At 47.9% G+C, this 115,343-nt stretch carries 72 protein-coding genes, 1 tRNA gene and 1 pseudogene (1 of these 74 running past the window's edge); 33 read left to right on the top strand and 41 right to left on the bottom strand.

The window, feature by feature from the left end:
* The 6 genes from AAE250_RS15095 to AAE250_RS15070 form a co-directional block, all read left to right on the top strand.
* Positions 1–337 carry the 3' end of a family 43 glycosylhydrolase gene (locus tag AAE250_RS15095; protein ID WP_446715762.1) on the top strand. 1,604 nt of this gene lie to the left of the window's left edge, so only the last 337 of its 1,941 coding nucleotides appear in the window; the start codon falls outside the window, past its left edge; the stop codon is at positions 335–337.
* A 33-nt stretch (positions 338–370) separates the two neighbouring features.
* Positions 371–2,317: a glycoside hydrolase family 97 protein gene (locus AAE250_RS15090; RefSeq protein ID WP_294598345.1), complete on the top strand. Its 1,947-nt coding sequence runs from the start codon at positions 371–373 to the stop codon at positions 2,315–2,317.
* Between the two features lie 51 nt (positions 2,318–2,368).
* Complete coding sequence (locus AAE250_RS15085) at positions 2,369–4,852, top strand: alpha-L-arabinofuranosidase C-terminal domain-containing protein (protein ID WP_446715764.1); 2,484 nt, start codon at positions 2,369–2,371, stop codon at positions 4,850–4,852.
* Between the two features lie 13 nt (positions 4,853–4,865).
* Positions 4,866–6,881, top strand: a complete 2,016-nt coding sequence (locus AAE250_RS15080; protein ID WP_294598339.1) for a glycoside hydrolase family 127 protein — start codon at positions 4,866–4,868, stop codon at positions 6,879–6,881.
* A gap of 20 nt (positions 6,882–6,901) precedes the next feature.
* Positions 6,902–8,836: an alpha-L-arabinofuranosidase C-terminal domain-containing protein gene (locus AAE250_RS15075; protein ID WP_294598336.1), complete on the top strand. Its 1,935-nt coding sequence runs from the start codon at positions 6,902–6,904 to the stop codon at positions 8,834–8,836.
* Between the two features lie 106 nt (positions 8,837–8,942).
* Positions 8,943–12,038 carry a glycoside hydrolase family 2 TIM barrel-domain containing protein gene (locus tag AAE250_RS15070; protein ID WP_294598333.1) on the top strand — a complete coding sequence of 1,032 codons (3,096 nt, stop codon included), beginning with the start codon at positions 8,943–8,945 and terminating at the stop codon, positions 12,036–12,038.
* Between the two features lie 64 nt (positions 12,039–12,102).
* Here the strand turns inward: AAE250_RS15070 and AAE250_RS15065 are convergent, their stop codons facing one another.
* Positions 12,103–16,116 carry a hybrid sensor histidine kinase/response regulator transcription factor gene (locus AAE250_RS15065; protein ID WP_294598492.1) on the bottom strand — a complete coding sequence of 1,338 codons (4,014 nt, stop codon included), beginning with the start codon at positions 16,114–16,116 and terminating at the stop codon, positions 12,103–12,105.
* Positions 16,117–16,543: 427 nt separating this feature from the next.
* On the opposite strand from AAE250_RS15065, the gene AAE250_RS15060 reads away from it, so the two are divergent.
* The 9 genes and pseudogenes from AAE250_RS15060 (at position 16,544) to AAE250_RS15020 (ending at position 37,435) form a co-directional block, all read left to right on the top strand.
* Positions 16,544–19,888: a SusC/RagA family TonB-linked outer membrane protein gene (locus tag AAE250_RS15060; RefSeq protein ID WP_294598330.1), complete on the top strand. Its 3,345-nt coding sequence runs from the start codon at positions 16,544–16,546 to the stop codon at positions 19,886–19,888.
* Positions 19,889–19,900: 12 nt separating this feature from the next.
* On the top strand, positions 19,901–21,946 hold the full coding sequence (locus AAE250_RS15055) for a RagB/SusD family nutrient uptake outer membrane protein (protein ID WP_294598489.1): 2,046 nt from the start codon (positions 19,901–19,903) through the stop codon (positions 21,944–21,946).
* Between the two features lie 211 nt (positions 21,947–22,157).
* Positions 22,158–23,309, top strand: a pseudogene (locus AAE250_RS15050) (ATP-binding protein); the annotation flags it as partial.
* A 579-nt stretch (positions 23,310–23,888) separates the two neighbouring features.
* Entirely contained in the window at positions 23,889–24,899 is a 1,011-nt protein-coding gene (locus tag AAE250_RS15045; RefSeq protein ID WP_294598327.1) for a glycoside hydrolase family 43 protein, read from the top strand.
* Positions 24,900–24,975: 76 nt separating this feature from the next.
* On the top strand, positions 24,976–29,103 hold the full coding sequence (locus AAE250_RS15040) for a hybrid sensor histidine kinase/response regulator transcription factor (RefSeq protein ID WP_342289150.1): 4,128 nt from the start codon (positions 24,976–24,978) through the stop codon (positions 29,101–29,103).
* Positions 29,104–29,304: 201 nt separating this feature from the next.
* Positions 29,305–32,577: a SusC/RagA family TonB-linked outer membrane protein gene (locus AAE250_RS15035; protein ID WP_294598321.1), complete on the top strand. Its 3,273-nt coding sequence runs from the start codon at positions 29,305–29,307 to the stop codon at positions 32,575–32,577.
* 22 nt (positions 32,578–32,599) lie between these two features.
* Complete coding sequence (locus AAE250_RS15030) at positions 32,600–34,657, top strand: RagB/SusD family nutrient uptake outer membrane protein (RefSeq protein WP_294598319.1); 2,058 nt, start codon at positions 32,600–32,602, stop codon at positions 34,655–34,657.
* A gap of 99 nt (positions 34,658–34,756) precedes the next feature.
* Positions 34,757–36,058 (top strand): M57 family metalloprotease, encoded by a 1,302-nt coding sequence (locus AAE250_RS15025; RefSeq protein WP_294598316.1) that lies wholly within the window; start codon positions 34,757–34,759, stop codon positions 36,056–36,058.
* 294 nt (positions 36,059–36,352) lie between these two features.
* The gene (locus tag AAE250_RS15020) at positions 36,353–37,435 is read left to right on the top strand and encodes a glycoside hydrolase family 43 protein (protein WP_294598486.1); all 1,083 of its coding nucleotides are present in this window, start codon (positions 36,353–36,355) and stop codon (positions 37,433–37,435) included.
* Between the two features lie 74 nt (positions 37,436–37,509).
* On the opposite strand, the gene AAE250_RS15015 is transcribed toward AAE250_RS15020, so the two are convergent.
* Both AAE250_RS15015 and AAE250_RS15010 read right to left on the bottom strand, forming a co-directional pair.
* Positions 37,510–39,936, bottom strand: coding sequence for a beta-galactosidase (locus AAE250_RS15015; RefSeq protein WP_294598314.1), 2,427 nt, complete (start codon positions 39,934–39,936; stop codon positions 37,510–37,512).
* Positions 39,937–40,113: 177 nt separating this feature from the next.
* Positions 40,114–41,883, bottom strand: a complete 1,770-nt coding sequence (locus tag AAE250_RS15010) for a gamma-glutamyl-gamma-aminobutyrate hydrolase family protein (RefSeq protein WP_294598312.1) — start codon at positions 41,881–41,883, stop codon at positions 40,114–40,116.
* 245 nt (positions 41,884–42,128) lie between these two features.
* On the opposite strand from AAE250_RS15010, the gene AAE250_RS15005 reads away from it, so the two are divergent.
* The 3 genes from AAE250_RS15005 (at position 42,129) to rprY (ending at position 46,804) form a co-directional block, all read left to right on the top strand.
* A complete protein-coding gene (locus AAE250_RS15005) occupies positions 42,129–44,285 on the top strand; it encodes an elongation factor G (protein WP_294598310.1) in 2,157 nt (718 codons plus the stop codon).
* A gap of 273 nt (positions 44,286–44,558) precedes the next feature.
* Positions 44,559–46,097, top strand: coding sequence for a sensor histidine kinase (locus AAE250_RS15000; protein WP_294598308.1), 1,539 nt, complete (start codon positions 44,559–44,561; stop codon positions 46,095–46,097).
* A 5-nt stretch (positions 46,098–46,102) separates the two neighbouring features.
* Positions 46,103–46,804, top strand: a complete 702-nt coding sequence (gene rprY / locus AAE250_RS14995) for a response regulator transcription factor RprY (protein ID WP_294598305.1) — start codon at positions 46,103–46,105, stop codon at positions 46,802–46,804.
* 81 nt (positions 46,805–46,885) lie between these two features.
* Here the strand turns inward: rprY and AAE250_RS14990 are convergent, their stop codons facing one another.
* Complete coding sequence (locus AAE250_RS14990) at positions 46,886–47,062, bottom strand: hypothetical protein (protein WP_294598302.1); 177 nt, start codon at positions 47,060–47,062, stop codon at positions 46,886–46,888.
* 148 nt (positions 47,063–47,210) lie between these two features.
* Entirely contained in the window at positions 47,211–47,657 is a 447-nt protein-coding gene (locus AAE250_RS14985; RefSeq protein ID WP_294598300.1) for a MarR family winged helix-turn-helix transcriptional regulator, read from the bottom strand.
* Between the two features lie 236 nt (positions 47,658–47,893).
* On the opposite strand from AAE250_RS14985, the gene rpsF reads away from it, so the two are divergent.
* The 3 genes from rpsF to rplI are packed head-to-tail and all read left to right on the top strand — an operon-like array spanning position 47,894 to position 48,978.
* A complete protein-coding gene (gene rpsF / locus AAE250_RS14980; protein ID WP_294598297.1) occupies positions 47,894–48,238 on the top strand; it encodes a 30S ribosomal protein S6 in 345 nt (114 codons plus the stop codon).
* 2 nt (positions 48,239–48,240) lie between these two features.
* Positions 48,241–48,513, top strand: coding sequence for a 30S ribosomal protein S18 (gene rpsR, locus AAE250_RS14975; RefSeq protein ID WP_004288442.1), 273 nt, complete (start codon positions 48,241–48,243; stop codon positions 48,511–48,513).
* A gap of 15 nt (positions 48,514–48,528) precedes the next feature.
* Positions 48,529–48,978, top strand: coding sequence for a 50S ribosomal protein L9 (rplI, locus tag AAE250_RS14970; RefSeq protein ID WP_294598295.1), 450 nt, complete (start codon positions 48,529–48,531; stop codon positions 48,976–48,978).
* Between the two features lie 68 nt (positions 48,979–49,046).
* Here rplI and AAE250_RS14965 read toward each other — a convergent pair whose 3' ends face one another.
* The 5 genes from AAE250_RS14965 to AAE250_RS14945 form a co-directional block, all read right to left on the bottom strand.
* A complete protein-coding gene (locus AAE250_RS14965; protein ID WP_294598293.1) occupies positions 49,047–49,757 on the bottom strand; it encodes a hypothetical protein in 711 nt (236 codons plus the stop codon).
* A gap of 50 nt (positions 49,758–49,807) precedes the next feature.
* Positions 49,808–50,539 carry a hypothetical protein gene (locus tag AAE250_RS14960; protein WP_294598290.1) on the bottom strand — a complete coding sequence of 244 codons (732 nt, stop codon included), beginning with the start codon at positions 50,537–50,539 and terminating at the stop codon, positions 49,808–49,810.
* Between the two features lie 114 nt (positions 50,540–50,653).
* Positions 50,654–50,899, bottom strand: a complete 246-nt coding sequence (locus AAE250_RS14955) for an RNA recognition motif domain-containing protein (protein WP_294598287.1) — start codon at positions 50,897–50,899, stop codon at positions 50,654–50,656.
* 321 nt (positions 50,900–51,220) lie between these two features.
* Positions 51,221–51,436: a hypothetical protein gene (locus AAE250_RS14950; protein WP_294598283.1), complete on the bottom strand. Its 216-nt coding sequence runs from the start codon at positions 51,434–51,436 to the stop codon at positions 51,221–51,223.
* A gap of 160 nt (positions 51,437–51,596) precedes the next feature.
* Positions 51,597–53,270: a long-chain fatty acid--CoA ligase gene (locus tag AAE250_RS14945; RefSeq protein WP_294598280.1), complete on the bottom strand. Its 1,674-nt coding sequence runs from the start codon at positions 53,268–53,270 to the stop codon at positions 51,597–51,599.
* An 85-nt stretch (positions 53,271–53,355) separates the two neighbouring features.
* Between AAE250_RS14945 and mtaB the strand changes: the two genes are divergently transcribed.
* From mtaB to AAE250_RS14920, 5 genes are read left to right on the top strand one after another with little or no spacing between them, the layout of a single operon-like run.
* Positions 53,356–54,678 (top strand): tRNA (N(6)-L-threonylcarbamoyladenosine(37)-C(2))-methylthiotransferase MtaB, encoded by a 1,323-nt coding sequence (gene mtaB / locus AAE250_RS14940; RefSeq protein WP_342289147.1) that lies wholly within the window; start codon positions 53,356–53,358, stop codon positions 54,676–54,678.
* A gap of 5 nt (positions 54,679–54,683) precedes the next feature.
* Positions 54,684–55,583, top strand: a complete 900-nt coding sequence (locus tag AAE250_RS14935; protein ID WP_294598273.1) for a lysophospholipid acyltransferase family protein — start codon at positions 54,684–54,686, stop codon at positions 55,581–55,583.
* Complete coding sequence (locus tag AAE250_RS14930) at positions 55,576–56,592, top strand: glycosyltransferase family 2 protein (protein WP_294598270.1); 1,017 nt, start codon at positions 55,576–55,578, stop codon at positions 56,590–56,592. The genes AAE250_RS14935 and AAE250_RS14930 overlap by 8 nt, the downstream gene beginning before the upstream one ends.
* Positions 56,593–56,615: 23 nt before the next feature.
* Positions 56,616–57,134, top strand: a complete 519-nt coding sequence (locus tag AAE250_RS14925) for a methylglyoxal synthase (RefSeq protein ID WP_294598268.1) — start codon at positions 56,616–56,618, stop codon at positions 57,132–57,134.
* Between the two features lie 21 nt (positions 57,135–57,155).
* Complete coding sequence (locus AAE250_RS14920) at positions 57,156–57,935, top strand: 3-keto-disaccharide hydrolase (protein ID WP_294598265.1); 780 nt, start codon at positions 57,156–57,158, stop codon at positions 57,933–57,935.
* A 39-nt stretch (positions 57,936–57,974) separates the two neighbouring features.
* On the opposite strand, the gene AAE250_RS14915 is transcribed toward AAE250_RS14920, so the two are convergent.
* From AAE250_RS14915 to AAE250_RS14900, 4 genes are all read right to left on the bottom strand, one after another.
* Positions 57,975–58,301, bottom strand: coding sequence for a PD-(D/E)XK nuclease family transposase (locus AAE250_RS14915; protein WP_446715763.1), 327 nt, complete (start codon positions 58,299–58,301; stop codon positions 57,975–57,977).
* Between the two features lie 556 nt (positions 58,302–58,857).
* The gene (gene folB / locus AAE250_RS14910) at positions 58,858–59,220 is read right to left on the bottom strand and encodes a dihydroneopterin aldolase (protein ID WP_294598262.1); all 363 of its coding nucleotides are present in this window, start codon (positions 59,218–59,220) and stop codon (positions 58,858–58,860) included.
* A gap of 161 nt (positions 59,221–59,381) precedes the next feature.
* Positions 59,382–62,075: a 4-alpha-glucanotransferase gene (locus AAE250_RS14905; RefSeq protein ID WP_294598259.1), complete on the bottom strand. Its 2,694-nt coding sequence runs from the start codon at positions 62,073–62,075 to the stop codon at positions 59,382–59,384.
* A gap of 130 nt (positions 62,076–62,205) precedes the next feature.
* On the bottom strand, positions 62,206–64,743 hold the full coding sequence (locus tag AAE250_RS14900) for an adenosylcobalamin-dependent ribonucleoside-diphosphate reductase (RefSeq protein ID WP_294598255.1): 2,538 nt from the start codon (positions 64,741–64,743) through the stop codon (positions 62,206–62,208).
* Positions 64,744–65,083: 340 nt separating this feature from the next.
* Here AAE250_RS14900 and AAE250_RS14895 point away from each other — a divergent pair, with 340 nt between their 5' ends.
* Positions 65,084–65,818, top strand: coding sequence for an NADPH-dependent oxidoreductase (locus AAE250_RS14895; protein WP_294598252.1), 735 nt, complete (start codon positions 65,084–65,086; stop codon positions 65,816–65,818).
* Positions 65,819–65,948: 130 nt separating this feature from the next.
* On the opposite strand, the gene dnaA is transcribed toward AAE250_RS14895, so the two are convergent.
* The 3 genes from dnaA to AAE250_RS14880 form a co-directional block, all read right to left on the bottom strand.
* Entirely contained in the window at positions 65,949–67,334 is a 1,386-nt protein-coding gene (dnaA, locus tag AAE250_RS14890; RefSeq protein WP_294598249.1) for a chromosomal replication initiator protein DnaA, read from the bottom strand.
* Between the two features lie 350 nt (positions 67,335–67,684).
* Entirely contained in the window at positions 67,685–68,578 is an 894-nt protein-coding gene (locus AAE250_RS14885) for an MlaD family protein (protein ID WP_294598246.1), read from the bottom strand.
* A 13-nt stretch (positions 68,579–68,591) separates the two neighbouring features.
* Positions 68,592–69,830 carry an N-acetylmuramoyl-L-alanine amidase family protein gene (locus tag AAE250_RS14880; protein ID WP_294598243.1) on the bottom strand — a complete coding sequence of 413 codons (1,239 nt, stop codon included), beginning with the start codon at positions 69,828–69,830 and terminating at the stop codon, positions 68,592–68,594.
* 164 nt (positions 69,831–69,994) lie between these two features.
* On the opposite strand from AAE250_RS14880, the gene AAE250_RS14875 reads away from it, so the two are divergent.
* Positions 69,995–70,948: a transporter gene (locus AAE250_RS14875; protein ID WP_294598240.1), complete on the top strand. Its 954-nt coding sequence runs from the start codon at positions 69,995–69,997 to the stop codon at positions 70,946–70,948.
* A gap of 64 nt (positions 70,949–71,012) precedes the next feature.
* Here the strand turns inward: AAE250_RS14875 and AAE250_RS14870 are convergent, their stop codons facing one another.
* The gene (locus tag AAE250_RS14870) at positions 71,013–71,966 is read right to left on the bottom strand and encodes a glycosyltransferase family 2 protein (RefSeq protein WP_294598237.1); all 954 of its coding nucleotides are present in this window, start codon (positions 71,964–71,966) and stop codon (positions 71,013–71,015) included.
* A gap of 50 nt (positions 71,967–72,016) precedes the next feature.
* Positions 72,017–72,397 (bottom strand): GtrA family protein, encoded by a 381-nt coding sequence (locus AAE250_RS14865; RefSeq protein ID WP_294598233.1) that lies wholly within the window; start codon positions 72,395–72,397, stop codon positions 72,017–72,019.
* An 86-nt stretch (positions 72,398–72,483) separates the two neighbouring features.
* On the opposite strand from AAE250_RS14865, the gene AAE250_RS14860 reads away from it, so the two are divergent.
* From AAE250_RS14860 to AAE250_RS14850, 3 genes are all read left to right on the top strand, one after another.
* Positions 72,484–74,202 (top strand): ArnT family glycosyltransferase, encoded by a 1,719-nt coding sequence (locus AAE250_RS14860; protein WP_294598230.1) that lies wholly within the window; start codon positions 72,484–72,486, stop codon positions 74,200–74,202.
* On the top strand, positions 74,203–74,739 hold the full coding sequence (locus tag AAE250_RS14855) for an HD domain-containing protein (RefSeq protein WP_294598227.1): 537 nt from the start codon (positions 74,203–74,205) through the stop codon (positions 74,737–74,739).
* Positions 74,740–74,818: 79 nt separating this feature from the next.
* Complete coding sequence (locus tag AAE250_RS14850; protein ID WP_294598224.1) at positions 74,819–77,560, top strand: putative LPS assembly protein LptD; 2,742 nt, start codon at positions 74,819–74,821, stop codon at positions 77,558–77,560.
* A 49-nt stretch (positions 77,561–77,609) separates the two neighbouring features.
* On the opposite strand, the gene ung is transcribed toward AAE250_RS14850, so the two are convergent.
* Together ung and asnA are read right to left on the bottom strand one after the other, a co-directional pair.
* Positions 77,610–78,272, bottom strand: coding sequence for a uracil-DNA glycosylase (ung, locus tag AAE250_RS14845; RefSeq protein WP_294598221.1), 663 nt, complete (start codon positions 78,270–78,272; stop codon positions 77,610–77,612).
* A 104-nt stretch (positions 78,273–78,376) separates the two neighbouring features.
* Positions 78,377–79,420: an aspartate--ammonia ligase gene (asnA, locus tag AAE250_RS14840; RefSeq protein ID WP_294598218.1), complete on the bottom strand. Its 1,044-nt coding sequence runs from the start codon at positions 79,418–79,420 to the stop codon at positions 78,377–78,379.
* Positions 79,421–79,636: 216 nt separating this feature from the next.
* Here asnA and AAE250_RS14835 point away from each other — a divergent pair.
* Positions 79,637–79,709 (top strand) — tRNA-Arg (locus AAE250_RS14835).
* 166 nt (positions 79,710–79,875) lie between these two features.
* Here AAE250_RS14835 and AAE250_RS14830 read toward each other — a convergent pair.
* The 15 genes from AAE250_RS14830 to AAE250_RS14760 form a co-directional block, all read right to left on the bottom strand.
* Positions 79,876–80,625 (bottom strand): HAD family hydrolase, encoded by a 750-nt coding sequence (locus tag AAE250_RS14830; RefSeq protein WP_294598216.1) that lies wholly within the window; start codon positions 80,623–80,625, stop codon positions 79,876–79,878.
* A 1-nt stretch (position 80,626) separates the two neighbouring features.
* The gene (locus AAE250_RS14825) at positions 80,627–81,469 is read right to left on the bottom strand and encodes a BRO-N domain-containing protein (protein ID WP_294598213.1); all 843 of its coding nucleotides are present in this window, start codon (positions 81,467–81,469) and stop codon (positions 80,627–80,629) included.
* A gap of 82 nt (positions 81,470–81,551) precedes the next feature.
* Positions 81,552–82,889 (bottom strand): glucose-6-phosphate isomerase, encoded by a 1,338-nt coding sequence (locus AAE250_RS14820; RefSeq protein ID WP_294598210.1) that lies wholly within the window; start codon positions 82,887–82,889, stop codon positions 81,552–81,554.
* A 48-nt stretch (positions 82,890–82,937) separates the two neighbouring features.
* Positions 82,938–83,933, bottom strand: a complete 996-nt coding sequence (locus AAE250_RS14815; RefSeq protein WP_294598207.1) for an NAD(P)H-dependent glycerol-3-phosphate dehydrogenase — start codon at positions 83,931–83,933, stop codon at positions 82,938–82,940.
* 73 nt (positions 83,934–84,006) lie between these two features.
* Positions 84,007–85,737, bottom strand: coding sequence for a lysine--tRNA ligase (gene lysS / locus AAE250_RS14810; protein WP_294598204.1), 1,731 nt, complete (start codon positions 85,735–85,737; stop codon positions 84,007–84,009).
* Between the two features lie 369 nt (positions 85,738–86,106).
* A complete protein-coding gene (locus AAE250_RS14805) occupies positions 86,107–87,258 on the bottom strand; it encodes a glycoside hydrolase family 88/105 protein (protein ID WP_294598201.1) in 1,152 nt (383 codons plus the stop codon).
* Between the two features lie 43 nt (positions 87,259–87,301).
* Positions 87,302–89,371 (bottom strand): beta-galactosidase, encoded by a 2,070-nt coding sequence (locus AAE250_RS14800; protein ID WP_294598199.1) that lies wholly within the window; start codon positions 89,369–89,371, stop codon positions 87,302–87,304.
* 14 nt (positions 89,372–89,385) lie between these two features.
* Positions 89,386–90,681: a DUF4861 domain-containing protein gene (locus tag AAE250_RS14795; RefSeq protein ID WP_294598196.1), complete on the bottom strand. Its 1,296-nt coding sequence runs from the start codon at positions 90,679–90,681 to the stop codon at positions 89,386–89,388.
* Between the two features lie 9 nt (positions 90,682–90,690).
* Positions 90,691–93,243: a hypothetical protein gene (locus AAE250_RS14790; protein ID WP_294598194.1), complete on the bottom strand. Its 2,553-nt coding sequence runs from the start codon at positions 93,241–93,243 to the stop codon at positions 90,691–90,693.
* A gap of 35 nt (positions 93,244–93,278) precedes the next feature.
* Entirely contained in the window at positions 93,279–94,478 is a 1,200-nt protein-coding gene (locus AAE250_RS14785) for a glycoside hydrolase family 88/105 protein (RefSeq protein ID WP_294598193.1), read from the bottom strand.
* Between the two features lie 22 nt (positions 94,479–94,500).
* Positions 94,501–98,526: a hypothetical protein gene (locus tag AAE250_RS14780; RefSeq protein WP_294598191.1), complete on the bottom strand. Its 4,026-nt coding sequence runs from the start codon at positions 98,524–98,526 to the stop codon at positions 94,501–94,503.
* Positions 98,527–98,626: 100 nt separating this feature from the next.
* Positions 98,627–102,679, bottom strand: a complete 4,053-nt coding sequence (locus tag AAE250_RS14775; protein WP_294598190.1) for a hybrid sensor histidine kinase/response regulator transcription factor — start codon at positions 102,677–102,679, stop codon at positions 98,627–98,629.
* 164 nt (positions 102,680–102,843) lie between these two features.
* Positions 102,844–104,367, bottom strand: a complete 1,524-nt coding sequence (locus AAE250_RS14770) for a RagB/SusD family nutrient uptake outer membrane protein (protein WP_294598170.1) — start codon at positions 104,365–104,367, stop codon at positions 102,844–102,846.
* A gap of 12 nt (positions 104,368–104,379) precedes the next feature.
* The gene (locus tag AAE250_RS14765) at positions 104,380–107,586 is read right to left on the bottom strand and encodes a SusC/RagA family TonB-linked outer membrane protein (RefSeq protein WP_294598167.1); all 3,207 of its coding nucleotides are present in this window, start codon (positions 107,584–107,586) and stop codon (positions 104,380–104,382) included.
* 159 nt (positions 107,587–107,745) lie between these two features.
* Positions 107,746–109,650, bottom strand: coding sequence for a hypothetical protein (locus AAE250_RS14760; RefSeq protein ID WP_294598165.1), 1,905 nt, complete (start codon positions 109,648–109,650; stop codon positions 107,746–107,748).
* 378 nt (positions 109,651–110,028) lie between these two features.
* On the opposite strand from AAE250_RS14760, the gene AAE250_RS14755 reads away from it, so the two are divergent.
* Positions 110,029–111,381 (top strand): MATE family efflux transporter, encoded by a 1,353-nt coding sequence (locus AAE250_RS14755; protein WP_294598483.1) that lies wholly within the window; start codon positions 110,029–110,031, stop codon positions 111,379–111,381.
* A 39-nt stretch (positions 111,382–111,420) separates the two neighbouring features.
* On the opposite strand, the gene AAE250_RS14750 is transcribed toward AAE250_RS14755, so the two are convergent.
* From AAE250_RS14750 to AAE250_RS14730, 5 genes are all read right to left on the bottom strand, one after another.
* Positions 111,421–111,702 carry a hypothetical protein gene (locus AAE250_RS14750; protein WP_294598163.1) on the bottom strand — a complete coding sequence of 94 codons (282 nt, stop codon included), beginning with the start codon at positions 111,700–111,702 and terminating at the stop codon, positions 111,421–111,423.
* Positions 111,703–111,809: 107 nt separating this feature from the next.
* A complete protein-coding gene (locus AAE250_RS14745; protein WP_294598161.1) occupies positions 111,810–113,378 on the bottom strand; it encodes an ATP-binding protein in 1,569 nt (522 codons plus the stop codon).
* 19 nt (positions 113,379–113,397) lie between these two features.
* Complete coding sequence (locus AAE250_RS14740; protein WP_294598159.1) at positions 113,398–113,727, bottom strand: type II toxin-antitoxin system RelE/ParE family toxin; 330 nt, start codon at positions 113,725–113,727, stop codon at positions 113,398–113,400.
* The gene (locus AAE250_RS14735) at positions 113,715–113,987 is read right to left on the bottom strand and encodes a hypothetical protein (protein ID WP_294598157.1); all 273 of its coding nucleotides are present in this window, start codon (positions 113,985–113,987) and stop codon (positions 113,715–113,717) included. The genes AAE250_RS14740 and AAE250_RS14735 overlap by 13 nt, the downstream gene beginning before the upstream one ends.
* A gap of 205 nt (positions 113,988–114,192) precedes the next feature.
* Complete coding sequence (locus AAE250_RS14730; protein WP_342289146.1) at positions 114,193–114,957, bottom strand: DUF6261 family protein; 765 nt, start codon at positions 114,955–114,957, stop codon at positions 114,193–114,195.
* Positions 114,958–115,343 lie beyond the last annotated feature (386 nt).

The raw sequence follows: 115,343 nt of genomic DNA, 5'->3' as shown, positions 1-115,343 counted from the left end.
ATTCTATCGCAAGGGGCTTTATTACTTTCTGTGGTCGGTGGACGATACCGGTTCACCTAACTACCATGTGGCGTACGGCACTTCCAAATCACCGCTTGGCCCTATCGAGGTGGCAAAGGAACCGATAGTCCTGATTCAAAGCCCGGAGAAAGAGATATATGGTCCTGCTCATAACTCGGTACTCCAGATTCCCGGTACGGATGAGTGGTACATCGTCTATCATCGAATTAATAAGAACTACCTGAAACACGAGCCGGGTACGCATCGGGAAGTGTGCATAGACCGGATGGAGTTCAATCCGGACGGAACCATCAAACCGGTAGTGCCTACCCGCTGATTATCATAAAAACTTTAATACCTGAAACACATTATGAAGAACAGACTGAAATCATTTGCCTTTTTAGTAGCGGCAGCAGCTTTGCCGCTGGCTGCACAAGATATCACCGTCAGCGGACCCGACGGCAAGTTGCAATTAACCGTATCGTGTCCGGAAGGGGGAGAAGCTTCTTATGCGGTATCTTACAATGGGAAGCAGATGCTTAAGCCTTCTCCACTGGGCTTGCAGACAAATGTAGGAGACTTTGCCGGAGCCCTGAAATGGATGGGACATAAAGAAACGAAAATAGATACTACCTACGAGCAGACGCGTATCAAGACTTCGCGCGTGCACTATCGCGCCAATGAGCTGCTGTGCTCCTTTGCCAATGCGCAGGGGCAGAAGGTAGATGTAATGTTCCGCGTCAGTGACAATGACGTGGCTTTCCGCTATCTGTTGCCCCGACAAGGAGAGCGGGGAAGCGTTGCCGTCAATCAAGAGAAGACCGGTTTCCGCTTTCCGTCTCAGACTACTACTTTCCTTTGTCCGCAGAGCGATGCCATGATAGGCTGGAAGCGGACGAAGCCCAGTTATGAGGAAGAATATAAGGCGGATGCCCCTTTGAATGCACGTTCGCAGTATGGGCACGGATATACTTTCCCCTGTTTGTTCAAGGTAGGAGGGGATGGTTGGCTACTCGTCAGCGAGACGGGCGTAGACAGCCATTATTGTGCTTCCCATTTGAGTGATGCGACAGACGGGCTGTTTACAATTGCTTTTCCCATGCCGGAGGAGAATAACGGCAATGGAACGGTGGCTCCGGCTTTCGCCTTGCCGGGGGCTACTCCGTGGCGCACCATTACGGTGGGCGAAACGCTGAAGCCTATCGTGGAGACGACTGTACCCTGGGATGTAGTGAAGCCGCTGTACGAGACGGAGCACGATTATAAGCCGGGGCGCGGCACGTGGAGCTGGATTCTTTGGCAGGACGGCAGCATCAATTACGATGACCAGGTGCACTATGTGGATCTGGCGGCAGCGATGGGATATGAGTATGTATTGATAGACAACTGGTGGGACACCAACATCGGCTACGACCGGATGGAGCAACTGATAAAATACGCCCATAGCAAAGGCGTGGATGTTTTCCTTTGGTACAGTTCCAGTGGCTATTGGAATGATATCGAGCAGGGACCGACTAACCGGATGGACACTCCGATCATTCGCAAGCGGGAGATGAAGTGGCTTCAAAGCCAGGGTGTGAAAGGTATCAAAGTCGACTTCTTCGGTGGAGACAAGCAGGAGACGATGCGGCTGTACGAAGATATTCTGAGCGATGCGGACGACCACGGACTGATGGTCATCTTCCACGGATGCACGATACCCCGCGGATGGGAACGGATGTATCCTAACTATGTAGGCAGTGAAGCTGTTCTGGCTTCCGAGAATCTGATCTTCAACCAGCACTTCTGTGATGAAGAGGCGTTCAATGCCACGCTGCATCCGTTTATCCGCAATACGGTGGGATGTATGGAATTTGGTGGCTGTTTCCTGAACAAGCGGCTGAATCGTGGCAATGATGGCGGAAGTATTCGCCGTACCACCGATGTGTTCCAGCTGGCAACGACGGTGCTGTTTCAAAACCCGATACAGAACTTCGCATTGGCTCCCGGCAACCTGACGGATGCACCGCAGCTCTGCCTCGACTTCATGAAACAGATACCTACGACCTGGGATGAGACTCGTTTCATTGATGGCTACCCAGGGAAGTATGTGGTACTTGCCCGTCGCCACGCCGATACGTGGTATGTGGCTGCCATCAATGCCGGTAAAGAAACTTTGAAACTGAAGCTTACGCTGCCTATGCTGGCAGGCGAAACGGTTTCTTTCTACAGTGACGATAAACAGCAACAACCGCAAGAGAAGGCTGTGAAGATAAAAGCCGACGGCAGCATCCAGCTGGTGCTTCAATCGCAGGGAGGCGCTGTATTGGTTAAGTAGCATTCAATCTTAGACATTATGAATAGACTGATTAGTTTCCTGGGTTTGTGCATGCTTTGGGCTCTGTCTGTACCCATGCAGGCAAGCGTGAACGAAGTGGCGAATGAGCCCGATTCCGTGTTTCTCTTTTCGTATGCGGATAGAGAAGGAAATAGCGGATTGAAGTTTGCCTGGAGTCCCGACGGGAAGAGCTGGTTTTCCGTAGCCGACGGCTATGAGTATGTGAAGAGCGACTTCGGTCCATGGGGCAGGGCAAAGAAAATGTTCCGCCCGCAACTGATGCAAAGCCGTACCGATGGCGGATGGTGCTGCATCTGGACGCTGAGTGAAAAAGGAGAAGCGCTTGGATGTGCTTCTTCTGCAGATTTGTTGAAGTGGGGACGGCAGAGCTACTTCCCGGTTTCGGAACGCGGCAAGCACCTGCCCGCCGACATCGTTCCTGCCACCGAGGGCAAGGCTGTGATAGGCGGACGTGAAGAATACGGCTGGATGCAACGGGCGCCTTATGCTACCATTGAACAACTGATACGCTACGCCGAGCATAAGAAATTCCGCCAGATACAGAATGACGAGCGCATGGAACAGGATGTTGTCCGTTTTGCCGGGTTGAAGCCGGTAGAGGCAACCATCCGTGTGCAGACGTCGCAGGCTAAACCTATCAGCGAGCACTTGATCGGCATTTTCTTCGAAGATATTAATTACTCTGCCGACGGTGGTTTGTATGCAGAACTCGTACAGAACCGCGATTTCGAGTATTCTTCCCGAGACGGGTCACACCAGGGCTGGGATAATGGATATGCCTGGTCTGTACAAGGCGATAATGCTACGTTGAGTATTGCCACCGACCGGCCGATCCATGCGAATAATCCGCATTATGCCGTGTTCGACCTGAAGCAACCGGGGGCTGCGTTGCAGAACGATGGCTTCGACGGTATCAGCCTGAAAAAGGGAGAGAAATATGACTTTTCATTTTTTGCCCGTGTGGCCGATGGAAGCAAAGGTGGTAAAATGTCGGTTCGCTTGCTCGATCAGGAAGGCAGAGAAGTAGCGCAGGCTATGGTGAACGTTTCTTCCAAGGAGTGGAAGAAGCAGAAAGCCGTGCTGACTGCAAATGCCGACGTACGCGCCGCTGTGCTGGCACTTCAACCACAAGTTGCCGGTACGTACCATCTCGACATGGTTTCCCTTTTCCCCCGAAATACCTTCAGGGGACACGAGAACGGCTTGCGTGCCGACCTGGCACAAACGCTTGCCGACCTGAAACCCCGCTTTGTGCGTTTCCCCGGCGGATGCGTAGCGCATGGCGACGGTGTGGATAATATCTACGATTGGAAAGGTTCTATCGGTCCGTTGGAGGCCCGCAAGCCGTTGCGCAATCTTTGGGGCTATCATCAGACGCGCGGACTGGGCTATTTTGAATACTTCCGCTTCTGCGAAGATATCGGTGCCGAGCCGGTGCCCGTACTGGCCGCCGGTGTCCCTTGCCAGAACTCCGGAACTTGCAGCCACCATGCCACGGGCGAGCTTGGCTGCAACGGACAGCAGGGAGGCATCCCGATGGAAGAGATGGGAGCTTACGTGCAGGACATCCTAGACCTGATAGAATACGCCAACGGCGACGCCCGCAAAACCGTCTGGGGAAAGAAGCGTGCCGAAGCAGGCCATCCGAAACCCTTCAATCTGAAGTATATCGGCATCGGCAATGAAGACTTGATTACCGACGTGTTTGAAGAGCGCTTCACGATGATATACCGTGCCGTCAAAGAGAAATATCCCGAGATAACGGTGATAGGTACCGTAGGCCCTTTCTACGAGGGCACGGACTATGACGAAGGCTGGGAGCTTGCCACCCGTCTGGGCGTGCCGATGGTGGACGAGCATTATTATGTGGCCCCGGGTTGGATGATTCACAATCAGGATTACTACGATGGCTATGACCGCACGAAGCCGAAGGTTTATTTGGGCGAATATGCTGCCCATCTGCCGGGCCGTCCCAGCAACATCGAGACGGCGCTTGCCGAGGCGCTGTATCTGACGACGGTAGAACGCAACGGCGATGTTGTCTCCATGACTTCTTATGCTCCGTTGCTGGCCAAGGAGAACCATACGCAGTGGACGCCCGACCTGATTTACTTCAATAATACGGAAGTAAAGCCTACGGTAGATTACTATACGCAGCAGATGTTCGGACAGAATGCCGGTAGCGAGTATGTGGCGTCTACCGTCAGTCTGAGCAACACGCAGGATGCTGTAAGGAAACGCATCGGCGTGTCGGTAGTAAAAGATGAAATAACAGGCGATTATATTGTAAAATTAGTAAATTTGTTGCCGGTGGAGGTTGCTGCCAAGGTGAAACTGGATGATGTGGCTTTGGTTAACCCTTCTGCCGTGAAGACCGTTTTGGCAGGTAATCCTAAGGATAAAGAAGCGAAATCTGTTTCTTCTGTCTTTGAAGTAGCAGGAAATGAATTTCCTTATGCAATGCCGGCCTATTCGTTTACGGTAATACGTATCCATCAGAATGAACCCCAATAATACTATAGGAACCATGAAAAGACTATTAACCTTGGCACTTACCGCTGCTCTTGCCGGTAGTACAGTTGCACAGAAGCAGCAATCGTTGCATTCGGGCTACCCCATCACCCCGGTGCCTTTTACTTCCGTCAAAGTGACGGACGGCTTCTGGGGACAACGCCTCCGGGCAAGCCGTGAAGTAACCATCCCGCTGGCATTCAGCAAATGTGAGGAGACGGGACGCTATGAAAACTTTGTGAAAGCAGCTCATCCCAGTGAAGAGTATAAAGTAGAAGGGTTCTCCTTCGATGATACCGACGTATACAAGACCATTGAGGGGGCCAGCTACTCGTTGCAGACTTATCCCGATAAGAAGTTGGAGCGGTATATAGACAGCGTGCTGACGATTGTTGCCGCTGCGCAGGAACCGGATGGATACTTGTATACCGCCCGTACCATGAACCCGAAGCATCCCCATAATTGGGCAGGACCGGAGCGCTGGGTGGCTGTAGAGCACCTGAGCCATGAATTCTATAACCTGGGACACATGGTAGAGGGTGCTGTAGCCCATTACCAGGCTACCGGAAAAAGGAACTTCCTGGATATAGCCATCCGCTACGCCGACTGCGTCTGCAAGGCGATAGGCGACGGGCCGGACCAGAAGCGCCTGGTGCCGGGACATCAGATTGCCGAAATGGCACTGGCGAAACTTTATCTGGTGACGGGTGACAAGAAGTATCTGGACCAGGCCAAATTCTTCCTCGACGCACGTGGCACTACCAGCCGTAAGGATGCTTACAGTCAGGCACATCTGCCGGTGGTGGAACAGGATGAGGCCGTCGGCCATGCGGTACGTGCCACTTACATGTATTCCGGTATGGCGGATGTGGCGGCCATTACGGGCGACAGTAGTTATATCAAGGCAATCGACCGGATTTGGGATAATATCGTTTCCAAGAAGATTTATATTACCGGTGGCATCGGTGCACGCCACGATGGCGAGGCATTCGGTGATAATTACGAGTTGCCCAATCTTTCGGCTTATAATGAGACTTGCGCCGCCATCGGCAATGTGTATATGAATTATCGCCTGTTCTTGCTTCACGGCGATGCTAAGTACTTTGACGTATTGGAGCGGACGCTTTACAACGGGTTGATTTCGGGTGTATCGCTGGATGGAGGTTCGTTCTTCTATCCCAATCCATTGGCGTCGGATGGAGGTTACAGCCGTCAGCCGTGGTTTGGTTGCGCTTGCTGTCCCAGCAATATCAGCCGGTTCATTCCTTCGTTGCCGGGATATGCGTATGCGGTGAAGGACGAGCAGGTTTATGTCAATTTATTCCTTTCCAACCGGGCTGAGTTGAATGTCAATAAGAAGAAAGTGGTGTTGGAGCAGGAGACGTCTTATCCTTGGAACGGCGATATCCGCTTGACGGTGGCGCAGGGCAACCAGCCGTTTACCATGAATATCCGCATTCCGGGCTGGGTGCGTGGCAGCGTGTTGCCGGGAGACCTGTATGCGTATGCCGACAATCAGAAGCCGACTTACCGCGTGTTGGTGAATGGTCAGGAGGTGCGGGGAGAACTGACGAACGGCTACCTCGGCATCGACCGCCGGTGGAAGAAGGGCGATGTGGTGGAGATTCATTTCGACATGCTGCCCCGTGTGGTGAAGGCTAATCCGAAGGTCGAGGCCGACCGTGGCCGGGTAGCCATTGAGCGTGGTCCGCTGGTGTATTGCGCCGAGTGGCCTGATAATGACTTCAATGTGCACACGGTGCTTCTGAACCGCAATCCGCAGTTCCGGGTGGTGGAGAAGCCTGAATTGCTGTACGGAGTCAGTGAGATTACGACCGATGCGCAGGCAATCAGTTACGATGCGACCGGCCGACTGGCGGTAAAGGATGTCACGCTTACTTTAATTCCTTATTATGCCTGGGCACATCGTGGCGAAGGCAATATGGATGTATGGCTTCCGGTGGATATAAGTGCTGCTTCAGCTTTACCTCAGAAGGGGGAGAAGCAGGCGGATAACGGATTCTTTAAATAATGATCTAATAAATAATATATATGAGAAAGTTAACAATCCTCTTTACTTTGCTTTTTGCACTAAGTGTGCAAGCACAACACACAATGACCGTCGACGTCTCCCGTCCGACGGCCCGAATCAATCCTGCTATGTACGGCATCTTCTTCGAAGATATCAACTTCGGTGCCGATGGCGGCTTGTACGCCGAACTGGTGAAGAACCGCTCTTTCGAGTTCCCCCAACCCTTTGTCGGCTGGGTGCCTTTCGGCAACGTGACGATACAGAACGAAGCACCCTGCTTCGACCGCAATCCGCACTACGTGCGCATCACGAACGACGGACGACTGCTGCGTGCGGGGCTGGATAACGAAGGTTATCGCGGCATCGGCCTCAAAAAAGGAGAATCCTATCGCTTCTCCGCCTATGCCCGTACCTCGGATGCCAAACCTATGAAACTCTCCATCGAACTGGTGAATGCCAACGGTGAGAACTTGTTGAAGAAGGAACTCGAAGTGAAAGGCAACGAGTGGCAGAAGTTGACGGCTGTGTTGACGTCTCCTTTCACCGATGCCCACTCCCGCCTGCGCGTAGTGCTGCAAACCGCAGGAACGGTAGACGTGGACCACATCTCCCTCTTCCCCGTGAATACCTGGAAGAACCGCGAGAATGGCCTGCGTGCCGACCTTGCCCAAGCACTCTACGACCTCAATCCCGGTGTCTTCCGCTTCCCCGGCGGCTGCATCATCGAGGGCAACAGCCTCGCCACCCGCTATCAGTGGAAAAACTCCGTAGGTCCTGTTGAGAACCGCCCGCTGAACGAGAACCGCTGGAACTATACCTTCAAGCACAAAGCCTTCCCCGACTATTTTCAAAGCCTCGGCCTCGGCTTCTACGAATACTTTCTGCTGAGCGAAGACCTCGGCGCGGAGCCCCTTCCGGTGTTGAGCTGCGGACTCTCCTGCCAGTACGAAAGCAACGAAGTGGTGCCTTTGGCCGAGCTCGACCCTTACGTGCAGGATGCTCTCGACCTGATAGAGTTTGCCAACGGCCCTGCCACCTCCAAGTGGGGCAAAGTGCGTGCCGATATGGGACATCCCGAACCTTTCCATCTCAAAATGATTGCTGTAGGTAACGAGCAGTGGGGCGAGGTCTATACCGAGCGCCTCGAAGTATTTACCAAAGCCATTCGTGCCCAATATCCCGATATCAAGATTGTCGGCTCCTCCGGCCCCAGTGCCAGCGGCGAACATTTCGATTACCTCTGGCCTGAAATGAAACGCATCGGCGTAGACTTGGTGGACGAACATTACTACATGGCGCCCGACTGGTTCTTCTCCAACGCCTCTCGCTACGACAACTACGATCGCCGCGGTCCGAAGGTCTTTGCCGGTGAATACGCTTCGCACGACCATCCTACGGGCAAAGCCAATAACTTCCTCGCTGCCCTTTCCGAAGCTGCTTTCATGACGGGACTGGAACGCAATGCCGATGTGGTGCGGCTGGCTACCTACGCGCCGCTCTTTGCCCACGTCGATGCCTGGCAGTGGAATCCCGACCTCATCTGGTTCGATAACTTCCGCATGATGCGTACGCCGAATTACTACGTCCAGCAGATGTACGGCATGAATGCCGGTACCGATGTGCTTTCCATGCAGATGGATGGCAAACCGGTGGCGGGACAGGACAGCCTCTACGCTACCGCTGCGCTGAATGCTCCTACGGGGGAAGTGATTCTGAAACTGGTCAATGCCGGCAGCAAAGCGGCGAAGGTACAGATTGATTTCAACGGACTGAAGAAACAGCAAATAGTGGCAGGTTCCTGTACCTACCTGCAGAATTGCGACTGGCGGGCGGTGAATACGCTGGAGCAGGAAGCCATCGTTCCGCGCGTTCGTCCGGTGCAGGTGCAGGGGCGTTCTTTGGATTTGGAACTGCAACCCCGTTCATTTGGAGTGTATCGCCTGCAGATGAACTAATAGTGGCCTTTTTTGAATTATTATTCACCCTATTATCTCAGGGTGCTCTCTATCTTTGCAGCGAAGGGGAAACTTCCTCTTCGTTACAAACATAAACTTATCTATCATGAAGAAACATCTCATTACCGGACTGTTTGCCGCCTTTGCCTTGACCGCCGGCGCACAGTCTTTCCAGGAATGGCTCGACCCCGAAGTCAACGCCGTGAACCGTGCTCCGATGCACACTAACTACTTCGCCTACGAGTCGGCCGATGCCGCCGCCCGTGGCGTGAAAGAAAGCTCTTCCAACTTTATGACCCTGAACGGCGTCTGGCGCTTCTTTGGCGTGAAAGATGCCGATCTCCGCCCCACCGACTTCTGGAAGCCTGGCTTCGACGACCGCACGTGGGGCAGCATGCCCGTCCCCGGTGTTTGGGAACTGAACGGCTTTGGCGACCCCATCTACGTGAACACCAGCTATGCCTGGCGCAACCAGTTCACCAGCAATCCCCCGCAGGTGCCTACAGAGAATAACCACGTAGGCTCTTACCGCCGCGAAATCATCGTTCCTGCCACGTGGAAAGGCAAGGAAATCATCGCCCACTTCGGTTCCGTCACCTCTAATATCTATCTGTGGGTCAACGGCCGCTACGTAGGCTATAGCGAAGACAGCAAGCTGGAAGCCGAATTCAACCTGACGCCCTATCTGAAGCCCGGTCAGAAGAACCTGATTGCCTTCCAAGTCTTCCGCTGGTGCGACGGTACCTACCTCGAAGACCAGGACTTCTTCCGCTACAGTGGTGTAGGCCGCGACTGCTATCTGTATGCCCGCAACAAACAGCGTATCGAAGACATCCGTGTCACTCCCGACCTGGACGCCTCTTATAAGAATGGTTCGCTGCGCGTTGCCCTCAACGTGAAGGGCGGCGGCAACGTCAACCTCGAACTGCTGGATGCCTCCGGCAAGCAAATCGCTTCCGAAACTGCCCACGGCAGCGGCACCACTCTGCTGACAGTGGAGAATCCGCATAAATGGACGGCCGAAACTCCGTATCTTTATACCTTGCGCGCCACGCTTCAGGGCAGCGGTGAAGTGATCCCCGTCAAAGTAGGTTTCCGCAAGATTGAGCTGAAGGGCGCGCAGATATTGGTCAACGGACAGCCCGTCCTCTTCAAGGGTGCCGACCGCCATGAGATGGACCCCGACTACGGCTACGTTATCTCGCGTGAACGCATGCTGCAGGACATCCAGGTGATGAAGAAGTTCAATATCAATGCCGTGCGTACCTGCCACTATCCCAACAACAATCTGTGGTACGACCTCTGCGATGAATACGGCATCTACGTCGTGGCCGAAGCCAACATCGAATCCCACGGAATGGGCTACGGCGACAAGACCCTGGCCAAGCGCGCAGACTACAAGAAAGCACACCTGGAACGCAACCAGCGCAACGTACAACGCAGCTTCAACCATCCCAGCATCATCTTCTGGTCACTGGGCAACGAAGCCGGATATGGTCCCAACTTCGAAGCTGCCTACGACTGGATAAAAGCCGAAGACCCTAGTCGTGCCGTGCAATACGAGCAGGCAGGCAAGAAGGGAAAGACGGACATCTACTGCCCTATGTACTACGGTTATAACCATTGCCAGCAATACTGCGAAGACGCCACGATGGATAAACCCCTCATCCAGTGCGAATACGCCCATGCCATGGGTAACTCCGAAGGCGGTTTCAAGGAATACTGGGACCTGGTGCGTAAGTACCCAAAGTTCCAGGGTGGCTTTATCTGGGACTTTGTAGACCAGTCCGTACGCTGGCCGGGCAAGAACGGCAAGATGATTTATGCCTACGGTGGCGACTTCAACCGCTACGACGGCAGCGACGGTAACTTCTGTGACAACGGACTGATCAGCCCCGACCGCGTGCCCAATCCTCACATGTACGAAGTAGGCCGCATCTATCAGGACATCTGGACCACACCTGCCGACCTGAAGAACGGAGAAATCAACGTATACAATGAGTACTTCTTCCGCGACCTCTCCGCCTACTATCTGGAGTGGGAAGTGCTGAAAGGCGGGCGAGTAATGCGTACCGGCCGTGTGGAGAACCTGAATGTAGCTCCGCAGCAAACGGCCAAGGTCAAACTGGACCTGGGCGCGACCTGCCAGTGTACGGAATGGCTGCTCAACGTTTCCTATAAGCTGAAGAACCGTGAAGGTCTGCTTCCTGCCGGTTATGCCGTGGCCAAGGACCAGCTGACGCTGAACCCGTATCAAGCTCCTTCCATGGACCTGAAGAACTGCGAACTGAGCAATGTTCCCGCTACCGCTCCTGCCGTGAAAGAGAACGATTGGAATTACCTGATTGTCACCGGCGATGCCTTCCGCCTGGAATTCAACAAGCATAGCGGTTACCTGACCCAATATCAGGTGAACGGCCGCGAACTGATAAAAGAAGGTGAAGCTTTGACCCCGAACTTCTGGCGTGCTCCTACGGACAACGACTTTGGTGCCAACCTGCAACGTAAATATGCTGCCTGGAAGAACCCCGAAATCAAGCTGACTTCTTTCAATCAACGCACCGAGAACAGCCAGGTTATCGTAGAAGCTGCCTACGACATGCCTTCGGTATCTGCCAAACTGAATCTGACGTATGTCATCAACAACAGCGGTGCCGTGAAAGTCACTCAAAAGCTGACTGCCGACAAGAATGCGAAAGTCTCCCCGATGTTCCGCTTCGGCATGCAGATGCCTATGCCGCGCAGTTTCGAAACCATCGAATACTACGGTCGCGGTCCTGTGGAGAACTACAACGACCGTAACCATTCGGCCGATCTGGGCATCTATCGCCAGAGCGTTGCCGAGCAGTTCTATCCCTACATCCGTCCGCAAGAGAACGGAACGAAGACCGACATCCGTTGGTGGAAGATGCTGAATCCTGTCGGTAGTGGTGTCAAGATAGTGGCCGACGCTCCTTTCTCCGCATCTGCCCTGTACTATACCATCGAGTCTTTGGACGAAGGCTGGCATAAGCAGAACGGCCACTCACCCGAAGTAGAGGAAGCCGACCTTACCAACCTTTGCATTGACAAGGTGCAAACCGGTCTGGGTTGCGAAGACAGTTGGGGACGCATTGCCCGTCCTGAGTATCAGGTTCCTTACGCCGATTATGAGTTCACGTTTATACTCACTCCGGTGAAGAACAGTGTAGACTTAGACTAGAATAAAGTAAATGATATAATGATAAACGGTCGCTTCCTTAGAATGGGAGCGACCGTTTATTTTATTATTGTTTCTGCTTCAGATACTCACTTGGTGTCATTCCGAACTCGCTCTTGAAGCATTGACGGAAGTAAGCTACGCTGCTGAATCCGGTCATATAAGAGATCTCAGAGATGGAGTATCTGCCGGAAAGCAGGAACTGCACGCCGTTTCTCATCTTCACTTTGCGGATAAATTCGTTGGCCGACATATCTGCCACTCCTTTTATCTTCCGGTAAAGCGTGGAGTGGCTCATGCACATTTTGTCGGCAATGAAGGCGATGTCCATCTTCTCCATTTCCAGATTCTCTTCGATGATTTGCGTGATTCGCTGCAGGAACTCGTTGTCCAGTGCGTTCAGCGAGCTGGCGGCTTCGGCGGCCTGCTCCGGTTGGGGGATGACGGCGGTCAGGCGGGTTGCCAACTTCCTGCGGGCTTCCAGCAGGTTGTTGATGCGGCTGTGCAGCAACTTGGCGCTGAAAGGTTTGGTCAGATAAGAGTCGGCACCGGCGGTATAGCCTTCCTCTTTGTCGTGCAGGGAGTCTTTGGCCGTCAGCAGGATGACGGGGATGTGGCTGGTGCGTATGTCGTCCTTCACCGACCGGCAGAGTGCGATACCGTCCATGACGGGCATCATAATGTCGCTGACGATGACGTTTGGAATGCGGTCCTGGGCCAGCACCCAGCCTTTCTTGCCGTCTTCGGCAGTCAGTATCTCGAAGTTGTCGCTGAGTGACTGGCGGATGTATTCGCGGATGTCGAGGTTGTCTTCTACTACCAAAAGCAGCGGGTGGGCCTCTTCGGCTTGTCCCTCTTCCGGGAGCAGGGCTTCTTCGGTTGTTCCGGGTTCTTCGTCTGTCCGGTGCGTGTCGGTGTGCAATGCGTTGGGGTAGGTGTTGTCCGTCAACAGGCGGAGCCGGAAGGTGGTGCCGACTTCCAGTTGGCTGCTGACGTCGAGGGTTGCCTCGTGCAAGTCGGCCAGTCCTTTCACCAAAGCCAGTCCGATGCCCGAACCGGATGCCTGATATTTGCTGTGGGCCTGGTAGTAACGTTCGAAGATGTGTGGCAAAGCATCCGGGGCAATGCCGTGGCCGGTATCGCTGACGCTGATTTCAGTATACCTTACGCCGTCCTCTTCTTGGGCATTCAGGGCGAGGGTGATGTCACCTTTCGAGGTGTATTTGGCTGCGTTGGACAACAGGTTGTCCAGGATGGTCGTCAGCATGTCGGCATCGTAGAAGAGTTGTGTCTCTTCCGTTTCGATACGTACATGGAAGTTAACCTTGGGATTCCGGTTCAGTTCTTTGTAGCGCAATCCTATTTCTTGTATCAGTTCCGACAAGTCGCCTCGCGCCACGGAGAGCTTGCGGTTCTGGGTTTCCGTCTTGCGGAACTCCAGGATGCCGTTGATGAGGTTCAGCAGACGGGTGGCGCTGTCGCGTATGATGCTGATTTTGTTGGCATGTTTGGGCGAGAGGGTGTTGTCGCTCAGCAGGTCTTCCAGCGGACCCAGTATCAGGGTGAGCGGGGTGCGCAGTTCGTGGGTGATGTTGGTGTAGAAGCGCAGGCGCTCGTCATTCAGTTCCTGCTTGTTCTGGCTGTTCTTGCGTTCTACTTGCAGGCTGCTTTCCAAGTCCAGTTTTCGTTTGTAGAAGCTAAGCAGGATATAGATAAGCGTGGCTGCTACCAGGATATAGAGCAACTTGGCATACCATGCCAGCCAGAAGGGTGGGTGAATGGTAATGGGAAGTGCGGCAATCTCTTCTTCCCATTCCTGGTTGCGCAGGCGGGTGCGGACTTTGAACTTATATTTGCCGGGCGGGATGTTGCGGAAGGTTACCTGGTTTTCGCCTTGTGTGCTGTACCACACATCCTCCAGTCCCTCCATCATGTAAGCGAACTCTACTTGAGTGTTCTGTGTATAGTCCAGTACGTTGAATGAAATCTTAAAGGTATTTTGGTTGTGTGGCAGTACGATTCTTCCTGGGGCCAGTGGCAATGCTACTTCCACATCCTGGCTTTCCGTCTGCTTGCTGTAGACGAAGAAGCGTGTGATGGTGACGGGAGATACGATCTGTGCAGCCGCGAGCGACGAGGGGTCGAAGCTGCATGTGCCGTTTTGCGAACCGAAATAAAGCGTTCCGTCGGTAGCCAGTACGGCGGCACCGTCCATAAAGTCACCCATGGGGATGCCATCTCTGTGGTCATAGCCGTAGAACATCTTTTGGCTTTCGTTCAAGCGTGATATTTCGGCGTTGGTGCTTAGCCAGATGTTGCCGTCGCGGTCTTCACGGATGGCACGTACTTGTGTGTTCCGCAATCCCTCTGCTTCACCGAAAGTCTGGTAGCTTTCCGGTTTGGTGAAGTCAGGGAAGAGGATAGCCCCTTCTCGCGTGGCAATCCAGATGCGCTCCTGTGAGTCGACTGTCAGGGAATTCACGGCATTGGAGGGGAAACCGTTCTCTTTCTGGTGGTTCAGCAGTAACTTGCCTTGTGTGCTGAAGATGAAAATACCTTTTCCGAATGTTCCTATCCACAACTTACCTTGCGAATCACGGTATATGCCGTGCACAATACGGTCGTCCAATTGGCTGGTCAGTTCTTCTTCGAAAGTCAGTTTGTCGTTCAGATAGCTGTATATTCCGTTGCGGCAGCCTATCCACAGCTTTCCGTCCGTGTCTTCGTAGAAACATCGGATGTCCGAGGGCTGCGTTTCGTTTCCACTGATGCGGGTGAAACTTTTCTTCTCCGGTTCGTAGTAGAAGAGTCCGGCTTCGTAGGTGCCAATCCATATTCTCTTCCGGCTGTCCTCGTGCAGAGCTCTGACAAAGGCATGAGGGTGGGAGGCTGAGGTTGGCAATGGAATTACTTGTACTTTTTCTCCTTTCTTATAGAGTGCCAGTTCACTTTCTCCGCCCATCCATAGGTGCCCGTTGTGGTCTATACAGAGCCCCCATACCTGTTTGTAGCGAATCTGGCCTTGCTTTTCTACAGTGTAGCGTAGGGTATTGAATTTGCTTGGTTCATAGCTGATAAAGTCCAGTCCGTCGCGGTAATTCCCTATCCAGATGTTTCCGTAGGAGTCTTGCAGCAGCCGGCGTACGTAGGGGCCGGTTAATCCGTATTCATCGTTGGTCACCGTAATGTTTCGGAAACGGATATTCCGGGCATCGGTGAAGGTATTGCTTTGCATATTCAGTATACTGATACCGCCCATGCTGGTAGCAAACCAAATCTCTCCGTTCTTCATTTGTTTGATATCCATTACAGTTCCCGGTAGCAACGAATCATCATCATCTTTCTTGTGCCGGAATACGGTGAATTGCTGCGTATCAGGATTGAAGAGGGCGATTCCCTTATTCGTTCCTATCCATACATTCTTGTTATGGTCAATGCAGATGGAGTAAACTTCATCACCGGGAATACTGTTCGGATTGTCCGGATCGTGGTGGAAGTTACGCAGGGTCATCTTTTTCATATCGATGATGCTGAGGCCGTCCAATACATGTCCTACATACAGATTACCTTGTCCGTCGTCTCTGGCTGTCCAGTATCTTCGGGGCAATCCTTTGACATTGTTCCAGTTATAATTGGTAAATGTTTGTTTTCGGGGATCATAGTGCTGTATGCCCATGTGGTAATGGGTAATCCATATTCCGCCGTCAGAAGCCGGGGCCAGATAAGGTATGTCATTGCTGACCAGTTTGTTTCCATCTTCTGCCTTTAGTTCGGTGATGCTTTCGGTGCTATAGTCAAAGCAACAAAGTCCGTCGCGTTGAGTACCGATCCACACCTTGTCTTCTGCAGGATCAGCCAGTACGGCGTTCAACTCGTTGCTGCTCAATCCCGAGTTACTTTTATTATAAACGATGAATTGTTGTCCGTCAAAGCGGTTCAACCCTGATTCCGTTGCTATCCATATATAGCCTTTCCGGTCTTGCGTCAGGCTGACAACGTAATTGTTGGAAAGTCCGTTTTCTACGCCGAAATGTGAAATGCGGTGCGGTTGGGCAGATGTGGTAGTGATGAGAGTTCCCATTACGTTCAGGAAGCAGATGATGTAAATGATGCCGATGTGTTTCATGGTACGGTTGTCTTTTTAGGGTCTGTGCAAAAGTAGCACATTTCCTTGAATAATGTTCTTGCTGTACGGGGTAGAAATTCTGCATTCTACCACTAAAAATTCGTCATGAAAGGATAGATAAATGGTCAAAATTACACTTATTGCTTTGTGTGAACGATTTTCTATTCTTCTTGCTTAGTTTTTAATCTCTCTTGTGTTATAATATTTTTTAAGTTTGCGGTGGAAAGATAAAACAACTATTAAATCTTTAATACTTATGAAGACATAAAATGAACCTTATTTTGAAAGTAGGAAGATGCAAAGCTACTCTTTCTTCTTCTTTATAAATAGTATACAAGAGAGAATTTATTCAATTACCTTATTTATCTAATAACAAAAAACGATGAATCTAAATTCGTTCAAAAGAAATCGCAAGGCACTTACAGCCTTATTGCTCTGCACGGGTTTTATTGCTACTCATCCTTTGGCAGCATTTGCCGAAGAAGGTGTGCCTGCTGTGCAGATGGTCCAACAACAGAAACAATCTGTTTCGGGTATCGTGAAGGATGCTACTGGTGAACCGGTTATCGGTGCCAATATCCGTGAAAAAGGAAATCCAAGTAATGGTACGATTACCGATATTGACGGTAACTTCAGTATTAAGGTTGCTCCGGGTGCTACGCTCGAGGTTTCTTTCATTGGCTATAAGACAGTGGAAGTAAAAGCTACATCCGGCAAACCTCTGAATGTAACTCTGACGGATGATACTGAGATGCTGGAAGAAGTGGTGGTAATAGGTTATGGTACGATGCGCAAGAAAGACCTTACGGGATCTGTTGTTCAGATACGTCCGGACAGACTTGCCAATGAAGCTCCGAAGACAGTGCAGGATGTATTGCGCGGTACCCCAGGCCTGAATGTGGGATATGATGCTTCGGCCAAAGGTGGTGGTTCTATGCAGATTCGTGGACAACGTTCAGTATATGATAAGGGGGGACACAACGATCCGCTTATTATCCTTGACGGCATGCAGTTCTATGGTGAGCTTTCTGAAATCAATCCCGAGGACATCGCTCAGATTGACGTATTGAAGGATGCTTCAGCCTCGGCTGTTTATGGTGCCAAAGGTGCGAATGGTGTAATTGTAGTGACTACCAAGAAGGGTAAGACGGGCAAACCGACCATTAATGTAGGTGTTACGCTGGGTATCAATACTCGTAGTGCCTATCGTGAAGTGTTTGATTCCAACGGTTATGTGCAATATTTGAGCGACTGGTATAAAACAAATTCATACGGACAGAATCCTATAACGGGCAAGTATGAAGCTTATGGAGCGGCAACATGGAAAAAAGATAATGATTTTCCTGAAGGACATTGGGTATTCAATACTCCGGCCGGTTTCTACGATAATCCGAATAATCTTTCTCAGTGGGGCATTGACCAGGATCAGTGGAAGGCATATAGCAACAATACCGAAGGTGAGGGACTGATAAGTATTTGGGGACGTCGCCTGGGTATGGAAGACGCTGTATTGCAAAACTTTATCAATGGAAAAACGTTCGATTGGTATGACAAGACTTTCCGCACCGGCATCAACCAGGATTACAACGCCAGCGTGTCGGGAGCTACCGAACGCATGAACTATTACATGTCATTCGGTTATTTGAAGAATGAAGGAGCTATCCGTGGGAATGATTATCAAGCCATGCGTGCCAATCTGAAAGTCACAGGAAAAGTAACGGATTGGTTAGAAATAGGAGCGAATGTTAATTTCCAGGACCGTACGGACGGTGATATTTCTGTAAGTACAGGAACCAATTACTGGGACAACAATATGTTGCGTAATAGCCCATATTCTAATTATCTCAATGAGGATGGGTCGTTGGCACAATATCCTATGGGAAATACGGTAAAGCGCGGTTATAACTACGACTTTGAACGCCAATATCTGGATTTGGACAAAGGCTATACTGTTTTGAATACGATATTCAATGCCAAATTGACGCTGCCGTTTGGAATCAAGTATGAATTCAATATTGCTCCGCGCTATCAGTTCTTCTATGACCGTTATTTCACTTCCGCTTCAAGACCTGATACGAATGCCGATAATCAAGGTGTGAACCGGGAACAAAGCAAACGTTTCGATTATTCATTGAATAACACTATTACTTGGGACTACACGTTTGCCAAGAAGCATCATGTCATTCTTACCTTGGTGCAGGAGGCTGAAGAACGTCGTTTCTGGAAAGACCGTATCGAAGCGAAAGGTATTTATCCGTCGGACGCTTTGGGTTTTCATAACACTGCCAACGGAACAAAGACATTAAGCAATTTCTCTTCTGAAGATACGCATGAAACGGCCGCTGCATATATGGGACGTCTGTTCTATTCGTATGATGACCGCTATATGATAACCGGTACGGTACGCCGGGATGGTTATTGTGCATTCGGTACTAACAATCCGTGGGCTACATTCCCCTCTATATCTGCGGCTTGGACTTTCACCAACGAAGAGTTTTTTAATTGGGAGCCAATGAGTACCGGTAAGTTACGCCTGTCTTGGGGTAAAAATGGTAACCGTTCGCTTGAAAATCCTTTTGTAGCTTTGTCTAATCTGGGTGCCGGTACGGGAGCTACGATGGGATATATCACAAACAACGGGGCTATTTATGATATGAAATATTTGAGTGCTGACCGTATGGCTAACCCGAACCTTCAATGGGAAAAGACAGAATCTTATAACGTTGGTTTAGATTTCGGGTTCTTTAACGACCGTATTAGCGGTAGTATCGAAGGATATATCATGAAAACGCATGACATGATCATGGGAAAGAGTTTACCCGACTTTTCCGGATTCGGAAGTATTACAACCAATCTTGGTGAAGTACAGAATAAAGGTATTGAATTCAGCTTAAGTACGGTGAATATGCAGAAAGCTGACTTTGAATGGCGTTCCACCTTTGGATTGTCCTATAATAAGAATGAAATAAAACACCTCTATTATGAAATGCAAGATGTTTTAGATGCCGATGGCAATGTGGTTGGCCAAAAGGAAATGGATGATACCGGTAATAAATGGTTTATCGGCAAACCTATCGGAGTAATCTGGGACTATAAGGTGACCGGCATTTGGCAGGCGGATGAAATGGAGGAAGCAGCTAAATATGGCCAGAAACCGGGCGATCCGAAAGTGGAAAACTATTATACAGCTGATGATAAGGTAAATGCCGACGGTAGTGTTACACCGGTGTATAATGATAAAGATAAGCAATTCCTGGGACAAACAACTCCCAAAGTACGTCTGTCTTTCCGTAATGAATTTACGTTGTGGAAGAATCTGGATTTTTCGTTTAGCCTTTATTCCTACTTAGGGCATAAGAGCCTTTCGGGAAACTATCTGAATAACGATAATGGTGGTAACTTGGTTACCTATACATTCAATACTTTCAAGAAGGAGTATTGGACACCGGAGAATCCGACGAACGAATATGGACGTCTCAACGCCCAAGGACCTAATGGTGCACAGGGGGCGCAGAAATTGTATAACCGCTCGTTTGTTCGTTTAGACAACATTTCGTTGGCTTATACATTGCCGCAGAAGTTAACAAAGAGATGGCTGATTGACCGTGTGAAACTGTATGGTACTATACGCAATGTAGGTTGCTGGGGACCGTGGGAATATGGTGATGCAGAAACAGGTGGATTGGCTACCCGCACTTATACGTTTGGATTAAACTTAACCTTCTAAAAACTTGGAATGATGAAAAACTATATGAATAATATATTATCAAAAGGATTGTTGATTCTTACCGGGACGGTGTTGACGACCGGTTGTACTGATAGTTTCCTTAAGCCGGACCCGCTGTCATTCTATGAACCGGATGTCACATTCTCCACTGAATCTGGTTTAAAAGCCGGATTGGCTATGGCTGACAGACATTTGCGCTTGTATTGGACCGATTTTGAGTCTAATAATATTAATGTACCCATTAGTACGGAATATCTTTTCTCTGACCTTTCATTATTTGGAAAGACTGACCAAGGTAACGGCACTTATTCAAACTTCGCTGCTCAGTTGACTCCGACCGGTGGTATTTCCAACGGTGATGATAACCAGATTTCTTATTTCTGGGGACAAACATACAGTGGAATTAAGTATGCTAATACGGTATTGAATTATGTAGATGGGGTTACCTCTCTAAGCGAGGCTACCAAGAATGCCTATAAAGGACGTGCGTACTTTCATCGTGCTTACCGTTATCTGAACCTGGTTTTCCAATTTGGTGATGTTCCTTTGGTGACAAAACTACTGGAAGTACCCAAAGAAAACTATCGCTCCACTAAAAAGGAAGCTATTCTGGATATGATTACCAAGGATATGGAGTTTGCTGTTGAATGGGTACCTGAACAAAAAGATATGGAGTATTATGGTATGGTAAATAAGGGTGCCTGCCGCCAATTGCTTATTAAGTGTTATTTGGCAACCGGACAGTTTGAAAAGGCCGAACAGCAAGCTGACATTCTGATTGGACAATACCAGTTGATGACAGAGCCTTTTGGAACATTTACCAACAGTGGAGAACCTGAAACCTGGAATATAACACGCAATGTTATTTGGGATTTACATCGTCCGGTGAATAAGGCTATTGGTAGTAATAAGGAGGCTATTATGGTGCTTCCCAACAGTTCAGACCAAACCCATACTGATTTTCTGACTATGCGTATTTTCGGTCCTTTCTGGAACGATGGTAAACTGCAGACTACTGATGGAGCGCAAGCTGCAATAAACTTTGCACGAAATGCGCCTCTTTATGATAAGGCTTTGGATAATGTCCGAGCTTTTGGGCGTGGAATCGGTACTATACGGGCTACTCATTTTGCACAACATGGATTGTGGACTGTGAATGGTATAGAGGATAAGGCGGATCTTCGTCATAATTCTACTGTCGGAAACTGGGTGAATATGGAAGATATCAGGTACTGTGCTTATATCAATCAGGGTGCAAAGCAAAAATCGGAGTATTACGGAAAGAATTTCATGCTCTATGCGGATAAGGATGTTTGGGGAACAGATAAAGATGGCAATCCCATTATCACTAAACATAAGGGAGATATACTTTGCTCAGATACCTTACGCGACTGGTTCGATTTTCCTTTGTATAAGATTTATCTGAAGGATGAAAATGCCGAAGCCAATGTGGGTGCTAACCAGTTTAATGGAGCAAGCAAAGGCAGCGATGCTACGTGGTATCTGTATCGTTTGGCCGAAACCTATTTGTTGCGTGCCGAAGCTAAATACTATCAAGGTAAAGATGCTACATCTGATGTAAACGAAGTACGTAAACGCGCTCAATGCTCGCAGCTTTATACTACAGTTAATATTGGTGATATAATGAATGAACGTGCTCGCGAGCTTTATCTGGAAGAGTGGCGTCATGCTGAGCTGGTACGTGTATCTTACTGTTTGGCCTTGAGTGGCAAACCCGATGAATGGGGAAATACCTATAGTCTTGACAATTGGGATAAGCAGGAAGGCACGGATGAGAATGGCGGAAGCTACTGGTATCAGCGCTTGATGCACTATTCCATTTACAATAAGCACCCTGAAGGAATACAGAGCGGTGGTAAAACATTCATTTTCTCAATGGATAAGCACAATATGTACTGGCCTATTCCTAATGGTTCTATTATTGGTAATAAAAAAGGAAAACTCCATCAGAATTACGGCTATGACGGTTATGATGCCAATGTCCCGATGTGGGAGACTTGGGAAGAGGCTGTTGCTGATGAAGATAAGACAGAATGATTGTTTGTCCCCGTTCCTTGAAAACAACGATGCCATAGAGGTAACAGGTTTTATTTAATAATTGAAGCGAGGTGGTCTTATTATTTAATAAGATGCTGCCTCGCTTTCTTTTTAAAGCACGGTGACAAGGAGAAAGAACCGAAAATAGCTTGCATTTATGCCTGCTTTCACGTATCTTCGCCTTATAATCTATTATAAGACGTACGAGAAGATGAAATACCCCATTGGAATACAGAGTTTCGACCGCATTCGCGAAGACGGATTTGTCTATGTGGATAAGACTGACTTGGTTTATGATCTTGTGCAGAAAGGTTCAATTTATTTTCTGAGCCGTCCCCGTCGTTTCGGAAAGAGCCTACTGGTGAGTACGCTTGCCTGCTATTTCCAGGGACGAAAAGAATTATTCGACGGACTGGCCATCGCCTCTCTTGAAAAAGAATGGTTGCAATACCCCATTTTCCGTATTGATTTCAACGGAGGGAACTATACCCGTGAAGGAGAACTGGAAGCAACCATCGAAACCTACATAGTTCAATGGGAAGAGATGTATGGAAAAGACCCTGCAGAAACCACCATCGGTACCCGCTTCAGAGGCGTGCTGCAACGCGCTAGTCAGCAGACCGGACTGCGTGCCGTGGTTCTGGTTGATGAATACGATAAACCCATTCTCGACGTACTGGACACGGGTGCCTATACTCGTACCGACGAGGGCGAGAAACTTCTGCTCGAAGATCATCACCGGGAGATACTGAAAGGTTTCTACTCCACCTTCAAAGGTGCCGATGAATACTTGAAATTCGTACTGCTGACCGGTGTTACAAAGTTCTCACAAGTAAGTGTATTCAGCGGGTTCAATCAGCCTAAGGATATCAGTATGGATGGACGCTATGAGTCATTGTGTGGCATCACTCAGGAAGAACTGGAGGCTCACTTCGAAGAACCTATGTCCCAGCTGGCAGCCAAATATCAATGTACTGTGGAGGAGATGAGAGAATGGCTGAAGCGTCAGTACGACGGTTATCACTTCAGTACGAACATGGCGGATATTTATAATCCGTTCAGTATACTCAGTGCTTTTGACATGAACGAAATTCGTGATTACTGGTTTTCTACCGGCACGCCCACCTATTTGATACGCCTGCTGAGACACAGCCGTGAGCAGATGAACGAACTGACCGGGAAATATTATAAGCCCTCCTTGTTTGTGGACTATAAGGCAAATGTAGAGCAACCTTTGCCCATGATTTACCAAAGTGGCTACCTTACTATCAAGGAGTACAACAGAAGAATGGGTACTTATTTGCTTGATTTTCCTAATAATGAAGTACGTAAAGGATTCTTGTCTGTATTGGCAGCCGACTTTCCCTCTGTTACGCGTACGGTAGAGGATTGGGAAGAATTAATTTGTAATTGATAATTTGGGGGCAGCAAGTTCAACTCTCAAATAAAAGTTGCGAGGCATTTTACCCTCATACCCTCATAAAAACTCTGTATCCCTTTATTCATCGGCGTTTGAACTATGAGAGCGACCCTGGTAGCAACTATGAGGGTAGGCCGTTGCTCTCATAGTGCATCGTCCGTGGGGAATAGGGCTAAGGAGGCAACTTTTTAATGCGTGAAAGGTGTTGTAAATAAGGTGATTACGGTTTCTTATAGGTAGGAAACTGGCGTTTCTGTATGTGGAAACTGTCGTTCCCAACAGTAGGGAACGACAGTTTCTCCTAATGGGAACGAGCGTTTCCTCTAATGGGAACTGCAGTTTCCTCTTATGGGAACGCGCGTTCCCTTGTATGGAAACGGAAGTGTCCCCATAGAAGCAATAATGAATTAATATGCTGACGAAGGCATAATAGAAGTATTACCCACCCTTTTTGACTGATAATTAGCCCTTGAGTATTAGTTTGCTGCTTATCTTTGTAGCATGTCAATAAATAAATCTACCATGAAGAAAAGAAATCTATTATTGTTTGCTATGTTGCTGATTGCCGTCTTGCTGCCGGCACAACAGAAGGTACCCGGCCGTTTCCGGACTAATATTCCTCTCGATTCGATTCATCTGAGCGATCCCTGTATCCTGGCTGATAGGAAAACGAACATGTATTATATGACTGGCTCCGGAGGACTTCTTTGGAAGAGTAAGAACCTTGCCTTGTGGGAAGGCCCGTATCGGGTTACGGAAACCGATCCGGACTCTTGGATGGGGCCCAATCCGGAGATCTGGGCAGCGGAACTGCATCAGTATAAAGGTAAATACTACTATTTCGCCACATTTACAAACAATGCCATCCGGATAGATTCGGTGAAAGGAACCGTAATCCCCCGTCGTGCCAGCCATGTACTGGTCAGCAACAAACCCGACGGACCTTACCGGCCTATGAAAGATCCTGTCTATCTGCCTGCCGACATGCCGACGCTCGACGGCACTTTCTGGGTGGACAGCGATGGTAAACCCTATATGATTTATTGCCACGAATGGTTGCAGAACTGGAACGGCACGGTGGAAAAGATAGAGCTGAAGCCCGACTTGAGCGGTTCCATCGGCAAGGGAAAGATTCTTTTCCGTTCCAGCGATTCACCGTGGAGCCGCGAAAGAATGGGCGACAAAGTAGCACCAAACCGGGTGACTGACGGCCCGTGGGTGTTCCGGACAACTACCGGACGCTTGGGGATGATATGGACAAGCTGGGTGTTCCAGGACTATACGCAAGGCGTTGCCTACTCGGCAAGCGGAACCTTGGACGGGCCGTGGATACAAGAAAAAGAGCCCATCACTCCGCCCAATTTCGGTCATGGCATGCTGTTCCGGACATTGGAAGGGAAGTGGCTGATGTCTGTTCACAGTCATAAGGAGGTGAATGGAAGGTATGTCCGCATTCCCCATTTGTTTGAGGTCGATTTGTCGGGAGACAAGCTGGTGCTGGGAAAAGATTTGTCCTCCTCCATCCGTTTGTAGACTAAAAGTACGCATAATTCTCCCTGATATAAGCGGAAACTTGCTATATTTGCCATGATTCTTAATCTCTAATGGTATGAAAAATATAGTGAGTTTCTGCTCCTTTTATAAATATTGTGTCTTGTTGGTTTGTTGGACCCTGTTCCCGGCTGCATTGGAAGCAGCAGATACCGATATAATTTCGCAGTTGAACTTCAAACAAATATCTACACTCAACGGTCTACCTACTGACGAAGTTCAGAAGATATTTCAGGATAGAGAAGGTTTTATATGGTTTGCCACCCGGTACGGACTGTGCAAATATGACGGTTATCAGGTTACCGTCTATAAATCGAATTTATATGCACCCGGACTGCTTACGAGCAATAATATTTATTGTCTTGCCGATGACTATGACGGTAATCTCTGGATAGGTACGCAGGAAGGCTTGAACGTACTTAACAAAAAGACGGGAGAAATCCGGCAATATACTTATCCTGCTATTCCTAATAATGCGGTTTCTTGCTTGTCGGTTACTAAAGACAATAAAGTGTGGGTTGGCACGGATTCCGGGCTATGCCGATATGTTCCGCAGAAGGATTCTTTTGTTGTATATGGCGATAACATGGATGATGGTGCCTTTACTATATCCGCCATTAAGTCATTGCTCGAAGATGCGGATGGGGATTTGTGGGTTGGAACATGGTCTGGCGGGCTTTTTAGGCATTCACTGAAGGAGGACAAGTTCTATGCATATCCCCGGATCAACGAGCGAAACTCCGCACATGTCATTTATCAGGATGCCGACCATAAGATATGGGTCGGCGGATGGGATTGCGGCTTGTTTCTATTGAACCATTCCAAAGATATGGAAAAAGTATCTTATACGAGATACGTCCATAAAGTAGGGGATGAGACCAGCCTTTCGGATAATATTGTCTATGATATTGTTGAAGACGTGCATACACATACGCTGTGGATCGGTACTCGGGCAGGCTTGAGCATTATGAAACGGGAGACCCCCGGGCAATTTATCAACTATAAATCCAGGCATTCGTCTTATTATATCTCTTGCGATGAAATAAATTCATTATTGCGCGATCGTGCCAATAATATATGGTTAGGCTCTATCGGTGGTGGTGCATTGATGGTAAGTACCGAATTGCCGCCATTTACCAGCCACTCTCTGAATCTGGTGGAAGATGATGTGCCGACGACTTCGGTTCGTGCAGTGTATGCCGATTCTGAGAAGAATCTTTGGTTGGGTGCCGGGAGCTACGGATTGGCGCGTAAGGATTATGAGACCGGTAAATTAGCTTTTAACTCCCGGATTCCTGAGTTCTCGGATATATCGGGGGTACCTACTGTCAATTCTATCATCCAGCGCAGAAATGGGGAACTTTGGTTCGGAACTTATGACGGTGGAATCTTAATCTATAAGAAAGGAGAGAAGGTAAGGGTCTTGACAGAGCTCAACACACCTTATCTCTATTCCAGTTGTGTTTCGGCGCTATGCGAAGATAGCCGGGGAAATTGTTGGGTAGGTTGCCGCGGTGGTATGGGGGTGAGTCTTGCCGGCGGTGGACATTACCGGTTCAGTGCACTTCCTTTTGATGGAGGCGACTTTGTGGATTGGTATCACATAAAAGATATAGTCGAAGATATGGACGGCAGTATTTGGGTTGCAACGGCCAACTGCGGTATTATACATATCACGGGAAATGTGCAGCATCCCGAAACGTTGAAATATAGTAATTACAGTTATAGGAACGGTCAGTTGGCTATAAACTCTGTGTTATGTTTGCATATTGACAGGTCCGGCCGATTGTGGGCCGGTACGGAAGGCGGTGGATTGTATCTGTATGATCGGGAAAAAGGTACTTTCTGCGAAAAGAACCGTGAGTACAACATTCCCAGTGATATGATTGGTTCCATAGAAGAAGACGGGCAAGGTTGTTTGTGGATGGGAACCAATATCGGACTGGTGCGGCTGAATGTTCCGGCAGACGAAGCCTACTCTAATGTCCGTGTTTATACAACGGCAGACGGGCTGCAAGATAATTTCTTCATTGCTCACGCCTCTTGCAGCAGGGGTGGTGAACTGTTTTTTGGAGGCAACAAAGGTTACAACAGTTTCTTTCCGGAAACTTTGAAAGATGGAAATGAGGAAGTGCCTTATTTGATTACGGATATTAAAATCTTCAACCGTTCGTTTGCTTCGATAAAACCCGAAACCAGGGAGCGGATCTCTTCTGTTATGCCGTCGTTTACGCACAAAATAGAGTTGCCCTATGAATATAATAATTTCAGCATCGAGTTTGCTTCCCTTACTTTTAAGAATCCCGATTTGAATCGTTATGCCTATCAGCTTGTAGGGTTCGACAAGGATTGGCAGTATACGGATGCGAGCCGGCGCTTTGCCTATTATAACAATTTGGAGAGCGGCACTTATAAATTCCGTTTGAAAGCTACTAATGAGAATGGCATCTGGAGTGGGGAAATCCGGGAACTTGAAGTCGTCGTGTTGCCGCCGTTCTGGGCTACATGGTGGGCTTATGTCATTTATATACTGATAGCGGCAGCACTTATCTTTTCTATTCTTCGAACGGCAAAGAACAGGATGCAGCTGCGTAATGAGTTGCATCTTCGGGAAATGGAGAAGGCAAAGTTGGAGGAGCTGAATCATGTTAAACTGCAGTTCTTCACCAATATAACGCATGAATTGCTGACTCCGCTGACTATTATTTCGGCTACGGTGGATGAACTGAAGATGCAGGTTCCCGGTCATGATGATATTTATACGGTGTTGGGAAGCAATATCAGTCGCCTCATTCGTTTGTTGCAGCAGATACTTGAGTTCCGCAAGGCCGAAACCGGTAATTTGAAGTTACGTGTTTCTCCCGGAGATATTGCTGCTTTTGTGAAGAACGAGGCAGAATCCTTCTTGCCGCTTGTAAAGAAACGCAAGATACATTTCTCCGTACTCTGTAATCCGGAATCTATTATTGGCTATTTTGATACGGACAAGCTGGATAAGATTCTTTATAACCTGCTTTCGAATGCTGCTAAATACAATAAGGATGGCGGTTACATACAAATAACACTTTCGTATGCCAAGGACAGGGATTTTATTCAGTTGCATGTGAAGGATAATGGCAGTGGCATTCCCAAAGAAAAGCAGAAGATGCTCTTCAAACGCTTCTATGAGGGAAATTATAGAAAGTTCAATACCATAGGCACCGGAATCGGACTCTCTTTAACCAAAGATCTGGTGGAATTGCACGGAGGGGAAATCCGGGTTGAAAGTGAAGAAAACCAGGGCACCGAGTTTATTGTGACACTACCCATTGACCGCTCTTATTTTAAAGAAGAGCAGATTGAGGAGGAAGCTGTACTCCCGATACAGAAAACGGTTACTTATTCGGAAGAGGAAACGGAAACTGTTTCTGCCGGAAAGCCAAAGACACATACTGTCCTGGTGGTAGAAGATAATGAGGAACTGCTGCAACTGATGGTTAAGTTGTTGCAGCGGGAGTATAATGTCCATACGGCAGAAAACGGACAGGAAGCCGTGACTGTGCTTGATAATGAAGATATTGACCTGGTTGTTTCTGATGTCATGATGCCGGTGATGGATGGTATTGAATTCTGCAGGTATGTGAAAAACAAATTGGAACTCAGCCACATCCCTATCATTCTGCTTACTGCCAAGAATAAGGAAGAAGACCGTGCCGAAGCCTATGAAGTAGGAGCGGATGCTTTTATCAGTAAACCTTTCAATCTGGCGGTATTGCATGCCCGCATCCGTAATCTGTTGAAATATCGGGAACGCAAGGCGCATGATTTTAAGAATCAGCTGGTTTTTGAGGTCAAGGAGTTGAACTATACCAGTATTGATGAAGACTTTATGCAACGCGCCATCGCATGTGTGAATCGCCATTTGGAAGATTGTGAGTTCGACCAGCCTCAGTTTGTAGATGAAATGGGTACCAGCAAATCGACTCTTTACAAAAAGCTCAAATCTCTGACCGGATTGAATACATCTGCCTTTATCCGCAATATCCGTCTGAAAGCAGCTTGCCGCATAATGGAAGAGAAGGGGAGTGCTGTCCGTATCTCCGACTTGGCTTATGCCGTAGGTTTTAATGACCCTAAATATTTCAGTGCTTGTTTTAAGAAAGAGTTCGGCATGCTGCCTACTGAATATTTGGAACGGTTTACGTGATAATGTTTGCATAGGATGTTATTCCCATATTTCTAAAGTAGAATTATGATTTAATAAGGTAGAGAAACTAAAATTCTACCTCAGATAACTATATTTAGAGCCGTTATTCTCCGTCTGAGCCTACATTTGTAACAGTTTTCACGACTACTATGAGGATCGTGATATGCAAACAAATAAATGTTTAATCTTAAAGTTTATGCAATGAAAAAACAGAGATTCTTTGAAGGACTCAGACTAAAAGTGTGCATCACTTTGGCTGTTTGTATGACCCTTCTGTTGAATGTTCAGTTCTTGAACGCACAAAGTTCAACAATCAATGTAAAAGGTGTAGTGGAAGATGCGATGGGGCCGGTAATTGGCGCCAGCATTGTGGAAAAAGGCAATGCTACGAATGGAACGATTACCGACATGAATGGGGGCTTTTCCCTGAAAGTACCTTCCAATGCTACGTTGGTCGTTAGTTTTATTGGTTACAAAACACAGGAAATTCCGGTTGCCGGGAAAACTTCTTTTAATGTGAAGATGACAGAAGATTCCGAAATGCTGGATGAAGTGGTGGTAGTAGGTTTTGGTACACAGAAAAAGGTGAATTTGACCGGTTCTGTTGGTTTGGCTACTGCCAAGGAGATTGAAGCACGTCCGGTAGCGAATGCTACTCAGGCATTGCAAGGTTTGGTTCCGGGTTTGCAGATTACTACCAATACGGGTGAGTTGGATAAGAATATGTCCATCAATATCCGTGGTAATGGTACTATCGGCGACGGTTCGAGCGGTAGCCCGCTGATTCTGATTGATGGGATGGAAGGTGATATCAATACGGTAAACCCGCAGGATATCGAAAACATCTCTGTATTGAAAGATGCCGCTGCTTCTTCTATTTATGGTTCGCGCGCACCGTTCGGCGTTATTCTGGTAACGACCAAGAAGGGTAAATCGGGCAAGGCTACGATTAACTATAATAATAGTTTCCGTTTTAGTAGTGCAATACGTCTTCCGGAAATGATGGACTCTTATACGTTTGCCAATTATTATAATCAGGCCTCCTATAATGCAAATCAAGGAACACAATTTTCTGAGAAGGTCATGCAACAAATGCTTGACTTCCAGGCGGAAGGTGGTACAAATACAGGTGGACTGCCTTCTAATGGCGTTGAATGGGGAAAACCTGCTGGTGATCCTTTTACCGAGGCTTATGCCAATACAGACTGGTATTCTGAAATTTACAAGGATGATGCCTTCTCACAGGAGCACAATCTTAGTATCAGCGGTGGAGGAGAAAAGTTCAATTACTACGCTTCTTTAGGCTATCTGGATCAAAGTGGATTGCTCCGTCCAGCTTCGGATAATCTGAAACGATTTAATGCAAGCGCTAAGTTTGGTGCGGAGTTGACCAGTTGGTTGAAGTTTAATTATAGCCTGCGCTATGTCCGTCAGGATATGTTGCGTCCAACAAAGTTTGGAGGAAGTTTGTATGAGAAGGTTGGCCGTCAGACATGGCCTAACTTGCCGGTATACGATGAAAATGGCTATTATTTTAACGGTAATGCCGAAACGCCCGCTATGCAATTAGCTTTGGGAGGAGACCGTAATGTACAGACTGACAAGAGCTATCATCAAGCCAGTTTGGTATTTGAGCCTATCAAGAACTGGATTACCAATGTTGAGTTCAATTACAGTCTTAATAATGTGGATACTCGCGAAGTGTCACTTCCCTGTTACAATCATGATGTTGCCGGTGGGATTGTAGATACTAAGGGAACAAACAGTCTCTATCAAGATTATAAAAAGGAGACTTATATGAACTGGAATATTTATTCTACTTATTCATTCTCCCTGGATGATGTCCATAATTTCAAAGTGATGGGTGGTTTCCAGTCGGAAGAGATGCGCCAGAAGTTTTTCAGTGCTAAAGGTTATGGCTTGCAAGTAGAAGATCTGCCGGAATTGGATTTGATCTCAAATATTGATGGAGCCGGAAAGGAAAAAGTACCTGAAGTAGGAGGTTATCGTAATGAGTGGGCTACAGCAGGTTTCTTTGGTCGTGTCAATTATGATTATGCAGGACGATATTTAGTGGAAGGGAACCTTCGTTACGATGGGACATCCCGTTTCCGTCGCGGCAACCGTTGGCAATTATCACCTTCATTCTCTTTAGGTTGGAACATTGCTCAGGAAAATTTTTGGGAAGATTTTGCTGATGTATGTAACCAGTTGAAACTCCGTTTTTCCTATGGTGAGTTAGGCAATATGAATACTAATGGGTGGTATCCCACCTATCGCTCCATGACATTGAAACAGGCTAATGGTGGCTGGCTGCAAGGCGGTATCAAACCAAATACTGCTTACGTGGGTAATCTTATCAGTACTACTTTGACATGGGAGAAAGTGCGTACTTGGAATATTGGTCTTGATTTCGGCTTTTTAAATAACCGCTTGACCGGTTCATTTGATGCCTATGTCCGCTATACCGATAATATGGTGGGTCCTTCTGAGGAATTGCCGGCTGTATTAGGTATTGGCACTCCGAAGACTAATAACTGTGACTTGAAGACGAAAGGATGGGAACTTACCATCGGCTGGCAGGACCGCACGCGGTTTGGACTGGGTTATGGTATCAAATTCAATGTGGCTGACGCACGTACTTATGTTGACCGTTATCCAGGTAATCCTACCAATGCTATTTCTACTTACATCGCTGGTCGGGAAATCGGTGAAATCTGGGGATTTGAGACTGTAGGCATTGCCAAAACTGATGCTGAAATGCAAGCGCACCTAAACAATGTGGGGTCACAGGATGCTATTGGTTCCAAGTGGGCTGCTGGAGATATTATGTATGCTGACTTGGATGGTAACCCCGGTATAACTAAAGGTGGACAGACGCTGGATGACCATGGTGACTTGAAAGTGATTGGAAACAATACGCCGCGCTATCACTTTGGTCTTGACTTGAACGCTAACTACAAAGGATTTGATGTACGCCTTTTCTTTCAGGGTGTAATGAAACGTGATTTCTGGCAAGACTCTAATATGTTTTGGGGAGTCAGAGGCAATATGTGGTGGTCAACTGGTCTGAAAGAGCATGGGGATTATTTCCGCAGCGAAGCCATCGGTTTGAGTGGACATGAAATTGCCGCCAATACAAATTCTTACTATCCACGTCCGATATTTGACGATAGAAAGAATCAGGAGAAGCAAACCCGCTATTTGCAGAATGCAGCTTATATCCGTTTGAAGAATTTCCAATTGGGGTATACCATTCCTTCTTCTGTTAGCCGTAAGATTGGTATCGGTAACTGTCGCGTGTTTGTATCGGGTGAGAATTTGTGGACCGGCACAAAATTGTCCAAACTCTTTGACCCGGAAACAATTAATGGAGGTAATACCGATAGCGGTGCAAACGAGGCTATAAAGAGTGGTGGTAATGCTTATCCACTCTCAAAGACATGGTCTTTCGGAATTAGTGTTTCACTTTAAACCATTATCAAAAGAAAATAATATGAAACTGAATTGTAAATATATAGCTAATGCCATGATAGCAGTGGCTTTAGCAGCCGGAACAGCTTCTTGTGAGGACTTTTTGGATAGAGAGCCAATGTCCTCCGTTTCTCCCGAAACTTACTATTCTTCGGAAGCACAACTGGAAGCCAATTTGAATGATGAATATCCCAATGTCCTTCCGTCTTACCAGCAGTATAGCTATGGCGTTTTTGCGGAAGACAAGGGTACTGATAACCAGATTGAAGTAAATGCCAATGATCGTTATACTTTAGACCGTTGGAAAGTAGCTCATTCGGAAAGTGATAATTGGAAATTTGAGCGTATTTACCGTATTAATTTCTTCTTGTCCGAAGTTCTTCCGAAGTTTGGCGGGGATATGAGCGGAGCACAGAATACGATATCCGGTACGGTAGGCAAGATCAAGCATTACATAGGTGAGGCTTATTTCCTTCGTGCTTACGAATATTTTAAGAAACTTCAGCTTTTTGGTGATTTCCCGATTATAAAGGAGCCGCTTGCCAACGATAGAGAAACACTGAATGCTGCCAGCACACGTTTCCCACGCAATGAAGTAGCACGCTTTATTCTTGACGACCTTGACAAGGCTTATGACTACATGAGCGATGTCGATATGGCTACTACCCGTATCAATAAGGATGTAGCTAAACTTCTGAAATCGCGGGTGGCGTTGTTTGAAGCTACTTGGTTGCAGAACTTCAAAGGAACGGCCTTTGTCCCCGGTGGAGAGGGGTGGCCGGGTGCCTCTCTACATAATAGTTATGAATATCCTAGTGGTAGCATTGATAATGAGATAAAATATTTTTTGGAGAATGCTGTTGAAGCATCCAAAACAGTTGCTGATAAATATAAAGGAAGCTTGACAGTTAATACCGGTATATTGCAACAGTCGGCAGATGAGGCTTCCAATCCTTATTATGACATGTTTGCCCAGGAGGATCTTTCCGGTGTTTCCGAAGTTCTTTTGTGGCGTCAGCGTGCGCGTGGTCTCTCTACGCATAATATCAATGCTGCTGCCGGACGCGGTAACTACCGCATTGGGTTGACACGTGGGTATGTACAGAACTTTTTGATGGCGGATGGCACTCCCGTTTATACTCATGGTACGTATACCGATGGCGACGGCTATTATATGGGTGATAAAAATATTGCCAATGTCCGCGTGAACCGTGATTCGCGTCTGAGTATATTCCTGAAAGAACCAGGACAGACGAATATCTTTTTGGAAGTGGATAACAGTGAAGGTACAGATGCCGTCATGACAGAACCTTATCCTTCCATTACCAATGGTGATAATGAACGTGGGTATGCCACGGGATATGCACTGCACAAGGGAGGCTCCTTTAACCGCAAGCATTATGCTAATGGTGGTGGTTACACGGGAGAGGTTTACTTCCGCTCCGTTGAGGCATTACTGAACTATATGGAAGCCAGTTATTTGCTTAACGGGACGTTGGATAATACGGCTCGTGAGTATTGGACATTGATTCGCCGCCGTGCACATGTCGATGAAGATTTTGATAAAACTATCAGCATGACGGACATGAGCAAGGAAGCTGAAAATGACTGGGGTGCCTATACCGGCGGAAACATCCTCACGGACAAGACTCTGTATAATATTCGTCGTGAGCGCCGCTGTGAGTTCTTGGCAGAAGGACTTCGCTATATGGATTTGCGCCGTTGGCGTTCTATGGATCAACTCATCAATACTCCCTATCATATGGAAGGTATGCACTTATGGAACACTCCGATGGAAAAATGGTATTTGAATGATAAGGGAGAGTCTACTTTGGTAGCCGATGGGACATCTCAAGCGAATGCCTCTTCAAAAAGTAGAAGCGAATATCTCCGCCCGTTTGAAAAGACATCTACACAACCGGGTTACGATGGCTGTACTTGGAAGATGGCCCACTATCTGAATCCTATTATGGTAAAGCAGTTCCAACTGACTGCTACTTCGGGAGCCGATGTATCGACTTCAATCCTGTATCAGAACCCGTATTGGCCGACAGTAGCCGACCAACCGGCAGAGAAATAAATGCAAAAGATTATAGGGTTAAAGAGGTATTCTTTTTAGGGGAACTATCGCTTTAACCCTAAAGAACGGATTTTATATAGTCAGTAATGTAATTTATATATGAAAAAAAATATTAGTTATATTTTAATTGTAATGTTCTTTGTCACTATTAGCTCATGTGAAAGAGAAAGTGCAACACTAGAAAATGTTGGCAGTCAAATTCAAAGTGAATACCTTGAAATAATAAAGGGAGTGGGATTTGATGAAACAAGTGCCATTGATATGAGTGAATATTTTTTGGTTGAAGGGGACATCATATTCACTAAAAAGGATTTGCATCAATATGCGATAACCCGACAAGCTCGGACTGATTTTATAGTCAGTGAAGATAAACGTTCAAATATCCTTATCAAAATAGATGCTTCAATGCCTGTTTCAGGAGATGATAATTGGAGAAATGCAATAGGAAGTGCAATAGAGGAATGGAATAAATTAAAGTCAGGTTTATACATGTCATTGACAACAAGCTCGGAATATGATATTTTAATAAAATCTGATAATGGTAGCTTACCTTATAATGAAGTAGCTGTAGCAGGAAGGCCTTCTCTTGATGGGGATCCTTATCATTCAATCTTAGTAAATTTGGACTTTGATAATAACAGAGTTATGACTGAAAGTCAAAAGAAATATAATATTGTACATGAGTTAGGTCATTGTGTGGGTCTAAGGCATACTAATTGGCGAGGTCGTAACGAACCAACAGGAATTACAATTTCCGGTACGCCAAATGATTCTAATAATCCAGATCCTTCTTCTGTTATGAATGGAGGAACTGCCCTCTCTTCTTGGGCGGGGTTTAGCCTAAATGATTATAAGGCTATAATCACTTTATATCCGGGGGCTGTATTATCCGGACCTGAATCTTTTTGTTCTGACGGAACCTACTCAGTAAGCGGAGTGCCTAAGGGGTATTCTCTTTCTTGGTCATGGTCAGCAGGGATTGAACCGGTAGGTGGTATATCTGGAACGAAAATTGTCGTACAGAAAAAATATAATTGTGCTGCATGGGTAAAGGCAACGTTAATAGGTCCTATCGGAAATATTATAGAATTAGAAAAGTCTATTGTTTACGCAGGAGCTCCTGACTTCTCAGATGATGAAACATTTATAACGCCATTTTATGTTAATCGTAAGGATGTAAATATTGAACATGATATCTTAGGAACGATGTGGACTATTTATAAAAATGGTAGTCAAAGAACTTATAGCAGTGATACAAATAGGCTGAATGCAAGTATTGTGTTTAATGATGGTTTTATAACACAAAGCGGGTATTATGAAGTAGGTGTAAGAGGACTTAATAATTGTGGCTGGGGCTATGAAACTAGAAAGAACTTATATATAGATATTCATAATTATTAGTCAATAGTAGTTGAATATTTAGCAAAAAAATAACGCGGTAGATTGTTTTTAGGAGGGATAGGAGCTTTCTTTTGGAAGATAGTGTCCTATCCCTTTTTTAAAATCTTCATATTGACCGATTTCTTTTCTGTTTTGAGGAATTTTTGCTCCCTCCCTGAAAGATACTCGTCGTATCTTTGTTTTGTGAGAAAATAAAATTTATTCCTATTAAAAAATAATACATTAATGACAAAGTTTAGTTTGAATCGGGTAGTGGCAATTTTCTGCTTCGCGCTGTTGCTATTGCCTTCCGGAATGAATGCGCAGTCGGCAAATTCACCGGGTAAGGGTAAAGATATTGTTCCCGGTGGCGTGTGGAATGATGTGGATGGTAAATATATCAATGCCCATGGAGGCGGAGTTTTACACTACAACGGGAAGTATTACTGGTTTGGTGAGCATCGTCCCGACAAGGGATTTTCTACACAGGCGGGTGTAACGTGCTACTCTTCTACAGACCTATGTAACTGGAAGTATGAAGGGATATCTTTGGCTGTGTCCGAGGAGGCGGGAAATGATATTGAGAAAGGTTGTATCATAGAACGTCCTAAGGTGATTTATAACGAGAAGACGAAGACTTTTGTCATGTGGTTTCATTTGGAACTGAAAGGCAAAGGCTATGAGGCTGCCCGTGCAGGTGTGGCAATCAGTGATACTCCGGCAGGTCCTTATCGTTTCCTTTATTCCGGGCGTGTGGCACCGGGGCGTTATCCGCAAAATATGACGACGGAGGAGAAAGCGATAGTCTGGAATATGGACGACTATAAGGAATGGTGGACGCCGAAGTGGCGGGAAGCCGTGAACAAGGGCTTGTTTGTAAAGCGCGATTTGAAGGATGGACAGATGTCTCGTGATATGACGTTGTTTGTCGATGATGATGGGAAGGCTTACCATGTTTACTCCTCAGAAGAAAACCTTACTTTGCAGATTGCAGAACTGACAGACGACTACAGGAAACATTCAGGAAAATATATCCGTATTGCTCCGGGAGGTCACAACGAGGCACCTGCGCTCTTAAAACGCAATGGCATGTATTGGATGATTACTTCCGGCTGTACCGGTTGGGCGCCTAACGAGGCACGTATGTTCTCGGCTCCTTCCATTTGGGGACCGTGGACACAACATCCACATCCGTTTGTGGGCAAAGGTGCTGAAAAAACGTATGGCGGGCAAAGTACATTTATTCTTTCTCTGCCGGGAGACAAGTTCGTCTTTATGGCGGATATATGGAAGCCGGACAGTTTGATGTATTCGCGGTATATCTGGTTGCCTATAGATTTTGATGAGGCAGGAAAACCGGTGATTGTATGGCAGGATAGCTGGAAACCGGGTCTTTAATAGGTTGGTTGATTACAAAAGGAGCCCGTTCCATCATCGGAACGGGCTCCTTTTACTTTATATATAATATTAGGTTAGAATTTGAACTCCTGTGATTTCACATATACCTTGAAGTCCTTGATGCCACCCGGCACTTCACTTTCCATTCTGGGCAGATACTGAAGGCCGGTCAGGGTGTGGGTACCGCCTAAATCAATCACAATGGCATGTGGATATTGGGCTTCTTGCGTTGTGCTCCAATACGTCGATTCCTGCAGGTCGAATATCTTGTCGGCCGAGCAATTGACGTGGGACACATCTTCACTGTCGGCATAGTTGACAATCCACGGCTCACGAGACAGACGCTCGCCATCTTCATTCAGTAGATACATTTCGGCGATGCATGCCAGGTTTTTTCCATCCTGTGCACTTAATGCTTCAAAACAGATGTAGCGTCCGGTGACAGGCTGGTCGAACTTTACTTCCTGCCATCCGTTACCGGGTTTGAAACTGCCGGATAATACTTCTTTCTCGCCGGATAAATCGAGTTGTTCGCCTTCATTGCGGTGAATGAGCGGCTTTTTGACGAGTAGTTGATCGAGAAGTGGTTCTTTAAGTCCTTCTGATTTGGCTTCGCGTGGGCCGACTATGTCGAAGACAAGCACTTCGTTTTCACCTTCCTTCAGCCAGCAACCCGGTATGTAAAGGGTTTGTTGCGGTCCTATCTCCCATATTCTGCCTAATGCATAGCCGTTGACATACACCAGTCCTTTGCCCCAGGTTTCGAAGTTCAGGAAAGTATCGCTTGGTTTCTTTACGTTGAAGGTGGCGCGGTAGCAGCCTGGAATACGCTGACCGAGGTCGTCTTTCAGAGAACTGATGGGGCGGAACTTCATTCCTTTGTAGAAGTCGTACGTATCTTCCAGGTTGTAGACTTCCCAGTCTTTCAGGTCGCAAGTGAAGGGGCGGCCGTCTACATCCATGGTCAGTTCTACGTTTCGTGTGATGCCCTTGAAGTCTTTGATGGCACGACCGAAGTTGATACGCCCCATGGCTTCCACCAATATATCGAGTTGTGCACCCTTGCGGCATGCAGGAAATTCCAGTTGCTTCTCACCGTTCCTGCGGTCCAGCTTGCCGATGTATTTCCCATCCAGGAATACCTGGGTGTAGTCGTGCGCATCGTTGACAGTGAGCAGGGAGGGCGATTTCATCTCGGGCAGGGTGGTGCGGTAGAGGATGCTGCCGAAGCCTTGGTCGTATTCCTCCATGGTACGGATGTTGCGGTCTTTCTTGGCGGCAGGAAGATTCTCGAACAACGGTGCCATCTCGGTGAACTGAAAGGCAGGAATACTGATGGGCTTGATCAATGCGGGTACTTTGGCCTGCTTCTTGCCGTTCATGTATTTTCCCAGGGCTTTTCTCAGTTCCCAATATTTAGGAGTAGTCTGGCCGGATTCGCTGATAGGAGCATCGTAGTCGTAGGACGTTACGTCGGGGGCAAATCCGGGTGAGTTGGCTCCTGCCCAATGTCCCCAGTTGGTTCCTCCATGGGTCATGTACAGGCTGAATGAGATATTCTTGGATAACATCTCGTCCAAGCCTTGAATCATATCGGCAGCTGGGCGCGTTTCGTGGTTGGCTCCCCATTTGTCGAACCAGCCGCTCCAAAACTCGGAACACATCAGTGGACTGTCGGGGCGGAGCTCTTTCAGCTTGGCAAACTGCTGGTCTACATTGGCTCCCGTACCGAAGTTCATGGTCCAAACCAGGTCGTCCAGTCCATTCAGGGTAAAGTTGGAAGCCCAGTCGCACTGGAACAGGGTTACGCCCGGGTAATTGGCACGTACCATGTCTCGCACTTGTGATACGTATTCTTTATCTTCTCCATAAGAACCGTATTCATTTTCTACTTGCACCATGATGATGGGACCGCCGTTCTGGATGGTCAGGTTGGCTACTTGTCCCGCCACGGCCTTCTCGAAGATGCCTACGCGTTCCATGAAGTAAGGGTCCCGTTCGCGCAGGCGGATGTCTTTCTTTTTGAGCAGCCACCAGGGCAGACCGCCCATTTCCCATTCGGCGCAGACATAAGGCCCCGGACGCAGAATGACGTACATATCGTTCTGCTGGCACAGGCGGCAGAACTCTGCCAGGTCATTCTGACCGGTGAAATCGAATTCTCCCGGACGTTGTTCGTGGGAGTTCCAGAAAACATAAAGGCAAATCGTATTCATGCCCAATGCTTTACAAAGTTTGATTCGTTGGTCCCAGTACGGCTTGGGGATACGCGGATAGTGCAACTCGGCAGCTTTGATAACGAAGGGCTCGCCATTCAGCAAGAAAGTGCTCTTGCCGACTGTAAAGTCTCCTTTTCTTTCCCATGCGATGTGTGGAGTGTTGATGATATCTTTCTGTGTTTCTACCGGCATACTCACGTTATGCGTTGTTCGTGCCTGTGCAGAAAGTAAACAGAAGAGACAAGCCATTGATGACAAACTCCGGATAAACTTTCTTCTCATTAAAACAAGGTATTAGAAATTAGTAATTCAATTGATTTTTGTCGGGCAAAGGAAGTATAGCTTGCCTTTGCTTTGACAAAGGTAGGCGAAAGCTGAGAAACGGAAGGTATGCAAATAAGTCAAAAAGGAGAGATTATAGCTTCAATCTCTCCTTTTTGTGATGTTTTTCTGTCTTTTCTATCTGTTTTGCACTTGTCTCATGACCCGCAGGAAGTTTCCACCCCATATCTTGGCGATGTCTGTTTCGGTAAATCCATGTTCCAGCAGGCGGACGGTGATATTGATAAAGTCATTGTCTCCATTGCATCCTTTTACGCCACCGCCGCCGTCGAAATCGGAACCGATGCCTACATGGTCTATACCTGCCACCTCAATCATGTGAAGCAGATGGTTCATGAAGTCGGTGAGATTGGCTTTCTTGGCGTCAGGATTCAGGAACTCGTCTACCAGGCAGGCTTGGGCTACTCCGTCGTGGGCAGCGAGGGCACGCAACTGCTCGTCGGTCAGGTTGCGGTCGTGCTTGTAGATAGCGCTTGCGGAGGAATGGGAGGCAATAATGGGCTTCTTCGAGTATTTCAGTACATCCCAGAAGGTGCTTTCGGCGGCATGGGAGAGGTCGACCATGATACCCAGGCGGTTCATCTCTTTTACCACCTTTCGGCCGTAGGGGCTGAGTCCGTTCCAGCGGGCGGTGCTGTCTGAGGAACTGTCGCAAATGTCGTTGTTGCGGGTGTGACAAAGGGTGATGTAAGTGACGCCCAAATTATGGAAGCGGGCTATATTCTTTAAATCTTTGCCGATACCGTAACCATTCTCTATTCCGATGTAGAAAGCTTTTCTCCCTTCGGCTTTGAGCCGGGGCAAGTCGTCGGGAGTACGGGCAATGGCGCATCGGTCCCGATTCATTTCCACCTGGTGATAGATGCCCTTTATCAGTTCGTCGACGCGGGCTATCGCTTTCCGGCTGCCTTCTTCATCGCAAGGACCCTGGCGTACCCAGCAAGCCAGGTATTGTCCATCCAGTCCGCCTTCTTCCATTTTGGGGATGCATACTTGCGACTTCGCGCGCGTACCTATATTATATGTGTCGTCGAAATCGAGCGGGGTATCGGTATGGGTATCTATGGAGAGAATCCGGTGTTGGATTTCTTTTGCGCGTCGGTAGGTATCAGCCTTTTCTATCAGGAAGTGGAAGAAGCGTGCAGATATGCTGTCGCCTGCTACCGTCAATGCTTCTGGATGGAATTGGACGCCCCATATCGGATATTCCCAGGTCGATTCAATGGCTTCGGGGATGCTGTCGGTGGCCCAGGCGGTGATTTGGAAGCCGGGGGCGGCTTGTCTTACTGCCTGATGGTGGTGCGTATTGGTAAAAAGCTGTGTTTGCCCGGTGATGGTTGCCATTGCAGAACCCGGGAGGAGGTTGACAGCATGGGTCGGGACGCTGCTTGACGCTTCCTGATCGTGGTGTACGGTAGTATCGGGATGCTGGGTGGGAATGTCTTGATAGAGTGTTCCGCCGAAAGCTACATTTATCAGTTGTTCACCCCGGCAGATGCCTAGCATCGGTATGTTGCGGCGGGCTGCAAAACGGATGAGTGCAAGGTCGTAAACATCACGCAGGGAGTCAACTTCGCCCAGTTGCTCTATGGGATCTTCGTTGAAATAGGAGGGGTGTATATCGCCTCCGCCAATCAGGATGATACCATCCAGACGGTTGACGATATCCGTCAGTACAATACTGTCGGTGGTAATCGGGATGAGCATGGGTATGCCTCCGGCCTGTATAACGGATTCGGTATACGTCATCCGCGTGGATGAATTATTTCCGGGATGTGAGCAGGAAAGGCCGATGAGGGGACGTTTTTTTAAAGGGTTCCGGTTGACTTGTCCTGTCGCGATATATGGACATATAGCCAGCAAAGCAACTAATAGCAGTTTGTTCATGATGATGTGGATTAAAATTGGGGGTTAAAGTTAGTTGATTCTTTTGAAAGAAAAAAGTCAGATCTTATTTTCTTTCATGTCTGCCTCTCTCCATCTTGGAAGTATCTTTCTCTATGCCGCAAGGCATGTTGTAGAACATAGCTTCCTTTGTTGCTTTTTTGTTGATTAATGTCTAATTTGCGCCTCACTTATAATAAAGGTATGCGAAGGCATGCTGAGTTATTCACTTAAAATCTTAATATATCATGAAAGTATATCAGACAAATGAAATTAAGAACATTGCCCTGCTTGGCAATGACGGCTCGGGTAAAACCACTCTCACAGAAGCGCTGCTCTTTGAGAGTGGTATTATAAAACGCCGCGGCAGAATTACTGCCAAGAATACAGTCAGCGATTACTTCCCGGTGGAGCAGGAATATGGCTATTCTGTGTTTTCCACCGTTTTCCATGTGGAATGGAATGGAAAGAAGTTGAATATCATCGACTGCCCGGGTAGTGATGACTTTGTAGGAGCAGCCATGACGGCACTCAATGTAACGGATACCGCTATTCTGCTGCTGAACGGACAATATGGTCCCGAGGTAGGTACGCAAAACCACTTCCGCTATACCGAGAAGTTGGGCAAACCGGTTATCTTCCTGGTAAACCAACTCGACAATGAGAAGTGCGATTACGATATGGTGCTGGAACAGCTGAAAACGATTTACGGCTCGAAGGTAGTGCCTGTGCAATATCCGCTGGCTACCGGACCGAACTTCAATTCACTGATTGATGTACTTTTAATGAAAAAATATTCGTGGGGACCCGAAGGTGGCGCTCCCACTATCGAAGATATTCCGGCAGAAGAGCTGGATAAGGCAACAGAACTGCATAAAGCATTGGTAGAAGCTGCTGCTGAACATGATGAAGGCTTGATGGAAAAATTCTTCGAACAAGAATCTCTGACGGAAGACGAAATGCGCGAAGGTATCCGCAAGGGCTTGGCTGCCCGCGGTATGTTCCCGGTATTCTGCGTTTGTGCAGGAAAGGATATGGGCGTGCGTCGTCTGATGGAATTCCTGGGTAATGTTGTGCCGTTTGTTGATGAAATGCCTCCGGTGCACAACACACGCGGCGAGGTTGTGAATCCCGATCCGAATGCTCCGACTTCCTTGTATTTCTTCAAGACTGCCGTTGAACCGCATATCGGTGATGTTCAGTACTTCAAGGTGATGAGTGGTAAGGTGCACGAAGGTGACGACTTTACCAACGCCGACCGTGGTTCCAAGGAACGCATCGCACAGATTTATGCTTGTGCAGGTTCCAACCGTGTGAAGGTGGAAGAAATGGTGGCAGGTGATATCGGTTGTACCGTAAAACTGAAAGATGTACATACAGGCAATACGCTGAATGGCAAGGGTACTGAAAATCGCTTCAACTTCATCAAATATCCTAATTCCAAATATTCACGTGCCATCAAGCCTCTGAACGAATCGGACACGGAAAAGATGATGGTTGCCTTGAACCGCATGCGTGAGGAAGACCCGACGTGGATTATCGACCAGTCCAAAGAACTCCGTCAGACTATTGTACACGGCCAGGGTGAATTCCACCTGCGTACGCTGAAGTGGCGTTTGGAGAACAATGAAAAATTGCAGATTAAGTTCGAAGAGCCGAGAATCCCTTATCGTGAAACCATTACGAAGGCTGCCCGTGCCGACTATCGCCATAAGAAGCAATCCGGTGGTGCCGGTCAGTTCGGTGAAGTTCATCTGATCGTAGAACCATATTATGAAGGAATGCCGATGCCCGATACTTATAAATTCGGCGGACAGGAATTCAAGATGAACGTGAAAGGTACCGAGGAAATTCCATTGGAATGGGGCGGTAAGCTGGTATTTGTTAATAGCATTGTAGGTGGTTCTATCGATGCCCGTTTCATGCCGGCCATTCTGAAAGGTATCATGGCGCGTATGGAGCAAGGACCGTTGACCGGTTCGTACGCACGTGATGTTCGCGTTATTGTATACGATGGTAAGATGCACCCGGTTGATTCCAATGAAATCTCTTTCATGCTGGCAGGACGTAATGCATTCAGCGAAGCATTCAAGAATGCCGGTCCAAAGATTCTGGAACCGATTTATGATGTGGAAGTATTCGTTCCGTCCGATAAAATGGGCGATGTGATGGGCGATTTGCAGGGACGTCGTGCCATGATTATGGGTATGAACAGTGAAGCCGGTTACGAAAAACTGAGCGCTAAAGTGCCGTTGAAAGAGATGTCTTCTTACTCTACAGCCTTGAGTTCGCTGACGGGTGGACGTGCTTCATTTATCATGAAGTTTGCCAGCTACGAGCTTGTTCCGAGTGATGTACAGGATAAGTTGATTAAAGAATTCGAAGCTAAACAGGCAGAAGAATAATTCTCAACTAATTACTGAACAAATAAATGTTAAAGCCGTTGTAACCTTCTTGGAGGTTATGACGGCTTTTTTTATTAACGCTGATTAAGAACATAAGGAAATGTGAATTGAATGATTAATTTTTTATTAAATTTGCAAACCAAAGGTCTTTGTTTTTGTTATAATGCTCATAATACAACCTAAAAAACGGTCTTCGGTTAATTTACGAGAACGTCCGGTTAAATCAGGTTAATTTGTTAGGAGTGTTAATTAGGGAGTGTTAATTTTGTGACTATGAAAAAGTCAACTATATGGATATTAGGCGTCGTGATGGGTCTTTCCTTCCTCAGTTTGCTGTATCTTCAGATCAGCTACATTGAGGAAATGGTGAAGATGCGTAACGAGCAATTTGATGAATCGGTGAAGCGCGCATTGATGGCTGCTTCCAAAGATGTGGAGTCCGCGGAGGTTGACCGTTGGTTGCGGGAGGATATATCCGAGGAGGAGAAGAAGGCGTGGGAACAGTCGCAAAGCGGTGGTGGAATTGTGCAGACCCAACGGTTTATGATGGCATCGCCGGATGGCTCTCATTCTACTATCGAGCTGAAGACTTTCAGCAGTGAACCTTCAGAACTACCCAGGGCTATGATCTCGCGCAAGCATGGAACGAAAACAATTCCCCAGACTTCGCGTTCGCAGATCGAGATGGTCAAAAACCGTTATCTCTATCAGCGTGCATTGGTCGATGAGGTGGTTTTCCAGATGATTTATCGCGCCAGTGACAAGCCGATTGCAGAGCGTGTTAATTTCAAAAACCTGGATCAGTATCTGAAGGCGGGATTGCTCGACAACGGTATTGATCTGGACTATCACTTCCGGGTGATAGACCGGGACGGCAGGGAGGTATACCGCTGTTCGGACTATAGTGATGAAGGGAGCGAAAGTTCCTATTCGCAACCGCTATTCCTGAACGATCCGCCTGCACGTATGAGTATCGTCAAGATACACTTCCCGGGTAAGAGGGATTATATTTTCGACTCGGTAGGCTTCATGATACCGTCGATGATATTCACCTTCGTACTACTGATAACGTTCATCTTCACAATTTATATTGTGTTCCGCCAAAAGAAGCTGACGGAGATGAAGAATGACTTTATCAACAACATGACGCACGAGTTTAAGACGCCGATTTCGACAATTTCGTTGGCGGCGCAGATGCTGAAAGACCCGGCTGTGGGCAAGTCTCCAGCTATGTTCCAGCATATATCGGGTGTCATTAATGATGAAACGAAACGATTAAGGTTCCAAGTCGAAAAAGTGCTTCAGATGTCAATGTTCGATCGTCAGAAGGCCGCTTTGAAGATGAAAGAACTGGATGCCAATGAACTGATAACGGGTGTTATCAATACGTTTACATTGAAAGTGGAACGTTACAACGGAAAGATTGAGTCGGAACTCAGTGCTACGGACCCGGTTATCTTTGCAGATGAAATGCATATTACTAACGTGATTTTCAACCTCATGGACAATGCAGTGAAGTACAAACGTCCGGATGCCGATCTGCTGCTGGTTGTGAAGACTTGGAATGAACCGGGTAAGTTGATGATTTCTGTCCAGGATAACGGCATTGGTATCAAGAAAGAGAATTTGAAGAAGATATTTGATAAGTTCTATCGCGTGCATACAGGTAATCTGCACGATGTGAAGGGCTTCGGCTTGGGACTGGCTTATGTGAGGAAGATTATCCTCGATCATAAGGGAACTATCCGGGCAGAGAGCGAACTGAACGTAGGAACTAAATTTATTATTGCATTACCTTTATTAAAAAATTGATTGATATGGACGAGAAACTGCGTATTTTATTGTGCGAAGATGATGAAAATCTTGGCATGCTTTTAAGAGAATATTTACAGGCGAAAGGTTATGCTGCCGAGTTATATCCTGATGGAGAAGCCGGATACAAGGCTTTCCTGAAGAATAAGTATGACTTGTGCGTATTCGATGTAATGATGCCGAAGAAAGACGGATTTACATTGGCACAGGAAGTGCGTGCAGCAAACGCTGAAATTCCTATTATCTTCCTGACAGCCAAAACGCTGAAGGATGATATCCTGGAAGGTTTCAAAATCGGTGCTGATGATTACATCACCAAGCCCTTCAGTATGGAAGAGTTGACTTTCAGAATCGAAGCTATCTTGAGACGTGTTCGTGGCAAGAAGAATAAGGAAAGCAACATCTATAAGATTGGTAAGTTTACATTCGACACACAGAAACAGATTCTGTCTACTGCCGAGAAACAGACCAAGCTGACTACTAAGGAGTCTGAGTTGTTAGGGCTGCTTTGTGCACATGCCAACGAAATCCTGCAGCGTGACTTCGCGTTGAAGACCATCTGGATTGATGACAACTATTTCAATGCCCGTAGTATGGACGTGTATATCACGAAACTGCGTAAGCACTTGAAAGAGGACGATTCTATCGAGATCATCAACATCCACGGAAAAGGATATAAACTGATTACTCCGGAAGCTGAGGCCTGATAAGCCTCGGTTCTCCGGCGGGAGGGAAATAAAAAAGGCGGTTGCAATGCAATCGCCTTTTTTATTTCTTTTCTTTTGGTATCAATCTGCAATTCGTTTGTTGATGGCGATGTAAGAAATCAATCCTACTACTACCAAAACAGCCGATGTACCTAAAATAGCATTGTTGTTAACATTGCCGGTGAAAGAACATGCAACCAGGATTACAGCTCCTATCACGATTAATACCAAGCCCAGATTTTTTAATAAGCCTTTCATGTGTGTGTATTTTAATAGATTATTATTCTCTTTTGTATTCTTGTCACAAAGAAAAGCATAATTCTTTAAGAAGCGAAATTATTTTTGCAAAAAAACTATTATTCAACGTAAATAGTCTGTTTGGCAGCCTCTTTGTGTACTGTTCCCGTTAATCTTTAGTATTGAAAAATATCTTTCTGAGGACTTCCTGGCTCACCTTGATTTCTTCGAGAGTGACGCCTTGCAGAGCTTCTTTGAGAGTTTGGTTGGCAATGACACGTGCACGTTCTTCCAGTTCTTTTCCGTCTTTGGTCAGGTGGATCAGGTTGGTGCGGCGGTCTTTTTTGTCCGATATGCGCACCACAAGATGCTGGCGCTCCATGTTGTCGATGAGGCGCGTCATGCTGGGTTTGTCTTTGAAAGTTGCATTACACAACTCTTGTTGCGTCACTCCGTCTTTCTCCCACAAGAAGATGAGGACGGTCCACTGTTCCGGAGTGATTTCCAGGCCGTTCTGCCGGAAGTTGCGGGACAGTTTGCGGTTGATGGCAGCTGAAACCTTGCCGTTCAGGATGGCAAAGATAAGTCGGATGTCAAAGTTGAATTGCTCTATCATGAAATTATTGTTTAAACAACTTTGCAAAGATAGTGCAAGCTGAAGACAATACAAAATAAGCTGGCTTATTTTTATTGTTGAAGCGAAGCCTATCTTATTTAAAGATACTTCTCTTCCGCGATAAATCCTATATCGGGACACAAAAAAACATTAAATGTTTGTAGTTCAAAATAAAATGCCTACCTTTGCACCCGCAATTTAATAAACAAATAATTTATTTATTTAATTAAACGAGTATGAATCAATACGAAACCGTTTTCATTTTAACTCCCGTTTTGTCTGATGTTCAGATGAAGGAAGCGGTAGAAAAATTCAAAGGCATCCTTACTGCTGAAGGTGCTGAGATTGTAAATGAAGAAAACTGGGGACTGAAAAAGCTGGCTTATCCAATCCAGAAGAAGTCAACCGGTTTCTATCAGCTGATTGAGTTCAATGCAGAACCTACTGTCATTGATAAATTGGAAGTAAACTTCCGTCGTGACGAGCGCGTGATCCGTTTCTTGACTTTCAAGCAAGACAAGTATGCTGCTGAATATGCTGCGAAGAGAAGAAGTGTTAAATCAACTAAAAAGGAGGATTAATCATGGCACAACAAGTTCAATCAGAAATCAGATATTTAACTCCGCCCTCAGTAGACGTTAAGAAGAAAAAATACTGCCGTTTCAAAAAGAGCGGTATTAAGTACATCGACTACAAAGATCCCGAATTCTTGAAGAAATTCTTGAATGAGCAAGGTAAGATCCTTCCGCGTCGTATTACAGGTACTTCTTTGAAGTTCCAACGTCGTGTAGCTCAAGCTGTGAAGAGAGCACGCCACTTGGCGTTGCTGCCCTATGTAACTGACATGATGAAATAATAGGAGGAGGAAAGTATGGAAATTATATTGAAAGAAGACATTGTAAATTTGGGTTATAAGAACGATATCGTAACGGTTAAGTCCGGTTATGGTCGTAACTACCTCATCCCCACTGGTAAAGCTGTTATTGCTTCACCTGCTGCAAAGAAAATGTTGGCTGAAGACTTGAAGCAACGTGCTCACAAGTTGGAGAAAATCAAAAAGGATGCTGAAGAACTGGCTGCTAAGCTGGAAGGCGTATCATTGAAGATCGCTACTAAGGTTAGCTCTACCGGTACTATCTTCGGCTCTGTTGGTAACATCCAGATTGCAGAAGAGTTGGCTAAATTGGGTCACAACGTAGATCGTAAGATTATCGTTGTTAAGGACGCAGTGAAAGAAGTTGGTAACTACAAAGCTATCGTTAAACTGCATAAGGAAGTTTCCGTAGAAATTCCTTTCGAAGTAGTTGCTGAAGAAGCATAATCAAACTTCATATATATTGAAAAGCCCGGCTTCCGATAAGAAAGCCGGGCTTTTTGTTTCCCTATTGCTTAATTATATTCTTTGTCAATAGCGGCAATGGTTTCATCAATTAGTTTTAAGTGATAGTTGTACGTAATGTACGGATCATCATGTATCTGAGCAATTTGTCGTATGGCAGCATAACCTTCTGTGAGGTGGAAAATGAAGTCCCAGGTTTCTTTTAGCGTGTTATTTTCATTCGTAAATTTCTGAAAATCTTGTCGGGTGCTAAATTTTTCTATCACATTATCTTTTGTTTCAGAATAGCCTTCGTAAAACAGATGCGAACTCTTTATTGTGGCGTATGCCTCAATAATTTGGACGACAAGTTCTTTGTTGCTGATATTTTGCATCAGAGAAGATGCTCTGAGCATTTCTATGGCGTCAGTGACCGGAAGAAAATCTCTTGATTTGAAAGGAAGATAGCCGTAATAGTTCAGTGAGTCTGCGGATGCTTCATCCATTTTATCCTTAAATTGGAGCAGATAGCGTGCGCCTTTTTTATTAGACACTTCCATTTCCATCATTTCCCCTATGATCTCTTTATTTATAAGTAATTCGCTCTTTACCAACTGCAAAGCTTGCGTCACTTCCTTTTTCTTATTGTGTTCTTCTATCATGTCACTCCCTACGAAAGTGATAATGATGCCCAACACTACCGCAACAAAGTTGCAGATAAAATCTCCCATTCGTTTTGTGGCGGTAGGAGAGGTGATGATTTCCTTCAGTTTTTTTCCCATGTGTTTTTATAGTAATTTATAGTGGAATAGCCTGTTTCGACTGATTCCGGTTATTTACATTCCTCTTCAATGGCTGCGATTGCTTCATCGATTTTTTCTATACTTGCCTGGTAGATGCGCGGACTTTGTATATTGGGGATTGCTTGAAGGAGTTGTAAACCTTCCGGCTGGGTGTACAGCAAATGAAGTTGTTGCTCAAATTCGCTTTCCATGTCCCGGGCCTTTTCTCTTTGTTTCGTCAGGCTGTATGAAAGGGCCTTTACTTTCGGGTTGTCATTGAACTCATTTTGTACCTGGTCTTTTACATTACTATATTTGTCGAAAGAAACTTCGGCAGCCTTTATTGCTCCGTAGACTTTCATTATTTGCAAGGCAAGTTCCTTATTTTGTATTTTCTGAATGAGTGCAGATGCTTTGAGCATTTCCATGGCATCGCTGGTGAACGTGAATTTACTCCACTGAAAGGGGAGCGGGAAATATTTGCGGATAGAATCCTGAGGCATTTCGGCCGGATTATCTTTATGCTCAAAAAGGTAATTCGCGGCGTATTGTTCCAATACTATTCTGTCTCTCAGGGCTTCCATTTCTTCCCTGTTCAGGAGGAGTTCGCTTTTTACCAGTTGCAGAGATTTCTTTATTTCCTTTTGGGTGTTTCGTTCCGTAATCCAGTCACTACCTGCAAAGGTGATGATGATACCCAATACTACGGCAATGAAGTTGCGGAAGAAATCACCGAATTTATATTCTGTGCTGATTCGTTTTATCTTTTCTGTTGTTTTCATATTTTATAAGTGTATAAGGGTTCTTGTGTCAAAGATAAGGAAAATCTGTAAAAAGCAAAAGGGACATACCCTAAATATAGGATATGTCCCTTGCTTTATTATCAGCCTATAGGCTTAGTTCTTCGGCAACGCTTCTTTAACTACCATCTGGCGGCCTGCGTATTCTGCTCCGTGCAATTCAGAGATTGCGTGCTGAGCTTCAGCTGTTTCAGGCATATCTACAAAAGCAAAGCCTTTTGATCTTTTTGTGTCACGGTCAACGATCAGTTTAACTGAATCTACTGTTCCATACTCTTCCATTACTTGTCTCAAATCTGATTCCTTAACTCTGTAGCTAAGGTTTCCAACATACATATTCATAAATACAAAAAATAAAAAATTAATAATTCAATAAAGGATTCTTAGGAAGTTGTAGTCAGAAATGAAAATTCTCAATGTGGTTAATCGAGTAGTAACATAATGAAACGCAGATCGTAATAAACCTCTTATTGTTTTGATTGATGCAAAGGAACGACTTTAAATCGGATATTGCACTATACCTTACTACTTTTCTTTTACTTTATACTCCTTTTTGTGAAATAAGGTCAATACTTAACACTTGATGCTTGCAGTAGGGCATAAAAAAAAGTCTGGTGTGCTTGTTGCACGTCAGACTTTCAATTCTCTCGAGTGTTACTGAAATTATTCAGCTACAACTGCTGCGCTATCTACTGCTACAGTGTCAGCTTCAGCTGCTGCTGCGGCTGCTGCCTCAGCTGCTGCTGCTTCTACAGCTGCGATTGAATCAGCGATACGGATTGAATCTGCAGTTGCTTGTTCAGCGTTAGCTGCTTTGTTACCACATGATGCGAAAGATACTGCTACGATAGCTACAGCCATCAAAACTAATTTTTTCATTTTCGTTGCTTTTTTAAAAACGTAATACAATCAATTGCTTTATTAAAACGATGCAAAGGTATGCACTTTTTGAATATGTTGTTCTTAAAACCCCAACTTTTTTTATATTTTTTTTTGAAGAACGGCTGTTTATGTACTTATTTACATGTTATACAACATGTTAATCTTCCGCAATGCTATTGTATAAATACCTCTTGATGCTTCTTTTGGGCGTTTTCTCAAATTCTGTCGGATAAAGCTGAATCTGGCTTACCTTTTCGTAAGCGGCAACGCTGTTGTTCAGGTTCTTGAGGTTCTCGTCCATAATGGTTTTGAGGTTATCCGGTTGGTTCAGCCCAAGGGAGTCCAGCGCCTCGTAGTCGGCATAAACCAATGCAACCAACTTTTTATTTCGTTCGATGACAAGACTTTCCATAACGAAAGGCATATTGTTGAGTCGCGCTTCTATTTCTTCGGGGAAGATATTTTGACCGCTGGAACTGAGAATCATGGTTTTGCTACGTCCGCGGATAAAGAGATTATTGTTCTCGTCCATCGTACCCAGGTCACCGGTGCGCAGCCATCCGTCTTCGGTGAAGACTTCTTGGGTGGCTTCGGGGTTTTTATAGTAACCTGCCATGACATTTTCACCGCGCACTTGTATCTCGCCGAGTTGGTCATCCGGATGTTCTTTGTAGATTCGGGCTTCCAAAATATCAAGCACCCGTCCCGAGGAGGTGGGAACAAACTCATTCCACGGGGCATAGCTGATGAGGGGAGCGCATTCGGTCATGCCATAACCGATGGTGAACGGGAATTTGATGCGATAAAAGAACTCCTCCACTTCGGGATTCATGGCAGCGCCACCGATGATGACTTCCTTGAACCGTCCGCCCAGGGCATCGATCAGTTTTTTGCGGATTTGTCCGTATATCTGTCCGTCGAGTAGCGGAATGCTGAGTGCCCACTTCATGGACTTTTTGTTGATGATGGGCTGTATTACATTCTTATATATCTTTTCGATGACAAGGGGAACCGTGATAATCAGGTTCGGCTTTACTTCTTCGAAGGCTCTCATCAGTATTTTGGGAGAAGGGACTTTTCCCAACAGTGTGACATGTGTGCCCACGGCCGTAGCGGTGAGGAAGTCGAAAGCGCAGCCGTAGGCATGTGCCAACGGCAGGAAGGACAAAACCTTGTCTCCTTTTTTCAGTAACCCGGTGCGAATGCCGAATGTAACATTGCCTGCCAGGTTGTTACCTGTCAGCATCACGCCTTTGCTGAAGCCAGTAGTGCCGGAAGTGTAGTTCAGCAGCATCACTTTGTCGTTGGATAAGTCAGTGTAGGCGACGTCTTCCCGGCGGAAACCTTCGGGATATATTTCAGTCATCTCATCATTCAGATGTTTGATGAAGCGTTGGATGGTTTCTCCGTCGCGCTGGTACAGACAGCGGAAGTCGGTCAGCGAAAATACGCCCCGCAACCCGGTGAGGCGTTCTTCTTCCAGGTGCTCCCAAATGGTGTCGCTGGTGAAGAGGAATACGGATTCGGAATGATTGACGATGTGATGTACATCATTCGGGTTGAAATCCTGCAAGATGGGGACCACGATGCCACCGTAAGTGATGGTAGCCATATAGGCGATGCACCAGCGGGCATTGTTCTTGCCGATAACGGCTATCTTGTCACCGCGGCGCAGTTGGCAATGTTTAAAAAGCAGATGCAGTCTGGCTATCTCTTGCGCCACCTGGCCATAAGTATAACTTTCGTTTTCTCCATAATCCGTGTAGCAGGGAAGGTCCCAGTTTTCGCGGAAGCTATATTCGTATAGTTTGATAAAGTTTTCTTGTATCATTGCACATTTTATTGATGAGTGTGCAAAAGTAGGGAAAATAGATTAATAATATGTATCTTTGTAGCCAAAATGTGTTTATAAGCTCATGATAGATACCAATATATTTCAAGATAAGACGGCGGTTTACTATACGTTGGGGTGCAAACTGAACTTTTCGGAAACCTCCACTATCGGTAAAATTCTTCGGGAAGCAGGCGTGCGCACGGCGCGCAAGGGTGAGAAAGCGGATATTTGCGTGGTGAATACCTGTTCGGTGACAGAAGTGGCGGACAAGAAGTGCCGCCAGGCCATTCATAAACTGGTGAAGCAACATCCCGGAGCCTTCGTTGTAGTGACCGGCTGCTACGCACAACTGAAACCGGACACGGTGGCAAAGATAGAAGGTGTGGACATTGTTCTTGGTGCCGAGCAGAAGAAGGATCTGCTTCAATACCTGGGCAATCTGCAAAAACACGAAACCGGAGAGGCTTATACTTCCGCCTTGAAGGACATCCGTTCGTTTGCCCCTTCGTGTTCGCGCGGTGACCGTACACGTTTCTTCCTGAAGGTGCAGGACGGTTGCGATTATTACTGTTTCTACTGTACCATACCTTTTGCCCGCGGCCGCAGCCGCAACGGCACTATTGCCTCCATGGTAGAACAAGCCCGCCAGGCCGCCGCCGAGGGAGGAAAAGAAATTGTACTGACCGGTGTCAACATCGGCGACTTCGGAAAGACTACCGGAGAGACTTTCTTCGACTTGGTGAAGGCATTGGACGAAGTGGAAGGCATCGAACGCTACCGCATTTCCTCCATCGAGCCCAATCTGCTGACGGATGAAATCATAGAATATGTGTCGCACTCCCGTCGTTTCATGCCCCATTTCCATATCCCGTTGCAGTCGGGTAGCGACGAAGTGCTGAAGTTGATGCGTCGCCGGTACGATACGGCGCTGTTTGCTTCGAAGATAAAGAAGATAAAGGAGGTGATGCCCGATTCTTTCATCGGGGTGGACGTCATTGTCGGCACCCGTGGAGAGACGGAAGAACTCTTTGAACAGGCTTATGAGTTTATCAAGAGTCTGGACGTGACGCAACTCCATGTGTTCAGTTACTCGGAACGTCCCGGTACGCAGGCTTTGAAGATAGAGCATGTGGTGACACCCGAAGAGAAACACCGCCGGAGTCAGCGCCTGCTTGAACTTTCGGACGGGAAAACACGTGCTTTCTACGCCCGCCACATCGGGCAGGCGATGCCTGTGCTGCTGGAACGTCCTAAACCGGGATTGCCAATGCACGGTTTTACCCCCAACTATATCCGTGTGGAAGTGCCCCATGACGATACGCTGGACAATCAGGTTGTCTCCGTGCGCTTAGGCGATTTCAATGAAGATAATACTGCTTTGCAGGGAACGATACTTAGTGACTGAGGATTATGAAATCGAGACTACTCTATTGGTTGACTTACGCAGGCATGTGGCTCGTTGCATTGTTGCCTTTCCGGGCACTGTATGCGCTGTCCGACGGGTTGTATTTCCTGATGCGCCACGTTGTTCACTACCGCAAGAAGGTGGTACGCCGCAATCTTCGTAATTCTTTCCCTGAGAAATCCGAGGTCGAGTTGCGCGAGATAGAGCGTGAGTTCTACCATTATATTTGCGACTATATGCTGGAGGAGGTCAAGATGCTGCGTATCTCCTTTGAAGAGCTTTGCCGCCGGATGGAGTACAATAATAAAGAGCTCTTTCTCGATATGGTCGAGAAGCGCGGTGGCATCATTCTGCTCATTCCCCATTATGCCAACTTCGAATGGATTATAGGCATGGGCTCTATCATGCATCCGGGTGACCTTCCGGTTCAGGTATACAAACCACTCAGCAATAAGTATCTGGACGAGATGTTCAAACACATCCGTGCCCGCTTCGGTGGATATAACGTGCCCAAACACTCCACCGCCCGCGAAATGATAAAGTTGCGCCGCGAAAACAAGCGGATAGCCGTTGGCCTGATTACCGACCAGTCGCCCAATCGTAGCGAAGCGCATTATTGGACTACCTTCCTCAATCAGGATACCGTCTTTATGGATGGTGCCGAGCGCATTGCCAAAATGATGGACTTCCCCGTCTTTTATTGCGAGTTGCAGCGGGTGCGCAGAGGATATTGCAAAGTATCTTTCGACCTGATAACCGAAACCCCGAAGCAGACTGCCGAAGGAGAAATCACCGAATGTTTTGCCCGTCGCCTGGAGCAGACCATTCGCCGTGCCCCGGCTTATTGGTTCTGGTCGCATAAGCGTTGGAAAAACAAACGAAAAGATTCTATACATCATGGATAAGATAGCCGTCGTAATACTGAACTGGAACGGATGCGACATGCTCCGTTCATTTCTCCCCTCTGTTGTGCGCTTCTCCGAAGCCGACGGTGCGGCTGTGTACGTGGCCGATAATGGTTCTACGGATGCTTCGGTAGAAATGCTCCGTCGTGAATTTCCATCCGTCCGCCTGATACTGTTGGAGGAGAATTATGGCTTTGCCGATGGATATAATCTTGCATTGAAACAAGTGGAGGCAGAATATGTAGTGTTGCTCAATTCCGATGTCGAAGTGACCGAGCATTGGCTTGCACCACTTGCCGCCTATATGGACGCCCATCCCGAAGTGGCCGCTTGCCAGCCGAAGATACGCAGTTGGCGGCAAAAGAAGCAGTTCGAGTATGCCGGGGCTGCCGGCGGATTCCTCGACCGCTACGGATATCCTTTCTGCCGCGGGCGCATCCTGGGAGTGGTGGAAACAGACAAAGGCCAGTACGATACGATTCTTCCTATCTTTTGGGCTACGGGTGCCGCCCTGTTTATCCGCTTGAAGGAGTATCAGGAGGCAGGTGGGCTGGATGGTCGTTTCTTTGCCCACATGGAGGAGATTGATTTATGCTGGCGTCTCCGTGCACGCGGTCGGGGGATTGTATGCATCCCCCAGAGTGTAGTGTTTCATGTCGGCGGGGCTACTCTGAAGAAAGAGAATCCGCGCAAGACATTCCTTAATTTCCGTAACAACCTTGTAATGCTATATAAGAATCTTCCGCCGGAAGATTTGGCTACCGTCATGCGTACGCGTGCCGTGCTCGACTATGTGGCGGCTGCAAGTTTTCTGCTGAAAGGACAATTCCCCAATGCCTGGGCAGTGCTTCGTGCGCGTCGTGCCTTTGCCTCCCTTCGTGCCTCATTCTCAGCCTCCCGCGAAGAAAATTTGAAAAAAACTTGCCTTTCTGTGATACCCGAACGGACAAAAAACAGTATCTTGGCGCAGTTTTATTTGCATGGAAAGAAACTCTTTTCGCAACTATAAGACTTGTCTAAAGGCATTAGATTATGGAAAAATTAGTTAGAAAGATTGGATTAGTGGCGCACGACGCCATGAAGAAAGACCTCATCGAGTGGGTACTTTGGAACTCAGAACTGCTGATGGGGCACAAGTTTTACTGCACGGGTACCACCGGTACTCTTATCCTCGAAGCTCTCAAAGAGAAACATCCCGATGTAGAATGGGATTTCACCATCCTCAAATCAGGTCCCTTGGGCGGTGACCAGCAGATGGGTTCGCGCATTGTAGACGGAGAGATTGATTATCTTTTCTTCTTCACCGACCCTATGACCTTGCAGCCCCACGATACGGACGTAAAGGCGTTGACCCGTCTTGCCGGCGTAGAGAACATCGTCTTTTGCTGCAACCGCAGTACGGCGGACCATATCATTTCCAGTCCGTTGTTCCTCGATCCGACCTACGAACGTTCTGTCCCCGATTATACCACTTATACCAAGCGGTTTGCCAACAAGCCCGTGGTTGCCGAGGCGGTAGAATCGGCAAAGAAGCGCAAGCGGAAGAAATAATCCTCAAATCCTTATAAAACCATGAAAACACTTACAACTTTATTATTCGTTTTATTATGCTTGTCTTCCTGCTCTTCGCCGAAGAGTCAGCAGCAGGAAGAATGGGTTTCTCTTTTCAATGGAAAAGACCTGGAAGGCTGGACGGTCAAGATTAGCGGCTATCCCGTAGGTGAGAACTTCGGCAACACCTTCCGTGTGGAAGATGGTTTGCTGAAAGTGCGCTACGATGCGTATGGGGATGAATTCAACGACCGCTTCGGACACATCTTTACCGATAAGTCTTACTCCAGCTATAAGTTGCGCCTGGAGTATCGCTTTGTAGACGAACCGGTGAAAGGAGCTCCCGAGTGGGCACGCCTCAATAACGGCATCATGTTTCATGCGCAGACGCCCGAGAGTATGGAGAAAGACCAGTTCTTCCCCGTTTCCATAGAAGCCCAGTTGCTGGGTGGCGACGGAACCGGCGAGCCGCGTCCTACGGGAAGTGCATGCACTCCGGGCACTGAGATCGATGTTGATGGCAAACGCTATATCCCTCATACTTATGCCAGTCATGGAAAGACGTACGATGGCGATCAATGGGTAGACTTCGAGTTGGTGGTATATGCCGATAGCCTGGTGCATCATATTGTGAATGGCGATACTGTATTGACATATACCCACCTCGTCATTGGCGGTGAAGATGCAACTTCCACTCCCGAACTGCCTTTCGGTCCCCTGAAAGAGGGTAGGATAGCACTGCAATCGGAGAGCCATCCGACGGACTTCCGCAATATTGAGATAATGGAGATTAAAAAGTAGCGGAGATAGCTGTAAAGTGCAGCCCTGAGTTGCGGTACTTTACAGTTTTTCTATTTCTTCGGCAGAAAGGCCTGTGGCTTGTTGTATTACTTCTGCGGACATTTTCATACGCTTCAAGTTGCGTGCTGTTTCTTTCAATCCCTCCATACGGCCTTTGAAAGGCAATCTTTTGAGCGTTTCCATATTCTTAAGTACATAAATCCAACGTTCGAAGTCTGTTTCACAATTTTGCTCTTCCTTTGTGAAGGACGGCAGTTCTATAAAAATAAAACGCAGTTTGTCACTGAAAGGTTCGTTCGTATCGCGGTCTACAAGCCAAATGTCCGTGCGGAACTTGTGCGGGCGGTTATACTCCCGTTCCCATATAGGGAAACGCGCGTTCCCATAAGAGGAAACTGCAGTTCCTATAAGAGGAAACGCTCGTTCCCATTAGGAGAAACTGTCGTTCCCGCGCTCAGAAACGCTCGTTTCCTACGCTAGGAAACTGCAGCGTTCTTATTATCAGATGTTTACAGGATATATGTCATGCGGATTCATTCATGGTAATATTAAAGAGAGAAAATTATCATTTTACTACTTATTCAATAGACAAAGCGCCAAAAACAGCTATTTTTCGTGTTAATAGAAGTTATTTTGATACGTTCGCAGAAGTTTACATATGCATGGGATAAATGGCAGTATATAAACATGTTATATATAGAACAAGTTAAGTTTCTATCCCCTAAAAGCGTGCTGGTAACCATTTACCGTCACGCTACCTACACGGTTACCAGCACGCATTAAAATCATGGAAATCAATCAATTATACTCAGAAGTGACGGAGTGCTGGAAATATCATCAAAAACTATGTTTGTAGAAACAGCGTAAGCTGCGCTGTTAGTTTGCAGTAGCTGTTCAGGAAGGCTCCCGGTAACAGGGTGATTTAAGGGCGTTTGAATCGTATTTCCACGCCTGCGGCTTCGATATCCGCTCCCATAGGCGGGTTGCGTTTCGCCAGTTTCAGTTCTATTTCTTCTATTTGCGGAAAGTCGCGGAACAATCTGTCTATAATACGTCCGCTTACGTGTTCCAACAGCTTGGACGGAATGGCCATTTCTGCCTTTACTGCCTCATACACATCGGCATAGCTGACGGTATCTGCTACATCGTCCGTTTCGGCAGCACGCCGGATGTCGACCTGCAGGCGCAGGCTGACGGTGAACTCATTGCCTACTAAAGTCTCTTGTTCGCCTACGCCGTGATGGGCGAAGAAACGGATATTGTCTAAAAAGATGTAGCTACTCATAACGGGTGATTCTTTTTTGCAAACTTAGGGATATTTTACGGCTTAGGCAAGTATTGTGCAATCTGTTATTCAGAACGAAGCGAAGAATCTACTCTCTGTGCATATAAGAGAGTAGATTCTTCGCTTCGCTCTAAATGACGGGATGATAGCAAAAGCTATTTTTATCTTCCTGTTTGTTCTATCATTTCCTTTATCTTCTCATTCAGGCTTTCAGCTTTCATCAGCTGTTCCAGAGTGAGGTGCATACGCCAGCGCCAATAGTGCCGCGGGTTGGCGGGAATGTTGATGCGTTCTTCCTGCACATTGGGATTGCGCCACTTGCCGTCTATCGCCATCCAGTCCTGCAAGGAGAGGATGCAAAGGATGGAGTTGCTGTAGAGATGCGTGCGTACTACCTCTTCGCAAAGTTCGGGAGTGGCTACCGCCGGTGCCGTGCCGTAGTGTCCGAGCATGGTGTTGTAGAATCTTTGCGTCTGCTGGAAGTCCTCTTCCCACCAGCCGCGCAAGGTAGACATATCGTGCGTGGAAATGGTACAAACGGAACGGTACGGATACCAGTCGGGATGTCCGAATTCTTGTTTCGGGTCTTTCGGCATGCGCTGAATCTCTAAAGAGAGAATGCGCAGGTCGTTCATCACCCATGCCACGCAGTCGGGTATCATACCCAGGTCTTCACCACATACCAACATGCGGGTAGACTGCGTCAGTTGCGGCAACTTCTTCATGGCTTGCTGTCCCCAGAAGTCGTTGTGGCGATGGTAGTAATATTGGTCGTACAGACGGTTGAAAGCGGCTTTCTCCCAATCGTTCAGGGCGCGGTAGATGTAATCGTGCTGCACGCTGATACGGGGGTGGTATTTGTTCGGATCGTTGCGGTCGGGTACAAACAGCACGTCGCTGATCAGTGCGTACAAGCCGTCGCGAATCCAAACGCTGTCTTCATCCGTCTTTCCGGCGAAGTAGGCTTCTACTTTGCGCTGGGTGTCGAACTCCGGACGCATGCGGTAAATCTCCCAAGTCTCGGTCGGCTCAATGAAGGTCTGCTTCACATAATCGGTGTGCGGGCCGAACATCTGTCCGAGGAAGTACTCGTGGATATAGGGCTTCAGGAAGAAGTCTTCGCGGAATGCGAGTCCATAGCTTTCTATTTCTTCACGCGTCATAGGCAGAGCGGGAACGAATTGTCCCAACAAGCCGTGTACGGCATGCATCGGTATCTCCCAGATGCGGAAGAAGCCGAGGATATGGTCTATGCGGTAGGCGTCGAAGTATTCCGCCATCTTGCGGAAACGCTTCATCCACCAGGTGTAACCGTCTTTCTCCATTACGTCCCAGTTGTAGGTGGGGAAGCCCCAGTTCTGCCCGTTTACGGAGAAGTCATCGGGCGGTGCACCGGCTTGGCCGTTCAGGTTGAAGTAGTGCGGTTCCTTCCAGGCCTCCACGCTGTTGCGGCTGATGCCGATGGGGATATCGCCTTTCAGCACTACGCCGTTGGCGCGTGCATGCTGGGTGGCGGCAAGCAGTTGCAGGTGCAGGTTGAACTGGATGTAATAATAGATGGCTATGTGCGGATAATCGGCGGAATCCGGTTGACACAGTTTCTCTATTTCCTTGGCGTCGTAAGTGGTGTATTTAGGCCACTCGCGGAAGTTCGGTGTCTTATAGACGTCACGCAGATAGCTGAAGACGGCATACGGTTGCAGCCATTCCTTGTTGGCTTCATAGAAATCGTGGAAAGCTTTCGATGCCAGTGTCTTTTCGCCTTCTTGCTTGAAGATGAGGTGGAAGTATTCCCATTTCGTCCGGTTCACGGCTTCGTAGTCTACGGTAGGCAGGGCGTTCAACTCTTTCTGGCGCTTGTTGAAGTCGGCCATCAAGGCTTTGTCTTTGAGGTTGCCCAGCTGCTTCAGGTCGGCGTACATGGGGTGGAAGGCATAGATGGAGATACTGTTATAAGGATAAGAGTCTGTCCAGGTATGCGTCATGGTGGTGTCGTTGATAGGCAGGATTTGCACGGCTTTCTGATGGGTAGCGGCTGCCCAGTCTATCATGCGCTTCAGGTCGCCGAAGTCGCCCACACCGAAACTCTTCTCCGAGCGGAGGGAGAATACGGGTACGGCTACGCCGGAACCTTTCCAGGAAGGAAGGCTGAAGTAGACGTAACGGTCGCCGATGGCCAGTGTTTCGTTGGCGCCTGTCTGCGGGTCGGCCATGTAGCGGTTGGGGTTGTTCTCCCAAGCTACGGCACGGCGTTCTTTCTTATTATAAAGAATGAACTTGTACTCTAAAGGATAACTGATTTTGCCGGCGTCCAGTTCCACTTGCCATTCGGGGAAGTCGACATCGCTCATAAGGACGGCTTTGTCGGGATTCCAGTCGCCCAGTGATTTCTGGTTTCCGCAAAGTGCCAGACAGTGGTCGCCGTCGATGCAAGGCGCGTATGCCTTTATCAACAAGCCTTTCTTGTAGCTTTTGGGAGCGGCACTGCGTTCGCGGTGTGCCAGCAGGGATTCTGTAAAGGCGGAAGTGTAGAAATACTGTTGTTCCGGCAGGTTCTTCCAGCAGTCTTCGATGCGATAGATTTTCTTTGCGGTGCCTGATACGTGCAGCGTGCGTGGAAGGCTGTCCCACTCTGTACGTATAACTTTGTCATCGCAATAAATCTGGTAACTGTACTGAATAACCCCGCTTTCGGGTAGTTGGATATCCACTTCTGCGGTCCAATGAATTCCGTCTACAGTATGCAGGGGGGTAGCTTTGCCGGGTTGGTTGTTGCCAAGCTCCGGGATGGAACCCAGCACTCTGACCTCTTCGCCCCAACTGGTGCGGTACTCGATATTAAATAGTAGTATCATATATATTAGATTTAGAAATAGCAATAGCTGCATTGATTATGCAAGTATAGAAAATATTCCTCATAATCATGCAGCTACCATTATCTAAGTCATTTAAATTCCTATGCAAACGTTTGTGCTTGCCACGAACCTACCCGCAACGCGAAGCACCGCAAGTCTTGCAGATGAGGCAACCTTCCTGGTAAACCAGTGTCTCGTTGCCGCAATTCGGGCATTTCTTGCCTTTGGCTTCCGTGCCGTCCTGGATGTATTTCTTCAAGGCGCGTTCCACACCATTCTTCCAGGTGTTGATGTTTTCGCTGTCCAGTTGCAGAGAACCTACCAGCTTGATTACTTGTTCGATAGGCATGCGGTAGCGCAATACACCGGAAATCAGTTTGGCATAGTTCCAGTACTCTTTGTTGAACTTCTCGGACAGACCTTCGATGGTGACTTTGTATCCGCGTTTGTTCTCGAACTGGAAGTCGTAACGCTTGTTTCCGTGCTCGTCCATATTCTTGATGATGTGTCCGGATACTACGTTCTTCGGCAGGATGATGCCTTCATCGTCGTCCAGTACACCGGTGAAGATTTCGTAAGGATGATTGTCCAGCAAACCGACGAATGCCACCCATTTCTCTTTGTTGTTCTGGAAACGTACAACGTCTGCTTCGAGCGTCTTGGGACGTACTTCCACAACCGTAGGCGGCTTGCATGGAGGAAGATCTTCCTTCTTGTCGCTCTTGGTGGAGATGAGCACGCCCGAGCGGGAGCCGTCGCGATAAACCGTACAGCCTTTGCAGCCCGATTTCCAGGCTTCTACGTACAAGCGGTTTACCAAATCCTCGTCCACGTCGTTCGGCAGGTTGATGGTCACGCTGATGGAGTGGTCTACCCATTTCTGGATGCGGCCCTGCATCTTGACTTTCATCAGCCAGTCTACGTCGTTGGAGGTTGCTTTATAATAAGGTGATTTTTCTACCATGGCGTCTACTTCTTCCTGCGTGTATCGTTTGGCAGGATTGTAGCCTTGCGCTTCCATCCAAGTAACGAACTTGGGGTGGAAAACGATGTATTCTTCAAAAGCATCCCCGGTTTCGTCCACAAAGTCTACATGGACATTGGTGTCGTTCGGGTTTACTTTGCGTCGGCGCTTGTAGACGGGCAGGAATACCGGTTCGATGCCGGAAGTGGTCTGCGTCATCAAGCTGGTGGTGCCGGTCGGTGCAATGGTAAGACATGCAATGTTGCGGCGGCCGTACTTCTTCATTTCCTCGTACATCTCCGGATCGGCTTCACGCAAACGGTTGATGAACGGGTTGTTCTTCTCGCGTTCGGTATCATAGATTTCGAAAGCACCGCGTTCTTTTGCCATTTCTACGGATGAACGGTAGGCGCTGAGAGCTACGGTCTTGTGAACTTTCTCAGAGAATTCGGTTGCCTCTTCGGTGCCGTAGCGCAGCCCTAAAGCGGCGAGCATGTCGCCTTCGGCTGTGATGCCTACACCGGTACGGCGTCCCTGGCCGCTCTTCTTGTAAATCTTCTGCCACAAAACGCGCTCAGTGTGCTTCACGTCTTCGTTTTCGGGGTCGGTGTCTATTTTCTCCATGATGCGTTCGATCTTCTCCAGTTCGAGGTCGATAATATCGTCCATGATGCGTTGAGCCAACGTTACATGTTTCTGGAACAATTCGAAGTCGAAGTATGCATCCGGTTTGAACGGATTTACTACGTATGAGTAGAGGTTGATGGCAAGCAGACGGCAGGAGTCGTACGGACACAAGGGGATTTCGCCGCACGGGTTAGTCGATACGGTGCGGTAGCCCAGGTCTGCATAGCAATCGGGAACGGATTCTTTTATAATGGTGTCCCAGAACAGTACACCGGGTTCTGCCGATTTCCATGCGTTGTGCACGATTTTTTTCCATAATGCAGATGCGTCGGTTTCTTTCTTGGTAGTCGGCTCTGCGGCGTCAATCGGATATTGTTGCGTAAATGTTTTCCCGTCAACGGCGGCTTGCATGAAGTCATCGGTCAGCTTAACGGAAACATTGGCGCCTGTAACTTTGCCTTCGGTCATTTTGGCATCGATAAATGCTTCTGAGTCCGGGTGCTTGATGGATACGCTTAACATCAATGCACCGCGGCGTCCGTCCTGGGCCACTTCGCGGGTTGAGTTAGAGTAGCGTTCCATGAAAGGAACCAGGCCGGTGGAAGTCAGTGCCGAGTTCTTTACCGGAGAACCTTTGGGGCGGATGTGAGACAAGTCGTGACCTACACCACCGCGGCGTTTCATTAATTGTACTTGTTCTTCGTCTACTTTAAAGATAGCACCGTAGGAATCAGCTTCGCCGTCTACGCCGATCACAAAACAGTTGGACAGAGAAGCTACCTGATAGTTGTTACCTATTCCGGTCATCGGGCTTCCTTGCGGAACGATGTACTTGAAGTGGTTGAGCAAACCGAAAAGTTCCTCCGAACTTAATGGGTTAGGGTACTTTGCCTCGATGCGGGCTACTTCATTGGCTATTCTCCAATGCATGTCTTCCGGGGACTTCTCGTAAATATTCCCGAAAGAATCTTTGACTGCGTATTTGTTTACCCAAACTCTGGCAGCCAACTCATCGCCTTGGAAGTATCGTAAAGATTCTTCGTAGGCTTCGTCATAAGAATAAATTTTCTTTTCCACGATGCTTGTATCTCTTAGATTTATTTGTTAATAAGTAAATTTGTAGAAGTCATACTTATCGTTAACAAATGCGTTTGCAAATCTATGAATGTTTTCTAACCTGGCAAAATAAAAATAGATGTTTTTATTAACCGAATAAGAGTTTTCTGTTTTACAATATTAATTTATTGATTAATAATAGGTTGTTGCTTTTGGAATACTCGAAAGTTTCCTAAAAGATAAATTATGAACAAATTATTAGTAGGGATTGTTTTCCGTTTCTGGAATTTAAGATGAACTTTCCAGGTGAGTTTGAGTGTATTGTCTTGAGTTTGTGCTATCTTTGCAAAAAAAAGAAATAATGGAAAGCTTGAAACAAAGAAAAACGATCCGAAAATATCAGCAGAAAGATATTTCTCCTGATTTGTTAAATGATTTGCTCGAAACTTCTTTCCGTGCTTCTACGGTTGGAAACATGCAGGTCTATAGTGTAATTGTGACGCGTGACGCTGAACGCAAGGCGAAACTGGCCCCTGCTCATTTCAATCAACCGATGGTGCAAACGGCTCCGGTAGTCCTTACTTTCTGTATCGATCTGCGCCGTTTCAGTAAGTGGTGCAAGCAGCGCAAGGCCGAACCCGGATATGATAACTTTGAGTGGTTTGTAACAGGAGCTGTAGATACGCTGTTGGCGGCACAAACCTTTTGTGTGGCTGCCGAAGAGAAAGGATTGGGAATCTGCTATTTGGGAACTACCACTTACAATCCCCATCTGATTATCGAAGCGCTCGAGTTGCCCGAATTGGTTTTTCCTATCACTACAGTGACCGTAGGCTGGCCTGATGAATCGCCGGCTCAGGTAGATCGTTTGCCGTTGGAGGCGATTGTACACGAGGAAACTTATCATGATTATACTCCGGAAGATATTGACCGATTGTATGCTTATAAGGAATCACTTCCCGAAAATAAACAATTCATATTGGAAAACAAGAAAGAAACCTTGGCTCAGGTCTTTACAGAGGTACGGTATACCAAGAAAGATAGTGAAGCGATGTCTGAGGTTCTTTGGGAGACGATGAAGAAACAAGGATTCTGATTGGTGATAAGGCAGCTTGTCATTCAGAGCGTAGCGAAGAATCTACTTTCCTTTTTATGTATATAGAGAAGAGATTCTTCGCTACGCTCTGAATGACAGAATGATATGCTTGTCTCTTTTTAAAACGTCATTATTGTTTCTTCAATGATGCCTGAATTTCATCAATTTCCGCCCGGAACGACTTGTCTACTTCCCTCAGTTCTTTGATAGTCTTGCAAGCGTGCAATACGGTAGCATGATCTTTGTGTCCGATCAGTGCTCCGATTTTGGCTGTTGAGAAGTCTGTATGGTTCTTGGCCAGATACATGGCTATCTGCCTTGCCTGTACCACTTCGCGCTTTCTGGATTTTGTATGGATGGTTGCAGTATCCAGTCCGAAATGCTTGCATACGGTAGTGATAATGTCGTCTACGGTTACAGCCTTGCTTTCGCTATGTACCACCTTGCGGACGATACGTTGCGTCAGTTCCAGGTCTATCTCCTTATTATATATGGTAGAGTGCGCCATGATGGAAATAACGATGCCTTCCAAGTCGCGTACGCTGTCGCCCACGTTCTCTGCAATGTAATCGATGACTTCCGGTGGGAATTGCAATCCGTCGCGGTGTATTTTGTTGCGCAAGATGTTCTTGCGAAGTTCTACGGTCGGTTTCTCGAGTTCTGCCACCATTCCCCATTTAAAACGCGTGATGAGGCGCTCTTCCATGCCTTGCAGTAATACGGGAGCACGGTCGGAAGTGAGGATCAGTTGTTTGCCGTTCTGGTGCAGGTGGTTGAATATATGGAAGAATGTATTCTGCGTCTTGGTAACGCCGGCAAATTCCTGAATATCATCAATAATTAAAATGTCAATGGTCTGGTAGAAGTTGATAAAGTCGTTAGTGGTGTTGTTGCGTACAGAATCTGTATACTGTACCTGGAACAGGTGGGCGGATACATACAGTACCCGTTTTTCCGGATATAGTTCTTTAATTTTAGTTCCGATGGCATTGGCAAGATGTGTTTTGCCCACACCGGAAGCTCCGTATAAGAACAGGGGATTAAAGATTGTTTTAGCCGGATTCAGTGCGACGGCTTCAGCTACGCTGCGCGACAGCTTGTTGCTATAACCTTCAATAAATGTTTCGAAGTTATATTCCGGGTTCAGGTGCGGGTCGAGCTCGGGAACCGGAATCTGAGGGATTTTCTTATCCATCACCTGCTTCTGCGGGATGATGGTACGCTGCGTGGATTCCAAGTCGACGGTTTTCCGTGAACTCTTATCCACCATAACGTTATACATCAATTTCGTCCCGTCACCAATAACCTTATAAAGAGTTTTCCGCAACAAGTCTACAAACTTGTCCTCCAAAAACTCATAGAAGAACTGGCTGGGTACTTGTACAACCAGCGTTTTGTCCTCATATTTTAAGGGGATGATGGGCAGAAACCATGTTTTGTATGTCTGCTCCGGAACATTGTCTCTGATAATTTCAAGACAGCGGTTCCACAGCCCGACATGATCTATCTCACTCATAACGGCTATAACTACATTTATTAATTAAGCAAAACTTCTACGAATGCAAAATTCGCAATCTTATTCGAGAAAAACAAATCCTTTTTTTCTTGCGTTTTTGGGGAAAGCAATAAGCGCTTTACTTTCAGTAACTTATCACTTCCAGTGAAAAGCTCTTTGTTTGGAGTACTATTGCAATTATATAACATTCTGTATTGCAGATTATTATGCTCGATTTTCTTCTTTATTTTTCTTTTGCGTCTGAAGTGGAAAAAAGCCCTTTCAACTCTGTATGTAGAGCAAATGAGGGCTTTTCTTTCAAATCTTCCAGCGTCTTGCTATTTAGACGAAATCTATATAATAGTAATTTTCTACTTGTCTTTTTTGCCGAACAAAGAGAAATGAACGTACCGTTTTGGATGCGATTTTAAGTCTTCCAGCAAGCTTGCTGCATTGGCGGTAGTGGCATTTAAATTGTTGTAAAGAGACGGGTCGTTTAACAGGAGTCCGATGGTGTTGTCTTTTTGATTCAGTTTGTCTGTAATCATTTTTACATTGTTCAGCGTGGAGTCTACTTTTTGCATCGCTGCTGCATAGTCAATTTCTTTCAGATTGCTGGAAATAAGTACAAAGTTATCTCCGATGGTGTTGAGTTTGCCGGTCAGTTGCGGGATGTCGTTTTTCATGAGCGACTGCAATTGGTGGCTTGCACCGTTCATGCTTGCCGTTAAGTCCTGTATGTTATGCAGGGTGGCAGGTATGGAAGGGTCGGCAAGTACGGTGTTCAGAGACCCGAGGATGGAGTCCAGTTTGGGTAGCATTTTCTCCAGTTGTGGCAGCATGTCGGCAACTTTTTCCATCATACCGTTGTTCAGCACTCCGGGAATGGTGTCTCCTATCTGATATTTTTCCCGTGGGTTGTTGGCCAGGAGCAGATTCATTTTCACTCCGCCCAGCATTTCGGCTGTCAATTCGGCTGTACTTCCTGTGGGGATGCGCAGTTCCGGATCGACGTCAATTTCTGCTACAACTTTTCCCGGCTGGGTGTAGTCGTAGTACAGGTCGCGTACAATACCAACGCGGAAACCATCTGCAAAGACCGGGCTCGATTTAGTCAGTCCGTTGACGTTTTGGAACTTCACGTAGAAATAGCTGGAAGGCTTGAACATGTTGATGCCTTTCAGGTAATTGATGCCATATACTAATACGCAGAGTGCGGCTATGCCCGCTATCCCTATTCTGACTTCTTTGGTGATATACTTCATGATGTATCTTCTGTTATTTATTTCTGTTCTTTTTAAATTCGTTGATTGCGGCGTTTACGTTTGTCTTTTCTCCGTTTTTGAAGGCTATGATAAAAGCATCCTTAAACTGGGCTGTAATGCTACGTTTGGTGCGCAACACCTTATTGTAATCGGGCGATGCGCCGTAGGTATATTTATATAATCCACCTTCTTTATAATAATCCACATCTTTCAAGCCTTTGAGCCTTTTGTCGTTTTTGGCCAAAGGTCGCGAAGAGGTGAGTATCTGTATCTTAAACACAATGCCACTGCGTTCTGTTTGAGCCGTGGCTGCTTTTTCTGCTTGTTGGGGGCGCTGAGGGGCTTGTTTGGGCTCGGAATGTGTAGTTTCCTTTTTCTCTGCTTCCGCAGTTGTGCTGTCTTTCTCTTCCTGCATTGCCGGTTCGGGCACATCTTCCGGCAAAATGGTATTACTGTTCCCGTTCAGGCGTATTTCCTGCTCGCGCTTGTAAGTCAGGAAAGCCCGGAAGATGCCGTTGGCAAGTGAGGTCGTTCCTGCTTCTGTATTCAGATATCGTTCTTCTTCCGGTGTGGAGATGAATCCGAGTTCTACCAGGATGCTTGGCATGGCGCTGGCTTTTAGTACCAGGAAGCCTGCTTGGTGTACGCCGCGGTCATTGCGCTTGCACGTATGGCGGAAATGCTTCTGCACGAGCGATGCCAGATGCACGCTTTGCGACATATATTTGTCCTGCATGAATTCAAAAATGATGTAAGACTCCGCTGAATTAGGGTTGAAACCTGCATATCGTGTTTTATAGTCGCTTTCGTAGAGGATAACCGAGTTTTCCCGTTTGGCTACTTCCAGGTTGGCATCCGATTTGGCAAGACCCAGTGTCCAGGTCGAAGCCCCTTGGGCTGTCCGGTTTTTGGCCAGGGCATTGGTATGGATAGAGATGAACAAGTCGGCCTTGGCGTTGTTGGCAATCTCGGCGCGGCGGTCGAGGGGGATGAATACATCCCGGTTGCGTGTGTAGATAACTTTCACATCGGGACAATTCTTCTGTATCTGTTTGCCCAACTTGAGTGCTACATTCAGATTGATATTTTTTTCTTTGGATATTTTGCCTATTGCGCCGGGGTCGTGGCCGCCATGACCTGCATCAATAACGACAACAAAGTCCTTTGCTTCAGCGCTGCCCGTACAGAAGGGAGAGACAAGCAGCCCTAAGCATATACCTATATATAATATGTAGCGTCTGTATAGTTTCATATAAAAGTCGCTGCAAATGTAGTGGAAATTTATAGAAAACTGATGGTTTGTGTTTAAGTTTTGTTCCGATTATACTTATTTTTATGGATTCAGAGGCTTTGCCAGGGTTCAACGTATTGATAATATACGTAACTTTGCGCGGAAAATAATAACAGTAGACAGGTATGATCCTTCGTTTTTTGAAAAACTGGACGTTGCCTTTGGCAATGATTGCGGGTACTTTGGGATATTTCTTTTTTGCAAAGATTCCCTTTGTCGCTCCGGCCAAACCTCTCGTGAACGGATTGGTGGCGTATCTCACTCCGTTTCTGATTTTTGCGCAACTCCTCCTTACTTTCTGCAAGGTAGAGGTGCACGAGTTGAAGCCCAAATCATGGCATGGCTGGTTATTGTTGTTTCAGACGGTTTCTTGCTTGGTAGTTGCGGCTTTACTGTTGTGCTGTCCTATGGAGGAGGTTTACCGGGAAGTGTTCGAGGGAGCGATGGTCTGCCTCATTTGTCCTACGGCAACTGCTGCTGCAGTCATCACCGGAAAGTTGGGCGGCAGTGCATCGAGCCTGACTACTTATACATTATTATCCAATCTTCTGGCGGCAGTGGCGGTTCCGTTGGTATTTCCTTTGGTGGAGCCTCATGCCGATATCTCTTTTATTGTTGCATTCCTGAAGATTTTGAGTAAAGTATTCCCATTGTTGCTTTGTCCTTTCTTTCTGGCTTGGTTTCTGCGGGCATTTGTGCCGAAGGTTCATCATTTTCTGTTGGGTTTTCACGATGCTGCCTTTTACTTGTGGGGTGTGGCGCTTGCCATTGTCTCCGGACAGACGGTGCGCTCGTTGGTCAATAGTGAAGCACCGGTGTTTGTCGAAGTGCTGATTGCTTTGGCAGGATTGATAACCTGCTGCATCCAGTTCTATCTAGGCAAACGGATTGGCGGTCATTACAAAGAACGTATCAGTGGCGGTCAGGCACTGGGACAGAAGAATACGGTACTTGCCATTTGGATGGCTTATACTTATCTGAATCCGTTGTCATCTGTAGGGCCGGGATCGTACGTGTTGTGGCAGAATATTATCAATAGCTATCAGTTGTGGAAAAAGAGGAAGAAGGAGATGAAATGATTTAAATCGGCAGCCACTGGCTGGCGATTTTGTATTAAATGAAGAATTGCTGTTGAGCGGTATCTTAGCGCAGCAGCAATTCCTCTTCGTTATACCGGGGACGGTCCTTTACTTCGATATAGATTTTACCGATGTATTCTCCTACGATTCCCAAGGATACCAATACCACACCGCCTACCAGCCAAACGGAGATCATCAGAGATGCCCATCCTGGTACGGTATCGTGTAGGAAATAAGCATGCAGTGTCCAAACGGTGACACACAAGGCTATCAGGATGAAGATGCACCCTAACCAGAAGATCATCCGCACAGGCTTGACAGAGAAAGAAGTAATTCCATCGATGGCAAAGTTCAGCATCTTCTTGAACGGATATTTAGACTCTCCTGCGAAACGCTTGTCGCGATTGTAATAGACGCAGGCAGTCTGATAACCGATAAGAGGTACCATGCCGCGCAGGTAGAGGTTGCGTTCGCGGAAGCGGCAAAGCTGCCGGATGGCACGACGGCTCATCAGCCGATAGTCGGCATGATTATAGATGGACTTTACTCCCATTATTTTCATCATCCGGTAGAAGGCGAGGGCCGTGGTACGTTTAAAAAGTGTATCGGTCTTGCGCTCCTGACGCACGCCGTAGACGATGTCGCATCCTTCCATATAGTGCTTCAGCATTTCGGGAATGGCGTTGATGTCATCTTGCAAGTCGGCATCTATGGAGATGGCGACGTCGCACCGTTCCTTAACGGTGTTCAGCCCGGCCATAAGTGCATTCTGATGCCCCACATTTCCTGCCAGATTAAGGCCGCATGCATACGGAGTATTCTGATGAAGCTCTTCGATGATGCTCCAGGTGCGGTCGGTGCTACCGTCGTTTACGTACAGTATGTAGCTTTCGGGGGCAATGCGACCCTCAGCTGTCAGGCGGTCGAGCAACTGGGTTAACCGTTTGTGCGTTTCGCATAAGACGGCCTCTTCTTTATAGCAAGGCACTACGATGGCAAGTACCGGAGATTTTTCCATAATCGATTATTCTTTTTGCAATATTCGTAAGAAATCATGAGAAATACAAATTATCTTCCTTTGTATTTGAAAACAAACCTCACCAGCAGGAAGTTTACCGGAATGGCAATGGCGAATACCGGTATCGGAGCCAGTGGCTTGGACAGGCCCAGCCAAAGGAATAAATTCAGCAATCCTATATGGAGCAGATAGTTGATCAGATGGGCTCCACCGAAGCCGAAGGCTTTCTTCCAGGATGCTTTTCTCCGGAAGGTGAAGAAGGCTGTCAGATAAAAATTGGCAATAAAGCTGAGTATATATCCTATGCTATATGCCATGTTGACGTTGATGACCCGCTGGAGCACAAAGTACAAGCCATAGTGCAGTCCGGTGGCAAAGGTACCTACTATAATGAAGCGGATAAATTCCGGTAACTGTTTCAGTCTATTCATATTCATAGAATTGAGATGACAAAGTTAGGGATTGTTACAGAATAATTTGTACTTTTGCGCACAGAAATCACTAAAAACAGAAATATATGTCGGATGATAGAAAGAAAGCGTTCTGGTTTATTGCATTACTCAGTGTGCTTGTGATACTCCCTTTCCTGGGAGAAACGATATTTTACTCTAAAGGAGAACCGCGTGAGGCGATTGTTGCCCTTTCGATGCTGGAAAGTGGCAATTGGATACTTCCGGTAAACTATGGTACTGACATAGCCTATAAGCCTCCTTTCTTTTATTGGGCGATTGCTGCTGTTTCTTCTCTTCTGGGGGGAGTGACGGAATATTCATCCCGCCTGCCGTCCGCCCTTGCGTTTCTGGCCATGCAGCTGGTATTTTTTACTTTTATAGCTAAGCGTAAGGATGTGAAGACTGCTTTTCTGGCCTCTGTTCTTCTTTTGTCTTCTTTTGAAGTGCATCGTGCGGCGCTGGCTTGCCGTGTCGATATGGTACAAGTGTCGTTCATTGTCATTTCCCTGTGTCTGCTGTTCCGCTGGGACGAGAAAGGATGCCGAGGCATTCCCTGGCTGGCTGTTCTGCTGATGGGATGTGCCACGCTGACCAAAGGTCCGGTAGGCTCTATATTTCCTTGTGCCTGCATAGGTCTGTATCAGTTGTTGCGCGGACGTGCTTTCTGGAAAACATTCTTTTTGTTGCTGCCCGTGGGGCTGCTTTCTCTGGTTCCTTATGCAGCGTGGATCGGGGCGGCCTATGTACAGGGAGGACAGTCTTTCATCGATTTGGTGCTGGAAGAGAATACAGGTCGTTTCATGGGTAAGATGTCTTATGACTCGCATGAGAATCCGGTATGGTATAACTTCCTGACTATCATTTGGGGATGGGTGCCCTGGACGCTGGTATTGCTTCTCTCCCTTTTCAGCCTGAAGTGGAAGAACATCAGCTGGTTGCCTGCGGGTGCATCTTTCGGCGAACGTATCAGGAAAGGATGGGATAAGTTCCGTGCACAATCTCCCTTGCAATTGTTTACATGGGTGGTCATTCTTTTCATTTTTATATTCTATTGCATCCCGAAGAGTAAGCGCAGTGTTTACCTGCTTCCTATCTATCCGTTTATGGCAGTGCTGATGGCTGATTATTTATTGGCTTTGGTGCAGCGTGGAGCAAAGGTGTTCAAGGTTTCTGCGGTAATATTTGCGTCTCTTTGCCTGATACTTACGACAGTTTTTCTGGCTGTGCGTTTCGGCTTGATACCGGACAGTATCTTCGGGACCGGACGCCATGCAGCCGAGAATGTAGCTTATATGCATGCTTTGGAAGAAGTCGCTCTTTCTATCCCCAAGTGGTGTCTGGTGGCGCTTCCTTTGATAGCAGCTGTCTGTACATGGGTGTCTGTTTCTAAACGGGCCGGTGCTTATTCTCTATTATATAGTGCTGCCGGATGTATGCTCTGCCTTTTTGTCTCTTTGGATGCTGTATATCAACCTACGGTACTTGCTGTTAAGTCGGATAAACACTTGGTTAAGCAGATCAGGGAACAGGTGCCTCAAGGGGTGGTCTATTCGTACGCCAAAATGAGCTTTTATGGTGCCAATTTCTATATGAACGACCAGATGCGGCACTTTGAAAAAGATTTGCCGTCCGGTGAAGGATATTTAGTGTTGCCGACGAAAGTAAAGGAATCGCTGTTCGAAGAATTCGGTGATAAATACGAGTTCGAAGAAATTTTCCTTACGACAAAGCGCAGTTGCGACTTGCGTGATAGAATTTATATGTATAAGTTTAAAGAGAAATAAATGTCACCTATTACGATTATTGATAAATATTATCCGGAAGATAATGAGTTGAAGCATATCCTGTTGGAGCATAGCCGCCAGGTGGCGGAGAAAGCACTCTGGATTGCCGACCGCCATCCGGAACTCCATCTGGATAAAGACTTTTTATATGAAGCCGGTATGTTGCACGACATCGGCATTTTTCTGACGAATGCACCGGGCATCTTTTGCTTTGGCGACCGGCCCTACATCTGTCATGGCTATTTAGGAGCCGATCTGATGCGCCAGGAAGGCTATCCCCGCCATGCATTGGTCTGTGAACGCCATACGGGGGCAGGACTCTCATTGGAGGAGATTATCCGTCAGGAATTGCCCGTGCCACATCGGGAAATGGTGCCGGTCAGTCTGGAAGAACAAGTCGTTTGCTTTGCCGATAAATTCTTTTCCAAAACCCGTCTGGATAAGGAAAAGAAAGTGGAAAAAGCCCGGAAAAGCCTGGAACGTTATGGCGAAGCAGGCTTGCAACGCTTCGATCATTGGTGCGAACAGTTCTTGTAGCAATCTAAATTTCTTTAAAAAGGGAGATTATCCGTATAAAATACGTACTTTTGCCCCTTCAAGCGTAAACTATTAGTTAATGACGCCATTGAAAGCAAATACATTCATATCATTCATACTACTATTCGTCTTGCTTCTTCTTCCTGATGAGGCCGCTTCTCAGCGTCGTGGAAGAGGAATCACGCCTGCCAATAATCCGACGGATTCTCTGCAACGTGGAGATACGTTGTCGGGGGATTCATTGCGGCATGACACGATAGCTGCGCCTCCCAAGAAGGAGGCACTGGATGCCCCCGTCGCTTATGAAGCGAATGACTCCATTGTATTTACCCAAGCCGGTTTTGCCAATCTCTACGGGCAGGGCAAGGTGACTTATCCCGGGGCAGATCTGGAAGCCGATGTCATTACCATGGATATGGACAACAATACTGTTTTTGCCCGTGGTGTGACAGACTCCATAGGCACCATAAAGGGTAGGCCGGTCTTTAAGGATGGAGACACGTCTTATGAAACAGATACCATCCGTTATAATTTCAAAAGTAAGAGAGGTATCATCAGCAATGTAGTCAGCCAGCAAGGTGAAGGCTATGTGACCGGTAACAATGCCAAGAAAGGAAATAATGACGAGCTCTATATGCGGAGCGGACGCTACACGACGTGCGACCACCATGAGCATCCCCACTTTTATATGCAGATGACCTACGCCAAGGTACGTCCCAAAAAGAATGTAGTGACGGGACCTGCCTATCTGGTGGTAGAAGATGTACCGCTTCCTCTGGCAGTTCCGTTCTTCTTCTTCCCGTTCTCAAGCAGTTATCAGTCCGGCTTCCTGATGCCTACCTATATGGATGACTCCAATCGTGGTTTCGGTCTGACGGACGGTGGTTACTACTTTGCCATCAGCGACCAGATGGACTTGAAGTTGAGGGCTGATATCTTCACCAAAGGTTCGTGGGCCTTGAATGCAGAGACAAACTATGTGAAGCGGTACAAATACTCCGGTCTGTTGCAGGCCAACTATCAGGTGACAAAAACAGGAGACAAAGGCTTGCCGGACTATTCGGTGGCCAAGGACTTCAAGATTGTTTGGTCGCATCGCCAGGACCCGAAGGCCAGCCCGAATTCAACCTTCTCTGCCAGCGTAAACTTCGCTACCAGTAGTTACGAACGTACTAACATTGGTAATATGTATAATTCGCAGGCAATGTCGCAGAATACCAAGACTTCCAGTGTCAGCTATTCGCGCAACTTCCCCGACCAGCATCTGAGTATTGCCGCATCAACTAATATTGCGCAGACCATGCGTGACTCTTCCATTGCCGTGACTTTGCCCGACTTGACGATTTCTTTGAGTACAATCTTCCCCTTCAAGCGTAAACATGCAGTGGGCGATGAAAAATGGTATGAGAAGATTTCCGTACGTTATACCGGTCGTTTGAAGAACAGTATTAAGACCAAGGACAACATGCTGTTCAAATCCAATCTGGTGAGAGATTGGGAGAATGGTATGCAACATGAGATTCCGGTAAGTGCAACTTTCACGCTTTTCAAGTATTTCAACCTGACTCCATCGGTCAATTATACGGAGCGTTGGTACACTCGTAAAGTGACGAAAGATTGGGATGACCAGCGGCAAGTAGAGGTGAACGACACTACTTATGGTTTTCACCGTGTGTACGACTACAGTGCCAGCTTAGGTGTCAACACCAAGATTTACGGTATGTACAAGCCCATCTTCCTTCCCAAGAAAGAAATTCAGATTCGTCATGTCATTACTCCTTCCGTAAGTATCAGTGCCGCACCGGACTTTACTTCTTCTCGTTTTGGCTATAACGGTTCGTATATCAAAGAGATGCAAGGTGGTGTACGCGATACCGTGAGCTATTCCTATTATGCCGGTCAGGCTTTCAGTCCGCCGAGTGGAGGAAAGCAGGGGACGATCTCGTTCAACATCTCCAATAACCTGGAAATGAAGTATAAGGATAAGAACGACTCTATCCGGAAGGTGAGTCTGATTGATGACTTGAGTATGGGTATCAGTTACAATACGGCAGCTGAGGTTCGACCGTGGAGTGACTTGAGCTTCAACCTTCGTATGAAGTTGAGTAAGAGCTATACGCTCAGTATGGCTTCTACATTTGCCACCTATGCCTACGAGTTCGATAAGGATGGAAAAGTGGTAACGGGTAATCGTACGGAATGGTCTTATGGTCGTTTCGGACGTTGGTCGGGTTATGGTACCTCTTTCAGTTGGACGGTGAATAATGATACCTGGAAGAAGATAAGAGGTTTCTTCACCGGCGAAAAGGTAGATGATGAGAAGGATAAGAATAAAGATAATTCTTCAGCCGAAGATGAGGATAGCAGTGACGAAGATGGTACCGATGGAGGCACTCCCAAGAAGAAAGTAGAGAAGGCCACGGCAGATGCCGATGGTTACCAGGCTTTCAAGATGCCTTGGTCCATCAACTTCAGTACCGGTTTTAATATTACGGAAGATAGAACAAAGCCTATCAACCGGACGAGCATGCGCTATCCGTATAAGTTCAGTCTGAACTCCCTCAATATAAACGGTAACATCAAGTTAACCAATAAATGGGCTGTCAGCTTCAATTCCGGTTATGACTTTAATGCGAAGGAGATTACGCAGACGGCTTTCAATATCAGCCGTGACCTGCACTGCTTCACTATGACTGCCGCTCTTTCACCCTTTGGCCGGTGGAAATACTACAACTTTACGATCCGTGCTACCGCACAGATTCTGCAAGACCTGAAGTGGGAGCAGAGAAGCCAGACGCAGACTAATATCAAGTGGTATTAGCAGAAAATGATAAGATGATAAAAGTAATAAGTGATAGAGTGGTAATGTTTTACCACTCTATTTCTTTTTCTCCATGTTCCCTCAGATAATCGTTGGTTTTGCTGAAATGCTTGTTACCGAAGAAGCCGTTATAGGCAGAGAGGGGAGAGGGATGTGCGGAAGTCAGTACCAGATGCTTGTTGCGGTCGATAAAAGCACCTTTGCGTTGCGCGTATGCTCCCCAAAGGATGAATACAAGGTGCTCTTTCCCTTCGGCAAGGGAGCGGATGGCGGCATCGGTAAATGTTTCCCAGCCACGGTTCTGGTGAGAGCCTGCCTGGTGGGCACGTACGGTAAGCGTAGCGTTGAGCAACAGCACACCTTGCTCTGCCCAGCGGGTAAGGTTGCCGGTAGCGGGAGCATCGGTACCGATATCATTCTTTATTTCTTTGAAGATATTGACTAAAGAGGGCGGGAAAGGAACGCCGTCGTTCACGGAGAAACAAAGTCCGTGTGCTTGTCCCGGTCCGTGATAGGGGTCCTGACCGATAATTACCACTTTTACTTTATCGAAAGGGCAGAGGTTGAAAGCGTTGAATATCAGCTTTCCCGGGGGATATATGGCATATTTTCCATACTCGTCCCGCACGAAGTCCGTTAAGGTGCGGAAGTAATCTTTCTCAAATTCGGGTTGCAAGTGTGCTTTCCAGCTTTCTTCTATCTGAACATTCATAATTGGATTTATTAGTAGTTTGGGATGCTAAAGTACAAAATAAAAAATAAAGTCCAACCTTTTGAGGGGTTGAACTTTATAATATATTGCAGGATAAGTGTATATCAAATCAAATGGATGTTGTGTTCCTTGCATTCCTTGCGCATATCTTCCGGCCAGATGCTGGCTTGTATTTCGCCGATATGCGCTTTGCGCAGGTAGAACATACACAGGCGTGACTGTCCGATACCGCCACCGATGGAAAGCGGCAACGTGTCGTCCATCAGGCGCTTGTGGAAGTAGAGCTCCAGGCGCTTTTCTTCTCCTTCCTGCTTGAGCTGGCGTTGCAAGGCTTCCTTGTCTACGCGGATACCCATGGAAGAAAGTTCGATGCTGCGTTGCAGTACATCGTCCCAGAGCAGGAGGTCGCCATTCAGTCCGGGCAAGTCATTCAGTCCGGCACTGGTGTAGTCATCATAGTCCGGAGCACGTCCGTCGTGCTTCTTGCCGTCGCCCAGTTTGCAGCCGATACCGATGATGAATACGGCGCCGTACTTCTTGCAGATGGCGTGTTCACGGCATTTGGGCTCCAAGTCGGGATAGAGCTGGCGTAACTCTTCTGCGTGGATGAAGTGCAACTTCTGCGGACAAGGCAGGCAAGGCTTGATTTGCGGGTACATCTCATATACCATATATTCCGTGCGCACCATGGCGGCATAGATGCGGGTTACAATTTCTTTGAGGAATTCTACCGTGCGGTTCTCGGCGGTAATAACACGTTCCCAGTCCCACTGGTCCACATAAAGGGAGTGCAGATTACCCAGTTCTTCATCGGCGCGGATGGCGTTCATGTCTGTGTAAATGCCGTATCCCGGTTCAATGTGATACTCGGCGAGTGTCAAACGTTTCCATTTGGCAAGGGAGTGTACTACTTCTGCTTGTGCGTCGCCTAAGTCCTTGATGGGGAAAGAAACGGCACGTTCCACTCCGTTGAGGTCGTCATTGATACCCATACCTTTCAATACGAAAAGCGGAGCAGTGACACGGCGCAGACGTAACTCAGAAGAAAGGTTCAGCTGGAAGAACTCTTTAATCTGTTTAATCCCTAATTCTGTCTGTTTTAAGTCCAATAAAGGTTTATAACCTTCCGGTGTTATCAGGTAGCTCATAAGTTTATAATATGTGTCTAATATTAAATTGATTGGCAAAGATATGAATAATATTAATACTTGCTTCTATTTTAGATTGAAAAATAACAAAATGTTCCTTGATTCCTTGTAGTCGTTCTCAAAATAACAGGAAGAGAAATGAAAGCAATGCGATAGAAAAAACACTCGAACGTTAGGAATGTGATGAGATTTTTTATACTTTTGCATCCGCATTAAGGCTCCGTAGCTTAGTGAATAGAGCGTCAGATTCCGGTTCTGAAGGTCCTGGGTTTGAGTCCCAGCGGGGTCACTACATAAGAAACTCCCTCTGCATGAGAACTTTGCAGAGGGAGTTTCTTTATGTATATTCAGTCTGTTCGAAACGCATCATGTGTTTGCTCTCAATAGATGATGTGTTTGCCCTTAACAGATGATGCGTTCAGCCCCAACAGATGATGCGTTTTTTATGAGTGAATTTAGGTTGCTACATTACTGCCTGAGGCGAGCGATTTGTACAACTCTTCCCAATCATCGCACAGCGCCTGCATCGATGGAAACAGCAGGTTGGCTCTGGCATCCAGCAGCACTTGCCCGTCCAGCGGACCGGTATTGACGGCTACGGTGAATATGCCTGCTGCCACTCCGGCCTGTACGCCGATGGGAGCATTCTCCACTACAATGGCTTCGTTGGCTTTGACGCCGGCTTTCTCCAATCCCATCAGATAAGGTTCCGGGTGTGGTTTGCCGTATTTCACATCGAATGCGGTCACCATGCGTTCACGCTCAAACATGCCGGGGAAGTTATGGACGAGGCGGTTCAGCAATGAGTGCTGTCCCGAACCGGTGACTAATATAGGGGTGAGCCCTGCGGCTTTTACTTTTTGTAATACCTCCCAGGCACCGGGCATACGTTCCGGTTCCGGGTTCTTGCTGAACTCTGCACTCTTCTCGGCATAGATGCTTTCTACCATCTCGGGAGTGGCATCCTTACCATACTGACGTTGGTAGATGATATTGATGGTAGAGGCTCCGGTACGTCCTTCGTGCAGATAAGCCTCTTCACGGCTCAGGTGCAGGCCATGGCGCTCCATAACCTTGTGCCAGGCATCGGCATGATAGGGCATGGAGTTGAACAGTACGCCGTCCATGTCGAAGAGTACGGCTTTCAGATTGATATTGGGGTGTCCGTATCTCTCCAGATAGCGGGCGATAGATTCTTCAAACATACTATTTATTTTCTTCTTTATCTGATTTTATTTGCAGGACACTCTTTGCATTTAAAGGGGATATGACAGAGTGCCCCAATTTACTTTCTAATTGTTCACGCGCAGCTCGTGCAACTTCTCCTCCCTCTTGGGCTATCTGAACATTTTCACCGAATCCGGTCGGATTCTTTTCTTTCGAGAGATCGGTGGTTGCTGCTTCGGCAAGCATATTCAGAATAAGTTCGGTATTTGTCATATTGTCCCGAAGGTTCTCTTTCTTCAATCCTTTGAATTGGCGATATTCTTTGGCTGTTTTATCTGCCCAGGTTTGATAGATGATGTCTGTGAGTGCGGCAAACTGAACGCCTTCTTGCATCCCGTTCCGCTTCCATTCATCGGTTAACTCTTTACGTACCTCAATGGTTTTGAGCCGTTGGTTGATCCAATTATCAGAATAGCCTAATGCTTTGTACTCCATCATAGCACGGTCGATGGTAAGTTCCGGATCTTGCATCTCGTCGAGGCGCTCTTTGGCAGTTTGGGCCATCCAGAGTTTGAAAGGTTCGGCTTTGGGAGAAGGGATGGACTGGATGAGGCGGAATAGTTGCTCGGTATCAGCGACATCAGTAAGCCGCATTTTGCCGTCGGCAGCTTGCATTTTCAAAGCGTGACAATTCGTCACGGTTTCATTTCCTTCTTCTTTAAGTCTTTGTTTCAACTTACGCCAATACGCAGCGGGGTCTACACTGTCAGTCAAGACAGCAACCACATCTACTATTGAGAAGTACCATTTCTCCTGCTCGTCATCCCAAACAGTTCTGATCTTCTTATCATGGAATACTTTTATAGCTTCTTTTTTTGTCATATCATTTGTTGTTTAGCGCCCACTAAGGTACAAAAAAAGCGCGGATAATGGAGTTCCGCGCTTCTATAATATTTACCTGTTTTTACAGTCTTGCCTGGATAGCTTTTGACTCTTCTTCGTAACCCGGCTTGTTCAGCAGTGCAAACATATTCTTTTTGTATGCTTCTACACCCGGTTGGTTGAAAGGATTCACGCCCAGGATGTAACCGCTGATGCCGCAAGCGATTTCAAAGAAATACAGCAGACCGCCGATGCTCTCTTCGTTCAATGCGGGGATAACGATACGCATGTTGGGTACACCGCCGTCTACGTGGGCCAACTGAGTTCCCAGTTCGGCCATCTTGTTCACTTCGTCCACGTGCTTGCCGGCCAGGAAGTTCAGGCCGTCGAGGTTGGCTTCATCCGAAGGAACTTGCAGGGAGTGCTGTGTCTTTTCTACAGAGATCACGGTTTCGTAGATGGTGCGTTCGCCTTCCTGAATCCATTGTCCCATAGAGTGCAGGTCGGTTGAGAAGTCTACGGCAGCAGGGAAGATACCCTTGTTTTCCTTACCCTCCGATTCTCCGTAAAGCTGCTTCCACCATTCGCTTACGTAGTGCAATTTGGGATTGAAGTTCACGAGGATTTCAATCTTCTTGCCATTCTTGTAAAGCTCGTTGCGGGTAGCGGCATAGATAGCAGCCGGGTTCTCGGCAAACGGAACATCTTTTCCGCAAGCCTTCTCCATAGCCACTGCACCAGCCACCAGCTTCTCAATGTCGAAACCGGCAATTGCGATAGGCAACAGACCTACCGGAGTCAGTACAGAGAAACGTCCGCCTACATTGTCGGGGATGATGAAGGATTTATAGCCTTCGTTATCGGCAGTGATGCGGGCAGCACCCTTCTTGGCGTCCGTGATGGCTACGATAACCTTCTTTGCCATCTCCTTGCCGCGCTGGTCTTCGCATTGCTTCTTCAGCAGACGGAAAGCCAAAGCAGTCTCGGTCGTTGTTCCTGATTTGGAGATATTGATAACGCCGAATTTCTTGTCCTTCAGGTATTCGGTAAGTTCGTACAGATAATCTTCACCGATGTTGTGTCCGGCGTACAGAATGACCGGAGCAGTCTTTTTGTCCTGCAACCAGGTGAAGCTGTTTGACAATGCTTCGATCACCGCACGTGCGCCAAGGTAGCTTCCGCCGATGCCGGCAACGATTACCACTTCGCAGTTGTCGCGCATTACCTGTGCAGTAGCCTTCAGGTCAGCCAGATGCTCCTTGCTGATGGAGGAGGGGAGGTGCAGCCAGCCTAAGAAATCGTTACCCTTACCGGTACCATTCTCCAATGCTTCCTGTGCAGCCTTTACTTGGGCTTCATAGGCGAAGACGTTTTCTTTGGAAATGAATCCAAAAGTCTTTTCAATGTTCAAACTAATCATAATATTCCAAGTTTTAAATTCAGTATTCGTTTTATCTTTATATTGCTGCTATCGGAACGAGTCCGTCAGCAGCTTAATTTCAATCATCGGCGAGATACGCTCGTACAAGATGTTGTAAACGGCATCCACTATCGGCATGTTGACATGGAAGTGCTTGTTGATTTCTTTGATACACTTTGTGCCGTAGTAGCCTTCGGCTATCATTTCCATCTCTATCTGCGCACTCTTCACGGAGTAGCCTTTGCCAATCATCGTACCGAACGTACGGTTGCGGCTGAAGTTGGAATACGCCGTCACCAGCAGGTCGCCTAAGTAAACAGAATCATTCACGTTTCGGTTCAGCGGATGCACCGTTTGCAGGAAGCGGTTCATCTCTTGTATGGCATTGGACACCAGCACTGCCTGGAAGTTATCACCATATTTCAGTCCGCTGCAGATGCCGGCGGCAATGGCATATACGTTCTTCAATACCGAGCTGTACTCTATCCCCACCACGTCGTTACTGACGGACGTCTTGATGAACGAACTTGCCAGTCGGCGGGCGATGGAACAAGCCTTGTCGGTGTCCGGACAAGCGATGGTCAAATAAGAAAGGCGTTCCAAAGCCACTTCCTCTGCATGGCAGGGACCTGCCAGTACAGCGATGTTTTCGGCCGGTACGCCATATTCTTTGGTGAAGTACTCCGATACAATCAGGTTGTCGTCGGGCACAATACCTTTAATAGCTGTGATGATGCATTTATCCTTTATTTTAGTCTTCAGCTTTTTCAGGTGCGACTTCAGATAAGGGGAGGGGGTTACGAAGATAAGTGTATCAGACTCTTTCACCACATCGTTGATGTTGGAGCTGAAGTTGATACGCTTGGTGTCAAATTTGACTCCCGTCAGGTAGGCAGGGTTGTGACCGAGTCGTTTGAAGTCGGTAATACGGTCGTCTCGCCGCATATACCAATTTATCGACTCCGCTTGGGCCAGTACCATCTTTGCAATGGCTGTTGCCCAACTTCCTCCGCCCATGATGGCTATCTTACCGGGTAGTTTCATATTGAATTAATAATGAAAAGTGAAAAATGAAAAGAGAAAAGGTAGCTTCCTATCCTCTTTTCATTTTTCATTATTAATCTTTAATTGAATTGATCCAACCCTGTACGTCGTTAACGCTCGGGTTTGCCAGTTCCAATTTATATTTCTTGTTGATGCCACAGATATCCATGTGGAGCTTCTGCGGATTCACGTCTTTCATATCACTTACCAGGTTGTAGCCTGCCTTTTGGATAACGGGTACCCAGTCTTCGGAGATGCCCAGTTCCATGAATTTGGCGGGAGCATCTTTCGGAGTAACCTTCTCGGGACGCATCTGCGGGAAGAAGAGCACCTCCTGGATGAACGCCTTGCCCGTCATCAACATGGTCAAGCGGTCGATGCCGATGCCGATGCCCGATGTGGGAGGCATGCCGTATTGCAACGCTTTCAGGAAGTCCTGGTCGATGAACATGGCTTCGTCATCGCCCTTCTCACTCAGTTGCAACTGGTCCTTGAAACGTTCTTCCTGGTCTATCGGGTCGTTCAGCTCGCTGTATGCGTTGGCCAGTTCCTTGCCGTTTACCATCAGCTCGAAGCGTTCGGTCAAGCCCGGTTTGCTGCGGTGCATCTTGGTGAGCGGACTCATTTCTACGGGATAGTCGGTGATGAAGGTGGGCTGTATGAAGGTACCTTCGCAGAACTCGCCGAAGATTTCGTCTATCAGCTTGCCTTTGCCCATCGTGTCGTCTATCTCCATATTCAGTTCCTTGCATATCTGGCGGATTTCGTCTTCGCTCTTGCCGTTGAGGTCGTGTCCGGTCTTCTCCTTGATGGCATCCAGGATGGGCAGACGACGGTAGGGAGCCTTGAAGCTGATGGTCTTGCCGTCGATTTCGGTTTCCGTACAGCCGTTTACGGCGATGCAGATGCGCTCCAGCAACTTCTCGGTGAAGCTCATCATCCAGTTGTAATCCTTATATTGTACGTAGAGCTCCATGCAGGTGAACTCCGGGTTGTGGTTCTTGTCCATACCCTCGTTACGGAAGTTCTTTCCGATTTCATATACACCTTCGAAACCGCCTACGATCAACCGCTTCAGGTAAAGCTCGGTGGCGATACGCAGATACAAGTCCATATCCAGCGAGTTGTGGTGGGTGATGAAGGGGCGGGCGCTGGCACCACCGGGGATGGATTGCAGGATCGGGGTTTCTACCTCGGTATAGCCTGCTTCGTCCAGCACGGCACGCATGGTTTTGATGATGATGGCACGTTTCAGGAAGTTTTCCTTTACGCCGTCGTTCACAATCAGGTCGACGTAGCGTTGGCGGTAGCGCAGTTCGGGGTCATCGAACGAGTCGTAGGCTACGCCGTCTTTATATTTCACGATAGGCAGCGGGCGGAGGCTCTTGGAGAGCACGGTCAACTTCTTGGCATGGATACTGATTTCGCCCATCTGGGTGCGGAATACGAATCCTTCGATGCCGACGATGTCGCCTAAGTCGAGCAAACGTTTGAACACGGTGTTGTACATCTCCTTGTCTTCTCCCGGACAGATGTCATCGCGGGTGATGTACACCTGGATGCGTCCTTTGGAATCCTGCAATTCGATGAAAGATGCTTTTCCCATGACGCGGCGGCTCATGATACGTCCGGCAACGGACACTTGGCGGGGCTCTGCTTCGTCTTTGAATTCAGCTTTAATATCGGTAGAAAAAGCATTGGTTACATACTCTGCTGCGGGATAGGGCTCGATGCCCATCGCGCGAAGTTCATTCAGACTGTTGCGTCGAATGATTTCCTGTTCACTTAGTTCTAATACGTTCATTTCGCTATATTTCACTCAATTTGGAGACAAAAGTACGAAACATTTTTCAGATAGCGAATCTTTTTACTTAAATAAAGCGAACAAAGGGGCGTATGGGGCTGATAAAGGGCACTTTCCACGTACGCCAAATATTGCTTTTCTTTGCATCATTATTGCTTGTCATCCGTATCTCCCTTTGCTGTCATCTCTCCCCCTATTCCCTTCGATGCACAAGATGGCATCTTATGCTGCTCAAGATGGCATCTTATGCTACACAAGATGGCATCTTGTGCATCGAGGGGAATAGTGTTCAAGGAGAAGGCCGATAGTGTTCTGCTTCTGAAGGGTAATAGGTGATGCCTATATATACTTCTTCTGTGGAGAGACGGGCTATTGTACCGTCAGTTGCCGGTATTGGTCGTAGAACATGACAGCTATGCCGAAAGCGTATGCCCGCGCGTCTACTATGTCTCTGTTGTAATAGTACTCTTTATCGCCGATACAAGTGCCGCCGCAGATGTTCTTCATCTTCAGATATTGACCGGCAGATTGCAGACTGTTGGCTTCCAAACCGTTGTAGGCGCGTTCTATTGTGGGCATGAATTTATCTGCGGGCACTATTCCCAGTGCGATGCCTTTGGCGGCTGCATAGGCAAACATGGCGGTGCAGGAGCTTTCGATGAAGTTGCCCGTTTCGCCGGGATAGACGGGCAATTGGTACCAGTGTCCGGTTTTCTCGTCCTGCAAGGGGTAGAGGGTGTCGAGCTTCTTGATGAGGGAGGTCTTCAGGTAAGAGTAGTTTTCGTCATCTTTGGGCAGCAGTTCCAGCAGGTCGGCCAGGGTCATGACGATCCAGCCATTGCCGCGTCCCCAGAATTCGTTGTTGCGGCGGTTGGGGTTCTCGGCCCAGCCGGGCTGGCAGCAAGGGTCTTGCGAGGGGATGGTGTCGTTATCCCAGCCATGATACCACAGTCCGGTTGCCGGGTCTTCCAGCTTCTCGGCATGCTTTTGCAGTTGGGCGATGGCTTCGAGGAGGAAGGCTTTGTCGCCGGTCAGCTTGTACATCTGCATCAGGAATTCGCCTACCATATATACAGTGTCGTCCCATAGTTCGATGACTTCTTCGCGGTGGGAGACGCCGCCGTTGCTGGCGCGGGGGATGTTCAGGTATTGTTCGAAGACTTCGAAGGCTTTGGCCTTATAGCGGGCATCGCCGGTGGCTTGTGCCAGGTAGGCCAATCCTAAGCCGGAAATGACGGCGTTGGGATGCAGGCCGTTGGCATCTTGGAATGTGGCTTCGACGGCTGTTTGTATGTAGGGGAACAGGTAGTCTTTATCCTGATTGTTTTCGCAGCGCATTACGACCGATTTCAGAAAGACGGCTTCATTCCAGTTCCAGATGTAATCTTTGGCAGGCATGTATTCTTCTACTACATATTGGGTCAGTTTGTCTCCCCAATTATCCGATTGCTTCTTTGAAGAACAGGAGGAGAGGGACAGGATGCCTGCAAGGCTTAGGCAGGCGATGAGATTCTTTTTCATGATGTGTGATTCTTTTGCTGATATAATCTAAATAAAATATCTGTTATCTTACTTGCATAATCATGTAGTCCATTGCTTTTACCGTTACCGATGCAGAATACTTCTCACGGGTTTTGATATCTGTTACCGGAGCATTGACGCTGATTGTTTGTTCTTCGTAGGAGAAGTTGATGGCATAGATGTACTGCCTTCCGGAGGTATTTTTCAGTTCGGAGATTTCTACCTGTGGGTGACTGCATTGAGCCAGCGGTCTGATGGATGAGGCAGCAATGGCTTCTTCCGTCAGTTTGTCGATGATACTTTGTTCGGGTACGGTGGCTACGTAATAGACTCGCCCCTTGCCATAGTTATTGCACGTGATGGCCGCGCTTCCGGCAAAATAGTTTCCACTGAACGATGCAAGCGGCCGGGCGGTGGTGAGGCGCAGCTGGTCGAACCAGAAGCGACACTCGCCCGTGAGTCCGTCGTAGGTCAGGCTACCTGCTTTGCGACCGAACAAGGCTTCCTGCTCTTCCACTTCGATGCCGGCCAGCCGTTGTAGGGCAGTGGTTACCGGGGCATCCTCCTTATGTAGGTGAATGTCGCGCACGCCACTCACGCAAGTCAGTAGGACGACAGCCCCCCGCGAGGCGGCCTCTTCCAGCCGACGGCAGAAGTTGGGAGAGGCAATGGCAAGATAAGGTACTACAATCAGCCCGTATCTTGTCAGATCCGATTGTGAGGAAACCACATCCGTCATCACTCCCCGGGTGCGGAGGGCGTGATAGTAGTGGTATACTTCGCGCAGGTATTTCAGGTCGGGGCAGAAGGTGTAGCCGTTCTCAAAAGCCCAGTCCGTCTGGAAGTCGCGGATGATGGCGGCCCGGGCTGTCGGCAGTAACTCGCCTGTGCGGGCATAAACTTCCTGTATCTCGGCAGCAGTCTGTTGCAGTTCGTAGAATTTGGTTCGCTTCGCGTTGTCCGATTCCACTACGCCTGCCATCAATTGCTCATGTCCCGAGGGGAAGGCGCGGAAAGGGAAGAAGACGGATAAGTGGCATCCGTAGGCCAGTTGCTGATGGCTCCAGAGGCGAGGGAAGCCGGGTTTCACAATCTCCTTCTGGGTCAGTGCCGTCCGGCCTATCTGCGCTTCGGGCACCCAAATCGATCTGGCCTTTCCTCCCCGCACTATCTGCATGGCAAAAGATGTCATGGCGGGGTCGAAAGGAAGTCCTTGCTCGTTGCCGTAGAGGCTTTCGAGGGTGACGTTCACAGGATAATTGTCAAACGAGAGTACATCGCAGGCATCGGAGAGCCGGTAGAGGTCCATGGTGGTGACGAAGCCGCTGCCCCCGATGTTGGTGGTGATTGTCATATTCGGAGCCACGGCCTTCACGGCATCCCGTTGCAAGGCGATGAACTCCAGTGCCATGTCCGAATTGAAGCGCTGATAGTCCAGATAGATGCAGGGACTGTCCATCCGGCGGGGCAGCCATACTTGCTCAAAGTCATCCAAAGTCTCGCTCCAGAAGACGGTACCCCAGGCTTGGTTCAAAGCTTTTATGGTCTGATACTTTTTCTGTAGCCATAGCTTGAATTTCTTCAAGCATTCGTGGCAATAGCAATAGGGATCCTCGGTGCCCGGTTCGTTGTCTATCTGGAAGCCGATGACGGAGGGGTTATCCTTGTAACGTTCGGCCAGTGTGCGGGCGATGCGTACGCAATATTGGCGGTAGATTTCGTTGTTCAGGCAGGCATGCCGGCGGCGTCCGTAGGGCTTTCTCATTCCGTTAGCCTCTACCATCATGATGTCGGGGTGTGCGTCGTGCATCCATTTGGGGATGGCGGCGGTGGGGGTGCACAACAATGACTGTATGCCGTGCTGTGACAGTGTCCGGACAGCATGATCCAACCATTCCAGTGTGAACGTTCCATCCTTGGGTTCCATGCTGTGCCAGGCGAAGTCTCCCATGCGAGCCACGTTGAAGTGTGCCTCCTGCATGAGGCGGGCATCCTTTTTCACTTGTTCTATTTCCACTTGTTCCGGGTAATAGGCTGCACCTATGTACACTTGTCCGCAGAGTGACAGAGAACAGGTCAGGAAGAGCAGGGTGGTGATGAACAGTTTCTTCATGTCTCTTTTGCAGGTTAGAGGTGAGTGATGATGGGGTGGTTCATGCATTGTGCCTCATGGGCTATCAATGAAACAAACGCTTCCCGTTCGCGGAACCGTTCGTCCCTCAGTTCCCATGCGGCGTAAGCCCGGTAGCTGTATGTCCCGTCGGCATCGGGCTTCATTTTTACGCACCAAGTTTTCAGGATGTCGGCATTCTCTTCCGGAGTGTGGAAAGTTTCTACCAGATTGGCGGTGGGTATCAGGATACCCATGCCGAAGTAGAAACTGCCGTTCACTGTTTGCTTGTCGTGGGTGAGTATGGCATGCTGCTTTCCCTCGTATTCTTCTTCTATAAAAGGCTGTGCGTTCAGGTTGTTGATAACGCCTGTCACCAATTGGTAATGCTCCGGCAGGGCAGAAGTCCATACTCTCTTTTCATATCCGTACCGGCCTGCCCAGATGCCTATTTCTTCGCAAAGGTCTATTTTATGCTCCTTTATCTGCCAGCCTTTGTACTTCAGGCGGAAGATGGAGCGGACAGGACCTTTTGTGACCAGTTCGTAATAGGTGGAATCTATGACATCTTCCGTAAGGTCGTAGGGGACTCCCATCCTCACCAGGCTATCCGGCGTCTGCATGGCCAGTCCGCCCAACCCGAAAGAGTTGGCTGCACTCATAATGTCGCAACCCCATTCGCGCAACACTTGATAGGTGTTTGCCGGACATCCTTCTGCACTGATGCCTACGGTGTCCAGCACCATTTCGGGGACGCGCTTGCCGAAGACGTCACAGCAATTACGTCCGTCGAAGTATTGGCGGAACCCCATCCGGTCGTTCTCCCAAGCGGGGCCGTCCATTTGGTAGGGATAGCCTTCGGCACCACGGGGAAGGTTATACTTGCCGTGTGAGTCGCGGATCAGGGCATCAATCACGCCAGGGGTGTTCATCTTGCCGTAGCGGACGTTGGTGCGGGGAGTGAACGAAGGATATTCTCCCGCCTTGAGCCATTTCACTTTCAGGCTTGCTTTCTCCGCAGGGGCGAAGGTATATATAAATGCCAGTTCATCCCACATCCCGTCTCCGTCAAGGTCGTCGAGCTGGCAAGGAATATACTCTCCTTGTTCATTGGCGACGGCGGGCAGAAGACGGTTATCAGCAGGTTTTAACTGTGCACGTGTAAGTATCAGGGATTCGTCTTCACGGCTGATGTTCAAGGGATTCTCTAAGGCAAATTCTTCCAAGGGGCGCGGAGCGTTGCATCCGCAAAGAGCGGTGAATGCCCCCGACAAAGCAAGGCAACCTGCTATGAACTGATGTATTGTCTTCATGAATATTTCTTATTTATTGCGTGTGACTCCCCATTCATTGCCGATTCCCATGTTGATTTCCAGGTTATTTTGTTGCCATTGGATGCTGACTTTATAACCTTTGTTTCCCAAATTCTCGATCTTTACGTCGCGAGAAAACTTGATAGCATCCATGCTTTTGGAGTGTGGAATCAGTACCGACAGCCAGCGTATGGGCTTTTCTGCTTCCAGCGGGCATTTGCTGTAGATGGCATAGTCATCGTTCTTCCAGTGTTTGGGCTGGTATTGGATGCCGTTCTCATGGCCTGCAGGTGCGTCGAAAGCTACGAACAGGCATTTCTCCCCTTCGCCGTACTTGTTGGTGAATGCCCGTGCTTGTGCGGGGTAGTGACGCAGGGAGGCATCGAACCAATTGGCCGTCGCTCCATCCGAATTGCCGCAACGGGGGGCGGAAGGTACATGCCATACGGGACCGGCCACCAGTCCGTCGGCGTTCTTTCCAGGCAGGAACTCATCCAGCACAATCAGGAAACCTTCCTCAGTCAGCAGGGTGCTTCTCTTCCAGGACGAGTCGTGCGTCCAGATTTCTTTGTAGGAGGCGTAGCCGTAACTGTCTTTGCCTTTGTTCTCGGCACAGGCATCGGTCAGAATGCCGCCTTGTTGGCGGTCCAGACGCAGGTTGTGCTTCATGTTATTGTCATTGAAGGCAATCAGGATAGGCACGCGCGTCCATCCTTTGATGGGGGTGACGTATTTGTAAGACAATCCGATGCGGCTGTAGTCTTCGTTTACGTTGATTTGCTCGTCCGTCTTGATGCGTAGCACGGTGCGCCCGTAGCGGGTGCGGATGCGCAGCACTTGTTTACCGGTTTCCGCATCCGTCACAATGGCATAATCTTCCTTGGGCAGTTCCGTTTCGGGGAACTGCTGCGTCTTGTCGGGGGCCACGAAACCGAACGACAACTTGTCGGTCAGTTTGTCGAAGGGTACGAGTACTCTTTCTCCTTTGTCGCCCGCGATGAAAAGGTCGCTGATGTAGATGTCGACGGGAACCTCCGAAGGGCATACATTGCGGTATTCATATCCGCCGAACCAAGTCCGTCCGGGGAATACTTTGCCTACCGCTTCTTCTCCCCCGGTGGGAAGCAGGGCGAATTCCAGGCGGATTTCGTGCAGGTCTATCCGGTCGTTATTGCCGGCTACAGCTTCCGGATTTCCCCACATATAGCCGTAAGGCGCTTTCTTGTCTGTCAAGGCATAATGCACATCGGTTGACTTTTTGGAGTTGATTGCATATCGTTCCGAAGGCATATATCCCCGGGCTACGCGCATATTGGCGGAAGAGTGATACCATCGGCCTGAATAGACTCCGGTAGTCTGGCGGAAAGGATATTGGGCATCCGGTTCGGAGACGAGCAGCGTATTGTTCCATGCCGGCCATTCATAACGGCCGCGGTCGGCCATAATCAGGGTGCCGTCCACTTCGTAGTGTATCAAGTCGCCGCGAGTATCGGAGATGCCGCCATGATAAAGGACATTACAGTCGTCCTGAATCCAGAACTGCGCAAACGGGGCTCCGTCCTCGCGCGAAGGGGCCAGGATGAGCCGGTCCTTGCTTTGATAAGTGGCAGGGAAGAGGCATTGCACGGAAGCCTGCATGTCGGGCACTTCCACCGGCATGTCAGCGTATTGCGGGTAAGTTTTCCGGAAAGCCTCTTCCGGCAGCCGCCCGGTTTTCATGTTGCCTGCCAGGTAGGTCTTCTTGAGTGCCCACAGGATGGTGGGGTCGGGACAAACTTCCATGATTGCCGCGAAGGCTTTTACGTATGATTCTTGGTCGTAGGGTTCTCCGTCTCCGGTAGAACATACCAAACCGGAGGAACTGACGTGGTTTCTGAACTTGTAATAAACCTGCTTTAGTTTGTCGCTTTTCAGTTCTTTCTGCTTGCCTAACTTTACTCCTAAAGCTATCAGACGTGGAATATTATGGGCTACGTATGCAGGTTCGTAACTGTCTCCGGGTTCATACCAATCATTCCAAACAGCTTCGGCGTATGCTTTCCACAGTTTGGCATCTTTATGTTTGGGGAATAGTTTGGCGGCGGCCAGTGCGCCCATGGCAAAGTTGGCGGCACGGTTGTTGGGGCCGCGCTCCTCACAGAAACTGATGCGGCTTGCCAGGGCTTCGGCCAATCGGTTGAGTTCGGCATCCATCAGTTTGTTTTCCTTGAGCAGGCGTATGCCGTCGAAGAATTTTTCGCGGGCGAAGAAAGAGACTTCCAAGGTCTTCGGTTGGCCTATGTTGGCTTCGAAGGCATCTAAGATGCCTAACATGAGATTTTTGCCTTGCAGCATTTTGGCTTTATCGCCTGAGGCTATCAGATCGTATGCGACATAGATGTCCTTGTCGTTACTATGATAGAAGGTGACATTGTCTTTGATTTGTGTATGGCGGATGATCTCTTGTTTCATTTCGTTGCGAGTCATCCGTTCAGGTGCTTTTTCTTGTGCACACAGCGAAAGTGTGCACAAGAAAGAGGCAGCCAATAAAGCATATCGGGGTATTGATTGTATGTTTTTCATCTCTTTTCGAGGTTAGTGGTGCAAAGAACGTGATTTTATTTGGTAAGTAGTGCATGAGCACACCATAAAACGGGGGCTTGTCCGTGGAGGTCGCCTGTCAGCGGCTTGCGGTTGCGGTAGTGGTCGCTGTTGTCTCCCAATATGGTGCCTTCACATACGGCTTCTACATCGCCCTTGTCATTGACGTAATGAGCCAGAGCTATCCAGCCGTTCCGGGCAACGGGGCCGTATTCTTCTGCGGGCAACCACCCTTTTTTGACCCCCGTAATCATGGCGTAAGTAAACATGGCAGAACCGGAAGTTTCTTCCCACATGGTGACATCGTCCACCACTTGCTTCCACATGCCGTTTTCGTCCTGGGTATCTTTCAGCTTCTCCATCATTTTGAGGTAGCCTTTCATGATGGCTGCACGGTCGGGATTGTCTTCCGGTAGCATACGGAGCAATTCAGACATGCCTACTGCCATCCATCCGTTACCGCGTCCCCAGCAGAAGGGGGCTGTAGGAGCATGATAGAACAGGCCGGAAGGTTGCTGGATGGAATCCAGGTAGAGTACCATTTCGCGTGCGGCACGGTCTATGTACTTGCGGTCCTTGGTCACGCGGTAGGCTTGTGCCTGGATAGTAGTTATCATATACATGTCGTCCAGCCAAAAGCGGGTTTGCCAGGAGTAGCCTTTGTCTGCCCATGCCTTTTGTTCGGGCTGGCAGATGTCGGCATCAACGAAGTCGCCATACATATTGCTTTGCAGAGTTTCTCCTTCCTTCAGCTTCCAGCCTTCAGGCAAGTCCCATTGAGAGTCGGCGTACATCATGCCCAAATCTTTATAGCGCTCTTCACCGGTTTGCAGGTAGAGTTCCAGGGGAACGGCGCCGAACACATTGTTGTCCACATGGTTGGGCTTGGGTTGCAGGTAGGCTTCAGTAGTGAACAAGGGTTCGAAACGGGCTTTCAGCCGTTCTGTAAGTTCTTGATTGTTCGTCTCTTGGGCAAACCAAAGTCCGCCCAGCCATGTGCATACATCGGGATAGGTGATTTGTGTCCTCGGTTCGTTGACGCGTAGCGGGCTGCCATACTGAGAGTGCCTTTGTTCCAGGAATCGGTTCGTAATCTTGTTTCCTATCTCTACGGGGTCGGCTTCTTGGGGAAGGTTGTCGAAATACCCGTTCTGCTTTGGGGTGCAAGATGCCAAGGCCAATGCGGTCAATGCTGCTGTGAATAATCTACTTTTCATATCTTCTTGTATTTTTATATTATTAATTCGGATAATACTTTTCGGGTGTCATTGCGGCGGGGACGTATGGCTCCATCCAGAATGCGGAAGTACGTTTGTATCTCAGTTCTGTATCCGGATACCAGTTGGCCCAAGATGCCGGATGGGTGTCTGCAACCGGAGATTTTAGGCTTTCGCCATAGCCATTACCGGCGGTGACTGCGTATTCGTAGACGGTGAACGCGTCACTTTTGAAGTTCGCATTGTCCTGTTTGCCGGGATACGGACAAGACTTGACGACTCCTGTTGCGGTGGCATCGGTATATTCATTGGCTTTACCTTCGTATAGAAGTGTAAAAGTTGTATCTCCCGCTTTTCTCCGATAGAGGCGGTATGTCTGTGTACCGAGTACTTTTCCCCATGAGAGGCTTACCTGGTTGTTATCCAATGTCAAGTGCAGACCTTCCGGGTAATGCGGTGGTCGGCTGGTTGTATAAACCGGATATTCTTGGGCGAAGTCGGCGGTGCGCTTTCCGTTAAGGGATATGGCACGGACGTGTATCTTTCCGACGGGTTGCGGAGCCAGTTTATAAATGCTCTTGCCCGTCGTGCCGACTGCTTTCCAAGTCTTGGCGTTATCTTCCGATATTTCTATTCTTACTTTGGGGGCGGATGCCGGTATATTCAGATAAATAAGCGCTCCGTTGGTAGTATACTCCGTATCGGTAATGTAGGTCGGCATTGGAGTTACTTCGCGGGCATATTCGATGGTATGTTCTCCTTCGGGCAGGGAAATGTCTGTTGTCCCCCGGCAGGCAATGCCGTCTATATAGAGTTTGCCTCCGGCTAATCCTTTTAAGGTCAGCTTTGCTTTTCCATCGCTTTTGTAACGTCCTTTGCAGGTGTTTACGCTTGTACGGGTCATGGCAATGGCCGTTCCTGTTTCTGACAATTCGATGGAGAACCCGTCAGCGGAAAGACTCCTACCTTTCATCAAGGCAAGCTGCAGGGTACCGTCATCCATCCGCCGGATGACTCCGGCTTCTCCGATGAAGGTCTCTTTTTCTGTCCGGTGGTTAATCTCCGTGCCGTCACGGAAGATGATATCCATGCTGTGGGGGGCTTTGATATGCAGAACATTGGTAGGAGCATCTTTCTCTTCGGGTACGAATTCATAGATATTCGTTCCTTTCAGCAAAGCCGGGTTGACAGCTTTTCCTTTTTGAACGGTGACTTCTCCTTGCTTGTGTGAGACAAGTGTTAGCAATGAGCCGTCCGCATCCCGGTAGAATCCTTTGGAGTGATTGGTTTCCCCTTTGGTCCAGTTGGCGTTTGCAGCTTTCTTGCCAAAGAACACGATTTGTGGGAATTCGTCTTGTTTCTGCACGAACCAGGAAAAGCGTGCGCCGGCTCTCCAGTTCGTTCCGGTCTGGTCGTAAAGCAGGAAATAGTCTGTACCTACTAGCATGACACTACGTGACAAGTATTCCGGCCAGGCGAAACTGTTTTCTCCAGTGGCGGAACGGAGTTCGGCCAACTGAACGATATCTAAGTCATAGAGTGGTGCTACAAGTTCGTTCATCCCGATGTTGCAGAATGCACCGTTCTTCATCACTCCGAAGTTGGTGACACCATCCAGGTTGTTCTGCATGTGGTCGCCTGCCGCTTCGTTCTCGTGTCCGGTGTAGATTTTGCCTTTGGCATAGAAGTAGAGCCCTCCGGAATTTCCCTGGCCTTGGTGTCCCCAACGGTAGTTTGGTCCTTTGTCTACTTGGTTCAAGTGGATGGATAATTCTTCTTCCGTATTTACTCCGGCACGTAGTACGATGCCGTGTCCGGTGTACTTCTTGCTTCTTAAGTGAGGATTGGTCCCGAGATTATTGCCCGGATATTGCTGCTTGTGCACATTACTCCAATTAGTATGGATATCTTTGGTCTCGACTCCGGGGCCCATTGCACCGGTCCAGTACAGATGTTCTGCCAAAAGAGGATTGTAGTATTGCATCCAGTCTGCCAATTGATAAACTTGAGCATACCGGGGTACAAACCTTCCGCCGCCATGAGCACCGTGGGGAGGGTAGCCTCTTTCCGGTATCTTATTTTTATAGAGAACAGGGGCAGTCATCATATCCAGCATCCATTGTCCCCGTTGTGCCATGTATTTTCCGGCAAAACGGTTCTTTCCATCAAATACTTTTAAGGCTATATTGGTGGCGGAAGTAGGACGTAGGAAGGCCCAATTGTAGATGCCTAGACTTTCCACCCAGCGTCCGCCATTGGATTCAAAGGTTGGCACTTCGGGCCGTGTATAGAAGATTCCATATATTTCGAGGGTTTTCTCGAAGAAGTCCGCCCATTCTTTTGCCATGGGATGTTCCGGATAGAGGAAGGCCATCTGGCCGGGCACAGCCCAACCGTCTGCTGCCATGTTTGCCGTTCCGGCCAATGAGGTACGGATGGTATTCATCGCTTCCAATGTATTGACGTAGGCAGATATCAGCAGCAGGCCGTCTACGGTCTTTTTCTGTTGTTCCGTCAGCTGTTTATACAATGCCAGATAATCTTCTACCCAGCTACCGAAGAGCGGACGATGGGAAATGGAGTGAATGCCTGGAAAGCCGTTTAAGCCCGTCATATAATAAGTCATGGGGGAGGTGGTTATTTGCCGGTAAAACTCTTCCACTGTTGGCGATTGAGCTTTCCCTGTAAAAGGAGTATCCGGATGCTTGGCATTAACCGGATACTCCAGAACCCAATCTTTCACCTTATTTAAACTTAATAGCGCATATTGGCGATGTAGTAACATTGCATAGCGAAATCCCATTTCGTTGGAGTGGTCGGAACCACCTCGGGCAGATATCTCATCAATCGCTTTATTGAACTTGTCGACTGCGCCTTGTTTTTCTTCAATGCTGTAGAAGGTCAGGGCAGTGGAGCGACTGCCGGAACAAAGCGGATATTTGAAGTATAATTTACGATTGTCGTACCGGAAGTAAACCGATAAATCGGGAGTTGGCTGCCAGATGCCGTATTGCCGGTCGTTCCATCGGTTATGGTCGTAAACAAAGACACCTAACTCTTTGGCACCTTTTTGTGTTTCCCAAAAAGAGATAGCGGGTACTTGTTCGCGCGTGGAATTTCCGCCGAATGGTAAAAGGCGGTATAGCATTTGTTTGGCAGGTTCTTCTATCCAGCCCATTCCTGTCCAGTGCGGATCTTCCTGACACCAGCTGGTATATATAGGCTGGTCAATGGGTAAACCTCCGTTTATGGATACTTCTTTTTGTCTGTCCCAGTTTCCGTAGCGATGGGTTGGATGGAAGTCGCTCCATTCCATGTCGACAAACACTTCATCCTGTTTTGAGATATTTTCCATTTGCTCATCAAGGATGACAAAAGGATATCCTTGTACAATTTTTACTTTGGCATAATAAGATGCATTATTGTTTAATGTGTAGAGTATGCCACATTCTGCAAATAGGTCTCCGGATTCCAGAACAGTTGTTTTTATTTCCTTTACGGCGAGGCGCCCGGGATACAATTTGTTATTGCCTGTTTTTTGTTGCTTATCCAAGATAGAAATAACAGGTGCAGGGATTGCATCCATTTGATAAATTCCTCCTGCGGGGATTTCTACTCCGAAGTTTCCGTCACTGATTAACCAAGTCGTTTTTTGCTTGAGGATTGTAACTGGAGAATCTTGCCGGGCTGTACCACTCTTTCTAACGTATAGCGTATAGTCAAAATCTCCTCCACTTGGCAATGCTGTAAAGAAATTGATGACAGCAGATTCCAGTTTACCGTCTCTGATAACTTTGTCCGATAACTGGAAAGGAACCGATTTCTTCTGTTTATTATCGAACAAGTCTAGTTCCGATTCGGATTTTAGTGTTTCTGCAAAATGAATCGGATAGCTTAGTAGCGTACGGGGCCAGTCGTATATGGACAAGTTGATGCAATCTTTCCGGGAGAATTGCACCGGATTCTCCTTGGAAAGATTGGCCGGTTGTGCATGACCTGTTTTCGCAAAGAGCAATACTAAGAATAAAACAATAATGTGGTTCTTCATGGTCTCAAGTGTTGCATAATTTTTCTGCAAACTTAGCCGAAAAGCCTTTGACAGACTATGAAAATAGTGTCAAAGGCTTGTATTTTAGACCTGGAACGGATTATTTACCAATATTCTTGATATATTCAGTGGGAGTCTGGTTGAATACGGACTTAAATACCTTGCTGAAATAGGCTGGGTCGGAAAAGCCCACTTCATAGGCCACCTCTGCAATAGTCATACCACCGGCACGAAACTTCTCCACCGCCATTTTCATCCGGATATTTACTATAAGTTTGTTTGGAGACAGATCGGATATTGCTTTTATTTTTCGGAAAAATTGGGTACGGCTCATGCCCAGTTCATTGTATAGCATTTCCATGGAAAGATTCGGGTCTTGTGCATTCTTTGTAATTAATTCCACCAGTTTTTGCATGAACGGGTCTTCTTCCGTGATTTCCTCTACAGGAACTTCTGCAGTTTCCAGTTTCCGGCAAAATAAGTCTCTTAACTTCTTTCTGTTTCTGATGAGGCTTTCTATTTTGGCTAATAAGATTTGCGCATTGAATGGTTTTAATACATAGTCATCGGCCAATGCCTGATAACCATCCTTTATATGCTCTTCCAGGCTTTTGGCAGTCAGCAATACGACAGGAATATGCGCTAACGTCATGTTGTCTTTCACGATGCGGCAGAGTTCTAATCCATCCATTACAGGCATCATGATGTCACTGACTATTAAATCGGGCATATACTCTTTGGCGATGTCTATAGCAACTTTCCCGTTGGATGCCTCCTGCACATTGTAGACTCTGGATAATTTGGAGACAATGTACTGGCGCATGTCCTCATCATCCTCTACTACCAGAATCCGCAGGCGGTTGTCTTGATCTTCAGGCATCTCCTGATGATAATCTGGGTCTACTGACCGTACACTGTTCTTTTCTACCTTCAATGTATTGGTAATGGCCTGATCGGTATAGATAACGTTGGAATTAGCATAATGCTCTTTTCCTAATTGCAGGCGTATAAAGAAAGTAGTACCTTGTCCGAGAGTGCTTTCCAGCCAGATTCTCCCGGAGTGTAGCTTTACTACATACTGCACCAAATTAAGTCCGATGCCACTGCCGAACATTTCGTTTTTGTTCCCATTTCCTATCTGGAAGAAAGGATCAAATACTTTGGACTGGTTTTCTGGAGATATTCCTTCACCGTGATCTTTTACTGAGAGGATGACCCCGTCTCCCTCAACGGTAGAAACCAACTGTATTTTGCTCCCTCTCGGTGAATGTTTGATTGCATTTGAAAGCAGGTTGAATATGACTTTGCTCATTAAGTCTACATCTACCCACAAGTCATTTCCATAGTAGTTGTTGGAGTACGAGATGGTGAGCTCATGCTTATTCAGCAATTCCGAGAAGCTGTCTATTTGTTCGGATATGAATACAGGTACATTCAAACTGCTCAACTTCAGTTGCATGGATCCATGCTCTAATTTGCGGAAGTCCATAAGCTGGTTGACTAACAATAGTAGCCGGTTGGCGTTCTTTTGTATTTGCTTCATCGGATACTTTAAGCCGGAAGGAAGTTGTGCGTCGTTTACAATGTCATCAACCGGTCCGGTAATTAGGGTCAATGGAGTGCGCAGTTCGTGAGAGAAATTAGTGAATAGTTCTATCCTCATCTGATAGTTCTTCTCGATGTTCTCCTTCTCTATCTGTTCTATCTTCTGTTTGTATTTAGCCGTCTTCTTCTCATAAAAGTAGCGGGCCAGTACGCTTAGAAAGATAATGATAAACAGCACATATAGGGTTTTGGCCCACCATGTGGCCCAAAGTGCGGGGTGTACGGAGATGGGAATTGTTGTTTCCACTATGCTCCAGATACTTTCGTTGTTGCATGCCTTGATGCAGAAGGTATAGTCTCCTGCCGGAAGGTTGGAATAGATCACTTCGTTGTTTTCAATAAAGTGCCATTCCCTGTCGAGCCCCTTCAGTTGGTAGGCATATTTGTAACTTTTGGGAGAAATAAAATCGAGTGCTGAGAATTTGATTCGGATGGATGAATTATCATAAGGCAGGTCGACTCTTTCTCCACTTTCAAAGTTGTTTATTTCTATATGTCCGGGTGCATTCTTAGCGTTCAACGATTCTACTAATGATACCTGTACGAATGGGGCGGTCTCCGCATCATGTGCCAGAAGAGTTGGGTCCAGCTCTGCCAGACCATTATTGCCACCGATATAAATGTGTCCGTTGCTGGCTTGCAGCATTGATTTATGTGAAACTTCGTTCAAAGGAAATCCATTTCCACGGGTAAAGTTCACAATGATTCCGTTGGACTTGATCTGCGACAATCCGTTGATGGCAGCTATCCAAATGTCCTTACTCATACTATCTTCCAGAATGCCGCAGATTGAATTATGCACCAATCCGTTCTCCTTATTATAATGATATATTTCCTGCTTTTCAAGATTACATTTATATAGACCGTTGTCGTATGTACCAATCCAGATATTTCCCGTTTTGTCTTCGTAAAGCACACTTATGTTCTTGTCGTTCAGTTCTTCAAAAGCTGTTCGTTCACCTTTGAAGTAGTGTTCCGCTTTCTCCGGTTGATACTTGAATATCCATATTCCGTTAGTACGGACTCCTACTATCATGTCATTTCCGTGGCGCAGAATATCCTGGGTAAGCATGTAGCGTGTGGTGGCATTGTAGTTGGTAGACAGATTCCGGTCTAACTTCTGGGATTTTTCATCCCAATAAGATAAATCGTCTTCGGCTATCCATAAGTGATTTTCAGCATCCCTTGCCATGGCACGTATTTGCTCTTCGCCAGACATGGAAGTAATTACTTTAGCGATAGACCGTGTTTTCAAGTTGAGTGAATATACTCCCATATTTAGGAAATAGAGGTACAGTTCGTCTTCTGAATTCTGATAGACGTAGTATAGGTCAGTATCATGTTTAGGAGAGTTTCCTCCGGATATAGTGACTTCTTCTATCAGATCGGGTTTCTTTAAATCCATTGTCTTCAGTCCCTTGCTGTGACCGATCCATAATTTCCCTTGCGATTCGGCCAATGAACCTACCACTTGGACTCCGACTGTCGGTTTGACTGAGGTTGTCAGGGAATGGTGGGTAAAGGTAAATAGTTTAGGGTGGTAATAGATGACTCCCTGGCTGAATGTTCCCATCCACAAGGCTCCCTGGTTATCCTTATAAACGGTCATCATACGCTCCCTTACGGATAAATGCTGATTTATTTCTGTGTAGAAGTGAGAGTGTGGGATGTCATAAGCTACCAGACCTCGGTCAGTGGCAATAAGTAGAGTGGAATCGTTATACTCCATGATGTCATGGATGTAATTACTTTCTATTGGAACATCCGGATCCACGGTGTATGAGATGGGACTCATTTCTTCTCGTTCAGGGAGGTACTGATAGAAATTTTTTAGTTCCTCTCCCAGCCAGATGCGTCCCCGGCTGTCTGTGAATCCTTTCATTAGAGAGAAACGCTTGTCATTCTTGTGCAGGATTTTGTAGGGCTCGGTTCTGACATCATAAAGTGCCAACCCTTGGTTTACAACATCCAGTAGCAGAGCGTATGGATTTGCTGCAGCCATCATGTGTATGTAAGTGTTGCGAAGGTCATTCACGCACGAACAGGTACCGTCATTCTTGAAAACATATAATCCTTGTTTGGTAGCTACCCAAATGTTTTTCTGGGGGTCTTCGTGCAGGCCGACAACTACGGAGGAAGGAAACTCTTTGCCTTCATACCGCTCTTGCAGGTTGATGAACTTTTCTTGCTGAGGATCGAAGAGGACGATACCGCTGAAAGTTCCAATCCAGAAAAGTCCGTCAGATAGTCGGGTGATGCTTACAATATCATTTGGTTGTTTCACCTCGTTGCTTGGCAGGTGATAATAGTTTTTTATTTCATAGCCATCCAGCCGGTTCAGTCCGTTCTTTGTGCCGACCCAGATGTAACCTTTTTCATCCTGGCAGATAGCCTTTACCGTACTGTTGGATAGCCCGTCCTTTACCGAGTAACTGTTTAGCGTCGTGTTCTGCGCAACAGCAGTGTCGATTCCTAAAAAGAAGATGATCAGGATGCATAGATGCTTGATGGTGTTTGGCATTGTCTTTAAGGTTGTTAAATTCAACATACTGATTCAGGCTATAAAGATAGTGTAAAACCAGTAAATGGTGAAAAAATAGTGGTCTTTTATTCCGATAATGGTTGTTTATAAAGAGATAGAATAATATAGGATAAGGGTGTGCCACACATGACACACCCTTACTGGTTATACATTCTCCCGTTTATCGGGTCTTAATATCCGTCATTCTGCCACATGATGGCTTGGTCGCCATAAGCATTAATTTCAGATTGCGGTATCGGAGCCAGCAAATTGCGCTTGTTCATTACGTACATAGGCGTTTGTGTTGCGGTGTTGAAACCTTCATTCTTCAGGGCGAAATGTTTCTCCATGGCTGTTTCTGCCAATCCCCAGCGAATCAAGTCCGGCCAGCGGAGACCTTCGTAACAGAACTCGACGAAACGCTCGTGAACGAGGTAGTCGAAAACGGCTTGCTTGCTGTTCAGGCGGACAGCATCAATTGCAGCCAGACCGGCTCTTTGGCGTACTTCGTTGATAATAGATAGAATTGCTGAAATATTTCCTGCATAATCCAACTCATTCAATGCTTCGGCATACATCAACTTCACGTCTGTATAGCGCAAGATAGGAATATTGTTTCCCCATTCATCAATAGCTCCGGGTTTTGTTCCACTGGCTTTCAAGAACTTTCGGGCGGTGTATTCATCCTCGTGCGGTTCATCCTTGTCATAATAGAGGTTATTTACCATGGTGGCTTCTCTGCGTATGTCACCCTCTTCATAAACGCCTTCGCCCCAGAGGCTTTCTGATACCTTGGCAGAACCGGAAGGACCCGAGAACGTGATGTTATGAAGGAACGGAGCATCCTTCTCCAGATTAATGAAAGATGGAATCATCATACTGCAGAAGCTTTGGCTGATGCCCAATGCCTTGCCGGTAGAACCGCCGATGTATTGTACTTCCCATACACGTTCTGACGTATTGTCGAATTTGTCGTCGAAACAATCTTCATAGTTTGCCGCCATTTTGTATAAGGAAGGTTCTTTGTCGACAACTAACTTTAGCCATTCAGCAGCTTTGGCAGCATTGCGCATATACAAATAGGTACGTCCCAACATACCGGCCATTGCATATTTGGTGACACGTCCTACTTCTGTACCGCTCCTTTTTTCGGGAAGTGCTTCGTAAGCCATTTCAAAGTCTTTGATGGCTTGTTGGAAGGTTTCCTCCTGTGTGGCACGTTTTACTTTGCGCAGTTCGGCCAATGAAAGGTCGGAAGTGATCAGAGGCGAACCTCCCCAACACCAGGCGAATTGCAGATAGGCCAGTCCGCGCATGGCATAAGCCTCTCCCTTGATATGAGTCTTTTGTGCTTCGTCCGAAAATGTCACGCGGTCGATGTTATCCAATACCTTGTTACTGCGTGCTACCAGCACCCAGAGAGCCTTCCAAGATGTCTCCCAAGTCTTCTCCGTAGACGTATCTGTAAAACGGGTGATATTGTTATTCATGTTCTTCACTCCGTCTTCTCTCAGTATGATTGCTTCCAGATAGTTGCGGTTGTAGATGGTTTGCAACTGCGAATAAACTCCGGCAATGGCGGCCTCGCAGTCAGCCGGGGTTTTATAGAGACTTTGGTCGGTGTAGATGGACGGCTGGTTTACGTCCAGATAGCTGTCGCAGGAAGAGAGTGTCCACAAGCAACAAACGACTACTATTTTAGATATTATCTTCATGATGGTTACTGATTAAAAGGTTACGTTAACTCCAAATATATATTTGCGGGACAACGGATAGGTATTATAGTCCGCACCTCTCAGCATTGGGTTGGTACTATAACTGTTTGTATCCGGATTGCCTATGTAATCGGTGAAAGTATGCAGGTTCTCGACTGTACCGTAAACCTTGGCTGCTTTTATACCTAAGATATTCAGACATTTCTTGGGCAGATTGTAAGCTAGGCTGATGTTCTGTATGCGTAAGAAGGTAGCATCAAAAATCTCCAAGTCTGTTCTGTGCAACTGACCGTCTTGTTCGGAATTATCGCCCAAACCGTAAGGAGCCGGAGTCTTACCGTCCCATGACATGTCTACGCCCAGTTCTGCAGGTATCGGATTGCCGTTAGGATAATCTTCCTTATAGCAATGCAACCATCTCTTCAGCGTATTGTTAGCTCCGTACTTGCCACCGGTATCCAGGTTACGGGCACCAATCCAAAGTACATTGCCGCCGATTTGTCCGCGCAGGAATACACTCAATTCGAAGTCCTTGTAAGTAAACCGGTTGGTGAAACCGAAGATAACGTCGGGTTCATTGGAACCGAAGGCTACTCTGTCATCATTGTCAATGGATCCACTGTTATCGGTATCGACGTACTTCACATTACCCGGTCTTTGCTTCTTACCTTTTACAATAGGTACGAGTGGCTTGTTCGGATTGTAACGTCCGTCGGCACCTACCTCGAAGTCGGCTTCCGTCAATAGCCCGTCTGTCTTATAAGCATAGAACTGTGAGATGGGGCCGCCTACTTTGGTGATGAACTGTGCATTCCAGGCATCGGTGATGATTTCATCGTTGCCTCCCAGGTCCAGCACTTTATTCTTGTTTCCGGAGAGATTCAGGGTGGTAGACCATTTGAATGCTTTCGTATTGATGTTCGTCGTTGTCAGGTCAATTTCCCAACCACGGTTCTCGATAGAAGCCAGGTTGGTGCGCATGCTGTTAAATCCGGTGGCTGCGGGCAGTTGCAGGTTATACAGCAGGTCGTCCGTGCGGTTGATGTAGTAGTCCACATTCAGTTGTATGCGATTGCGGAACAGGGACAGGTCGAAACCGAAGTCGAATGCTTTGGTTGTTTCCCATTTCAAGTCAGGGTTTGCATAGTTGGTGGGGTAGATGGCTATTTGTGAAGTGCTGCCATAAGCCACATTGCCTGTAGCAAACGTAGAAACATAGTCACTGTAGCCGATGCGGTCGTTTCCGGACATACCCCAAGAAGCGCGGAGCTTCAGCAGGGAGATGAATTTCACCTCTTTCATAAACTCTTCACTATTGATTTTCCAGCCGGCAGATACCGAAGGGAACATAGCCCAGCGATTGGAAGGGCCGAAGCGTGAGGAACCGTCGCGACGCAGGGAAGCCGATACCAGGTATTTGTCATCATAGTTGTAGCTTAAACGTCCGAAGAGGGAAGCTGTGCGGACAATGTTCTTTTCTGTACTTGCCTGACCTGGAGTGGCACCCTGATTTAAGGTCGGGACATTATCCAGCGGAAAGTCCGTAGCCTGCATCTTGGCTGTGTAGATACTTCGGTTCTCTATACTTTGTCCCAGCAAGATGTTCATCTGATGCTTTTTCCAAAGGACAAAATCATAACTCAATGTATTTTGCCAGCCGGTGCGGCTGCCTGAAATAACGGTACTTGTACCGGTGGCCGACTTAACAGAAGTTTTCTGTACGTCGAGTGGCAGGAAATATTCATCGATACGCGTATCGGAACTGTAGTTAAACATAGACTTGAAAGTCAGTCCGTTGATGATGTTGGCTTCTACCCAGGAAGAAACGTCGAAGTTCTTCATGTTCCGGCTGTCGGTTACTTGTTTCAGTCGTTCGTAGGGGTTTACGTCATCTTTTCTGAATTTACTGAAGCCCAGCGAACGAGTACCTTCGTCGATGCCGATAGTAGGTATCATGGTCAGGGCGGTCATGATGACTTTGTCCTTACCTTCGGATTCTCCTCTATCTTGCGAAGAAATGGTAGGAGCAAAGTTTACGCCTGCCTTGATATGTTTGTTGATGTTCATCGAAGCGTTGATACGGAAGTTGAAACGTTCGTATCCGGTGAATTTTACAATACCTTCCTGGTTCAGGTAGCCTGCAGAAGCGTAGATAGAATACTTGTCTCCCTTGCTTGAAACAGATACTTGGTGACTGTGTGTGAAGGCTGTTTGCAGGATGGCATCTACCCAGTTGGTCTGCGGGAGGTCGGAACGTAAAGTCCAGTCGGCTGTGTCGGAGTTCGGGTTCAGCAGCCAGTCGGGGTTTACACGGTCTCCACTGGGACGATTCTTATTGGGGGTATCCAGGGTGTTGTTACCGTCTTTCTGTAACCACATGGCATTTTTCAGATAGAGGTTGTAAGCCATCCATTCTTTGGGAGACATCATTTCGGGCAGGCCTACGGCATTCTGAAAACCTAAGTACGATTCCCACTTTACGGTAGGAGCACCTTTTTGTGCCTGCTTGGTTTCAATCAGAATTACACCGGCAGAACCGCGCGCACCGTAAATAGAAGTAGCTGCTGCGTCTTTCAGTACTTGTATGGAAGCTACGTCAGAGGGGTTCACGTTGCTCATGCTTTCCGTGATAACTCCATCTACTACAATCAGCGGATTGGAGGAACCATTGATAGAGCTGACGCCACGTACCGTGATCTGCATTTCTTCGCCCGGAATGCCGCTGCTGGTCTGTGTCTGTACGCCGGCCAACTGACCGGAGAGGGCATCACTCAGACTCGTCACCGGACGTCCTTCGATGGCATCAGAGGTCATTTTTGATACGGATGTTGTCAGATTGCTCTTCTTAACGGAACCGTACCCCACTACTACTACTTCGTCCAAAGACTGTGAGTCTTCCTCCAGCATAATTTTCAGGTTGGTGGCTCCGTTCAAGGCTACGCTTTTGTCCTTGTAGCCGATAAAGGAGATGACCAGGGTGGCTTTGTCACTTTTTACATTCAGCGTAAAGTTACCGTCGATGTCGCTGATGGTACCGTTTCCTGGTACGCCTTTTTCTACGATATTGGCGCCGATAATCGTTTCGCCCGTCGGGTCTGTTACGGTGCCGGTGACTTTTACTTGTGCCCAAGTAAAACTGCAGAAACATAGAAGGAAGAAAGTCAACCAGATCCGGGACTTCCCTTCCACACATTTCAAGAGTGTGATTCTGTTTTCCATAAATTAAATTCAATAAATTAGATACTATTCATTTTTTTGTCTAAAGCAAGCTTGTTTTTCGTTGGCAAAAGTAGCCGATGGGCTTTGGGTGAGCGTGGAAAATAGTTTCAAAACCTATGAAAAAGGTCTCAAAAGTCTGTTTTTCCAAGCTTTGGTACTTTATTCCAGCCGTATGCTCTTGGGGCCTTCCAGAGTGTGGAACAGAAGGAGGTTGCTGCCGGCTTTTTGCTCCATATACTTGCTTCGGGATATGTATGTTGTGTTTAACTGTACGGGAGTTCCGTTCAGTTTGTACTGTCCGTTGTAGGCCGTCTCGGGAGAGAAGAAGGTTAGTTCCAGCGTATCGCCTTGCAGGTTGGTGTAGGAGATGGCAGGAGTATCGCTTGTCTCATAGTCGGCGGAAAGGGTGAATCTGACTTTATTCCGGATGTCGGTGGCGAAGTTTTCCAATTCGGCTTTCAGGTTGCCTTGTGCATCTTTATATGCATCGGTAATTTCCGTGGTTTCCAATACCCAGGAACCTCGGCGCCGTTTCTTGTCTTTCAGTACGAGGACATCGTGGTCTTCGATGGCATATTTTCCGTTTGTGGTTTCGAACGTCCAGGCTTCGGGAGTACAGAAAGCAAACATCATAGAGCCGGTATGGCACAATATCCATTGCAGGCCATGGATGTTTTTCACCATTCTCTGTTTGATGCCTTGACGGCTGAAAGGTACGTACATCTGGTAGAAAACAGGAGTTGCCATGTAGTTCTTCGCTACATTATATATGCCGACGGCACTCTTCTCGTGTCCGAAGACACGATGATAGGGATTCTCGCCATATCCCAGTTTGTTCGATTTAGTCTGATAGATTTGGGGACGCTCGGGGTTGTCGTGGCATACACTGAACACGGAGGCTTCGGAGCAGTCGGACTGCCAGACAAGATGGATATTCTTGGTCTCCTTAAAGGCGTAGGTATACTGGAAATCTTTCAACTTGTCGGCAAAAGCCTCTACGGTTTGGGTAGACAGTCCGTAGTGGGAGCTTTGGTAGGTATAGCGGCAATAGTAATGCTTGCTATCTATGCGCAGGGCTTCAAAGCTGTAAGGGTATGTTTTGGCCCGGTTCAGTGCTTGCAGAAGGGAAAGTGGCTTTACGTTGCGCTGGTAGGCCATCCAGAAGTTGAAGCAGGCGAAGTTGTCGTGGTTAGGAGCTTCCCGGCAGATGATTCGTTCGTCCGGGGTACCATAGAACAACCAGGCCAGTTGAGCAATTTGTACGCCGGTACTCAGATTGCCGGTATACAGATTCTTCCAGCCTTTGCACCGGGGAGGGTTTGCGCAGTAGAGTCCCTGATTCCAAGGCAACAGCAGTTGTGCCACCATGTGGTGATAGGCAGCAAGGGCTGCTTTCTGTATTTCTTCGTCCTTGGAGAACTCGGCAAGCATCCGGACGTATTGGAGGTTTGTTCCCAGGTAGGTGAAAGCATCTGCTTCGCTACAATTATGGGTGATGAATTGGTGGAGGATACTGATGATTTTGTCGTGCAGGGCTTCTTTAAGCTGGGCGGAGTTTTTTCCGTCGGCATCTGTAAAGTCGGGCCATTCTTCGGCACAGAGCAGGCCGGCCGTCTGGTGCATAAGCTTCATGTTTAGCGTAATGCCGTCACGGGTGTATCGGCCCAGTTGCATAAAGGCTTTGATCTTTTCTTGCAGCGGGGCGGACATTTTCTCTTTAGTGAGCAAGTATCCGTGCATGGTGGCATGGGCAAAGAAATCCATATCCGAGCCGGAATTATAGAATGCTTCGACGTGTTCCAGCTGGTGCTGGTACATTTCTGTGAGTTTCTTCTGAGCTTTCTCTACTTCGAAGCCACGCCATAAGCGGGCAAAGTAGAAGGGAGATACGTACTTTATGCTACCGTTCTCCACCGGTTGAGTTTGCAGCATGTGGTCAACGAGTGAATGGCAGCGCTCTTCGTATGTAGAACCGTTCATAAAAAAGGTTTGTGCTTTGGCAGAATAAGTGAAAAGTATTCCGAGCAGGAGACAAAGAATGTGGTGATAAGATAGTGCTTTCATATTGTTCTATGTTTTTGGAACGCAAATGTAAGCGTGAAAGTATAGATACGCTATGAAAATCGTGTTCTATTTCTGCAAAATCATCTCTTTGGGAGAGATTTAACACTAAAGAAGCAGCGTAAGGACATTATTGCTTGTCATCCGTATCTCCCTTTGCTGTCATCTCTCCCCCTATTCCCTTCGATGCACAAGATGGCATCTTATGCTGCTCAAGATGGCATCTTATGCTACACAAGATGGCATCTTGTGCATCGAGGGGAATAGTGTTCAACACGAAAGCTAATAATGCTCAAGATGAAAGCCGATAGTCTTTTGCCGCTTCGGGATAAATGTGTACCTTTGCAGCCTCAAATGGATATAAAGAAACAGGTATTAGGTATGACAGGACAGAATACACCCACGGCGTTGGGTACGGAGAATATCGGAAAATTATTGATGCAGTATGCCGTTCCGGCAATCATCGCTATGACGGCTTCCTCCTTATATAATATGGTAGACAGTATTTTCATCGGTCACGGAGTGGGCACAATGGCCATTTCGGGATTGGCGCTGACGTTTCCGTTGATGAACCTTGCCGCGGCTTTCGGTTCGCTGGTGGGTGTGGGTGCGTCTACCTTGATTTCCGTAAAGCTGGGACAGAAGGACTATGATACGGCACAGCGGGTGCTGGGCAATGTCTTTGTACTGAATATCCTGCTGGGTGTGGCCTTTACGGTAGTGGTACTGGCTTTCCTCGACCCTATTCTTTATTTCTTCGGCGGCAGCGACCAGACGATAGGCTACGCGCGGGACTATATGCAGATTATCCTTCTGGGAAATGCCATCACTCACCTTTATTTGGGACTGAATGCGGTGCTTCGTTCTTCGGGTCATCCGCAGAAGGCGATGTATGCCACCATAGCTACGGTGGTGATTAATACGATCCTTGACCCTGTGTTTATCTACGGCTTCGGCTGGGGCATCCGCGGGGCGGCCATTGCTACGATTGTGGCGCAGATTATTTCGCTGGCATGGCAGTTCAAGTTGTTCAGCAACCGGGACGAACTGTTGCACTTCCATCGGGGCATCTTCCGCCTGAAGCGCAAGATTGTACTCGATTCGCTTGCCATCGGCATGTCTCCTTTCCTGATGAACCTGGCGGCTTGCTTCATTGTCATCCTCATCAATCAGGGATTGAAAGAGCATGGAGGCGACTTGGCCATCGGGGCTTTCGGCATTGTGAACCGGCTGGTGTTTATCATCGTCATGGTGGTGATGGGGCTGAACCAGGGCATGCAACCCATTGCGGGATATAACTTCGGGGCAAGGCAATACAAGCGTGTGGACCGGGTGCTGAAGCTGACGATTGTGTACGCCACGGCAGTGACTACTTTCGGTTTTGTGGTGGGCATGCTGGTGCCGGACTTGGTGGTTTCTATCTTTACTTCCGATCAGGAGCTGATCGATATTTCGGCTCGTGGATTGCGCATCGTGGTGATGTTCTTCCCGATTATCGGTTTCCAGATGGTGACGTCCAACTTCTTCCAGAGCATCGGGATGGCAGGCAAGGCTATCTTCCTTTCACTTACCCGCCAGATGCTTGTCTTGCTTCCTTGTTTGATTATTCTGCCCCGTTTCTTCGGTGTGGCGGGGGTGTGGTACAGTATGCCGGTCTCCGATCTTATTGCCAGCTTGATAGCGGCGGTGATGCTGGTGGGGCAGTTCCGCAAGTTCAAGCGGGCAGAGGGGTAATTCAAGCGGACGGAAGGGCCGTTTTAAGCGGGCAGAGGGTTAAGGATCTCTGCCGGTCTTTTCTTTTGCAGGGGTGGCACTGTCTGGCTCGGGGAGTTGTCCCGGCTCGGGGAATTGCTCCTTGAGAATTCTTTCTATGGTTTCCTTTTCAATGCGGAGATGTTCCATTTTGCGCGTCATGCGGTCCTGTTCGCGAAGCTGGTTTGCGATGGTACGGGTGTATGTCCGTTCGGCTTGTTCGTAGTGCCGGGACAGGAGGATTAAAGCTGCCAACGATAGGGCGGCTATAATCAATGCGATACATACGATATATTCCTTCATAACATATTTGTTTTAGGTAGAGTTGTTTTCTTGTTTTGCTTGTTTGCTGGGCAAACGGAAAACAATTCTATATCGGTATGTCTCGCGTTAGGTGCGGTGCGGGGTGGTTAGCCTACCACCCACTCGCCGATGTTCCTCTTCTCGGGGTCGAAGCTGACGCCTACCTTTACCAGTCGGCGGCCGTCCACGGTGTAGGGGATGAGGTAGCCTTTCTCGTCAATCTGCTGCAGGGCGGCCTGGGCGGTGTCGTGCAGCTTGAACTCGAAGACGTAGATGATGTCCTTCGTCTTCACCACGGCGTCCGCCCTTCCGTGCGAACTGCGCACTTCGGCGTCGGTGAACTGGCCCATGAGCTTGAAGATGATGAAGAAGATAATCTGGTAGTGCCGCTCGTTGTTCTCGCCCTGCAGTTCGTAGGAGTTGCCGGCGAAGAAGGCGCGCAGGCGGGTGAGGAAGGCGTCGACGTTGCACTCGCGCAGTTCTTTGACGAACTGGCCGATGTGGAATTTCGTTTCGTTCTGTGACACGGGGGTGTAGAAGGGGGAGGCGAAGTTCAAGAAGCCGTACTTTACTTCCTCGTTGGGGAAGCCTAGGGTGTAGGTCTTGAATTCCGGGTCGTAGTCCTTTATCGTCAGATACCCGCTCTGGTACACCATAGGCACGGGGTTGTCTATGTCGGCGCGGTCGTCTTGCAGGGAGGCGTAGCCCACTTGGATGCCGTCCATCAGCCGCAGGTCGAAGTTGGTCTTTTTCAGCATCTCGGCGAGGAAGGTGGGGGTGCCGCTGGAGAACCAGTAGTTGTCGAACATGCGCTTTTGCAGGGCGTTGAGCACGCTGAAGGGGTTGTACATCGGGGTGAACTCTTCGTCGGAGGTGAAGCGGTAGCCGTCGTACTGGCGGGTCATTTGTGCCATCGTCTCCTCGGCGCACAGCTTTTGCTTCTCCGACATGGCTGCGAGCTCGGGCTGGAAGGTGGCGACGATTTCCTCCTGCGTCAGTCCGCACAGGGTGTTGTAGTCCAGGTCGAAGCTGATGTCGTTCAGCTGGTTCAGGTTGCTGAAGATGCCCATCTGGGCGAACTTCGTCACTCCGGTGATGAAGACGAACTGCAGGTAAGGGTCGGCACTCTTCAGCACGGTATAGAAGGCGGTGAGCATCTCGCGGAAGTCATCTTGCAGGTCGGGGTTGTGGAAGTTTCGCAGCAGGGGCTTGTCGTATTCGTCGATGAGGACAACGACGCGGCGGCCGGTCTGTTCGCAGGCGCAGCGGATGACTTCCTCGAAGCGGCCGGAGTAGGTGATGCCGCGGCCGCCGGTGTGGTAGAGTTCTTCCCAGCGTTGCAGTTGGCGCTCCAGGATGTCGGCCAGGGCTTGGTGGCTGTCGTACCGTTCGGCGTTGAGGTCGAGGTGCAGCACGGGGTGCACGTACCAGTTTTCCTCCAGTTGCTCGATGGCGAGGCCGTGGAAGAGTTCGCGCTTGCCCAGGAAGTAGGCTTCCAGTGTGGATAGCAGCAGGCTTTTGCCGAAGCGGCGGGGGCGGCTGAGGAAGTAGGGTTTGCCCATGGTCACCAGTTGGTAGATGAGGGCGGTCTTGTCCACGTAGAGGTAGCCCTCCTGGCGGAGGAACTCGAAGCTCTGTATCCCGATGGGGAGTTTGCGTAGCGGTGAATGGTTCATAATCTGTATCTCCTTTCTGTTATTTCTTCCTTTTGCTCCGTATCCTCCGGGCTAACAGTTCGGGTTCGCGCCGGGTGTCCCAGAGGTCGACGATGTAGATAACTTGGCCGGCTATCCGATAGATTAGTTTGTAGTGCTTGTGCACTACTAACGAGCGGTATGGCAGGCAGCGTTCCTGAAGCAGCGGTTCGACGGCGCCCAGCAAGGGAGTGTTGCTCAGTGTGCGGGTGTAGTCTTCAATGCGGGCATTGAGGCGCTGTGCTGCCTGTGTGCCGAATTCTTCGGCTCCATAGGCGAGGACGGCGATGCGCTCCTGGTTGGCTCTTCGGCTCCATCTTACTTCAGCCATGGCAGTGCTTTTCTTACTTCAGCATTGGCTTCCTCGCAGGTCATCACTCGGTTGGCGGCGATGTCGGCTTCGGCTTCGTCGAGGCGGGTATTGAGTTCCTCCAGGGTGTAGGGAGGCTGGGAAGGAGCGGCTTTGGCGCTTTGGCGGGCAAGGCGCTTCATGTAGCGTTCCAGCTTTATCAGATACTCCTCATCGGTTGCGGTGAGAACGGTGCGGGCCATGGCGGCGCGGCGGGCTTCGGTGAATTCAAAATGGTTCATAATCTGTATCTCCTTTCTGTCGAGGGACAAAGATAAGAATTGTTTTCCGTTTTTCCAGTAAGTCAAAGAGCGAAGTTTAGCGGTTAGCGGTTAGTGATTAGTGATGAGCGGTGAATAAGTGATTAGGGGTTAGTGATTAGTGATTAGTGGGCTGCGCGGTCATCCCGCATGGTGCTAATCACTAATCACTCACCACTAATCACTCTCAAACCTTCTTCCCCTGATTCCTCATCACCATCTCATAATGTTCCGCAATAGCATTGGCCTGATTGATGAACGCGGTGACATCCGCCGTGCCTTCCAGCTCGGCCACGGCGTTGACGCGCGCCACAATCTGGTGGTGCAGTTCCACCACGGCGCGACGGGCGCTGTCCGTGCTCTCCGTGCCCGTTTCGGCGGCGCGGGTGGCGGAGGTGCCGGTGCGGGTGGTGATGGCGGACTTGAAGCTGTCGTTCGCGCCGGCCAAGGCTTCGAGCAGCGGCTGCAGGCCCAGCTTCTTCAGCGCGTCCAGGGCGGACTTCTCCTGGGCGGCGGAGAGGAAGCCGTCGATTTCGCTGGTCTCCTTGGTGTACTCGTCGTTGTCCAGGCCCTTGTAGGGGGAGATGAGGGCGAGGAGGACCTGCACGGCCGGGTAGAGCGAGTGGTCGGCGCTGAGGTAGCGCAGGTAGTAGATGGAGTAGTAGACGGAGCGCCACAGGGCGTCGCGGTTCTGGTCGGCGCGCTGGGCCTGCTCGGTTTCGGCGAAGCCGGTCTGGCGCAGGATGAGGCGTTTGAGGCGCTCGATGGCGTCGGCGTAGAGGGGGGCCAGGGCGTCGAGCTTCAGTTTCTCGGCGGTGGTGATGAGGATTTGACTGTACACTTCTTCGGCCATTTGGGCGAAGGAGGGGTTGGTAAGTTTGCTTCCTACGAAGTCTTGCATTTTGGTAGCCATAATTTCTGAGTTTTTATGGGTTTTACGATTCTTGTTCATTCGTTTTGTCCCGTTTCGTTGTGCGCGGGGGCGGGGCGCGTTGGGTTGGTTCCGATTTTTGCCGGGGGAGGCGGGGGAAGGTTCCTTTGGCTCCGATTTTTGCGGGGCGGGGAAAAGGAACGTTCGGCGGGCTCCGATTTTTGCCGGGGGAGGAAAAGGAACGTTCGGTTGGCCCCGATTTTTGCGGTTGGGGGAAAAGGAACGTTCGGTTGGCTCCCTTTTTTGCCGGGGGCGGAAACGGAACGGGGGCGGGGGACGGGGGCCGTCCGGCCTGAGGGGGTGGTGATTACTTGGGGTCATATCGCAATAGGTTTTAAAAAAGGGTTTGTAATTGGGGGTTAAGGGGTTGTAATCGGGTTTTAAAAGTTAGTAATCAGGTTGTGCGG

This window comes from Bacteroides sp. GD17 (assembly GCF_038448625.1).
GTDB lineage: Bacteria > Bacteroidota > Bacteroidia > Bacteroidales > Bacteroidaceae > Bacteroides.
Note: the sequence above shows the minus strand (reverse complement) of the source record. Positions and strands in the feature narration are given on the sequence as shown.

What these genes read in the sequence shown, in the direction of transcription:
- AAE250_RS14985 (WP_294598300.1), bottom strand. Translation starts at nt 47,657, where the DNA reads ATGATAGAGCAATTCAACTTTGACATCCGACTTATCTTTGCCATCCTG.
- AAE250_RS14895 (WP_294598252.1), top strand. Translation starts at nt 65,084, where the DNA reads ATGGAAAGCTTGAAACAAAGAAAAACGATCCGAAAATATCAGCAGAAA.
- dnaA (WP_294598249.1), bottom strand. Translation starts at nt 67,334, where the DNA reads ATGAGTGAGATAGATCATGTCGGGCTGTGGAACCGCTGTCTTGAAATT.
- AAE250_RS14945 (WP_294598280.1), bottom strand. Translation starts at nt 53,270, where the DNA reads ATGATACAAGAAAACTTTATCAAACTATACGAATATAGCTTCCGCGAA.
- AAE250_RS15000 (WP_294598308.1), top strand. Translation starts at nt 44,559, where the DNA reads ATGAAAAAGTCAACTATATGGATATTAGGCGTCGTGATGGGTCTTTCC.
- AAE250_RS14950 (WP_294598283.1), bottom strand. Translation starts at nt 51,436, where the DNA reads ATGAAAAAATTAGTTTTGATGGCTGTAGCTATCGTAGCAGTATCTTTC.
- AAE250_RS14920 (WP_294598265.1), top strand. Translation starts at nt 57,156, where the DNA reads ATGAAAACACTTACAACTTTATTATTCGTTTTATTATGCTTGTCTTCC.
- AAE250_RS14925 (WP_294598268.1), top strand. Translation starts at nt 56,616, where the DNA reads ATGGAAAAATTAGTTAGAAAGATTGGATTAGTGGCGCACGACGCCATG.
- lysS (WP_294598204.1), bottom strand. Translation starts at nt 85,737, where the DNA reads ATGAACGTATTAGAACTAAGTGAACAGGAAATCATTCGACGCAACAGT.
- AAE250_RS15035 (WP_294598321.1), top strand. Translation starts at nt 29,305, where the DNA reads ATGAAAAAACAGAGATTCTTTGAAGGACTCAGACTAAAAGTGTGCATC.
- AAE250_RS15080 (WP_294598339.1), top strand. Translation starts at nt 4,866, where the DNA reads ATGAAAAGACTATTAACCTTGGCACTTACCGCTGCTCTTGCCGGTAGT.
- AAE250_RS15085 (WP_446715764.1), top strand. Translation starts at nt 2,369, where the DNA reads ATGCTTTGGGCTCTGTCTGTACCCATGCAGGCAAGCGTGAACGAAGTG.
- AAE250_RS14800 (WP_294598199.1), bottom strand. Translation starts at nt 89,371, where the DNA reads ATGAAGAAACTGTTCATCACCACCCTGCTCTTCCTGACCTGTTCTCTG.
- AAE250_RS14875 (WP_294598240.1), top strand. Translation starts at nt 69,995, where the DNA reads ATGATCCTTCGTTTTTTGAAAAACTGGACGTTGCCTTTGGCAATGATT.
- AAE250_RS14730 (WP_342289146.1), bottom strand. Translation starts at nt 114,957, where the DNA reads ATGAACAAGAATCGTAAAACCCATAAAAACTCAGAAATTATGGCTACC.
- AAE250_RS14790 (WP_294598194.1), bottom strand. Translation starts at nt 93,243, where the DNA reads ATGAAAAACATACAATCAATACCCCGATATGCTTTATTGGCTGCCTCT.
- AAE250_RS15020 (WP_294598486.1), top strand. Translation starts at nt 36,353, where the DNA reads ATGAATGCGCAGTCGGCAAATTCACCGGGTAAGGGTAAAGATATTGTT.
- AAE250_RS14785 (WP_294598193.1), bottom strand. Translation starts at nt 94,478, where the DNA reads ATGAAAAGTAGATTATTCACAGCAGCATTGACCGCATTGGCCTTGGCA.
- AAE250_RS14755 (WP_294598483.1), top strand. Translation starts at nt 110,029, where the DNA reads ATGACAGGACAGAATACACCCACGGCGTTGGGTACGGAGAATATCGGA.
- AAE250_RS15030 (WP_294598319.1), top strand. Translation starts at nt 32,600, where the DNA reads ATGAAACTGAATTGTAAATATATAGCTAATGCCATGATAGCAGTGGCT.
- AAE250_RS15025 (WP_294598316.1), top strand. Translation starts at nt 34,757, where the DNA reads ATGAAAAAAAATATTAGTTATATTTTAATTGTAATGTTCTTTGTCACT.
- AAE250_RS14770 (WP_294598170.1), bottom strand. Translation starts at nt 104,367, where the DNA reads ATGAAGATAATATCTAAAATAGTAGTCGTTTGTTGCTTGTGGACACTC.
- AAE250_RS14780 (WP_294598191.1), bottom strand. Translation starts at nt 98,526, where the DNA reads ATGAAGAACCACATTATTGTTTTATTCTTAGTATTGCTCTTTGCGAAA.
- AAE250_RS14820 (WP_294598210.1), bottom strand. Translation starts at nt 82,889, where the DNA reads ATGATTAGTTTGAACATTGAAAAGACTTTTGGATTCATTTCCAAAGAA.
- AAE250_RS15005 (WP_294598310.1), top strand. Translation starts at nt 42,129, where the DNA reads ATGAAAGTATATCAGACAAATGAAATTAAGAACATTGCCCTGCTTGGC.
- AAE250_RS14880 (WP_294598243.1), bottom strand. Translation starts at nt 69,830, where the DNA reads ATGAAACTATACAGACGCTACATATTATATATAGGTATATGCTTAGGG.
- rpsR (WP_004288442.1), top strand. Translation starts at nt 48,241, where the DNA reads ATGGCACAACAAGTTCAATCAGAAATCAGATATTTAACTCCGCCCTCA.
- AAE250_RS15040 (WP_342289150.1), top strand. Translation starts at nt 24,976, where the DNA reads ATGAAAAATATAGTGAGTTTCTGCTCCTTTTATAAATATTGTGTCTTG.
- AAE250_RS14865 (WP_294598233.1), bottom strand. Translation starts at nt 72,397, where the DNA reads ATGAATAGACTGAAACAGTTACCGGAATTTATCCGCTTCATTATAGTA.
- AAE250_RS15060 (WP_294598330.1), top strand. Translation starts at nt 16,544, where the DNA reads ATGAATCTAAATTCGTTCAAAAGAAATCGCAAGGCACTTACAGCCTTA.
- ung (WP_294598221.1), bottom strand. Translation starts at nt 78,272, where the DNA reads ATGAATGTTCAGATAGAAGAAAGCTGGAAAGCACACTTGCAACCCGAA.
- AAE250_RS14740 (WP_294598159.1), bottom strand. Translation starts at nt 113,727, where the DNA reads ATGGCTGAAGTAAGATGGAGCCGAAGAGCCAACCAGGAGCGCATCGCC.
- AAE250_RS15045 (WP_294598327.1), top strand. Translation starts at nt 23,889, where the DNA reads ATGAAGAAAAGAAATCTATTATTGTTTGCTATGTTGCTGATTGCCGTC.
- AAE250_RS14855 (WP_294598227.1), top strand. Translation starts at nt 74,203, where the DNA reads ATGTCACCTATTACGATTATTGATAAATATTATCCGGAAGATAATGAG.
- AAE250_RS15055 (WP_294598489.1), top strand. Translation starts at nt 19,901, where the DNA reads ATGAAAAACTATATGAATAATATATTATCAAAAGGATTGTTGATTCTT.
- AAE250_RS14850 (WP_294598224.1), top strand. Translation starts at nt 74,819, where the DNA reads ATGACGCCATTGAAAGCAAATACATTCATATCATTCATACTACTATTC.
- AAE250_RS14825 (WP_294598213.1), bottom strand. Translation starts at nt 81,469, where the DNA reads ATGACAAAAAAAGAAGCTATAAAAGTATTCCATGATAAGAAGATCAGA.
- AAE250_RS14735 (WP_294598157.1), bottom strand. Translation starts at nt 113,987, where the DNA reads ATGAACCATTTTGAATTCACCGAAGCCCGCCGCGCCGCCATGGCCCGC.
- AAE250_RS15015 (WP_294598314.1), bottom strand. Translation starts at nt 39,936, where the DNA reads ATGAGAAGAAAGTTTATCCGGAGTTTGTCATCAATGGCTTGTCTCTTC.
- AAE250_RS15075 (WP_294598336.1), top strand. Translation starts at nt 6,902, where the DNA reads ATGAGAAAGTTAACAATCCTCTTTACTTTGCTTTTTGCACTAAGTGTG.
- AAE250_RS15090 (WP_294598345.1), top strand. Translation starts at nt 371, where the DNA reads ATGAAGAACAGACTGAAATCATTTGCCTTTTTAGTAGCGGCAGCAGCT.
- AAE250_RS14750 (WP_294598163.1), bottom strand. Translation starts at nt 111,702, where the DNA reads ATGAAGGAATATATCGTATGTATCGCATTGATTATAGCCGCCCTATCG.
- rprY (WP_294598305.1), top strand. Translation starts at nt 46,103, where the DNA reads ATGGACGAGAAACTGCGTATTTTATTGTGCGAAGATGATGAAAATCTT.
- AAE250_RS15070 (WP_294598333.1), top strand. Translation starts at nt 8,943, where the DNA reads ATGAAGAAACATCTCATTACCGGACTGTTTGCCGCCTTTGCCTTGACC.
- mtaB (WP_342289147.1), top strand. Translation starts at nt 53,356, where the DNA reads ATGATAGATACCAATATATTTCAAGATAAGACGGCGGTTTACTATACG.
- AAE250_RS14870 (WP_294598237.1), bottom strand. Translation starts at nt 71,966, where the DNA reads ATGGAAAAATCTCCGGTACTTGCCATCGTAGTGCCTTGCTATAAAGAA.
- AAE250_RS14885 (WP_294598246.1), bottom strand. Translation starts at nt 68,578, where the DNA reads ATGAAGTATATCACCAAAGAAGTCAGAATAGGGATAGCGGGCATAGCC.
- AAE250_RS14830 (WP_294598216.1), bottom strand. Translation starts at nt 80,625, where the DNA reads ATGTTTGAAGAATCTATCGCCCGCTATCTGGAGAGATACGGACACCCC.
- AAE250_RS14905 (WP_294598259.1), bottom strand. Translation starts at nt 62,075, where the DNA reads ATGATACTACTATTTAATATCGAGTACCGCACCAGTTGGGGCGAAGAG.
- AAE250_RS14860 (WP_294598230.1), top strand. Translation starts at nt 72,484, where the DNA reads ATGTCGGATGATAGAAAGAAAGCGTTCTGGTTTATTGCATTACTCAGT.
- AAE250_RS14990 (WP_294598302.1), bottom strand. Translation starts at nt 47,062, where the DNA reads ATGAAAGGCTTATTAAAAAATCTGGGCTTGGTATTAATCGTGATAGGA.
- rplI (WP_294598295.1), top strand. Translation starts at nt 48,529, where the DNA reads ATGGAAATTATATTGAAAGAAGACATTGTAAATTTGGGTTATAAGAAC.
- AAE250_RS15065 (WP_294598492.1), bottom strand. Translation starts at nt 16,116, where the DNA reads ATGGGAACTCTCATCACTACCACATCTGCCCAACCGCACCGCATTTCA.
- AAE250_RS14815 (WP_294598207.1), bottom strand. Translation starts at nt 83,933, where the DNA reads ATGAAACTACCCGGTAAGATAGCCATCATGGGCGGAGGAAGTTGGGCA.
- AAE250_RS14760 (WP_294598165.1), bottom strand. Translation starts at nt 109,650, where the DNA reads ATGAAAGCACTATCTTATCACCACATTCTTTGTCTCCTGCTCGGAATA.
- AAE250_RS14965 (WP_294598293.1), bottom strand. Translation starts at nt 49,757, where the DNA reads ATGGGAAAAAAACTGAAGGAAATCATCACCTCTCCTACCGCCACAAAA.
- AAE250_RS14930 (WP_294598270.1), top strand. Translation starts at nt 55,576, where the DNA reads ATGGATAAGATAGCCGTCGTAATACTGAACTGGAACGGATGCGACATG.
- AAE250_RS15010 (WP_294598312.1), bottom strand. Translation starts at nt 41,883, where the DNA reads ATGAACAAACTGCTATTAGTTGCTTTGCTGGCTATATGTCCATATATC.
- AAE250_RS14745 (WP_294598161.1), bottom strand. Translation starts at nt 113,378, where the DNA reads ATGAACCATTCACCGCTACGCAAACTCCCCATCGGGATACAGAGCTTC.
- AAE250_RS14765 (WP_294598167.1), bottom strand. Translation starts at nt 107,586, where the DNA reads ATGGAAAACAGAATCACACTCTTGAAATGTGTGGAAGGGAAGTCCCGG.
- AAE250_RS14805 (WP_294598201.1), bottom strand. Translation starts at nt 87,258, where the DNA reads ATGAAAAAGAATCTCATCGCCTGCCTAAGCCTTGCAGGCATCCTGTCC.
- AAE250_RS14935 (WP_294598273.1), top strand. Translation starts at nt 54,684, where the DNA reads ATGAAATCGAGACTACTCTATTGGTTGACTTACGCAGGCATGTGGCTC.
- AAE250_RS14795 (WP_294598196.1), bottom strand. Translation starts at nt 90,681, where the DNA reads ATGAAGACAATACATCAGTTCATAGCAGGTTGCCTTGCTTTGTCGGGG.
- AAE250_RS14955 (WP_294598287.1), bottom strand. Translation starts at nt 50,899, where the DNA reads ATGAATATGTATGTTGGAAACCTTAGCTACAGAGTTAAGGAATCAGAT.
- rpsF (WP_294598297.1), top strand. Translation starts at nt 47,894, where the DNA reads ATGAATCAATACGAAACCGTTTTCATTTTAACTCCCGTTTTGTCTGAT.
- AAE250_RS14960 (WP_294598290.1), bottom strand. Translation starts at nt 50,539, where the DNA reads ATGAAAACAACAGAAAAGATAAAACGAATCAGCACAGAATATAAATTC.
- asnA (WP_294598218.1), bottom strand. Translation starts at nt 79,420, where the DNA reads ATGAGCTACCTGATAACACCGGAAGGTTATAAACCTTTATTGGACTTA.
- AAE250_RS14775 (WP_294598190.1), bottom strand. Translation starts at nt 102,679, where the DNA reads ATGTTGAATTTAACAACCTTAAAGACAATGCCAAACACCATCAAGCAT.
- folB (WP_294598262.1), bottom strand. Translation starts at nt 59,220, where the DNA reads ATGAGTAGCTACATCTTTTTAGACAATATCCGTTTCTTCGCCCATCAC.